This is a genomic window from Bartonella sp. MU37NMGALS (genome assembly GCF_042194015.1).
In the GTDB taxonomy this organism is placed as follows: domain Bacteria; phylum Pseudomonadota; class Alphaproteobacteria; order Rhizobiales; family Rhizobiaceae; genus Bartonella; species Bartonella grahamii.
This window is the reverse complement of record NZ_JBHIML010000002.1, coordinates 57,672-164,674: the sequence shown is the minus strand read 5'-3', so window position 1 is coordinate 164,674 and position 107,003 is coordinate 57,672. Positions and strand designations below refer to the sequence as shown.

Sequence of the window (107,003 nt, the reverse complement as noted above, 5' to 3'; positions counted from 1 at the left end):
TGGAACTTCAGCAACCATTGCTTCTGTTGTAATCAGAAGGCTAGCAATTGAAGCCGCATTCTGGAGAGCAGAACGCAAAACTTTCACTGGATCAACAATTCTTGAAAGCAATCAAATCACCAAATTCACCGGTTGCAAAACGTGAAAAAGCATTAAAAAAAACGGGCACAGAAGGCCCGTTTCTTTATTACTTCTATGGAATAAGAGCTTAGAAATCCATTCCGCCCATTCCACCCATTCCGCCACCTAAGCATTGGAGGCATTGGTGTATCTTTCTTTGGAACTTCAGCAACCATTGCTTCTGTTGTAATCAGAAGGCTAGCAATTGAAGCCGCATTCTGGAGAGCAGAACGCACAACTTTCACTGGATCAACAATTCCCAAAGCAATCAAATCACCAAATTCACCCGTGGCGGTATTGTAACCATAAGTGTCAGCATTATTTTCCAACACTTTGCCCACAATAATCGCGGCTTCTTCACCGGCATTGGTTGCGATTTGACGTGCTGGCGCTTGGAGAGCACGACGAACGATATGAATACCAGCTTCTTGGTCAGGATTACTTCCCTTAACGGTCAACGCATTTGCTGCACGCAACAATGCGGTACCACCACCAGCAACAATACCTTCTTCAACAGCAGCACGTGTTGCATTCAAAGCATCATCAACACGGTCTTTCTTTTCTTTCACTTCAACTTCTGTTGCACCACCCACACGGATAACAGCAACACCACCAGCGAGTTTAGCAAGTCTTTCTTGCAATTTTTCACGGTCATAGTCAGAAGTTGTTTCTTCGATCTGAGCCTTGATTTGATTAACGCGAGCAGTAATTTCAGACTTTTGTCCAGCACCATCAATAATGGTGGTGTTTTCTTTAGAAATATTCACTTTCTTTGCACGTCCAAGCATATCCAAAGTGACATTTTCAAGTTTAATGCCCACATCTTCAGAAATAACCTGTCCGGATGTTAAGATTGCGATATCCTCTAACATTGCTTTACGGCGATCACCAAATCCTGGAGCTTTTACAGCAGCAATTTTCAAACCACCACGCAACTTGTTAACCACGAGCGTTGCCAAAGCTTCACCTTCTACATCTTCAGCGATAATGAGAAGTGGTTTTCCAGATTGCACAACAGCTTCAAGCACAGGAAGAAGAGATTGCAAATTAGACAATTTCTTTTCGTGAATGAGAATGTAAGGATCATCAAGGTCAGCGACCATTTTCTCAGCATTTGTGACAAAATAAGGGGAAAGATACCCACGGTCAAATTGCATACCTTCAACGACTTCTAATTCCGTTTCAGCGGTTTTAGCTTCTTCCACGGTAATGACGCCTTCATTGCCCACTTTTTCCATAGCATCAGCGATCATTTTACCGATTTCAGCAGCGCCATTAGCAGAAATGGTTCCTACTTGTGCAATTTCTGCTGAAGTTTGGATTTTTTTTGCTTTTTTGAAGAGGTTTGCCACCACTTCATCCACAGCAGCATCAATCCCGCGTTTAAGATCCATTGGGTTCATGCCCGCAGCAACAGCTTTAACGCCTTCTTGCACAATAGCTTGTCCTAAAACAGTTGCTGTTGTTGTTCCATCACCAGCGATATCATTGGTTTTAGAAGCAACTTCGCGCAACATTTGTGCACCCATATTTTCGAACTTATCTTCAAGTTCAATTTCCTTTGCAACGGATACACCATCTTTTGTGATGCGAGGCGCACCGAATGATTTATCAATCACCACATTACGACCTTTAGGGCCGAGTGTCACCTTAACAGCATTAGCAAGGATGTCGACACCGCGCAACAAACGCTCACGCGCTTCACGGCCAAATTTGACTTCTTTAGCAGCCATTTAATTTCTCCTTGGAGTTTTCTCAAAATAGTACACAATGAAAAGTTAAGCGCTTCAATTAGCCCATAATTCCCATAATGTCAGATTCTTTCATGATGAGGAGATCTTCCCCATTAATCTTGACTTCAGTGCCAGACCATTTTCCAAAGAGGATACGGTCTCCTGTTTTAACTTCTAAAGGCACGCGCTTTCCGTTATCATCGAGAGCGCCATTGCCAACAGCAATCACTTCGCCTTCTTGGGGTTTTTCTTTTGCTGTATCAGGGATGATAATCCCACCAGCCGTTTTATTTTCAGATTCAACCCGACGGACAACGACACGATCGTGAAGTGGGCGGAATTGTATATTAGCCATGTTTTAAATCCTTAAAACTGAACATAATTGCATTAATCTTAAAAGTTCTTGCTAGCACTCATAGCTTGAGAGTGCTAGTATGAGTTAGATATAAAATCGGTATCTCTCAATGTCAAGAATAGCCATAAAAATAATTTCTCTAAATGAAGATTCAAAGTCTTGCCTCTTATTGCACTTTCGCGTTATTTAGCTTTTTTAAGAACCCGTGAACAAAAAAGGATCTTATCATGGTTGAAACACGTCAGGAAACGGATAGCTTTGGAACGATTTCGGTACGTCAAGATCGTTATTGGGGCGCACAAACTGAACGTTCTCTGCACAATTTTAATATTGGTAGTGAAAAGCAGCCTCTTGCCATCATCTATGCCTTAGTTCTTATCAAAAAAGCTGCAGCTGTTGTAAATATGGACAAAGGAAAACTACCAGAAAATATTGGAAAAGCAATTATTGCCGCCGCCGATGAAGTACTTGCCGGCGATTTTGATACGCATTTTCCACTCTCCGTCTGGCAAACAGGTTCTGGCACACAAAGCAATATGAATGTCAATGAAGTCATTGCTAATCGCGCTAGTAAGATTTTGGGAGGAAAACTTGGAAGCAAAAAACCAGTTCATCCCAATGACCATGTCAATATGAGTCAATCATCAAACGATTCCTTTCCCACAGCGCTTCACATTGCCACCACGTTGCAAACACGCCAACACTTACTACCAATCCTTGAAGCTCTTATTGCTATACTAAAACAAAAAGAGCAAGAATTTGCAGACATCATTAAAATCGGACGCACCCATACCCAAGATGCAACGCCTTTAACCTTAGGGCAAGAATTTTCAGGCTATCGTGCCGCATTAGAAGCCAATCTTCAGCGCATTGAAAATGCTCTAACCGATGTCCACATGCTTGCTCAAGGTGGCACGGCTGTTGGCACAGGGCTGAATGCACCAAAAGGTTTTGACATTGCTTTTGCGCAAACAGTGAGCACTCTCACAGGAATAACATTCCAAACTGCTAGCAATAAATTTGAAGCACTCGCCCATCATGGCGCCCTTGCGCATTTCCACGGAAGCTTGAATGCTCTTGCTGCTGATCTGTTTAAAATTGCGAATGACATTCGGTTTTTAGGTTCAGGTCCACGTTCCGGTTTAGGGGAACTCAGTCTTCCTGAAAATGAACCCGGATCTTCTATTATGCCCGGCAAAGTTAACCCCACGCAATGTGAAGCCTTAACCATGGTCGCATGTCAAGTTTTTGGTAATCACACCAGCGTAACCTTTGCCGCAAGTCAAGGGCATTTTGAACTCAACGTTTATAAACCTGTTATTGGCTATAACGTTTTACAATCAATTACCCTTCTTGGTGATTGCATGCGCTCTTTCGATATGCATTGCATTCAAGGATTACGAGCCAATCGCGTTCATATTCACTCGCTCATGGAGCGCTCACTCATGTTAGTCACAGCTCTTGCACCAGAAATTGGCTATGAAAAAGCTGCTGAAATTGCCAAAGCAGCGCATAAACACGATACAACTTTGCGCACCGAAGCATTAAAAGCTGGCGTTTCTATAGAGGATTATGACCGATTAGTTGATCCCAAAAAGATGATTGCTCCCCAATAAACAACCCACTAAAAAAGATGTAAACGTCTTAAAACAAATCTTTCTGTCAAAAGATCGGGGTGTAAGCACACACCCCGATGATGACCGATAACGATTACCCACAGCGTTCATTTTAGGCTCTGGTCCACATTTCTACTCTTATCTCAATGAGATAATGTGTTTCTTTATAATGATCATCTAGCGTTATCCATATTGAATGAGAATTCTGAATACCATAGGATTTTCCCGTTTTAAATCTGTCCTATGTTGAATCAATCAAAATCACTCACTTGCACATCACAAGCGAGATAAATGTGTGGCGAAGTGAATGTGTGGATAGAAATTGTATAAGATAAGAAAGGACTAAACACGCCTCTAATGAACCGCCTCAACTGCCAAGGGCTGTCACAACATTGTGGAGAAGTCTGTCACAACAGCCACGGGCTGGCAAATATAATGATGATGCCGGCTTGCTTCTTTATGAAGCGTAAAGATAGGGTGCTCAATGGCTTTATCGTTATACCATTCACGAGCCACCATCGTGAAGTGGGTCTGGGAGCATTTTTATAAAGCGTGAAGATAGAAGTGCTCAATAGAGGAACAGCTGTTGGAAAAAAACTCAATGCACCGAAAGGTTTTGGACTTTGCTGAAACAATCAGCTCTCTGACGGAAATATCCTTGACAACTCGCAAGAAATTTGAGGCATTTACCCATCATAGCGCCCTCACCCATTTCCGTAAAAACCTAAGTGTACGCACTAATCTCTTTAAAGTTAATCTCTTAAAAATCACCAACGACATTCAGTTTTTAGGCTCTCATCCACGTTCCGGCTTTAAGCGAACGAAAAGGAGAATTTATCGTTTTACATGGTGCATGAGAAACCTCATGAAACTTTAAATTCTCGCACTTTTCTCCTTCTTATTCTTCGTATTCCATTCAAGCAATAAAAACTATTCGCAATCAAAACTATTCGCTTGGATTGTCATAAGCAAAAGTGGCATATAGATAAAAAAAGAAATAAAGAAATAAAGTCGCTCATCCTCTCAAGTGCTCAAAAGGCTATCGCAATACAAAGCTACGCAATATCAGAAACGAGAAAAGAATATGATAGTGCCAATACGCATTTTGCCACTAATTGAATATTAAGCACTTTGATATCAATCATAGAGGATAATATACTTAATACTTAATAACAAAGAGTGCTTTTAATATATATAAAATAATATTTTTTAAACAAATAAAAAGCCTGTTTAACATACTATAATTTTTTCTAAAACAAAGAGAACTCTGAAGAGGGTGTATATAAAAAATACTGAAAAATCAATACAAACGCGGGATAATAGCATGAAAGAAAGTTTTAAGAACGCTTAAATATGGGTAATTATAGATTTTTTGAGTATTTTAATTTTCATAATGATATTAAATATAGATTTCTTTAACCAATTTGTATATAATACACTTTGTATTCGAAATAAACTGGGGACGTTTTTTATGAAAACAAAATGTTTAATTGCACTATCTATTTTCACTTTCATTACCGCTTCAACAGCGCAAGCAGCAGATACGGTAATCTTTGAGCAATCAAAACCGAAGGTTTCATTGCAAAATGATTCATCGTCACGTATTTCACCGGTTACTGTTTCTGCGCCTTTTTCTTGGTCTGGTTTTTATGTTGGAGGACAAATTGGATATTTTTCCAGTAAAAATATTCTAGATTACGCACAAGAAGCCAGGGATGGAAAATGGGCTTGGGTTGATAGAACTCTATCACCGAAACCATCAGGATTGAGAGCAGGTTTGTATGCAGGTTCTAATATTGATCTGGGAGATGACCTTGTTTTCGGTTTTGATACGGACATAGTCTGGTCTGGGAAGAAAAGCACCCAAACAGACAATGGAAAGAAAATTCTAAATGAATTAGACTCTATTAACATTGCCTTTAAAGAAGCTGGGATTCCTATCATAAAACCTGCAGCTCAGGATGAAACAATCCCCAACTATGGTGACATTGTTGTCAGCAGTGTAACATTGAAAGAAAAATGGTCTGGTGCTGCGCGTGCGCGTATTGGTTTTGCTTCCCATCGCCTTATGCCTTATATTGCAGGGGGTGTAGCCTATACACAAATGCAATATATTATGTCACTTTTATCAAAATCGCAAGAAGATTCGACAATTTTTGCTTCTGGCGATGTGTTAGATAAGACAAAAACAATGCTTGGTTACACTATTGGTGGTGGTTTTGACCTTGCAATGACAGATAATATCATCATGCGTACAGAATATCGTTATTCAGATTTTTTTAAAAAGAAATTTGCAAACGATGACCTTAAAATCTCTTCTCAAACGCATGATTTTCGCTTTGGTATCGCTTATAAATTCTAAGTTTTGTAGAAAAATTGAACTATTAAAAACCCCTGTTAAAAACGGGGTTTTTTTTATGCCTCTTTCCCCCCTAAAAAGACCTAGATTCTAAAAACTAGGACTAAACTGTAAACAAATAGTCATGAAACAATAAAGCCTCTCCTCTTTTAAAGCAAGCTCCTATCCTCTCACCCTTCCATGTAATGCATTTGGAATATAAAAGCTTTACCATCATACCACTGGGCGCCATCGTAAAATACGCCATCATAAAATAAATGAGAGCAGTTATTAAGAGATATTGCTTTAAAATAACTATGGATATTGTGCATCAATTGCAGTTTTATAAGGTGATGTTAACTCGGCTTTCCCACTCTTGAAGGATCAAGATTCTAAAAACCCATTTTTAAACACCATGTCCGTTTATAAAAGCACAAAAACTCTTGGGGACCCTTGAGGAGGGAGCTTCTCTTGGCGCCTCCCCATGGAATGCCCTTAAACCTAAAGTAAAACAAACACTCTTAAGAATATCCAACACACACTGAAAAAAATACTGTAACGTTTCAAGGAAGTTTACAGACCCTATATGACCACACTTCAAATGACAGTGTTTTACAGCTATTGCATACCAAAGTAGAGAGAGGATATTGCGGTTCTCTGTTTATATAATTTCTGTAACGGAGAGACAACTTCATTTGGGGAGAATATGAAATTGTCAAGGCAAAAACCAGTTTCCAACCTTACCATTTCCCTCTGATTTACGACTTTCAAAGCCTCTAAAGCCCTATCTTTTAAGCCTCTACAGCTCTGTCTTTTAAAGAAAGGAGTTTACGCATTGCCTCATGCTTGTATTTCTCACGGACCTTTTTGGGATCACGCCCCTCATGTCATACGACAACGCTCCAAACCAAACACACTCAAATCAAAAACACTTTGGTTGCTAATTCACATGCGTGTTTTAAAGAAACATCTCTCAAAACCCTCAAGCCCATTTCGCAACAACGCCCACAAGAATATAAAATCTATAGAGCACCATCTTTACACTTCATAAAAGTGCAAGATAAAAGTACAAGCTGGCACCATCCATCATACACTCCTACCCCCCAATGATGCCCTTGAAACGGTTTATTAAGAGGCATTTTTATTCATTTTTTGTAAAATTTCATTCCACAATAGCGCATCCAGCTTGCAATGTACAAGAGACATGATTTTGGTCAATTTAAAATAAACAGACTTAAAATGAGAGAATCCTATGGTATTCGAGGTTTTTCATTCAACATGCAAAACATTGAACACTGTTTATCAATTCCACATGTTTTATAAATCAGCACGATGCGCCATAACAGGATAAAGGAAAATATTTATGAAGTGGTGCGGGTGGTCGGACTCGAACCGACACTCCTCTCGGAACCAGATTTTGAGTCTGGCGCGTCTACCAGTTCCACCACACCCGCACATTGCTATAAAAGACAGGACTATAAGAGACAGACTTGTCGATTATTCTTTTGCACTATATGAAGAAGCACAGATTCGTCAACAGAAGACTTCTCATTTTTTAAGAATTCATATCATTTTCTTATCTGTTTTATGAAATATTTTCTTTATTGGATTTCTCTACCGGATTTATAACAATCTCATTTGTAAAGTCTTTACCTCTTAAATTTATAGAAAGCCTCATGATATTAAACAAATTAAAGCTTTGGACGATTTCTTTAGCAAATCGGCGTACAGCACCACACTGGCTTGGTTTCATTGCCTTTATTGAAAGTTCTGTTTTTCCAATTCCGATAGATGTTTTATATATTCCGATGCTGCTTATCCATCAAAAGCGGGTTTATTACTATGCTTTGATTGCGACTATCTGTTCTGTATTAGGAGGCATTGCCGGTTGGTTTATCGGACATTTTGCCTATGATACTCTTGCCAAACCCATTTTAGAAATTTACGGTAAGGTTGAAAGTTTTGAATCTCTGAAAAATAGTGCAACCCTGCAATTTCTAGTCATTTTACTGATAACATCAGGTTTTTTTCATCTTCCCCCCATCAAGATTGTCACAATTTTGGCCGGTGTAATGAGTGTACACCTTGAACTTTTCATTCTTATTTGTATTTTTTCTAGAGGCGCTCGTTTTTATCTTCTCGCATGGCTGATTAAACATTTTGGACAAAAAGCAATGAATTTTCTAGTACAGCATTTCAAATGGATTATTCTCATTGGTTGTGTTAGTCTCGTTTTAATTTATGGGATTTTCATAGCTTTTTTAAACAAAAAGCTTTTATAAGGAACAGACTTAATGGCGTGCCTTTTGTCTTCTCACCCACTTTTATACAAGCACCTTCATCTTGAACCCAGCAGAAAAGAACAAAGTTTATGGGCTTTTTTTCTCGCTTTTTGCTTGTCCGCTACAATAGGTCTTGCCCTTGGTTTTGAATATTTTGGAGGGTATCTTCCTTGCGATTTGTGTCTCATAGAGCGTTTCCCCTATTATGGGGCCATACCCTTTTTGCTCTTAGCAGGTTTTGGAGCATGGTTTTTTCGCATGTCTGCTTGGATACAACTTTTATTTTTGTGTGTTTTTGTCTTAATGTGCATCAGCCTTGTTTTAGCCATTTATCATGCGGGTGTTGAATATGGCTTTTGGGCAGCTCCCCTCAGTTGTGGTTTAAGCGCAGTCAGAAAAACCTCAGACATTAACCAGCTACTTAATCAATTAAACAACATTCATCCCCCTTCTTGTTCTGAAGCATCCGCACGCTTTCTTTTTCTTTCATTTGCCGGCTGGAATGTCGTCTCAAGCCTATTTTACATGCTTATCAGTTTTTATGTTGCCTCAAAAGGGCTCTTTTCAAGCAATAAAAAACTCTAACCATAAAATAGAAACGAAACCGCATGCACTCGTTCTCTCCAATCGCTTCCCCCTAACCAACACCCTCCAGTCACCAATCACCACCCAAAACCACCCACCGCCAAACCAACCCACCAACACCAACTAGTCACCAACATCCCACCTATCACCAACATCCCTCCTCTAGCGTTGTACACAAAAGACAAAAATAAGCAGATATATCCATTTTATGGTTTCACCTCTCTGTACTTATGAGCAACATTTTGATAAAAACCCGTGATAGAAAAGCCGTAAAATAATAAGTGAGGGGACCGATAAATATAAATGGTCTGCTATGGCTGAAGATAAGAACACAGCGCCTTCTACCCTATCACCTATTTCCTTAGATATAACCAAACTTGAAGAACCATGTGTTATGATGGAACATGATCATAATGCATGGCGCGAGCATATAAGAGAAACGGATTTAAATGCTCCTTACAAAAAACCACCTCACATAAAACCACGAATCAAATCGGCACCACGCATCAGACAAGTTTTTTGGTGCGATTTTCCTCATGATTCGATACTCCCTGAATTTTGGAAAAAGCGGCCTGTTTTAGTGCTTTCTAAGAATGCAAAATTATATGGAAATGTGACAGTTTTACCTTTTTCAACGAAATCACAACCCAATAATCCCGCTGCGTATCCAATACAATCTCCTATAGAGAATAAAAAAGCATGGATTATCTGCAATTATGTCACAACAGTTTCTGTAAGTCGTTTAAGTTGCTCACGTACCGTTCCAAGGTTATCCTGCGAAGATTTTCATAAAGTTGTAGCTCTGATGCTCAAATATTTACCGCATTTACAGTATTGACTTTTGAGAAAAATAAGTGTATCTATATCAGCATACACGGCATCAGTAATGGTGGCCGCTTCCCCGAAAGGGGAGATAGGAGCGAAGGAGTGGGAAACCGCTCCTTTCGTCATTTTTGGTATTTTTTTTGAGAACTTTTTAGCCATTTTTTGCAACCTTCCCTAGAACATATCCAACATTCATTCTCCACCGTTGTTGTTTTGAAATATCTGCGATTTTGGGTAAGAAGAAGGCACTCTCCGTACTGTTAATCCGGTAAAGTTTCCCACGGAGATTACCGTGATGTTGTACATATTTATCATTTCATTGCACAAAAAACCGTGCTGCCGTTGCTTAAACTTTATATGATTTGCCGCAATGGGAATATCTTTCCAAGATTGAAAAAAACATTTTCATAATTTGGCATAACAAACAATCCCTTGTTCTTCGCGCTCTTGAAGTGTTCAATCGCTCAATTTACCAAAAGATATTCGACCTCACAACTTGTTTATTTACGTCCCTCAATACGGATGAAGCGGATGAAAAAGCCAGCATTTTTGAAAAGAAAAAATAGTAAAGAGCATTTAATGATTCAAACGCTTTAAGACTACACAGAATACTCCATTCATCTTTGAACGCATCTGTTTCTGTAAAGAAAGCTAATAATGCTTATATAATCTGAATAATATTAGTTTACTTACCATATGATAACCGATTGATAACGATAACGCTAAACACAGAACTTACATCACCATACCGCAAAATAGTGTTTTTACGATATAACATAAAATGATTACTTCACACCGCAATATATCTTAAAAATTGCATCAATACTTCATACAGATCATATGTCATTTACACCACAATAAAACTACATTTTGTTTATTTAAAATATCTCCGTTAATAATATAGAATTGCGTTTACGATTCACCAAAACAGATGATACAATAATTATAATAAAAACAATAATATAATTTAAGTTAAAAACCAAAATTGAAAAGTTTACAAAATCAATAAACTATGGAACTTACCTAGGTATAATACAAAATGTGTAATTTAACACTTTGTATTAGCAGCACCTTAAACACATAATTTAATTATGCATCATGGGATGCCACGGTACTTTTTCTATTTTGTTTAGAAGGTGTAATGAAAAAACTTTTTTGATTAAATCTTTTAAATTTGGATCATTATAATGAAAATATTTCAAAAAATCGCGTTATATATTGTTACAATAGCCTTTTTCTTTTCACAGGTTTTGGAAGCTAATGCTTATTATTTGAATAGTCATTCTCAAGATTCTAGTTTTGCTTCTACAGTGTCAAAAGAAAATAAAGTTGTTAAAGCTATTGATATGGTTATGGATCATATTTCAACACAAAGCACTGAACAAGATTTTAAAAAAGGTGTTGTAAAGGTAGGAATTATGATGGGACTTGCACCAGCACTTTGGGGTCTTATTGCGTATTTTTCATGGTTGTTTTCTAAAAAGCGGCCTCCCTATCGTACACAGAGTGAAAGAGCATTTGATGCTTTTGCGGACAGTGCGTGGATGCTCGTTTAAACAACGTTTCACTTAAATACAGTTTAAACAGTAAGCTTATTTAATACTTAATAACATAAACTGTAATTCAGATTACAGTTTATGTTTTTTTAGATTCAATTAATATTGTTAACTTTTCCCCACTCTACATGATAAATAAAATTTGATCAGCTATATTCATAACAATGCAATGCGATAAATTGAACACTGTTTGATATGATAATCTCTCTCTCATTTATGCACTCCTACCCTTAAACCTGCCCCTACAATCACAGCACAAAAACAATTCGTTACACGCTAAAAAATCCACCTAAATGCAAAAGCTGTAACAACGCCCAACCTCGACTATTTGAATAACAGCGATCATTCAAACTTTAACCAACGCGATAATACCCCTATTCTAAACGATTTATGTACCACCTCATCCGCAGCACATTGCCAAATATCCGTACATTTCCCCGAAAAATTTTCACACTTTTACGCATAGTAAAAAAAAGATTAACTTTAATCATGTTACTCTCCTTAAATTGACAACGGATTGCAAAATGCCCAAAAAAATCAAACAAAAATAGAGAGGTAAGTTACGAAAACTACAGGGTAAATTTTACTGCCCCAAAATGTCTATTTTTCCCCGTCTGAACCGTCAGAGGAACACTATAAAAATTATTTTCATTGAAAAACAATTACTTATAATCTAGGGAAGAAAAGTAAAAAACTCCCCCAGAAAAAGAGATTATCTTCAAAATTATCAAAAAAAGCAGCACAATTTTAGTGATCTTTTTATTTTTTTTCTTTTGATAAAAGAGAGCTGGCAGGTGTCTTAGGCGCCCCTCCGGTAGGTTCCCAATTCGCAACAGCCGCTAATTCCTCAATAACATCCTTTTTTAACTTACCATTTTTCTTATTGTGTAAATCATATTGATCAGCATTCTGTTGCAACCATTTTGCAAGCGTTCCTTTAACAGTTTTACCACCCTCAACCTCACTCACCGCTTCCCATGCCGCAACAATAGCAGCAAGCTTTGGAGCATAACGTGGATGCGTTGGATCTTGAAACGCATAATATTTTTGGTCCTTAGTCTCAGCAGAATCATCCTCAGGGAAAAAAAATGGAGGGTACAGACCACGCGATGAAAGCCATTCTTTTAAATCATCAACGCGAACATATGAGGAATCTGCATCTATAAAATCCGAAAAATTATAGTACGACCATTCTATCTCTAATCGATTGCTTTTTCCCGCTTGAACGATAGCATGATAAGCTGCACGGAAATTAGCAGTTTTCTCTGATGATACGGAAAGGTTATCTTCGTAAATATCACTTTTTTCTGGTTCTAATTTGTTGACAAACAAATACTTTCCTGGATTTAATCCAACTATTAAAAGCGCTGCCTGCAGTATTGTTAGTTTTTCAGAAAGCCGCCAAAATTTCAAACCATCACTATTTTCCATATATGCTCCCTTTTTTATCTGCACAATTTCGCTCTTTTTTAAAAACATCAAAAACGTTTGTTAACGCATAGAGATTATGCACTTCTCACATTTCAACTCATCCCATACTTTAAATAAAAACACAGCACCCACACCCCTCCTTGTGATCCACAAGAAAATGATTTGAATTGTTTCAATATAAGAAGTTTTGAAGTGAGAGAATCCTACTGAATTTTGGGCTTTCATGCAAGATATCAGGCAAGTTACAAGGCGATAAATGCCCCTTCATAAAGCATAAATTTTTATGCGTGATCTCAAACAATTTAATATGGATAATATCTCTTCATTTATGCACTCCCACCCTTAAACCTGTCCCTGCAATTACAGCACAAAAGATAATTCGTTACACGCTAACAAATCCACCTAAATGCAAAAGCTGTAACAACGCTAAAATGCGCGTAAATATCATAAGAATACTGTCTTACACCTCCACAAGTGGGATCAAGTGGCGTAAAACTGTACAATAAAATGCCATGCCTATAATGAACCGTACTAAAGACTGTCGCAACACTAGGAGCTAAGGTGTATGATGATGCCGGCTTGCTCTTTTATGAAGCGTAAAGATTAAGAAGACTCAATGGAGTTTATATTATTTCATGGAAATTTTGCGGCTCTACCCTTCTATACTCTTCACAGGGGCCCCCTCGCGAAATGGGCTTTTATCCCTTGAAAAAGATCTCTTTTTAAAGAATCATTTCAAAGTCCAAGAGCTGTTACAGTCTTTTGAACGCATCAAATGAATGATGATGCTAGCTTATTCCTTTCCTATATTCTCGAGCATAATACATTGAAATACTTCATTGAAACGTCCCTGTAGCAAAATAAAGCATATTTTCTCTTAAATTTTTTCACGCAATTATTTCTTTCATGCACCCCTGTCGTCTCCATTTGATAAATCTCCTTGTACTTTCTCAGCATCCCATCACCTTTTTTCTCAGTGCAACCTTTTTGCAATTTGTCAGTTTTTAACTTTTAGATTGACTTTTGGTTTATTTTTCTTATGTTTTAGAATTATTCTAAAGTGCAGAGGAACAGAAAATGTTGAAATTGTTTTTTTCATTTGTACAACGTAAAGCTCTGTCCTTTCGTTCAGCACAAAACGTGATGCTTAAAGCGCTCAAATTAAAAGAGCAACATGCGGCGCTCTATTTAAAATATGCAAAAGCTCTAGAACCTTATTCCTCTAAGGAAGCCGCGGTTTTTACCGCCATGGGGCTTCAAGAGCTTAAAAATTATAAGCAACTTTTGTGCCTTTCTTGCCATAATCGTGCAAACACTATCGGTTCGTTATGTGACAAAACTTCTCTTGTGAAAGGCAAGAGCCGCCATCCATCCCAAAAAACAATAGCGGCAAACCACACCATAAAAAAACCTTCGAAAACGCAAAGACAAACACTTTTGACTTGGATTCAACCAGGTCTTGCAGGATTAATGGATGGCTCTGTCTCGACCCTTGCCCCCATTTTTGCCGCAGCTTTTGCCACGGGAGACACGCACCAAACTTTTTTGATAGGGCTCTCAGCTTCAATTGGTGCAGGACTTTCAATGGGTTTCACAGAAGCAGCCCACGATGACGGAAAATTATCAGGGCGTGGTTCGCCATTAAAAAGAGGTATTGCCAGCGGCATTATGACAACATTAGGAGGATTAGGCCATACTCTTCCCTATTTGATCAACTCTTTTTATGTAGCAACAATTATTGCTTTTATCATTGTTTTTTTCGAACTAGGCGCCATCGTCTGGATTCAGAACAAATTCATGTCAACTCCCTTTTGGCGTGCATCGTTACAAGTTATTATTGGCGGAGCGCTCGTTTTTGCTACGGGTATCTTCATTGGTAGTATTTAAAACAAACAGCATGAAAAATAAGCATTTCCCATACAAAACAAGCAGCAAAACCCATCGTCCCATCTATAGATTTTTCGCTGCTTGTTTCAAACGGAATCTTTTGTTAGAGTTGTGTTTGTTTTTTCTATTTTGGAGATGCTTTGACCATGCCTTCTACGCACCTGAACAGCCAAAAGAGTCCTTCTTCCTCGAATGCATTTCCTTCTCCCCCTCCACAACAAATAACCTTATCGATCCAGCGTCTTGAGCATGGACAAGGTTTAGAACTTCCTCACTACGCAACGGCTGGTTCTGCGGGTCTTGATCTACGGGCAGCAATTAGAGAAGAAGAAACGCTTGTTCTTGCCCCAGGGCAGCGCGCACTCATTCCAACGGGTCTCATTTTTCACCTTCAACCTGGTTTTGAGGCACAAATACGCCCACGCTCTGGCTTAGCCTTAAAGCACGGCATCACATGCCTCAACACTCCAGGAACGATTGATAGTGATTACCGTGGTGAAGTCAAAGTTCTTCTTATCAATTTAGGCCAAGAAGACTTTTCTATCCAACGGGGAATGCGCATTGCCCAAACAGTCATCGCCCCCGTATTCCAAGTCAAAGTTTGCGCTATTGAACCAGAGCAAAATACCCAAAGCCATAACGAGAGCCGTGGAACAGGAGGTTTCGGTTCAACGGGACATACTTAAGAAGCTCTGAAAAAATCACTCCCCTCAAAATATAACACTCGCTTATTCTAACTACTCTTTCACTGAAAGTCTTTCGGGCTTTTAAAGTATAGAAGGAGTGCGCTTTTGCTTTCAAAGTTTTTTTACCAAACACCCCTCTAAACGATCATCCTTACTCTTCCTCTGTCTCTTCTCAATCTTCACATGCCCTAACTTTATCCCTTCAGCGTCTTGCACTTGGAGCAAGGAAACTTCTTCACTACGCAACGACTGGTTCTGCCGGTCTTGGATTTACAAGCAGCAATTGGAGAAGAAGAAACGCTTGTTCTTGCCCCAGGGCAGCGCGCACTCATTCCAACGGGTCTTATTTTTCACCTTCAACCTGGTTTTGAAGCACAAATACGTCCACGCTCTAGCTTAGCCTTAAAACACGCCATCACATGCCTCAATACTCCAGGAACGATTGAGTGTGATTATCCGGAAGTGAAGTCAAAGTTCTTCTTATCAATTCGAGCCAAGAAAACTTTTCTATTTAAACGGAGAATGCGCATTGCCCAAACAGTCATCGCCCCCGTATTCCAAGTCAAAGTTTGCGCTATTGAACCAGAGCAAAATACCCAAAGCCATAACGAGAGCCGTGAAACAGGAGGTTTCGGTTCAACGGGTCATACTTAAGAAGCTCTGAAAAAATCGCTCCCCTTAAAATATAACACACACTTATTCTAACCACTCTTTCACTTAAAACCCCTTGGGCTTTTAAAGTGTAGAAGGAGTGCGCGTTTACTACTTTCAAAGTTTTTTCACTAAACGCACTTCTAAACAATCATCTCTCAATTACGTTTCTTGTACTACACAAAACTTCATTATCACCGGATACCCCTCCCCCATAACAAAAACATTGGCATTAACCATTAAAAGCTCACACACCGCTTGTAATGTCGACAATCTATATATCATATTGATTTATAATAATGAATTGTCTTTCAACTTAAATGAGAGATCTCAATACTGTAAGATTGTTTCATTGCAAATCTATTTATATTAAATCAATCAAAAGCATGTCTCTCACGTTCCAAACGTGGCTAGCATGTGGATAAAAACTGGAAAAATGCCTATAATGAATACTTGTACTCAGCACTGTCACAACATTGGGAGAAAATATAAATACGATAATGGTGCTCGCTTGCTCTTTTGTTAAGCATAAAGATAGTGAGGTTCAATAGATTTTTTATTATTTTACGGGAGCTTTACCGTTATACCATTTATAAACACCGTCGCAAAAAGGGCTTTAAAATGTATTAAGACACACAACAATCACCCTTGGCTGTTTTTCTTGATCGCACCTCTTGAGGCAAGATGAGCAGTGCTTAATCCTAAAAAAACCGATTCAATATATAAACCCCCTGCATAATATAAACCCCCTGCATATGCCTCCCCTGCGTAATATCAAACTCATCCGTATTGGGTTTAATAAATCCACGACAAAACCCTCATCAATTTCACTCTACGACTTTGAGTCATATGCTTTGCTTCCTGCAACAAAGGCTATTTTTATCACTGGTCAGAGGGCATCGGCTGGAATATTAGCGTTTACCGCAGTACCCGTTATTACGGCATCCACGTGCCCCACAACGTTACCACCCGCGCTACCACCCGCTCCATCGACAGCAACGTCCGCTACCCCTGTTGTTTTATTATTGATCACACCTCTTGAGGTAAGATTGGTAGAGTTTTGCAATCCTACAAGACCGATTTTATTATATCCAGCCATGCGTATTTGATTTAATAAATCGATGACAGTACCATAATCAATTTCGCTATCGGCTTTGATTAAAATTTTTGTCTCTAAATTTTGCGTAGTTTCCCTCAACAAAGCTTCTCTTAAAGCTGCCTGTTCTACAAGATGATCACCAATGTAAAGAGAACGATCTTTTTGCAAAGTAACATAAAGGGGTTCATCAGACTGAACCACTGAAGGTGCTTGAGTTATAGAAGGAAGCTGAACGGGAATGGCAGATGTTGCCAAAGGCGCTGCAACCATAAAAACAATAAGCAACACCAATACAACATCAATAAAAGGAGTCACATTGATTTCGCTTTGCAACCCACTCTCGTCTATATCCCAATCATTATTAAGGCTTGCTTTCATTTTTTATGACTTTTCTGTTGTCTTTGTCTATCAAGTTCACGGCTCAAGAGCCTTTCAAGAGCCGCAGCGATATCACCTAAATCATTGCGATAACCACTCAAAGCACGCATAAGGCTATTATACATAACAACGGCGGGAATAGCTACAAAAAGCCCAATAGCCGTTGCGAATAAGGCTTCAGCAATTCCAGGCGCCACCACATCAAGTCGCGTTGTTTGAGACTGAGCAATCCCAATAAAAGAATTCATAATTCCCCAAACAGTTGCAAAAAGACCAACAAAGGGAGCAATTGCGCCAATAGTTGCAAGAACAGCGCTTCCACATGCAACACGGCGTGTAGCAGCCAACAAGCAGCGTGACAAAAGTGAATGAACCCTTTCTTTTAAACCTTCATGAACATCGCGAGCCTTAGCATCGCGAACATCGCGGGAAACATCTTCATATTGATTGCTCTCCTCATAAAAGAGAATATCTTCAATCGTTTGTGCACTTTCCCCTGCACTGGTTTTTTCACCAGAGCTTTTATTTATCCCTTCAGGAGCAGAAAAATGAACCTGTTGTGTAGAAAGATACACCTCTTTAAGAACTTCTTTGAGAAAAAACACCCCAGCCCCTTTGCTTTCTTTCAAGCTAGCTGCCAAACGCGTAAGAGTCTGAGCATTAAGAACCAATTGAAGTTCATGACGTACTCTTCGTTTTACCAAAGTGATCTCAACAATTTTCACAAAAGCAATTGTCCAAGACATAAGTGAAGCAAGTAACAAAATAATGATAACGGCTTTCACCACCCAATCAGCAGCCATAAACATAGAAAGAGGAGAAAAATCATGCACTGTCAATACAGAAGACATATTATCTAAAGGGACTGTTTTATCTAAAGGGACTGTTTCAGATTCCATTTTTATCTCACATTCTTGTGCTCTTATCTTTATTTATGAGCTGGATCGTCACCCCGCACAGCATCACTGTTCCACAATGCCACTACCCTTTTAACGTCGCTTTCGCATTCCTCTTAAGAAAGAAAACTTGATAAATCAAGTATAGTTTTATTCCACAAGCTCTCTCTTATTCTAAAGAAATCACTCAAGAAATTTTTCTCTAACAATTCAACAAGTTTATCTTACTCAATCAATTTATTGCATAAATTAGGCAAAATGATAAACTTACAAGAAATATTGCATATAATATTTTCATTTATAAGAATAATTTATCATCGTTCCTGTTGAATAAATCCCTCATATCGCAAAGCTTCTTTCATTTCAGCGGCTCTTTTAAATCCAACAAAATAATTTCTTTCATGGAATAAGCAGCAAAAATATCATAAAATCCTTGGAGAAAAGGATATGCACTTCTCTAACAATCAGTGCACTAAAGTACCTTCTATCCAAATAAAAATATACCTTTTTTTAAAAAAGAACGATCGCAATATCTTAAACTGACCAAAAGTATAATGGGAGAGCGCGATTAGCCCTCAAATACATAGAGAGCAAAGAACAGAAATAGCATTTTCTTTTTCTTCTGCAAAAGCATAAAAATGACATTACTTCTGCCGCAAAATCACAATAACCATGTTTTTTATCTGTCACAAGCCCAAAAAATAAGCCTCAACACGCTTTTTAAAAAAACTTTTATAAAAAAACTGTGCCATGAGAAACTGAAGAATGGTGCTAAATTCCTGCAAAAGCATAAGACAATTTTCAACCGATGTAATCCTTTACGAACAGAGCATATTGTATAGGAAAGATTTATTTTATCAAAAACAGTTTTAAATTCGACAAAGTGAAAGGAACCAAAAAAAACTTTTGGCGTTACTCAAGCAGTGAAAATTTTCACTCCAATGCAAATGATCACTATGAACACACCAATACAAATATAATGAATCAAGAGGGAAAAATATCATGGCCCATAATAAAACAACACAGCACGATAAATCAGCCGTAGAAAAAGACCTACAAGGACAATTAGAAACGTTACGCACTGAAATTTCAGGGATTACCTCAACCCTAACAGATCTTGGTGCAAACAAATTCAACGCCGCCAAAGACAAAGCGGAAAAACTATATCACTCAGCGAAAGAACGTGGTGAAGACATGATGTCTCAAGCAAAAGAAAAAATCAGTGATCTTGAACAAACCATGCATCAATGCGTTCGCAAAAATCCTGGTAAAAGCGTTTTGTTTGCTGCAGGGGTTGGTTTTATTCTTTCTCAATTACTGCGTCGTTAAGCAATGCATAAGTTTATCGCTCCTCTTTTAAACCATCTTGTCGGTGGAGGGCTTAAAAGCACAGTCAAACAAGTACGCCTTCAAGCAATTTGCTATGGGTTTATTGGCATTTCATTCTTCATGTCTTTGCTTTTTTTATGTATCATCGTTTTTATTGCGTTATGTTCTGTTATGAAACCTCTTGCCGCCGCTAGTATCATGTTTTTAATTTGTCTTTCTCTTGCAGGATTAGGTCTTATTATCAATCGTGTTCTCAAGGCTTATCAACGCTATGACCAACAAAAAAAGACAGAAGAACAACGCCAAAAACTAATGACAGACGCGACCGTTTCCAGCCTTGCAGCTCTCAGTCAACATTTCCCTTTTGCCAAATTGAGAGTTCCCATTCTCGGACTTGTAACTTATTTTCTATGGAAAAAAGATAAAAAAGACCGCTTTTCAAAGTAAAATATGTAAAGCTGTCACTCTAATCCCCCCAATGTGCTTTCTTTTACTATAAAAGAAAGCACATCTTTTTCCTCATAGTCTCTTTAGCTTCTTCAAGTTCCTGAAAAGAAATCCCCTTTATTTTCGCTAAAAAATCCATGGATCCGATTAAATCTCTTTCAGATTGCAATCCATGTTTCATGAACATAGCAACATGAGGCAAAGCTTGCGTTAAAAATTCTGGTTTGATTGGAAGCAATGTAGTGTTTTTTGAAGATAGGGATAATTCGCTTCTACCTTTCTCTATTTTTTCATAAGCCTTTTTTTCATGACCAAAGGTCATGTTATTGATTTGAGTGTGTTCAGATTTTTCTGAACACTCGTTTTTGTTACAATTACAATCATAGTTAGGGGTTGTATGTTCTATGTGTATCTTGTTAGCAAAATGCCTGTATCTTGTTTTTGATGTTTTTGCTTTAAAAATCTTTCTAAAATCCACTCAAAAAGACCTATCGCTTTGTGCAATTTTTCCACCAAAGCTTTAGCCGGCCACCCAATAATATGAATGATTTTTTTGCATTCTAGAAAAAAGCAATGACATAAGCGGTGTCACTTCCATTTCAGCGTAAGAGGTTTTTATTTGACGCACCAATCCCCTAAAATAACGCAAAGTTTCCTTCTTTTTATCATAAGCTTCCATAGCTTCGTCTGTTTTTTGCTTAAGTTCATGATATCGAGCAACAAGAATACGTAAATCAATTCCGCAAGCTATTATAATTCCATGACTACGGCTTCGCACTGAAGAGCGTTTAAAGTTTCCAGAATCCCGCATGACAACAAGACCACAATCATAAAGACGTGAAAGCAATCGACTAACACGTCCTTCACTACGACTAATGTCATAAACAAGTTGTTGATTGCTTTTGAAAACGATAGAAATCGCCCTTTTTCAAATGAAGATGTCGAAGCTGTATTCAATAAAGCCAAGGGAAGTTTACCTTCTGTTTCTCGTATAAAACCAGCCCTCTCTAATTTTCTAGTCAATCCAATTAATTATCCCCGACTTACAGCCCCCATTTCAGCAATTTCGGCTAATTTTCTATATTCTATATGATGTGCATCTATTCGTCTTCCAGATATTTTGTTAACCATAATTGTTTTAACCTCATAACAGAGGCAAAAAGACGTTAAAAACACCCTCTTTCCAAAAAATTTCTTTTGTAGAATGCATCACGACAAATTAAACTGAGAGTACTTTACTAATAATGCTATTAATTTACCGGATATCTTATTTTTAGAAACCCTTCTGTTAACGCAGTTGGGTTTTTATTTTTTTGCCATTATATTTCCCTCTATTTGAAACGACTCATAGCTCGAAAAAAGCGTGTCAAGGCCAAAGCTATATTAAAAAAAAGATTTTCAATATGGTAAAGATTTTACAAACAAGCTACCAAAACAAATTCTAGATAAAAACATAAGAACCATTTTTAGTTCTTTCTTATACAAATTTGATCCACACACTCATCCCGCTTGTTATGTGCAAGCGAGTGGTTTTGATTGATTCAACATAAACAGGTTTGGAATGAGAGAATCTTGCGTTATTCGAGGGTCTAATTCAATATGAATAACGCTAGATTATCATTATAAATCAATATGATTGTATCTTTAATAAGAAATAAAAGTTTGTATTTTAGCGTCGAATAGAACCTCTTTTAAAGGTAATTTTACCGCAAGTAGTATTTCACAAAATTACAATTAAAACAGAAAAATAATTGAAAAATTTTTCTTCTGAGAAGCTGATTTACGCAACAACTATTCTTTATTTCAGCCCAAAAAAACCTTTTTAAAATTACTTGATAAAGCAGAGCATTGCATATTTCTTATTGCGATTGAAGTGAAATAACCATTGAAATCAAGAATAATACTTTTTGAATGAACTTAATAATTAAAATGGAAATTAGCTGATCAAAAGAGTTTTTCGATTTATACCAGTATAGGCCAATTTGTTTTCCAAACTGAATATTGCGTAATACAGTTAAATTGACTTTACAATTATAAAGTTATAAGTCTTCAGACTTTTTACAAAATACTAATTGTCTTGAATATAAATAAGGCACATAATAACAATATGAGGAGGATATTATGATATACGGGGGACGAATAAATTTGATCGCGTGTGGAAAAACATTGAAACAGTTAAGAATCTTCAACCTCTGCAAAGTATAGGAATAAGAGCGACAGTTACCAAAGAGATTCTAGAAAATATTATTAATTTTATCGATTTTTGTATAAGCAAAGATGTCCATTATATCGGATTCAGGCCGCTCGATACGTCGTCATTTAGTTTTTCTAGAAAAAATAATACAAAGGATCGATCTAAGGCTTTAAGAAACAAAACTCTTCCGCCAAACGCCTCACTTTTTCATTTGAGAGATGAATTATCAAGGAAAGAATCCCCCCTCCAGATTTATATAGATAAAAAGTTCCAAGAAAGGAAAATCTCATGGACGTCACAAAATTTTGTAAATTGTATTAATTATTACTTAGACGAAAATTCTACGTACGTTTCGTCGCCGTTAATGTGTTTATTTCCATTTTCATCCTTGGTATTGGACTATAATGGAGATTTAAAAAATCGCTTTTATTCAGAAGCTTTTGGGAATCTACAAAATTATGAGGCAATAGATTGGTCTGCTCAAAGCGTTTTAAAATCTTTGAAAGAATCTGGCGCATGTAGCGGATGTCGTGGGAAGGTATTTTGTGGATAAGGTTAAGCAATTTAAGATTTATAGTGTTAGCAAGTCTACTGCTCTAGTGGTTGCTGTTTTACCACTTTTTTTGTCGGAAAAATTGCATTTGTCGCAAGCGGAAATTGTTTTAATCGGTAGTTATTTTTTATTGCTTCCTTTGATCTTAGAAGTCCCCTTGGGTTTATTATCAGATGTTTATGGAAGTAAGCGCGTTATTTATACTGGTCTGTTTTTCTTTCTTTGCGGTTTTTTAGCTCTTTTTATGAATTATGCATATTTTGCTTATGCCACTTATTTGTTGTGTATTACATCAGCAGCCGCTTGTTTCTCAGGTGCGGAAGATAGTTTACTCTTTTCTGTAGTACCAAAGCATCGCACACTGTTTTCCGTTAAGTCCGAGGTGGCTGCTGTTACCTATAGTGTGACAACGGTACTTATTTTTTTAGGGGGAATACTTTATTATGTGCATCCTGCATTGCCTGTGATTTTTCAAGTCCTTTCATTAATTTTTGCTATTTTTATGTTTTCAAAACTGACGAAGGGATTAGATAGTTTTCATATCAACGCTCATCCGAATATTTTCACAGTTATGTGCGCCAGCGGTAAAGAAGTCAAAAATCCTTATCGCTTCACTCTTATTTTTTTAAGTGCAGTTTCAGCTTTTGCTATTTTGGTTAACAATCGAACTGTTTCTATCGCATTTTCTGATTTTTTGCCATTTCAACCTGCTATTTTGGTTTCGATTATTTTTATCATTGGGAATTTTTTTTCAGCAAGTTCCAATATATTGTTTCAGAAGTATTTTTCAAAGTTTCAAAATCCTATTTTTCCTGTCTTAATGATTGGTTGTATGGTAACCATTGCTTTTTTTCTCATGTCATTTCAAATCATTGCGGCTCTTATATTAGGATTTTTACTGCTATGTGTTTTTAAATCCGCTTATCGATCTTATCTGTCGTCTCTTCTTATCAATTCACTGATTGATCCCAAAGCTATCGCGACTGTTTTATCATTTACAGCCATTATTACAGCTGTTGTATCCTTTGCATTCAGTTTTTTATACGGTCATGTTTTTTCAACATTCTGGCAAGCTAATTTATGGTTGGCAGTGATTATGGCTGTGATTTTTGGGGGGGCTTCTTTAATTATTTTTGTCAGAAAACAAGAAATCATTTGGTTACAGCCTGAAAATGCACAATCGTCAAAACAACATTTCTTGAAACGCAAGCATCAAGAGTTTTGCTATGGGCAAATTTATCCGGAAGCATCGTGCATTAATGAAAACATCAAGGATGGCTCTTTTCGACAAAGTCTCTATCCTGCACCAAATTTGATAACACTTTGCGATGAAGTAGTCGAATGGGAGTTTATCCGGGGTACTGTATTGAGCCAAATGGATTTTCTACATCAAAAGGCGATTATTGATCAAATCAATAAGATCTTTCAAGATCGATTAAGCAAGAATATAATCTTATCACATGGAGATTTACATCCTGATAATATCATTGTTACTCCTGATAGTTCTTTTATGGTAGTGGATTGGGATTTATGTCAAGAAGCCAGTCCGGAATTGGATATCTTAACATTTTTCACCAGTCCAAGATTATCTCTCAATTTAGAAGAACGGATAGACTATATTTCTCATTTGCTGTCTATATCAAAGGATGAAGCTTTACCAATGATAAAAGCGTTTGTGGCTAAAAAAATTTCTGATCTTTGTCTATACCAAAATATTTTCATGAAACAATTAGTATTGGATTATATGAACTTGAATAAGAAATTTCATGGGCGATAATATTGTAATTTGTAATGAAAATTGCAGTGCGGGCTGCAATCATTGTCCGTATTCGATAGAATGTATGGTGAGAGATGACGCGTTGCCTGAATCTTTATATCCAATAAATGACATAAAATCTGATTTTATTATTCTTTCTGGTGGAGAGCCTTTTGAGCTCGATTATGATTTACTTCATAAATATATAAGAGTTTGAGAGGCAGAAAGCCTTTCATTTAAAAAGCAAAACGAAATGACGTATAGCCAAGGGAACGCGCTCTTACATAGCGCTGTAGTGAGCAACCTATATGCATACGCGAGCTTTAAACACAATAATTTTTCATCATGAGAGTTGTCCACCAAGGACTGTGTGGACTATGATTAACTTTTACCTAATAAAGTTTGTAATGGAATATTGTCTTGATTTTTAAATAGCGCTTGAAAAGACGCTTTATCAATAATGGTCAATATTAATTATGGTCAATGGGATTATAGCTCCCGTGATCTCTTCGCCAATCTTCTGGTTGTTGAAATTTGCTCGACCATAAGCCATTTTGTGCTTTTTGAGCAGCAGATTGTAGGGTTTTATAGTCTGCTGGGGAGGGAAAGTGATGCTGATCTTTTGTCAACACCATCAACCCTTCTGCCAGCCCCAACCGCGCCAGATCAACCCCATCTACAAAACATTGTGCATAATGAACCTGTTGAACGACACGTGCTTGCCGACAAGTAACCTTTTTATCAATTGTTTTTGAAACAAGCCAAGCCGTAACAAAAGCACCGCAAGGCCACTTAACTCCGTTGCGTGAGGCAAATTGCCTCATTTCACAGCTTTCCACACCATATAAGCGGATATCACGGATAATCTTTTTTCTCCATCCATCATCTACAAGCGTGATCATTTTAAAGGTCACACCACTTGTAACCTGTATAGCACCGGAATAGACCGGCACATTTTCTTCATAAAATTGTGATGCGATTGGTTCTGAATGCAACACCACATTTTGTTGATTTACGTCTTGTTGGTTTGCATAATCTATCAATTGTGACTTCGGACTTTGAACGGGGTTTCCAATTGTCTTTTCTGATCCTTTTAAAAAAGAAGTTTGAGTAAGTTGTTCATTATCTTGACTTAAATAAAAGTATCCCAAAATAATAATACAAATTAAGACAATATATTTAGGCGCTGCTCGAAGATATTTTAAAAGTATCATTTTGAATATTACTGTATTTTATTGTTCATTAAATAATAAAAGATTAAATATTATTAATTTATCGATAGAAAAAAATATTTTTTTCATTTATATGATTCCCGATTAATATTTTGAATATTAATTTTACGATCAACTTAAACATAAAGCGGGGAATTTTTCATGAAAAACATGAATAATTTGTTCAGTTGTGAACATACCTTACAAAAAACTATTCTATCCAACACCCAAAAGAAATGGTTAACAGCAGCATTGATGCTGTTTATTGCCTTCATGGCACTGAGTGAGCCAGCATTTGCTGATGGCGGCTTCGGAAAAGTTGAAACTGCTCTTCAAAAAATAGTTGATGCTTTAAAAGGAAACATTGCAAAATCAATTGCAACCATTGCAGTTGCTGGTATTGGGCTTGCATGGATTGCTGGTTATGTTGAAATGCGTAAAGCTTTTTTCGTTTGTGTTGGCATCGGCATTGTTTTTGGTGCATCGCAAATCGCATCAATGTTTATGTCTTAATTCGCTTAACTTTAGCCTTTCAAAGCCATGAAAGAGCACGACAAGCTAACAGAAGATACGTTATTTCTTGCTTGCACGCGCCCTGCAATGATTGCAGGCGTGACGGTGGAAGCTATGGGATTAAATGCGATAGGAACGATGATATTGTTCATTATGGCAGGCAATATTTTTCTTATCACCTTTGGTGTGATGCTACATTTCATATTCAAGGAAATCCTAAAGCATGACCATAACAAATTTCGTATTCTTCTGACATGGCAAAAGACATCTATTTTTGCCAGAAATTCGAGTCTATGGGGTGGGGGAAGTATTTCTCCATTACGATTAATTCGTAATTATGAGGAATTATAATGAATAGAACAGAGCGCAAACGTGAAAAGCAGCCAGAAGCGATCATTCCTTATGTGCGCCATGTCAATAAACACATCATTGCGCTGGATTCACGCGCTCTCATGTCCGTTATTAAACTTGAAGGCATTAACTTTGAGACAGCGGATATTATTGATCTGAATGTGCTTCACGAACAGCTCAATAATCTGTTTAAAAACATAGCGGATGAACGGATAGCGCTTTATAGCCATATTATCAGAAAGCGTGAAACCGTTTATCCGGATGGGACTTTCAGATCGGCATTTGCCAAGCAATTAGATGATAAATATCGCGAGCGGATGGTTTCACAGGAGCTTTATCGCAATGATCTTTATCTTTCGATTTTGTGGAATCCACACGTTGATCAAACGGATAAATTAGTGGAGTTTTTCAAACGTTTAGGCAAAGCCAAGCAAGAAAAGACAGAAGTTGATGCAGAGTCCATTCGCAAGCTTGAAGATATTACCACAGATCTTATTCAAAATTTAGAGCGTTATGGTGCAAAAAGACTGAGCCTTTATGAACATGAAGGTAATATTTATTCGCAGCAAAGTGAGTTTATCCACCAATTGGTGGGAGGTCGTCGTGAACGTATCCCTCTCACATGGGGGACGATAGCTTCGACTGTTTATTCAGACCGTCTCATTTTTGGAAAAGAGATCATAGAAATACGCACCGAGGCGGAACAACGGTTTGCGGGCATGTTTGGTTGGAAAGAATATCCAGCAAAAACCAGGGTAGGCATGGCGGATGGTTTGCTCACCCTTCCCTTTGAGTTTATTTTCACCCAATCTTTTGTTTTCAAGAGCAAAAACATTGCCAAGCAGATTATGGGGCGCAAACAAAACCAAATGGTCAATGCAGGAGACCGTGCGGGCTCACAAATTATGGAGCTAGATGATGCGCTTGATGATCTTGAATCCAATCGTTTTGTTTTAGGGGAGCATCATTTATCATTGGCAGTTTTTGCTGATACGCCGCAAGAGTTAGCGGATAATCTTGCCAAAGCGCGTTCTCGTCTCACAGATGGTGGGGCTGTCATTGCGCGGGAAGATTTAGGGTTAGCAGCAGCTTGGTGGGCACAATTGCCTGGCAATTATGCTTATCGCACCCGCTCTGGTGCAATAACAAGCCGCAATTATGCAGCGCTTTCTCCATTTCATTCTTTTCCGGTTGGGAAAATAGATGGCAATGTGTGGGGACCAGCGGTAGCCTTGATGAAAACCTCTGCTGGTTCACCGTTTTATTTTAACTTTCACTTTGGTGATTTAGGCAATACGTTTGTTTGTGGTCCCTCTGGTTCTGGGAAAACGGTTATTGTCAATTTTCTTTTAGCACAACTTCAAAAGCATGATCCCAATATGGTCTTTTTTGACAAAGATCGGGGTGCAGAACTTTTTGTCAGAGCGGGTGGCGGCACTTATATGCCCTTGAAGAATGGTAGACCGACAGGCATAGCACCGCTAAAAGGCTTAGACTATAACAATCCAGCAGATAGAGTTTTTTTACGCCAATGGATTATAAAGCTTGTTTCGTCTGAAGATCAAAAGATCAGTGAATCAGAAAGACAAGACATCACGGCAGCTGTTGAGCAGCTTGCCTTGTTGCCAAAAGAACAACGGACAATCTCGGCCTTACAAATGTTTTTTGACACCACGCACAGGGAGGGGATATCGGGCCGTTTAGAAAGATGGTGTAAAGGCAATGCCTTAGGGTGGGTTTTTGACAATCCTGATGACGACATTGGCATTGATGCAAAATTTATTGGTTATGACATGACGGATTTTTTAGACAATAATGAAATTCGTCCACCCTTGATGATGTATCTTTTTCATAGGATTTTATCTCTGATTGATGGGCGTCGTATTATCATTGTCATTGATGAATTTTGGAAAGCCTTAGAGGATGATTCCTTTAAAGCCTTTGCGCAAGACAGGCTGAAAACTATCCGTAAACAAAATGGTTTGATGTTGTTTGCAACACAATCTCCCAAAGATGCGATCAATTCGACCATTGCTCACACCATTATAGAGCAATGTCCAACACAGATTTATTTTCCCAATCAAAAGGGCAATCATGGGGATTATGTAGAAGGTTTTAAATTATCGGACAGAGAATTTAACCTGATACAATCAGAATTAAGCCGTGAGTCACGGCGTTTTCTCATCAAACAAGGGCAAAGTTCAGTTGTAGCAGAGCTAAATTTACGCGGCTTTGATGATGAAATAGCCATTTTAAGTGGCACCACCAAGAATATTGAACTCCTAGAGACCATTATGGATGAAGTTGGACAATCTCCAGAAAAATGGCTTCCTATTTTTCAAGAAAGGTCAAAACAATGAAAAAACTTTTATTGGCAACAGCCCTTTGCGCAATTTCTTTGGGTTTAACAACCAATTCATTTGGTTTTGGCGGTATTGTATTTGATCCCAAGGCTTTTGGACAAATGATTAAACAAGTTCAACAAGGCCAACAACAGCTTGGCAAATTGCAAGAACAAATTCAACAAGGCAAACAACAGCTTGAGCAATTAAAGAGCCAGCTCGATCAAGCGAAACAATTATATAACTCCCTAAATGTCAAGCCTGACGTCTCGGGATTGAAAGACATGTTTAACAAGCAAGGGAGCAGTGGCGCCCTCCCTTCAGATTTCAACCACTTTCAACAATCGATGGGCAGTGGCGGTGGCGGTGGCGGCGGCGGTGGTGGCAGCAAAAACGCGCAAAAATGGCAAGAAGAACTTAAATACAAAGAGCCCTCAGGCGGAGCAGACTCAAAAGAGGCAGTAGATGCTTTTTACGCAGAGGAAGTGAAAAAAGCTGAACAGCGCGTAGTAGGACAAGCAGCCAAAGGACAAGACGTCTACGAAGAAGCCAGTGAAACACAAAAAAACATTACCAAGCTCCTTGACGAACTTGGAAGTACTGAAGATGCGGGTAAAATTCAAGGCATTCAAGCAAAATTAGCAGCGGTACAAGCAGACCTCCAAACAAAAATACTCCAAATGCAAGCCGCCATGATGATTCAACAAGCAGAAGAAAAAGCGGCAGAAAGACGTGAAATAGAAGAATTTAAAGCACGAACCAAAGCTTTGGCCCAAAAAATGCGTGGTCAATAAACGAGAAAAAAGAGGGGCTTGAATATGAACAAGATCATCATAACAACATTGCTACTTTGCACAGCGCTTCTCGCTGCTGGTTGTGAAAAAACCTACAGCGTAGAAGAACTTAAAAAAAATAAAAAACTGATGGAAGAAGTATTAGTGAAATGTTTGACGTCAGGGGATTTGAATTCGAAAAATTGTAAAAATGCAGAGCAAGCTGAACTTGAAACCCGTAAAAAATGGGGAGGCTTTGGCTCAACAAATGACGATAAACAAGAATCTGAAAAGAAACAGGACAATAAATAATGAATAAAGTTCTCATAACAACATTGCTGCTTTGCACTGGAATTATCGCTGCTGGATGTGAAAAAACCTACAGCGTCGCAGAATTTAAAAAAGATAAAAAATTGATGGAAGAGTGGAATGCTAAATGTGGATTCGCAGGAACTGCAAAAAATTGTGAAAACTTAAGATTAGCACAACTTGAACTTGAAAAGGAATATGAAGCAAAAGCTGAAGAGAGAATTAGGGAACACAACGAAAACATGCGTAAAGCGAAGGAAGAATTTGAAGCCGAAATGCGAGCTGAACATGAAAGAAGGCAAGCCGAAATAGCAAAAAAAGAAGCTGAACTAGAAAAATGGAAAGCTAAAGAAAACGCAAAAGAACGAGCCGAAAGAGAAGCAGAAGAGCGCGCTAAACAACAACAGGACAGTCATTAATCATGAATAAAGTTCTCATAACAACATTGCTGCTTTGCACTGGAATTATCACAGCTGGATGTGAAAAAACCTACAGCGTAGAAGAATTTAAAAAAAATGAAAGCTTAATAAGAGAGTTTCAATGGAAGTGTGGAGCTTCTGATAATTCGAAAAATTGTCAAAATGTGCGACAAGCCGCGAAGGAACTTGATGAAGAACATTCTAAGAGAGCGTTAGAAAATTATAATAAAGCTCTAGAGAAAATAAATAAAAGGCGAGAAGAACGAGAAGCAAAAGAACGCGCTAAAGCTAAACAACAGGACAATAAATAATGAATAAAGTTCTCATAACAACATTGCTATTTTGCACAGGGCTCATCGCTGCTGGCTGTGAAAAAACCTATAGCGTCGCAGAATTTAAAAAAGATAAAAATTTACGCTTAGAGTGGGATGCTAAATGTGGATTTGCAGGAACTTCAAAGAATTGTGAAAACATGCGGTTAGCATTTTTAGAACTTCAAAAAGAATATGAAGCAAAAGCAGCAGAAAGACGTCGTAAAGCAGCAGAGGAGTATAGGAAAGGTATGGATGCACTTATGGCTAAACAAAAAGCTGAACATGAAAAATGGAAAGCTGAACAAAAAGCAAAAGAACAAGCCGAACGAGAAGCAAAAGAGCACGCTAAACAACAACAGGACAATAAATAATGAATAAAGTTCTCATAACAACATTGCTACTTGGCACTGGAATTATTGCTGCTGGATGTGAAAAAACCTATAGCGTCGCAGAATTTAAAAAAGATAAAAATTTGATGGAAGAATGGGGTGCAAGATGTGGATGGTCAGGAACTTCAAAAAATTGTGAAAACCTAAGAGTAGCAGCTTTAGAACTTGAAAAGGAACGTCGGAAAAAAGCTGAAGAAGAAAACCGTAAACTAGATGAAAAATTTAAAGCTGAACACAAAGCTTGGATTGAAAAAATGAGAGCTGAGAATGAAAAATTCCGAGCCGAACAAGAAGCAAAGCGACGCGCTGAAGAACAACAAGAAGCAAAAGAGCGCGCTGAAGAAGAACAAAAAGCAAAAGAACAAGCCGAAAGAGAAGCAGAAGAGCGCGCTAAACAACAACAGGACAGTCATTAATCATGAATAAAGTTCTCATAACAACATTGCTACTTGGCACTGGAATTATCGCTGCTGGCTGTGAAAAAACCTATAGCGTCGCAGAATTTAAAAAAGATGAAAAATTACGCCTAGAGTGGGATGCGAAATGTGGATTCGCAGGAACTTCAAAGAATTGTGAAAACATGCGGTTAGCATTTTTAGAACTTCAGAAAGAATATGAAGCAAAAGCAGCAGAAAGAAGTCGTAAAATTGACGAAGAAAATCGCAAATCAATGGAAAAATTGAAAGCTGAAATGAGAGCCAGAATTAAAAAAATGAGAGAAGAGAATCAAAAATTCCTTGCTGAACAAAGAGCAAAAGAGCGTGCTGAGGAAGAACGAAGAGCGAAAGAGCGCGCGGCAGAAGAACAAAATAACAATTAAATTATAAAAATATACAATGAAGAGTGGAGCATCTAAATGGCAATAATAACGAAAGGCGTATTTACTTGGATAGATAATACTGTAATGCATTCCCTTACAAAAATAATGGATAGCACCATTACACATCGCTATTGCGCTTTAGCTGCTCAACTTAAAGAACCTTACAGACTATACAATAGATTTATGGCAAGATTATGTCTGTGCTCTAGATTTATCATCACTGGTTATAAAAAACCGATAACCTAGCATAATTTAAAGATTGTGCTCAAAACTTGTAAAACTGAAAGGAAAAAGGGGAAATATTGATGAATAAAGTTCTCATAACAACATTGCTACTTTGCACAGGGCTTATCGCTGCTGGGTGTGAAAAAACCTATAGCGTTGCAGAATTTAAAAAAGATAAAAATTTACGCTTCGAGTGGGATGCGAAATGTGGATTTGCAGGAACTTCAAAAAATTGTGAAAACATGCGGTTAGCATTTTTAGAACTTCAGAAAGAATATGAAGCAAAAGAAGCAGAAAGAAGTCGTAAAATTGCAGAAGAAAATCGCAAAAGATATGAAGAATTTGAAGCTGAACAAAAAGCCAGACTTGAAAAAAGGGAGGCTGAGACTCAAAAAATACTCGAAAAACAAAGAGCGGAAACACGCGCTGAAGAAGAACGAAGAGCAAAAGAGAGAGCGGCAGAAGAACAACAAAATAACCATTAAGACATAATGAAGAGCGGAGCATCTCAATGGCAGTAGAAAGCAAAGGCATATTCACTAAGATAGACAATATGTTGATGGATCCCCTTACAAAGACAATGAATGACGCCATTGCCCATCTTTCATCAAGCTTAGGTGCTCCGCTTAAGCTATCTTGTACAATCTACATTATATTTATGGGCTACAATATCATCTATGGGCGCTCTTCCATGCCTCTGTGGGAATTTATAGTGACAACTTTTAAACTCGGCATCGTTGTTTCACTTGCCACAAAGGCCGATGTTTATAATGAGTGGGTCAGTGGTATATTTTTCCATGATCTGCCAAATGCCATTGCAAATGTCACACAAGGTGCACATGTGGATCGAAATGTATGGGACAATATGATGAACCAAGCTGGAGCACAGGTTTTGGACGCAGCAAACCAATACACAGGTCTGACTCAAATGGGGATGTATATCGCGACATGGATTGCTGGTTTTATCTGCCTAGTTGCTGCTGCCTTTTTTTGTCTAGTCGGTTTTGTTGTTTCATTATTTGCTAAATTGGGTTTGTTTCTTGTCCTATCAATAGGACCACTCTTCATAAGCCTCTATATGTTTTCCTCAACCAGAAAATTCACAGAAGCATGGTTAGGGCAAGTTGCAAACTTCATTATTTTATATGTGTTAGTCGTGCTGCTTGGTGGTTTATATGTTAACATTTCAATGAAAGTTTTTTCAGGAGATATTAAAAATATCTTCACTACTTTAATTCAGTTCTTGGTTGTTGGTCTTGGTGGTATTTACCTTTTCCTCAGACTCCCTGATATCGCATCAGCTTTAGCCTCTGGGGGAGCCTCCCTTACAGGCTCAGCACCAGTCGCTAAAACAACGGCTCAACTAACAGGTAAAGGTGCTAAGGCTATACTTCATGGTCTAAAAAAACTCTTCTCGAAAAAAAAGGAAGGCTAAGTTCAAATGCGGGAATTTAAAAAAATTGGGATTATCTTACCATTTCTCTTTCTCAGTGGCTGTATGTCTTCACCAAACACACTGAAGTCACTCCCAAAATGTGATGGATATTCTAAACGTCCACTCAACAGATCAATGTGGAATTGGGAAGGGAAAAAACCCACGCCCACGCCCATTATCATTAGTAACAACACCCCTTCAACCCTAAAAGAAGAGAAGCTGGAAACGCTTCTGGCACAAAAATTAACGGATGAAGAAATCAAATCTTACAAAAATTGCGGGCAAAAAGCATGAAAGAAAAAGACATAGAACAATACATTGCTGAAGCGCGCTCGTTCGATCAAGATCGCATGCTCGCCTCACGCCGCACCACGCGCGTCTCGCTTGCCATTGCCGGCATCGCGGTTGCTGTTGCAATACTGTCTTCTCTCGCAGTCATCACCCTCACGCCCCTTAAAACCGTGGAACCTTTTGTCATCCGTGTAGACAATTCAACCGGCATCACCGAAGTTGTGGAAGCCTTAAAAGAAGGTCCCACCAATGTCGACGAAGCAATCACACGCTACTTTGCTGCAAAATATGTCCGCTCCCGTGAAGGCTTCACCACAGAAGAAACACAACACAATTTCCAAACCGTCTCCCTCCTCTCCTCTTCAGAAGAACAGGAAAGATTTGCCAGCTGGTATGGAGCAAGAAATCCCCAAAGTCCTCAAATTCTCTATAAACACGCCGCCGTTACAATAACAATAAAATCAATCTCCTTTATCAATGACAATGTCGCCCAAGTGCGTTACTACAAAACCATTCACGACAAAGACAACAACAAAGAATTCATCACCCACTGGGTTGCAACACTTACCTTTGAATATATCAATGCCCCTATCTCTGTCCAAAACCGTTTGATAAATCCTCTAGGGTTTATTGTTAATGAATATAGAACCGATCCGGAAGTGGTCAACTGATCATGACAAAAAAAATTCTTTTTCTCATTCTTAACATCGCTATTACCCTCTCTCCTATACCGATAAGCCATGCCAGTATTTTTCCCACCCGCGCGCCAAGCGATAGCCGCATTCGCTTTATCAACTATGATGCCTATAATGTCACAAAAATTATTGGCTCCATACGCTCATCGGTACAAATAGAATTTTCTCCCAATGAAGAAATTGCCCATGTAGCAATTGGCAACAGCGTTGCATGGGAAGTCGCCCCCGCTGGCAATATTCTTTTCCTAAAAGCGCGGGAAGTCCAACCCATTACCAATCTCCAAGTCGTCACCACAAAGCTTGATGGCTCAAAGCGCTCCTATCAATTTGAACTGATGGTCAAAGATGGAGAAATTTCATCTGGACAAGAAACATATTTCCTTGTGAAATTTCGCTACCCACAAGAAGAAGCAGAACAAAGAAGACTCGCAGCCCTTATGCGACAAGAAAAACAACAAGCCCAGCGTATCGATAATGTCTTCAACGCTTCTGAAACCTACGGACCACGCAATTGGGCTTACACCGCTCAAGGATCGAGCGTGCTCGAACCCTCCTCCGTTTATGACAATGGCAAAACCACAACATTTACATTTCCAGACAACCAAGAAATCCCTGCCATTTACATTGTCAGCAATGACGGTACAGAATCGCTGGTTCCCAAAACCACGAGAGGCAACATGGTGATTGTCCATGCCATTAGCGCACGCTTCACCCTAAGACAGGGAAAAAACGTCCTATGCGTCTTTAACGAAGCCTATCAACCAAAAGGCACCAATCCAAATACCGGAACAACCTCACCATCTGTTGAACGTAAAGTTGCATCAGATCTTTAAATAAGCGGGAATTGAAGGGGACAACACATGAGTGATAAACCAATCATCGAAGATCGCGGATCTATTGGGGATGGCAAAAACAATAGCGCCAAAACCGCCGGCAAAAAAATAGTTGTCGCAATAGCCTGTATAGGAATCTGCGGCTATGTGCTCTGGAACATCTTATCCACCCCCACAGAACAAAAAGACACCGCAAAAGCTCATAAAAAACAAGCACAAAACTTTCACAATTCCCTCGCCCCTTTAGAGCTCGCGCCCTCTGACCCGCGCGCCAACATAGCGCCAATAACCTTACCACCCCCACAACCACTCGCACAAGAACCCAAAAAAGATGACCCACTACTTGATGCCGCAAGACGCGCCCCTGTTCTCGCTTTTGCCAAAGGCTCTAAATCGCAATTAAAAGACATCGTCAACACCACTCTCAACCCCCTTGAAAAATTCCATGCCCTTGAAAATCTCGCGAATGCGCAAAATTCTCCTGCCCTTCAAAACACACAAAATTTTGCAACCCTTTTAAAACCCACCACAACAGAAGAAACAAAAGCAAAACTCATCGGCAATAGAAACTTTATCATCGCCATGGGAACCTCTATCCCCTGTATCTTAGAAACGGCATTAAACAGCGACCAACCAGGCTTTGCAAGCTGCATCATCAACCGTGATATCCTCTCTGACAATGGGCGCGTTGTTTTGCTTGATAAAGGAACCCAAGTCGTTGGAGAATACCGCGGTGGAATAAAACAAGGTCAATCTCGCCTCTTTGTGCTCTGGACAAGAGCAAAAACCCCAACCGGTGTTATCATTCCCCTTGCCTCTCCAGCAACCGACAGTTTAGGCAGAGCCGGTTTTGATGGCAACATCAACACCCATTGGTGGGAACGCTTTGGCTCTTCCCTTTTACTCACCGTTATTGATGGTGCCACAACCGCCCTAACAAATAAAACAAAAAACAATTCCAACGCAGGTGCCAACAATGCTGGAGGCGGTGGTTTTGAAGGCGCAAACAACACTGGAAAAGAAGCCGCCAATATTGCCCTTGAAAATCAAATCAACATCCCCCCTACCCTAGAAAAATTTCAAGGCGAACTCGTCAACATCTTTGTAGCAAGAGATCTCGATTTTTCATCTGTCTATAAACTAGTCGTAAAGAGCAAAAGAAACCGCTCTACTACCAGCTATTCCTTTTTTCATTAAGCCAATAAAGTCACATTATGCCCTCAGCAAAAAATGCAGAACGCGCCTCTATCGTTTTAACAAAATTAAAGATCTTAGATGACTTCCTTAATGATGAAAATTTATTTGAAATTGTCATCAATCGCCCCGGCGAAGTAATCGTTGAGGGTCCCAATGGTTGGCAAACCCACATCGTAAAAGAACTAACCTACAGCGAACTAGAAGGGATTGCAAAAGTTGTTGCTGCCTACACAACACAAAAAATCAGTGTAGAAAACCCCGTTCTCTCCGCAACACTGCCAAACAACGAACGCATACAAATTGTTATGCCTCCAGCAGTTGCTGCCAATACCATTAGCATGACCATTCGTAAACCTTCATCACGCACTTTTTCTCTTGAAAGTTTACATGAAAACAATCTGTTTTCTGTTGCCCAAAACACCAGTTTCACACCCACACAACAAATGACAGAACGGTTATCCGAACTCTCTGATACAGACAAAGAGCTAACAGATCTCTTTATCGCCAAAGATTTTTGCACCTTTTTAGAACGCGCCGTTATTACACAACAAAATATCTTAATATCGGGCAAAACCGGTTCTGGGAAAACAACCCTCTCCAAAGCTTTAATTGCAAAAATCCCTGACTATGAACGAATTCTCACCATTGAAGACACGCCAGAACTTGTCGTTCCGCACGCCAACAAAGTCCAACTTTTTTATTCAAAAGATAACCAAGGCTTAGCAAAAGCAGGCGCAAAAGAACTGCTTGAATCAGGCTTACGCATGCGCCCCGACAGAATCCTTCTACAAGAGCTGCGTGATGGTACAGCCTTTTACTATATCCGTAATGTCAACTCTGGTCACCCAGGCTCCATTACAACCGTCCACGCCTCAACAGCACTTGCAGCCTTCGAACAAATGACCCTTCTTGTCAAAGAAAGTGACGGTGGTGGTAATTTAGCACGCGATGATATCCGCGGCTTATTAATCTCGATGATAGATGTCATCATCCAATGCAAACGCCTCGAAGGAAAATTTCGTGTAACAGAAATCTATTACGACCCTTTCAAACGCCGTGATGCTTTCTAAAAAAACGCGACCCTCACACCCCTTTTATACCAATAGAGCTTTCTTAAAAACACGATTATAAGCCGCGGATATCATCGCGTGCTAAATTACCACCATAGCTTCAAGTTCATTTTCAATGAATTGAAAGCAAAAAGAAGTAAAAATATCATCCCCATTCCCAATCACGCATGCGCCCCACAAAAAAACCACAACGTGCCGAAAATGATATCTATAACCCAATATTTTTTCTGATTTTTTTGACATCAACATTTGCAGGAATATAGATACCAAATTTCGTATCCACTTCACCTTTAGCTTCAGACAAAAGCTTCACGAGCACCTTGTAATATACGAGATCCTGCTTTATGTGCCTTGTCCATTATTATTCTTTTCGATATTCATCGAGAAGCGCAGTTAAATTTTTCTTCCACGCATTCCTTTCTGATTTTATCAAATTTCCCCAAGATAATTGACTGTACACATCTTCGATCAACACCGAAATATTTTGACCACCAAAAAAGGGTATAACCCTATATCTCCCACTTTTACCCCTTATGCTTTAAAACCTAACTTTCCTTGGCTTCCCCCTCCCGTACCTTCCATAAAATCACCAGCATCTGGATGAGTAGCAATAAAAGAAACAATATCAAATAATTCTTCAAGCGATATGCCTTCTTCTTTTGCAGAAATTCAATAAGCTGCCGTTTCAATCACGGTTTGCATACATCATTCAATATACGGAAAACACCCATAACGATAATGATGTAAATTAAAAGCTAATTTGAAGTGAATGATCAAAAATATCAAATATCCAAATGATGAAACAAATCTTACTTATCTTTAGCAATACATATCTCTTAACCCTTATCACTTTTCTCAAAAGTTTTAAGCGTTTCCGCATTAGGAACATACATATCAAATGGCAATCCCTTTTCATAAACAACTTTTGTCAAAGCAATACGGATGAAATCAGACACCGTAAGTCCTAAATTTGCTAATATTTCACCGGATTTTTTTAACGCCCTATCTATGCAGGCACGTACAACATCTTTTGTCACACCTATATTAAACACCTTTTGAGTACCTCTCTTTTGTCATATCGCTTAATAGGGCTTATACAGCATAAGGCTTTATCCTTGCCCTCACCGTATCATATCTATTGATCTTGCACGCGCTATTGCGTTGATTTTCTCCTGTTGTCTCTGTTGCAAAAATTTAACCGCCATTTGAAACTCTTTTATGCAATCTTTATCATGAGACTGTTCTTTGGGGACCACTTTTGATAAATCAAAACCATATTTATGAATGGCATCATGTCCAAAACGTTTATCTAAAGCACTTTGTAGCTTTAAAAACTCTTGATTGATCTGCTCTGGTATCTTTGAATAACTATCACGACCAGCTTCAACATTTTTCATAAAAGTCACTGCTTCTTGTGAAAGTGAGGGGACTTCAACTTTCAATCGCTCACGCTCCCGTGTAAGCCTATTTATATGTCTCTCATAAGAATTCTTATAAAAGGATTGAAGCGCTCTCATAGTAGAGACAGCAAGAGGAACATTGTAAAGCGCTTCTTTTCGTTCTTTTCCTGTAGCCTTCAATTTATCGATAAAACGATCTGACCCACGCAGTTCTCCTGCTCTATCAGGTTCCCTTTCCAAAATATCAGATAATTTATCGCCTTTACCTGCTAAAATTGTTTGCTCAATCCTAAGCGCAGCCTCTTGTGGATCTCTATAAATAAATGCTAAACGACTGTTTAACTCCTTAAACATATTAACATAAGATTTTTCATTCCTAAGAGCGCTTAGCACCTTCTGTTCTAGATTAGAGTTATCCGTATAAGCAGCAAGGTATGGAGCTTTTTCTGTTGCTTTTAACGTAGCATTAACATCCCTTTGCGATTGCTCAACTTCAAGTTCTTCTTTTTGAAGTCTGCTAAAAGCTGTCTTTTCTCTATCCCAAGGAGTTTCAATCTTCTCTTTTTTTGTTCCAAGCACTCTTTATTAAGATCAATGCAAAAAGCAATATTTTTGCCAATACCTTGAGAAACATCATCCCTTTTATTTTCTGTAAACTTGGTAAGGTTCTTATAGATGAGTGCAGACAGATATTCTGAATTACCAAAATGTGCTTCAATTGACGCACGTGTCATTTCTTGTCGCTCAATACCCTTCCAGTTGATACGATAACCAGCTTCACAAGCAAGTTGCACCATAAATTCGCGCTGAGTGCGCCCATTCCCCTCTCGAAACGGATGCAACGCATTCAACTCGCCCATGTAATACCCAGCCCTTTGGCTAAAGTCATAAGCGCCAAGACCACGCAGATACTGTTCTTTTGCAAGCTTTTGTGTAATCTTCGGTGCATAACTTTCAATCTGATTATAACTAGCAAACATACTATTGCCTTTGGCAATATCCACTAAACGAACTTGTCCCGCGCCATTCATATATGTCACCAAACAGTCTTCTATGAATCTCTTTCATGTAATTCAGATCAAACTTACCACCAATAGGAGTATGTACAAATTCGAAAGATTTTACATAAGAAATCGTAGATTCTACACGCTGCAGTGTGGCTTTGTCTTTAATACCAAGCCGATTATACATCACACCAGTTTCATGATCAGTATAAGGATCACCGCTCCCCTTATACTTCCCCACGTTTTACCCGCTCCATATAATCTTTGATGATATCACTTATTTCAAGCTCTCCAATAATAACACGTTCCATTTGCTCAACGACTTTTGGATCTGGCTCTAATCCCTCTAAACGTTGGCTTGCCAATGCATTTTTAGCAGCAAAGCGACGTCGCTTAATTTCCTCTTCACTCAACATATAAAACCCTCCTTTGCTTATATTTATTATAGCCAAGCAGACTACAGAAACAAGATTTTATTGCCTTATCTTACCGTGTCACATCTTTTGCCTTTATCCGCACTATCGCGTTATTTTGCTCTTCCACATGTCTTTGTTGCAAAAATTTAACAACCATTTGAAGCTCTTTTATGCGTTCTTTATCATGAGACTGTTGTTAAAAAATTGCTTTTGATAAATCATAGTTTGTTTGCATAGCAAGCCAAGCACGTGCTGTGCTTACACCAGACATTTCAAGCCTAATAGCAAGATTAGCACTCATAGCGGCTTTTCCATTTAAAACTCTAGAAAGTGCTCCACGAGATATACCAAGCCACTCTGCTGCTTCATTAACGGATAAACCAAGCTCTTTGATCACATCTTCACGCAATAACTCACCAGGATGTGAAGGATTCTTCATCATTATTTAGATCTCATTTTTGATGATAATTTAGATAATCAACCATTTCGACATCTATGCTATCAAAGCGAAATATTACACGACAATTTCCATTTACAGTAATTGACCAATAATCCTTGAAATCGCCTTTTAGCAGATGTAATCAAAAAGACGGATAACTCAAATCTTTTGGCGATATAGCAACTTCAAAAACACCCAGAATACGCTTCAATTTTTGAGCATGGGCAGTTCTAATCCCTTTAGTCGTACCAGTATTATAGCAGGATTCAATCCTCTTATATTTAAATCCTAAAATCATAAATTAATATAGCCTGTAACACTACAAGATACAAAAAACGTTCATTATTTTTATACCACAGGGCTTTTTTTACTTTATAAACATTAGAACTGTCGTGAAAAAATTGCTCATTCTCATCTCTCTCATTATTCTACTCATTATTAGAAAAGTATAAGTTCATAATTAGGAGGAGCTAAACGTAATAGGAGCGCATCATATCCCCAATTGGCAGCTGCACTTAGAAACATAACGACGATATAACCAATGACCCATTGCTGTTTGATGTTCATAAGGATCTGCCCCCGCTGTATATCCAGTAAAAAGAATGAATAAGACTAATAAATCCCCCCTGCTATAAACTCTGTTAAAATAATAACTGGTTTACGAATAAGTAAAAGAAAAAGGAAAATCAAAAAAGGTATATTTTAAATATCTTACGAACTATAGAACACTCTACGCGTTATATTTATTAGAACTCTATTTTTCTCTTTTTTATTTAATTGATTAGTAGATAGAATATCCATTACCGTTATTACATCACTCACATAGTTAATAATCACAACTTTTGTAATTGCCAAAATCCCACATTACAATAAGATCTTTATCAAAAGATAATCTGATAATTTTCTCAAAAAATTCAAGATTCCTCAAGTGCAGTACCCATGCGTACATCATGATGAATAATAACATCCATCAACTCTGTCACGACTGTGTCCAATACTTCTCGTGCATCGCCTTCAGCCATAAGGCGGATAACCGGCTCAGTTCCAGAAGCACGGATCACCAGCCGTGCCTCTTTTCCCAACCGCTTCTCTGCTTGATCAATGGCCGCTTTGACCGGATTTTTTTTCAAAACATTTTTATTTTTAATCGTTACATTTTTTAAAATTTGCGGTACAGGTTCAAACCGTTTACACAATTGGCTCATAGGACTTTGACTTTCCTTCATACAGGCTAAAATCTGCAATGCAGCCACCAAGCCATCACCCGTTGTACCAAAATCACTGAGCACAATATGCCCAGAAGCCTCACCACCCACATTATATCCCTTTTGGCGCATAGCATCGACAACATAACGATCTCCAACATTTGTCCTTACAAGGTGCAATCCTTTACTGTGCAAGAAACGCTCCAGTCCAAGATTTGACATAATCGTTGTGACAACACCATTGCGCCGTAATCGTCCCATTTTATGCCAATTTTCAGCAATTACAGCAATCAACTGATCTCCATCAACCGTTTGTGCTTTTTCATCAACAATGAGAACACGATCTCCATCTCCATCAAGAGCAATCCCCACATCAGCACGCACTTCATGCACTTTTCGTTTTAAAGAGCTTAAATCGGTTGATCCACATTTTTGATTAATATTGGTACCATTGGGCTCATCATGAATAGCAAAAACCTCAGCCCCCAATTCCCATAAAGCACGGGGAGCAGCTTTATAAGCAGCCCCATTGGCACAATCCACAACAATACGCAAAGCATCTAAGCGAACATCACGCGGCAAGGTTCGTTTGGCATATTCAATATAACGATAAATATCCCCCTCAACCCGCTTTGCATAACCAATTTCAGCAGAACTTGCTAAAGACTTTGAAAGATCTGTATCGATCAATTGTTCAATTTTAGCTTCCATATCATCTGAAAGTTTAAAACCATCAGGACCAAAAAGTTTAATGCCATTATCATAGAACGGATTATGAGAAGCAGAAATCATCACCCCAAGATCCGCTCGCAAAGAGCGGCAAAGCATTGCAACAGCAGGTGTTGGCACTGGACCCAATAAAAAAGCTTCCATCCCCGCAGAAGTCAACCCTGAAACTAAAGCATTTTCCAACATATAGCCAGATAATCGTGTATCCTTACCAATCACCACACGACGTGATTGATGTTGTGAGCGGAATAAAACCCCTACAGCCATCCCCACCTTCATGGCAAAATCGGGTGTCATAGGAAATGAATTGGCTTTCCCCCGAATTCCATCTGTACCAAAATATTTTTGCACCATGCCTCTTTCCTTTAATATATAATTCTTCCCTTGGCTTTTCTTTAAAACCCTAACAAGCCCCCTTGGTACAATAGTCCCCTCCCCATATAAAATCAGATCATTGATCTAAACCTTCATGCATTTAGACAATCAAGAATCCTATTCATCATCTACACATCTAAACCCCTCTCAACCCATTATGTTCACACCCTCACACATAAAAGCAATAGTATCTCCTCAAAATGCTTTACACATCTCCTGAACACAACCAAAGGATAATCTCACACATTTGCTAAACCCGTAAAAAACCCCAGCACCTAACCTCTAACCTTATCAAATCCGTAAGGAAATCTATCGCCAACCTCACACCTTGCTAAATCAGTAAAGGAAAATACCACCTCGCCTTATCGCCTGCTAAAACTGTCATCATACAACAGCTTTGCTTAATTTTTTGCTTCCATATTTTTGCAAATATTACATTAAAGGCGCAAGCTTTGCTTGCGCCTTTCTCAAAGAATTTAGAAGTTTTCCTAAAACATCGTTACTCAAGCGTTATTAAGCAGTTCTTATTTTTCTTTATCATCTCCCGCAGTATTGGACTTCTTTTCAGCATTACTTTTAGAGCGGTTGACTGATTTTGTGGTACCTTTTGTGCTTTGCGCTTTTTTCTCAGTCTCATCCGATCGGACTTCATTAGACTGAGCCTCCTTAGGCTCAACATTACCGGATTTTGCTGTTTTTTTCCCAACAACTCCCTCTGCTTTGTCTGCCTCTAGTTTACTGATCTCTACTTTATGAGGCGCTGTGTTAGCGTTTTTTTCATCTTCCACTGTTGTCTCTGTCTTCATTTTTCCAGTTTTTGGAACAGAAGATCCCCGTGGCGCAGCATTCTCATCTTTCTGTGTGCGTGAAGGAGGCTTTCCTGCAATAACTTCGTTAATTTCAGCTCCCGTTAAAGTCTCATATTCCAACAAACCTTGTGCCAAAGCAAACCATTCTTTTCTTTTTGTTTTTAAAATGTTGGTCGCATTTTTATAGGCATCATCAATAAGCTTACGCACTTCCATATCAATCATGCGCGCTGTTTCTTCAGAGACATTTTGTGTTCGCGCAACAGAATGACCCAAAAAGACTTCATCTTGGTTATCGCCATAAGCTACATTTCCAAGCAGATCAGAAAATCCCCACCGTGTGATCATTGCGCGTGCTAGTTTAGTTGCTTGCTCAATATCAGAAGAAGCACCGGATGTGATATTTTCCTTTCCAAACTTTAATTCTTCAGCCACACGTCCACCCATCATAATGGCCAAACGAGAAATCATCCACCGATAACTCATGGAATAGCGGTCGCCTTCAGGCAATTGCATCACCATTCCCAATGCTCTTCCCCTTGGAACGATTGTTGCTTTGTGGACAGGATCAGCAACTGGCACATTAAGAGCCACAATAGCATGCCCTGCTTCGTGATAAGCAGTGAGTTCTTTTTCCTCTTGTGTCATAGCAGTTGAACGACGTTCAGCCCCCATCATCACCTTATCTTTGGCATCTTCGAATTCTTGCATCGTGACAACTCTTTTATTACGGCTCGCAGCCATAAGAGCAGCTTCATTGACCAAATTCATCAGGTCTGCACCGGAAAATCCTGGTGTTCCCCTTGCCAAAATTTTCAAATCAACGTTAGGTGCTAAAGGCACGTTGCGCACATGCACTTTCAAGATTTGTTCACGCCCAGAAACATCAGGATTTGGCACAACAACTTGTCGGTCGAAACGCCCTGGTCTTAACAAAGCGGGATCAAGCACATCGGGACGGTTTGTTGCGGCAATAAGAATAATACTTTCATTGGGCTCAAACCCATCCATCTCGACAAGCAACTGATTTAAGGTCTGTTCACGTTCATCGTTTCCACCACCAAGTCCAGCCCCCCGATGACGTCCAACAGCATCGATTTCATCGATAAAAATAATACAAGGTGCATTTTTTTTAGCCTGTTCGAACATATCGCGCACACGGCTCGCCCCAACACCAACAAACATTTCAACAAAATCAGATCCTGAAATGGTAAAGAATGGCACATTGGCTTCACCTGCCACAGAACGTGCTAGCAAAGTTTTACCGGTTCCAGGAGGACCAACAAGCAAAACACCGCGTGGAATACGCCCCCCTAAGCGTTGAAATTTTTGTGGTTCGCGTAAAAATTCAACAATTTCTTGAAGATCTTGCTTTGCTTCTTCAACGCCAGCAACATCTTTAAAGGTAACACGTCCTTGCGCTTCATTAAGCAATTTTGCTTTTGATTTCCCAAATCCCATTGCACCGCGTGATCCATTTTGCATTTGCCGCATAAAAAAGACCCACGCCCCCACGATAATAATAACAGGCAATAAGGAAAAGAGGAGATTGAGGAAAATGCTATTTCCAGAGCTTTCCGGAACAGCTTTAACATTAACGTTTTTGCTTTCCAATTTTTGTATCAAACCTGGATCGCGAGGAGCATAGGTTGAGATAGTTCTATGTTCAATGGTTTGTCCTGTTAATTTTTGACCTTGAATGGTCACAGATTTTAACTCATTATTCTCAACTTTTTGCAAAAATTCAGAATAGGAGACTTCTCCACCACCAGAACGCTGACTATCTCCATTAAAGAGAGAAAACGACACAATCAAAATGAAGGCAATAACTCCCCAAATAAGGAGAGAGCGGTAATTGGAATTCATATTCAGCCCACTTAATCAAATATAGATTTCAAACAGTTCCCCTTAACATATAACCTTGTCAGCCCCTTGCCAAGAGATGAGAAGCTGTTTATTTTCTTTTAGAGTAATTTTCCTTTATCTTTTCACCTTAATATTAAAAAAAGGTTCCACAACATTTACCAAGGCAGCATCTTCTCGTGAAGAAAGCCAATCGAAAGGTGCCATAATACGCTTGATTATAACATGTTTATGAACAACTGCTTGAGAAATCAACTCTGGAATATCATACCCTTTGTGATTTGAGATCATCAGCAGCGATTGTAAAGAGGGAAAATGAGGCTTTTCAAGCTCAAAATCGCTATTTTTTAATAAAAATTTCAGCTGTTCTAAATTTGCGGCTCCAACCTTTATAGCCTCAGATCCATGATTTGTGATCTGATAACGCCCATCCCATATAAAAGTTTTATCTGGCTCAACGATAGCCTCTTTCATATTTCGCCCTTCACGCCACAAAGAAATTCCGTGCTTGTTATATTCAATAACAGAGCCCGCATAAGTAAAACGCTTCTTTTCTGGAGAATCGAGACAGAGTTTTTGAACAAGCATGCTTAATTTCTGATTGGGAAGTAAATAAAATCCCCCTCCCATCAGCACCGCAAAGAGCCCCACCACAAAAGGAAAACTGGAATGTTTCTGTAAAAATAGCGCAGGCTTTGCTATGAAACAACGCCCATGTTGAACAGTAATATCCAGCGCTAAGATCAAATCAGCGATATTTTTCGCTTGTTGACGACGCTGCAATGCGGCTTCATTTATTTTTTGAGCAATATAAGCCAATTTTTCAGGATGAAGAGATTGACGCACGCGCACACGCTCAAATTTGCGATCTTCATTGGTTGGATCATCAATCCATGTTTGTCCTTGTAAGCGTAAATAATTCCGTAATGTTTGGCGTTTTACACCAAGGAGTGGACGAATCAAACGTACTTTTCTATGCAACAACGCTTCACGCGGAATACAGGATAAACCACGCTCATAGAGGAGACCATAGTTTTTTTCGGCAATATTTTTTCTCGTTTCTCTGGCATGATCCTCATCATGTATACCCTCGGCTTCACCGCGCAAAGAACCGGCAAAACCACTGGAATAAACCTCATCACGCATGGCACCAACTTCACCGTGCAATGCACCTCTATTTTTTTGGAGACGTTGATAACGCATTTGATAGGTTTCAACCTGATCATTGAGTGTATGGCCCGTCATAATAACTGATGCACCTTGTTTTTGTGCTTCTTTAACCAAAAGATCATAGCGTACAACACGAGCACTGGAAGCAATATGCGTCTTTGGTTTTTCGCCTTCCCACCGCACAGCGATATGTTTAATGTGATAAACGCGACAAATTTTCGCAACAGTTTCTGCTTCACGCGTCGATTCTTTACGCAATTGATGATCAACCGTGACAACAATCATTTCTGGAGGAACTGAGAGAGTTTCCAAATGCTCTTTGACCAAAAGCATCAAAGCCAAAGAATCACTCCCCCCTGAGACGGCAAGAATCAACTTCTGACATTGAATAAAATCCGATGTTTTAAAGAGATTTCTTGCCAGTCTAACGCACACCGAAAACGACCTCGCTATTTATTCTGCAGGTTTACAAAAAATAGACTCTAGTGTGTTTTGACGTTTTGATTTTTTCACAAAATGAGCACAATCGTCTTTATTTGGCTCAAGAGCGACCATACTTCTTGCTAATTTCAGCAAAATCTCAGAGGTATAGAGCTTCTTTTTATCTGCATACCATGCGGTAAGATAAACTTGCGCTGCTTCATGATAGCGTTTTTGTCCCAACAAAGATTCAGCCAACCAAAATAAAGCATCATCACTCAAAGAATCTTTTTTGTAACGATTTTGAAAAGCGCAAAAGCTTTTTTCAGCATCAACATAGTTGGCAGAACGAATAAAATCATACCCTTCCTTATACAAAGCTTTAGAAGAAGAAAGATTGTCACTCTGATATGCTTCAATTGGAGCACTTACTTCATGCGCTTTTTTAAAATGTTTAGTGTTTTCATGATCATGGCTCTCCACCTTAGCTTCCACAGCAGCAACCTGTGTCTGATCACCTGCACTATGGTCCTGCTCCATCTCTTCTTTTACAGTCTGAGATTTTTCATCCACAGCGGACTTTTCAAAAGAACAAGAATAAACAGAAGAGGCTTTTTGATCAAAAAGTCCATGAAACTGCTTGTTAACATTTTTTAGATTGTTATGCTCAAGCACCATTCGTATTTTATGCAAAAGCTTATCTAAATCATAATCTTTAAATAAAGCCTGTTGATTCTCTAAAATAATCCCTTGGTGCTCCACAACACTAGCGGCTTTTTCCACCGCGCTAGATGCTGCTTTATCAGCTGCTTCAGGCGCTTTCTTCACTGCATCAATAGCCTTATCAACAGCGTCAGTGGCTTTTTCCACTACACTAGACGCCGCTTTATCAGCTGCTTCAGGTGCTGTCTTCACAGCATCAATAGCCTTATTAACAGTGTCAGTGGCTTTTTCCACTACACTAGACGCTGCTTTATCAGCTGCTTCAGGTGCTGTCTTCACAGCATCAATAGCCTTATTAACAGTGTCAGTGGCTTTTTCCACCGCACTAGACGCTGCTTTATCAGCTGCTTCAGGTGCTTTCTTCACGGCATCGATAGCCTTATCAACAGCGTCAGTAGCTTTTTCCACCGCACTAGACGCTGCTTTATCTGCTGCTTCAGGTGTTTTCTTCACTGCATCGACAGCCTTATCAACAGCGTCAGTAGCTTTTTCCTCCACGCTAGATGCTGCTTTATCAGCTGCTTCAGGTGCTGTCTTCACGGCATCGATAGCCTTATTAACGGCGTCAGTAGCTTTTTCCTCCGCACTAGATGCTGCTTTATCTGCTGCTTCAGGTGCTGTCTTCACGGCATCGACAGCCTTATCAACAGCGTCAGTAGCTTTTTCCTCCGCACTAGACGCTGCTTTATCAGCTGCTTCAGGTGCTGTCTTCACAGCATCAATAGCCTTATCAACAGCGTCAGTAGCTTTTTCCTCCGCGCTAGATGCTGCTTTATCTGCTGCTTCAGGTGCTTTCTTCACAGCATCGACAGCCTTATCAACAGTGTCAGTGGCTTTTTCCTCCACGCTAGATGCTGCTTTATCAGCTGCTTCAGGTGCTGTCTTCACAGCATCAATAGCCTTATCAACAGTGTCAGTGGCTTTTTCCTCCGCATCAGATGCCTTATCGACTGCATCAACTTTATCCGTATCATGTGCAGGATATTCGGAAGCCTTTCGTGCCGCACTTTGAACAAGTGAAGTAGAACAAGCTATGAAAACCGCTATATAAAAGAGTGTTTTCCAATTGATTTTACGATACATTCTTTTTTCCCCTTAAGAGCTTATTAAATAGTTGAAACAAACAATCTTCTTTTTAATGACTATTCATGTCACTCAGCGTTGTTACTGCACGTCGATTTTGATTCCAACAGGAAATATCATCACATACTGCTACAGGTCTTTCTTTTCCGTAAGAAATTGTTTGAATCCGTTGTGCAGACACACCAAGAGACACCAAATAGTTTCGCACAGCAACAGCACGGCGCTGTCCAAGTGCCAAGTTATATTCACGTGTTCCCCTCTCATCAGCATGACCTTCGATCATAATAGAATAATAAGGATAATGAAGCAACCATTCTGCTTGGCGCGTTAAAATACGTTCAGCATCAGCATCAAGTGAAGAAGAATCGAGACCAAAAAACACGCGATCACCCACATTAACCGTAAATTCTTGTCCTGAGCCTGGTGACACCTGGTTCAAACCAGCATCATTCATATAAGCGCCATTCATACCGTTAAGTGCACCGACATTTTTTTTGCCACACCCACCCAGGCATAGTGAGAAAAGAAAGAGGATAGCTAAAGAATGAGAGAGTTTTTTTTTGGTAGAGCGCATAGTCCGTTTCTCCTTGAGTGTCATAAAGAAAGGTAAATTCTTAAAAAGATTTCCAAGAATAACCGTTAATTCCTAATGAAGACGAAATTTTTCTATTTTTTTGGTCATCATTTTTATTTTTGAGTCTCTGCCAAATTTTCTCTCTCCAGCCATTCCTCTAACATTTCCATAAGAAATGTTTTCCTTATACGTCATGGCTTTTTATGCATCATCTTGATCTTGACGATTTTTTTGCAGTGCGTTCAGCTTTGCAAAAACTTTATCAGCATCAAAAGTCTTATGCAGATTGTCTTCACTCTCATTTTCCTCTAGGTCAGCGTTTTCCGTCACAGAAGCGGGAAGCAACGACCTATCTTCTTCTGCAGCAACAGGACGATTTTTCGCTGCACGCTGGAGCTCAAAATCTAAATCGATTTGCGAACACAAACCAAGTCCTACAGGATCAAGAGGAACCAAATTTGCACTATTCCAGTGGGTTCTAAGGCGGATTTGTTCAATTGTCGCTTTTGTTGTCCCAATCAACCGTGCAATTTGTGCATCTTTCAACTCCGGATGGTTCGTGACCAACCATAGGATACCATTGGGACGATCTTGGCGTCGAGAAAGAGGGATATAGCGCGCCCCTTTTCGTTTTTTTTCAGGAATATGCACCCTAGATTGAGAAATTTTCAAGCGTGCGTTTTGATCAGCCTCCACCCGTGCAATTTCACTGCGCGTCAATTGTCCAGAACTAATCGGATCTAAACCTTTAATACCATAAGCCGCATCACCATCAGCAATAGCTTTTACTTCCAAGACATGCAATTTACAAAATTCTGCAATCTGATCAAAAGAAAGAGCTGTATTATCAACCAACCAAACAGCTGTTGCTTTGGGCATCAAAAGTTGCGTTGCCATTTTTATAAATCCTCTTCTGCGCCTCTTCCTATGAGGCCGGTTACCGCCCACTCAAGAGCACTAGAACTTTTTATACGTTAGGTCTCTCCAACCACTCCTAAAACAAAGCGAGGCATGGAATAAACCATTTTGCCATGAGATTACATTCTGTTATAGCGTTATTTTTTCCCAACGACAAGAGATCTCTCTTGTAATGATCCTCAACTAAGGTGTCTTTACCTTTAAGATGAATTTTCTTATAAAGGGTTTATTCGATTATTTCACCTCATGCTGTGGCACATTTATTCTGGTGGGATGCGTATTTTATTGTCTTAAATTCTAAAGAGTATCCAACTAGAAAGAAAGCCCTCAAATAGGAAGGAAAACTATGGCAGGCCATTCACAATTTAAAAATATTATGCACCGTAAAGGGCGTCAAGATGCAATGCGCTCGAAAATATTTTCTAAGCTTGCGCGCGAAATTACCGTAGCAGCAAAACAAGGTGCTCCTGATCCAGCCATGAATCCACGTTTAAGGCTGGCTGTTCAAAATGCCAAAGCACAATCGATGCCGAAAGATAATATTGAACGCGCGATTAAAAAAGCTTCAGGCACCGATGTCGAAAATTATGATGAAGTACGCTATGAAGGCTATGGACCAGGCGGCGTTGCCGTCATTGTTGAAGCTTTAACCGATAACCGCAACCGGACCGCTTCAAATGTGCGCGCCGCCTTCACAAAATCAGGAGGAGCCCTAGGAGAAACAGGATCGGTCAGTTTCATGTTTAATCGGATTGGTGAAATAATCTATAAGCCAGAAGCAGGAACAGCCGATAACATCATGGATGCAGCGATTGAAGCCGGTGCCGAAGATGTGCAATCAGAAGAAACCGGACATCATATTACCTGCGCATTTGAAGATATTGGTGAAGTTTCCAAAACTCTTGAAGCAAAACTTGGTGAAGCAGAATCGATTAAAACGATTTGGAAAGCCACCACCCTTGCACCAATAGATGAAGAAAAAGCTTTGTCCGTTTTACGGCTGATTTCAACATTAGAAGAAGATGATGATGTACAAAATGTTTATGCCAATTTTGATGTCAGCGATGAGATTTTGGCAAAATTATCTGTATAATTCCCACCATTTGCATAAGCCCTCTCTTCATTCATGAGAGCTTCAAAAGCATCTGTCAGCTCTCCTCTTTATCCGCACATATAAAAACCCCGCGTCAATAGCGGGGACTAACCATTGGTGCAACAAGAAAACCGCCATTAATTCCAGAAAACATCACCAAAAAATAAAACATAAAAAACTCTTTAGTCTCAGGCCTTTCTTACATACCCCAAAGATTATCCCTATAGCCCCTCTCTATTTGATCTTTTTGTTCTTTAAGATTAACCTCCCCACCCTCAAGTAATGAAGATGATCCGGTCTGTAAACAATTCGGATTTTCTTGACGTATTTCTATGACGAATCACCCATGGAATTCACTTGAAACTTACTGCTCATAAAATACACACTCCCCTAAATATTCGCCACGCACTTAAAAAAATACTTAAATATCTCAAGGAGGTTTATATGCCTTATATCCCCGCACCTCAAATGACAGTGTTTTGACAAAAACACAGAATAAAAATAAGCAAATGGAAAGCCAGAGCTGATTGTTTAGCAAAGTATTGTACAAAAAGCCGTTATATTTCTCTAATCCGTTGCGGATAAATTTTTGACTTTATAGTATTAACTTTATGGCGTCGTATGTTTCATAAAATAACGTCATTTAACTTAAAAATCTTTCCTTTTGCTATTACCGATCAGTCAATATTCAGACCTAAAACAACAGCGTACTTAAATAAAACACTTCAGAGAGCAGCAGAAAAACACCCTTGACAAGAGTCCAGACTCTTCGCAAACTAGATCGAAGAGGAAGTCAAAAAATAGAGAGAGACACTTTGAATAAAAAGTTGAAATCTAGAGACCTCAGAATTTTCGACTCTATTTTTTCAAGGTATTGTTTTGAATTTTTTTAAGCATTTTCCCCCAAGGAAATTCCATTATCAATAAACAACCGTAGATAATGGATGAAATCTACATAACTCCCCATGCCCACTATAATCAATTTCTTCTTTTAAATCATTAAAGACAATTGAGATTGTGTAAACTGATATTGTGTAACCTTGAGACTGTATAGACCATATTCCTTCTATGTTCTGTTTTTAAGCATTTTGTTTTACTGTATATTGAGCAAAGGCGACCATGCTGGATCCGAAGCATCATTGGGTGTAGGGAGTTGTCGTTCATTGCGACCCGTAATATCAATCGTATAAATTTTTGGTCCCATACCGGGATTTTTGCGAAAGAACATCAGCACACGACCATTAGGGGCCCAAGTTGGTCCTTCATTGTGAAAACCCGTGGTTAAAATTCGTTCTCCTTGTCCATCAGGGCGCATAACACCAATAGAAAATTGTCCGCTTAATTGTTTTGTAAAGGCGATATAGTCACCCCGTGGTGACCAAATAGGTGTCGAATAACTCCCATCGTTTGAAGAAATACGCTGAATATCACTCCCATCCGCATTCATTTTATAGATTTGCGGCTTTCCACTACGATCTGAGGAAAAGACGATGTGTCTTCCATCCGGTGAATAAGACGCAGAAGTATCGATAGCAGAAGTTGTAGTAAGTCGCGTCATCGTACGGGTTCGTAAATCCATGGTGTAAAGATTTGCACTGCCATCATTTTGTAACAAACTCATGATGACCTTTTGTCCATCAGAAGAAAAACGCGGAGCAATTGTCATGTTATTAAACGTTCCGATCAACTCTCTTTGTCCCATTTCAATTTGTTGAAGATAAACATGAGGTACTTGATTATCCTCATAAGCCATATAGGTCATTTCTTGTCTTTTTGGGGAAAACCGTGGTGTAAGCACCAATTCACTTCCATCAGACATATAAATCAAATTTGCGCCATCTTGATCCATCATTGCTAAGCGTTTAATGCGTGCATTTTGGGGTCCTGTTTCATCGATAAAAACAATTCGTGTATCAAAATAACCACTTTCTCCTGTCATCTCACTATAGATCTCATCTGCGATCATATGTGCCACACGCCGCCAACGTTCTGTCGCGGTATAAAAACGCCGTCCTTTCAATTGTCTTTGTCCAAAAACATCCCATAAACGAAAGTCGACCCTCAAACGTCCATCGATTTCTCTCATGACTTGCCCCGTAACTAAACCTTGCGCTTTTATTTTCTGCCAAGACGCAAAATGCGGTTGTTTATTAGGATTAGAAATATTTTCAAGAAAATTTTCTTTATTAAGCGGTAAAAAAAGCCCCGACCGCTCAAGATCGGCTGTCACCACAGCAGATATTTTCAACCCAATCGAATCATTGGAAATAAAGTCTGTAATTGCAATGGGAATGGGATTAAAATCAGCGCTCGAAATAGTCCCTTTCAATTGCGCATAACCCGATGAAATACTTGAAAGCCACAACCCACAAGTGACAATAAACCAAGCAAAAACTTTATGTCTCGTTATAGTCATCATGGAATGTGTCCTTTCGTTAAGCGCTTTTTTCTCGTTTATCATCTTATTTCTTGGAGGGGATCAACATTAAAGTCAAAACCTTGCCCCCATAGATCATATTGATCACGTGGGAGATCTGCATAAGGTTGGCATGAAAAGACAGCGGCATACACCTGCCTCATCATAATAGCTTGTTGACTCTCAAGACCACTTACGGGATCAATGATAGGATCGCCCATAACCATCCCTTCACGATCTAAATAAAATCGCAACCGCACAACCGGACGGTTTTTTAAATCGCCACCAAGCGCCACAAGTTTAAGCTTCTGTTGAATACATCCCCCCGCAATATTGACCAATGTTTGTGCCATTTTTGTGGTATCATCAATGTTTTTTCTTGCACCCAAAGCTTCTGGTGTATGAGAACGTTTTGCTCCCCCTCCTTGTGACCGCGCACGATTGAGCAAATTATTTTCCTCCAGTGCTAAAATATCTTCAATGGTCTTTTTCTCTTGGTTTTTCTTGTTAAGCTTTGGCGTCTTTTGATTCAATGCAGCCCCTTTCTTCCTTGGAACTTCTTCGTCAAATTTTGGTTTAAACTGTGGAAGAAAAATTTTTTCTGGAAGTGTAATTTTGGGTGCTTGATGAACAATCTGCTCTGCTGGTACCTTCTGTACCATTGGAGCCAATTCTTTTGGCGATATCATCTCTTCATTTTTGTGCGCAGGCTTGAGCGCATCTTCCGGAGCCTTCAAAGGCATCTCAGGCGCAACCTTGGGAGTATCCTCCGGTGGTGCCTCCAAAGGCATCTCAGGTGCAACCTTGGGAGTATCCTCCGGTGTGCTCAAAGGCATCTCAGACGCAACCTTGGGAGTATCCTCCGGCGTGCTCAAAGGCATCTCAGGCGCAACCTTAGGAGTATCCTCCGGTGTGCTCAAAGGCATCTCAGGTGCAACCTTAGGAGTATCCTCCGGTGTGCTCAAAGGCATCTCAGACGCAACCTTGGGAGTATCCTCCGGTGCGCTCAAAGGCATCTCAGGCGCAACCTTAGGAGTATCCTCCGGTGTGCTCAAAGGCATCTCAGACGCAACCTTAGGGGTATCCTCTGTTTTTGCTTCTAATAATTCTGGTTTTGTAAGTTCGGGTGCAAATGTTTCTGACGTGTTCTTGCTTGGTGGTAGCGATGCTGTTTCAACAGAACGCAGTTTTTCCTTTGGTTGAAAAGGTGCCAGACTATCTATTTGTCCCTCTCCAATATGGCGTGCATCTTCTTTCTCTTGTGGTTGCATAGTTGGTTTAACGGCAGGAACTGCACGGATGGGAGCCTTCACGGATCCTTGTTGAGAGGACAACTCGTCCACTAAAGGAGCAAGAGTGATAGGAATTGCTTCCAATGGTTGTGGTAAAGAGACAGAGCTTGTAAACTGAACGGCTCCCCAACTGAGAAAAATGACATGGACCACAAGGGATAAAGCCAAGCCTCGTTTCATGCTATGATAGGAGTCTTTGTTCATTCTTTATGCCTTATTTATGACTTATATTTTTTCATTTTTAATCACTCTATGCTCTCTTAAAATATTTTAAAAACAACAGGGTATGCGAAATTTTATCACTTATTATTTATTGTGCTAGACTTGCTAACGCAACTTGAGAAAACCCCGCTTTTTGAATATCTGCCAGCAGTTTTAATACTTGTTGATATTCAACAGTTTTAGCAACCCGCACAAAAACCCGTTGATCTTTTTGTGTAGCATCTTCTTCCAGAAGAGTTTTAAGGTGTGCAATCAGTGCTTGTGACGTTTCATAATAATCTTGATTAATGGCAAAACGCCCTTGCGCGTCAAGTGAAACCGTAAGGGGCGTTTTTTGAGCTCGTACAGGACCCGCTTGACTACGAGGCAAATCTAGAGGAACACCGTTCACTAAAAGGGGAGCAGAGACCATAAAGATAATCAACAAGACCAGCATGACATCCACAAAAGGAGTAACATTGATCTCACTCATCAGTTGGCTTCGTGAATGATGGCGCCTACGTTTATTTTTCCGAGAAGAAGAAGCAACAGAAATTCCCATGGGATAAGCTCCTTTTTATAAAGAGGAAGGTGCTGTGCGTGTTTCATCAACACGCCGCGATACAATTGTTGAAAATTCATCGGCAAAATTTTCTATTTGTGCAATGATGCGCGCACTTTCATGAGTCAACTTGTTATAAGCAATAACGGCTGGAATTGCTGCAAACAAACCAATAGCGGTTGCTAAAAGCGCTTCTGCAATCCCTGGCGCGACAATGGCAAGTGATGTATTTTGAGAAGCTGAAATAGAAAGAAAAGACTCCATAATACCAATAACTGTTCCAAAAAGTCCGATAAAGGGTCCCGCAGATCCCAATGTCGCAAGAAAACTTAATTTTGATTCTATTTTTTCACTTTCACGCCCCAGCGTCAAATCCATAGCCTTATCAATTCTGCTCTGCAAACTTTTCGATGTATGGGTCCCTTTTTCAAGAGATTTTTTCCATTCAACCATTGCCGCCATAAAAACTGCGGATATACTATTGGTGCGTTGACTTTTACATGATGCATAAAGATCTTCTAGCGCTTTGCCTGACCAAAATGTACGTTCAAACTGCTTTATTTCACGCCGTATTCTCCGATACGTAAAAATTTTATCAAAAATAATTGCCCAACTCCAAATGGAAGCGAGCAGCAACCCGATCATAACACCTTTCACGATCCAACTCGCTTGCATAAACAAATGCAACATTCCAATTGTTTCCGGATTCGTTAGTTCACCATGCGGCATAATTTTTGTCCCTCTAAATAAAAGGTGTATTTTTTAAAATTCTATAAAACAGATTATTTTATAGTTTCTAAATTTAAGTAAAAAACTTTAGTCTCACATAAATCCATGCGCTAAAACAAGACTTGTTTTTTAAATTTCCTTAAAAAGTGATGACGAGAGACATCCCTCAACACACACACCCCTCATTTCACAACAGCATTTATGAAAAATATAACGATAAAGCCTTCCCCATAAATGCTATAAAAATAAAAGATATAAAAATGCGTGATATCAAATCTATTATGCACCACCATCTTTACGCTCATGAAAAGAAAGCTAAACCCTCATACACGTTTTAAGCTTAAAATGCAGTGATAAGTCTTAGCACTTGAAAACATTCATAAGAGGCATTTTTATTCCTTATCTTAAGTGTTTTTGTCCCCACTCACCAAGCCCGCTTGTGACATGTAAGAAAATGTTTTTTATTAATTCACAGCAATAGAGCTTGAAAAGAAAAAATCTTACAAGTTTCAGAGTTATCTGAAAATGACAACGCAATAAATTATCATTATAAATAAATATGTTATAATCATGAAAGATTACGCTTTACCTCAGACTATTGTTTCTCTCATTTTGCATCAAATTTAATACGGGGACACCCTCGAACACAAAAAAACGACAATAAACCACCATAAAATGCCTCACAACAATGTGCCTCACCCATGCACCCTAATGTAAGTCCCATAAATCTAGTGTAAGTCTCATATAGTCTCATTGTGTTGTGAATTAATCCCTTTCAATGCCCATCATCTCTCTGACACCATGGCATGGTATAACGTAAAAGCTTCTGTAACATGAAAAAAGCCTTTTCACATCTTTACTTCATGAAAACAGGCTTCTTCGTTCTCTTTTCTCACTTGCGATATTTGATCGTTATTGCATTGAGAATGATCTATAAAAAATATTTTTACAATTTTTCAATGATTTATATTGCTCATCTTATGATATGTAAGCAAATGATTTCAATTGTTTCAACATGTACAGATTTGAAATGAAAGTATTTTACTCTCATTACTCTATTGGAATTTGTGCCCGTGAGAAGTGATAATTTACCTTTCTGAGTCGATCTATCATATAAAATAATATGCTTTTAAAACTTTAAATCAAAAATGCATTTCTGCTTTGTATACATTGACCTCTCACTCATTCACTGCGTTTAGAAGCACAGATAAAGCCATGTATTATGGATGAAAATGGATAGGACATGCGCTCTTGTGATGCCAAATGACAATCCAGTAAAAAACAAATCAAATTGCTTAAAATACTCTTTGGGTGTTTTGAGAGAATTTTTGACCTAATAGCTTATTATCACTTTATTGCAATATTTTGCTGGGTATGTGCATTTTTATAAAAATAAATCTTAATCCATTTTTTATTTCTTTTTTTGTTTTGTCCTTTTCTGCTGTTTTCCTATGCCAACGAACCTTTCTTCAAAAGAAAGAAAAGTATTTTCAGTTTATAGCAGAAAATGGATAATAAGACATTGATTTTGAATCATAACATAGATGAGGCGTGTTTAATTTTGTGGGATATCATCTTCAATTTATTGTAGCTACTGTAGTAGAGGCGCTTTCTTTTGATGTATCGCGTGACCTTGTTGGAAAACATTTAGGCTATGATAAATGTATGTCTTAGATTATAGATTACTTTATATCCCCTGATCTCTCCTAAAGCTGCTCGTTCAATGAATAACACTTTTAACCAAGCATTTTTGCAAAAAGTTCTTTGGGTAAACGTCGCGGTTTTGCCTCCTCATTAATCAGAGCAATTTCAACTTTGGCTGTTACCAACGTGGTCGCCTCATGCAAAATAGATTGCTCCATAAAAAAGCGTGCCCCTTGGATATGAGTAACACGTGTTTTAACAACTAAAAGATTATCAATTTTAGCTGGTCTTGAAAAATTAATTTCCATATGACGCACAACAAAAAACAGTTTTTCCCCCTCAACCCCTGCTGCTAACATCTTATTATTAAAACCGGTATCCCGTAAAAACTCTGAACGTCCTCGTTCAAAAAACTCAAGATAACGCGCATGATAAACCACACCGGAAAAATCTGTATCCGCAACATAAACGCGGACCTGAAAATTATGAAAAGAATTTGTATGATTGCTCTTAAAAGGAGTTATTTCTGTCATTGGCTTCATGTCCCATAAAATCATCTAATATAGCAAATTGTTTATCAATCAAAAGATTGAACACATTTTTGTGTTGAAGTTGTGAAAAGCAAAAGCCCCCTTAATCGTGCAGGACCTTTTTGGTCAGAATATGCTAAAAGAAGCACGTCTCTTGTATTTTATGACCTTACTATAAAATATTCACATAGTTTCTTTTAATTAAAGAGAATGTCTTAGTCATCTTCCCCATCCCATAAAGACGTCTGAAGTGATGAATTGTCTTGAGCATCAGAAAGTTGAGAACGCCTTTGTATAGACGTTGTAGAGGCAGGAGCAGAAAGCCCTAAATGGCTCCAAGCCTTTTCAGTTAGAATGCGTCCACGAGCGGTTCTTTGAATAAAACCTTGTTGGAGCAAATACGGTTCAACAATATCTTCAATGGCATCGCGTGGTTCTGATAAAGCAGCAGCAATTGTTTCAATCCCCACCGGTCCCCCTAAAAAAGTTTCCGCAATCAGGAGCAAGTAGCGGCGATCAAGCGGATCAAGCCCAAGATGATCGACCTCAAGGCGGGAAAGCGCTTCATCAGCGATTTTTTGGTCAATTTGTTTTGCCTGTTTAACCAAAGCAAAATCACAAACGCGCCGTAAAAGCCGCCCAGCAATACGAGGAGTCCCCCGTGCTCGGCGTGCAATTTCATGAGCACCATCATCACTGATCTTGACGGCAAAAAGCCGTGCATTACGCTGCACAATATATTCCAATTCTTCTATCGTATAAAAATTGAGACGAATTGGGATGCCAAAACGGTCTCTCAGCGGTGTGGTCAAAAGCCCCAAACGTGTAGTTGCCGCTACCAAAGTAAATTTAGCCAGATCAATTTTCACCGAGCGTGCGGCCGGCCCCTCCCCAATGATCAAATCAAGTTGATAATCTTCCATGGCTGGATAAAGAATTTCCTCAATCGCCGGATTTAAGCGATGAATTTCATCAATAAACAAGACATCACGTTCTTCGAGATTGGTCAAGAGAGCGGCTAAATCTCCTGCTTTAGCGATGACCGGTCCTGAAGTAGAGCGAAAATTAACGCCTAATTCTTTTGCCATAATCTGTGACAGCGTTGTTTTTCCCAGTCCCGGTGGTCCTACAAACAAAACATGATCCAGCGCTTCTTGCCGCGTTTTTGCTGCTTCAATAAATATTTTTAAATTAGCCCGTGCCGCTTCTTGACCAATAAAATCATCGAGAACTTGTGGTCTTAAGGAACGATCTGGATCGTTAGGAAGGGGTGCGGAACCCAGAAGGCGTTTATCTTCATCTTTATGCATTGTTACCTTGATTTTAAGTAGGAGAAGAAAGCAATTTGAGACTATGGCGGATCAGCAGAGCAGAAGAAACAGTTTCCCCCTCAAGAGCGTTCATCGCAAGAGCAAGAGCACGGGATGCATGCTCCCGCTCAAACCCTAGCTTCATCAACGCAGAAAGCGCATCATGCGCAGGTTGATTGGTCATCTCACGCTGAGGAACCGAAACAGTCTTGAGCGCTTGTTCAAAGGGGAGTGTTTTACTTTTCAACTCACCCACAATTCTTTCACTGACTTTTTTACCAACGCCCGGCGCTCGACTAATCATCGCAACATCGTTTAAGGCAATAGCCTGTGCGAGTTCATCTGGTGATAAAGTACCCAAGATTGCCAAAGCAACCTTCGCCCCTACTCCAGGAACATTTTGTAAAAGACAAAACCACTCCTGTTCAGCTCTTGTAGCAAAACCAAAAAGGCGGATTGCATCTTCCCGAACATGCGTTTCAATAAAAAGGCTTAACGTTTCCCCAACAGAGGGTAAAGAAGGACGGAGCCGATTTGAAACAAAAACCACATAACCCACACCGTGCACATCAAGAAGGATATGATCATCAAAGATATGTTCAAGAGTGCCCTTTAATTTGCCAATCATGCTTCCACCCCAATCATACCGCCATCCTTGCCTGATAAGATCGGTCAATACTCTTACGGTGCATACTATGACAAAGAGCAAGAGCAAGAGCATCAGCCGCATCACTGCTATCAAATTCAGCCCGTGAGAGGAGAACTTTGACCATCATATGAATTTGTTCTTTAGCACCGTGCCCAACACCAATAACCGATTTTTTCACTTTGTTGGGCGCATATTCAAAAACAGGAAGATTGGCTTGCGCAGGAACCAGCAATGCAATTGCACGCGCTTGCCCAAGTTTTAAAGTTGCTGTAGCATCTTTGTTGACAAACACATGTTCTACAGCGGCTTCATGGGGCATAAATTGATGCACAACCTCTGAAAGACCTTTGTGGATCTGACATAGTCTGGAAGCCAGCTCACACTTTACATCAGAAGAAACGGTCCCTGCTGCAATAAACTGAAGACGATTACCCGCAACATCGATAACGCCCCACCCTGTACGCCGCAATCCGGGATCAATGCCTATAATACGAATCGTCTCTGCCATAAACTACAGTCTATACACTTTTCCCCCCTGTGAATAAAGATGTGAATAAAGACAAGACCACAAAGCAAACAGCAGTACAAGACAAAACCAGTAAAAAGATGGTCATGCCCCCCAATTATAACACGCAACGAACAGCATCTTTATGAAGCATAACTGAAATCAATCAAAACCATTCACACATCACAAGCAAGCACCCTATCAAACACCTTATAAAACATAAAAATTCTCTTTCTCTATCATGTCCAATGCCATAACAGTTAAACATCGCAAGCGAGCAAATAGAGAGTGCTGGATTGTACATTCATTAAGTGTAAAGAGACTATGCAATAGATAGTATACACTTTACGGAAACTTTTTACATTATAACATGTTGCTACCACAGTAATTCAACAAATTGATTTATAAAGATAATTCATTATTTTGTATGTTGAATAAGAATCCCGAATATCCTAAGATTTTCTCATTACAAACCTCTTTATATTAAAGCAATAAAAACCATTCGCTTACATATGAAACGTGGGATTTCCCTATGGAGTAAACCTGTGCAAGAAAGGACTAAAAATGCCTCTCATGAACCGTCTTAAGTGCCAAAGGCTTTCGCAAACATTGGGGACTGGCAAATATGATGATCGTGCCGGCTTGCTCCGTTGCAAGCGTAAAGATGAGGGGGCTCAATGGATGTAAACAAGAACTGAGAGGTGTTTTTGAATATGCCCATTACACCACAATGACATTGCATAGAGAGGGACATTATGCATGGGACACAGAGAACCCCCGAGGCATTCATTATAGAGCACTTTATTTTGGATGTTTTATTTTACGAGAAGGAAATAACTTCCATTCAAAACAAAAGAAGCCCAAAAACTGACACAATGTGTATCATCCTCATTAACACACGCTTTACAGCAACTTTATAGGCATAAATTACAGAGCATAAATAAATTGATGTACAAGCCCCTGCTCTATCTAGCGCCTGATCATTATCATAGCCAAAACAAAATCACACGATATATCAACAGAAAGTGTTCCAGCTGCAATCAACCGAAGCCGATTTTACAAGACCAACCATACCCCACATTCCATGCCATAATTCGCAATCAATACCTATACACCCCCTCCCTCTACCCCCCTCTCAGCTATAAGCTCAAGATATTTCCTACGCTCAAATAGAAATTAGGCAGAAAAAAGCACTCTAGATTAGTTTTAGTTGTGCAATTTCGGTTGTAAAAAATGGGTAGATTGCTCTAAATATCGCAAGAAAGAAGCAAGGAGCTATTCTTCTCAGAACGCCCAAAAGCTGTTTTCAGTCATTCGATTTGTTTTCCCACTAAATTATCATTTCTTAAACTACAACCGCCCCTTATTTACCAGAACGCTTAAACTACAGCCGCATATCTACGAAAAAATGCACGCTCCTAAACGCAATGAAATGAGAAACAAATTGGCGAAAAATTTCTGGCAATTCATGCCAATGCGGGGTCTCAAGTTCCAATGTCGGTGTATGAAGTGACACTTTTACAATTTCTTTTTTTATTTGTTCTGATGACATTTCCCCTTCACGCAGAGCAAGGAAATACCTCTAAGAACGCCCAAAGGCTGTTTTGAGCAATTCGATTTGTTTTCCTACTGGATTATCATCTTCTAAGGCACAGGAGGCTGCAGTTTCCCAACCAGCACGCATATACTGTATGCGCGCTTCTAAACGCAATGAATGAGAAACAAATTGGCGAAAAATTTCTGGCAATTCATGCCAATGAGGGGTTTCAAGTTCCAATGTCGGTGTATGAAGTGATACTTTTACAATTTCTTTTTTTATTTGTTCTGATGACATTTCCCCTTCACGCTCTGCGCGAAGAAGAAGGAGTTGAGAAGCGATTTGCATCAGTCGTGTACTTAAATACATAGCTTCTTTCGCATAGATTGCAGAAACTTCTGCCGAAAGGGAACGTGCTACTAATTTCCCTTCTGAGTCAATATACGCTGCGGTTTTTTCAATCAGCGCCATTGTTTCTTCATAGAGACGATTAAAAGCATTTTCAAAAGCATTATGCTCAATCATGATAATAGGTTCATCATATGGACGTTTATGTACACTCACGCTTTTATACTCCAAGTATCAGCACAAAATTATACCACTCAACGAACAGAGTATTAAAAAGTTTCTTTTGTTGCTGTGTAGAACGCTTTTTTTAAAACTGCTACCTCTTTTAATTTTTTTGCGCAACGCGCTTTTTATACTAAGGTTAACGCACCCAACAAACACTATAGGAGCGTTTTTCTTATAAACGGATCAGTTTCCTTGAAAAGGACCACTGCCAAGATCGCCGTCTTTCACAATAATAGGCGACTCCAAATTGCAGAGCAATACCCGTTATTATTAAGAGGGTATCGGAAAAAAACGTTCCTGTCATCACTGTTTTTATAATTTGTCCAAACATCGCAAAAATGGTTCCCGTTACAAAGACCGGTAAACTATGTTTTCCTAAGATTGCTAAAGGATGTTTCTGAGAGACATAAAACCATTTATTGATGCTTGGCAAAGAAAGAATGAAAAAGGCTAATGCAAGAACATGGAGTAAACGTGGCAAGCTTAAAAAGGTTTTATTAAAGTTCAACAATGGGGAAGACCAGCCAAGCCACCCCAAAATGCCCCACCAGTTTAAGCGAACCCATAACAGTGCCAACAAGAGATAAGCTGCCGCACAAACAATCCAAAAAGACCGAAAAGCGATTTTTTTTCCTTGTTTAAGCGCTAAAGTACTGGTCAATCCTATGACAAATAAGAATTGCCAAGACAAAGGGTTTAAAAACCACTTTCCCTCTAAAGGATAAGAAGGAGGAGCAATTTTATAAAATCCGCAGATAAGATACAGCGTAAACGAGCCCAAAAGCAGCCATTTTGTCTGTTTACAACTCAAATAAAGGATAAAAGGCGCAAAAAACATCAAAACGATATAAAGTGGAAGAATATTATTATATCCCAATTGATGCCCAAAACTTAAGGTACTCAAAAATGCGATACCAGGCTCTTTAAAAAAGAGTCTCATATTGTTCATTGATAAAAGTTTTTCTGTTTTCCATAATAAAAAGGCAGCAAAAAAAAGACTTAACGTGACAAAGGTAGTAAAAAGATATGCGCCATAGAGCTGCAAAGCTCTGTACCACAGTTTTCGGATGATAAAAGCAAAGGATTTTTGCTGTAACCGTCCATGAAAGCTTAACCCAAGAGCAATCCCTGAAAGCAAAACAAACACTTCTGCACAATCAGAAAAACCGAAATTTCTATGGGTAAAAGACTCATAGATCGTTCTGGGAATATGGTTGATGAAAATCGTCAATAAAGCTAAAGAACGAAAAACGTCAATACGTGTATCACGACGAAAAGGTTGAGTATTATGCTCAAGAATACCTTGGTATTTCATCAGTGGACTCCCACACGCCACAAACCCCTTGAAGTCCCATAAAAATGGTGGTTACCCTTATTGCCAACAAGCATAAACAGGATGAAATTTTAATTTTTAAGTGTCAAGTTTCATTTTAAGCGTTTATTTTTTAAAAGGCAAAATTTTTTTAAAGGTAAAAGAACGAAAAGAATCCATACATGTATCACAGCAAAAAGGCGACATAATTATGCTTAAAAACACTCTCATTTCTCATAAGCAGGCACCCACACACCCACAAATCCTTTAAATTACGTGAAAATGGTGGTCACTTTCATCGCAAATAAGCATAATAGAATGAAACTTTAATTTTAAGCATTATTTTTCTCTAAGAAACAGGGATTTGACATGACAGAACAAAAAAATAAACCAATTGATTCACCTCTTTTCCCTCAGTTGATTTTAACACTTGATGTTCGGCGCAACACCCCACACACATTTTTGCAGCAAATTTTTCAAACAAAGTCTTTTGCATGCGTCATCCTCTATGATTCTGAAAAGCAGAAAGATGATGGCTCTTTTTTACAACAACAAGCACAAACTTACGCAGAAGATATCCAAAATCACGACGCAGCCCTTCTCATCGCTGATGACAGCCGCATTGCTGGGCGCATAAAGGCTGATGGATTGCACATAGAAGATGATCTTAACGCTCTTGAAAGCTTCAAAAATCAGCAAAAGGAACAAAAAATCATAGGCTTTGGCAATCTACGCAATCGCCATAGTGCTATGCTTGCAGCGGAAACAGGTGTTGATTATCTATTTTTTGGAAAACTCGGTGCTGATAAAAAACCCCAAGCGCACCCCCGCAATCTCCAGTTAGCAACATGGTGGGCAGAGATTATGCAAACCCCCGCCATTATCCAAGCAGGAAGCGATTTTTCAACCTTTGATGAAGCCTTAAAAACTGGATGTGAATTCATTGCTGTAGAAGAAGTGATTTTGGGGAACGACAATCCCTTAATACTGCTTAAAACAATACAAGAAAAATGTGAGAAAACCCCCTTGTAATATAGGAGACATACATAAGCCGCTGATAAAACCCCATACACTCACTCATGCAATACCCAGTGAACATAGCGATAAGCAAAAGCTACGAAAATCCCTGCCATAGTTCAAGCAGGAAGCAATTTTGCACTCTTTGATAAAATCTTAAACACCACATATGAATTCATTGCTGTAGAAGAAGTGATTTTGGGGAACGACAACCCCCTGATGATACTTAAAATGATAAAAATAAGGGAAAAACCAAAGCACTTTCAAAAAAACAGTACACTGTCTCAAATTAAATTAGAGATTTTAGTTACTAACAATAACAATAATTAATAATAATAATAGTAGTTATAGATTACTTAATATAAAAATAAATAATTTTTAATTAAGGGATATTGTAAATGTAATTAACAGTAATTACATGAGTTATTGTTTCATAAATTATTATTCAACAAATTTTATCAATAAAAAAATGTATTATACAGTTTTTAAATTAAAAAGGGGAGAAAATGAAAAATACAAAAAATATTGATTTTGACTATATTTATAGTTCATTTGTTTCAAGATTTTATTGGAAATGTAACTATTTTAAAAACGTATTTTCACCTTTCTATATAGAGAAAAGTCTTTTTAAACATGGCATGTTAGGTCTTTTTGAGGATGAAACACAGGGGTTTTTACTGTTACCATGTGAAGCTCACTTACAAGAAGGAGAACCAACAGAATACAAATGCAGCGGGAATGGCTATTCAAAAATAATTAATAAAGAGAATATTGTCATTCTTAGAAATGGTATATCTAGTGATATTCCATCTTTAATAGCTAAAAAATATGCAGAGAGGACATATAATATATTTCAAAATCATGGTATTGTAGCGCGAACATTAGAAAATGCGGTTTCATTCCCCATAAGTCCTGAAAGCCCTATACAAAATTTAGAAAACTTGCGAAAGCACCTAGAAACTTCAATCTCTGTAGCTGATCCTGGAAGCCTTATACAAAATTTAGAAGATTTGTGGCAACAACGAGACGACTTGCTTAATGAAGCTTTCTCAATATTAGGATTAAAAAAAGGAGATAATTTTATACGCTGTGTACATGCAAGAGAGACTTTTGTGAAAAATTGTAAAGATCGTTTTAATTTTGATATTAGTTTTAAAAGCCAATATGAATATCAGGAAGAATTATCCTCTCGCTTACGGTAAAATCAAGCACCATTAATTGTCATTAGGATGTGAAAATCATAGTAGTAAAATAACTAAGCTTTGCTTTAATGAGGGGCTCTCCGCCTCTCATTAAAAAGCTGTAAGTTACAAAAACTTTTTTCATTTTTACTGCAATCTCCTAAAATCACTTTATTCCCCCTATAATCACTTTATCATTGAGCAAATGTTTTTTATCGCATACACAACACCTAGGAAGGGTTTGAAACAACTTCTTGCATATTAAAATGGGAGAGATTTTTCAATTTTAAAAGAAGCTTGTATACTACCATTGTCCGAGCATCTGTACCTATATTGTCAAAGTGAGAGAGTGCTAAGATTGCGGGAAATCATAGCGCATCCAAATTATCTTATATTGTATCGAGTAGCTGCAAAATAAACTGAGATTTTAACCGTAGTACACGCCCGCCGTAAATTTCCTAACTCCATTTGATTTGATGAAAAACGCAATACCTCTCACGAGAAAAACACTATTTTAATTTTTATTGTAAATTTCCTGAAATTACTTTATGAATTAAAAGATGTTTTGGTCGCATACGCAACGACCAAGAGGGTCTTGAAAGCCCGAAAATCTAAACATGAATTTACCCCACTTTGTGGGTATCCCGGAATTCCGGGAGTTTTTGCTATGTCCAGGTGCTCTCAGCACTAAAAGCAAAAAAAGCTGATTAGATTTCAGTACTTTCAAGCTCCCGGAATACTCATGCGAGGGCGCTCGCAACCGGCGGGGAAACATGCAATCTCAAAATCTTAATATTGATCTTTTTATTGGCAAAAAAATTCGCTTAAAACGAAAAATGCTAAAAATGTCTCAAAAAACATTAGGTCAACATTTAGGTGTTACTTTCCAACAAATCCAAAAATATGAAAAAGGCTTAAATCGTGTCAGCGCAGGGCGTTTAATGGAAATTTCTGATATCTTGAATGTTCCACTTTCCTTTTTCTATGCCAATATCATTACAAAACAACAGCCCCCATACCACCATGATGAAATCGCATCAAGCACAGAGGAATATCTGCTGCTCAAAAGATTTAGAACTCTCACAACGGTAAAAAAGAAAGCCTTTTTACAACTGATCTCTGAAGAGAATGCAAACTAACATCACACGGATAGCACGCACTATTCAAAGTCCCCTTTGTAACACTTTATTGCTTGAATGCAAAACATACCACCCCTCCATTTTAAAAAACGACACGTTAAGAGACACTATTTTAATTTTTATTGTAAATTTCCTAAAATTACTTTATGAATTAAAAGATGTTTTGGTCGCATACGCAACGACCAAAAGGGGCCTTGAAAACCCTAGATCCGAGCGTAAAGATGAACCCACTTTGTGGGTATCCCGGAATTCCGGGAGTTTTTGCTATGTCCAGGTGCTTTAAGCACTAAAAGCAAAAAGGCTGACTCGGATTCAGTGTTTTCAAGCTCCCGGAATACTCATGCGAGGGCGCTCGCAACCGGCGGGGAAAAATGCAATCTCAAAATCTTAATATTGATCTTTTCATTGGCAAAAAAATTCGCTTAAAACGAAAAATGCTAAAAATGTCTCAAACAACTTTAGGACACGCTTTAGGTGTCACTTTCCAACAAATTCAAAAATATGAAAAAGGCTTAAATCGTGTCAGCGCAGGGCGATTAATGGAAATTTCTGATATTTTGAATGTTCCACTTTCCTTTTTTTACGCGGATATCTTAACAAAACAGCAGTCCCCATATCATCATGATGAGATCGCATCGAACACAGAGGAATACCTGCTGCTCAAAAGATTTAGAACTCTCACAACGGTTAAAAAGAAAGCCTTTTTACAGCTGATCTCTGATGAGAGTGCAAACAATATCACACGGATAGCGCGCTATTCATAAGCATTCATAAGTATTTTAAAAAGCAGCCCCCATTGTAAGCATTTTTTCATTTTAGGAGGAGATGCCCTTAATATAATAGACGATAAGCATTTTTACACACAATAACCCTTTATCATTATTATTTTTAACAGGACTATTTTCAACAGTCTGGCTCTCGTCAACATTTATGCTATTTTTTTAAACTTACCGAACCCTACCTTAACTAAGATGAAAAACTGAGAGATAAAAAGTAATATAGAAATGAAATTCTTATACGGCTTGTAATGATGAAAAAAAAATGTGAAAGTTCTGATCGGTAATGAGGAGAAAACACCATGATCAAGAGAAGCGTGAAGCTGCTTATCTTAGGCGTGCTTGGCCTTGCAAGTTCTGCTGTCAATTCAGCTGGAAACACTGAAGAATTCTCAAGTTCTGAAGACTCTTTCAATACGATTCAAGAAGCTTCAAACACTCAAGAACCTTTTCAGCCCTTAAAAGCTGGAGACTATGATCAAGCCTATGACTATTACATCCAAGGTTATTATTTAAAAGCTTTTCGTGAAGCACTCCGACGTGCTGAAAAAAATGATCCTTTTGCACAAACTCTTCTTGCCAGAATTTATATGGAGGGATGTGCTGTCCCTATTGACGGTGCGCGTGCTGCTTTATGGTTTGAACGCGCCGCAAAACAGGGGGAACCCCAAGCACAACTACGCTATGGGCTTATGTTGTTTGATGGTAACTTTATAAAACAAAATCAAGAACTTGGTGAACAGTTCATTCAAAAATCTGTCAATGCAGGCGTCAAGGAAGCCTATTTTTATTACGGACAACTGCTTCTTTATAAAGCCGCACAGGAAAAACAAGCTCTCCCTGGTGTTTCTTCTCAAAGCCGTGAAAATGAAGCAATCGAGCAAGCCTTAAAATTGTACTTAAAAGGTGCTGCTCTTGGAGATGCTGAAGCTGCTTTTTCTGCTGCAAAAATTCTTTCCTTAGGCACGTTAAAACGACCAAAGGATGATCGCAATGCTCGCAAACTCATGGAGGTAGCGGCTCAAAACAACCACTTAAAAGCTCAACTTCATTTAGCACAATGGCTTATACAGGGGCGTGGAGGAGAAACAGATTTTCCCCGTGCTTTTCATTTACTTCAAAGAAATGCTATCAACATGATAGCACCAGCACAGATTTCCCTTGCAAGGCTTTATCGAGATGGCACAGGAACAAAAGGCGATATAATAATGGCAGCGGCATGGTATATGCTCGCAAAAGAGGCAAAAATGCAAGCTCCTGATCTTGAAATAATGCTCCAAGGCATGGACAAAACACAACTAGAAAAAGCGCACAAAGAAGCAATAAAGCTCCTTCCTGTTTTTTAAAATACTCCTCTCTGCATCAAAAAGATAAAATTTATAGAAATTCCGGGAGTTTTTGCACTGTCCAGGTGCTTTAAGCACTAAAAGCAAAAAGGCTGATTTGAGTTCAGTATTTTCAAGATCCCGGAATACCAACGCGAGGGCGCTCGCACCCCGTCGGAGGGAAATGCAAACCAAAGATCTTTATAACGACATTTCCATTGGTAAAGAAAACGCACTGGTATCATTTGCTTAAGCAAACAATATCCAATAAGCAAAAGAACTAGGCTATCCGAAAATTCCAAAAGCTCTATTTGTTCATTCTTTTTGCTTGGATGAAAAACACACCAACTCTCATTAAAAAACTATTTTTTATTGTAAATTTGCTGAAATTACTTTATGAATTGAAAGGTGTTTTGGTCGCATACGCAACGACCAATAGGGCTCTAAAAACCCGAAACCTCGTACATAAATTTACCCCGCTTTGCGGGTGTCCCGGAATTCCGGGAGATTTTGCTATGTCCAGGTGCTTTAAGCACTAAAAGCAAAATGCTGATTCGAGGTCAGTGTTTTTAGACTCCCGGAATACCAACGCGAGGGCGCTCGCACCCGGCGGGGGGCTTTAAAATGCAAAGTAAAAATCTTAATATTGATCTTTTTGTAGGCAAAAAAGTTCGTTTTAGACGAAAAATGTTGAAGATGTCTCAAAAAACATTAGGTCAACATTTGGGTGTCACTTTCCAACAAATCCAGAAATATGAAAACGGCTTAAATCGTGTCAGCGCAGGGCGTTTAAAAGAAATTTCCGATATCTTAAATGTTCCGGTTTCCTTTTTCTATGCGGATATCATCACAAAACAACAGCCCCCATACCACCATGATGAAATCGCATCAAGCACAGAGGAATACCTGCTTTTAAAAAGATTTAGAGTTCTAACCTCGATAAAACAAAGAGCCATTTTACAGCTCATCGCTGATCAGAATGAAAGCTTTTAACATTATGATATAGGGCGCTACACTCTTTGTTCTTAACTTGCCTCCCACACCTCAAAGGACAGAAGTCCCTTCCCTATCCAGTTGGGAAACAATCCGTCTTCTCAGAACAGAACTCTTTTAGCTTCCGATTTCATGTGGTTCATTTCACAAGATTATCCGGACAAGCCCCCCTCAAATATTCACCACACATTCTCAATTAAAAACACCTCATGGTTTTACGGAACTTATATCATTGCCATCAATGATGATATTTTACGACACAAAGGGATAAAATCCCCAAAAATTCTAAAAATTTTTTGTGCAAATTTTTAAAAAGCTTGCGTCTGAGCGCTTTTTATGGTCTTGCAAAGAACTGAAAAGCAAAAATACATCAAGGTCCTTTTTTTACTCAAGCTTTTCTCTTTGCAAAAAACATGAGAAAACCTATGGAGCACACAGGACCATGAGAGAGCCGCAAGGCTAATCAAAGGAATTTGAGCCCGAAAATAACAAAAGAGCTTGACTGTTAAAGGCAGCAAAGAAAAGCGCCATAACGACAACAAGAGAGCTCTTTTTGCAAGAATAGAATTGGATAGAAACGATGAAAATTAATGGCAATGAAATTCGCCCTGGTAATGTGATCGAACATCAAGGAAGCTTATGGGTTGCTGTTAAATGCAACGCTGTAAAACCAGGAAAAGGTGGTGCATTTAACCAAGTTGAAATGAAAAATTTAATTGATGGTACAAAACTTAACGAACGCTTTCGTGCTGCTGAGACGGTTGAACGCGTGCGCCTTGAACAAAAGGATTTCACATTTCTTTATCAACAAGGGGATGCTTTGGTCTTTATGGATTCAGAATCTTATGAACAACTTGAACTTCAAAAGGATTTTGTTGGTGAACGTGCTGCTTTTCTCCAAGATGGGATGACTGTCACAGTTGAACTTTATCAAGAAAAGCCTATTGGCATCTCACTTCCTGATCAAGTTGCTGTCACGATTGCGGAAGCCGATCCTGCCATCAAAGGACAAACGGTTACCTCCTCTTATAAACCCGCCATTCTTGAAAACGGAATTCGTATTCTTGTTCCCCCCTTTATGAATGCTGGTGAACGTATCATTGTAGACACCAATGAGTTGATTTATTTGCGTCGCGCAAATGAAAAAGATAAATAAAGGAATAAAAAATGGCCCATTCTGCAGTCATGAATGTCATGGTGCAAGCTGCAATGAAAGCAGGACGCTCGTTGGTGCGTGATTACGGTGAAGTGCAAAATTTGCAAGTGTCTTTGAAAGGACCAGCAGATTATGTCAGCCAAGCAGATCGCAAAGCGGAAAAAATTATTTTCAATGAATTAAGCAAAGCGCGCCCCAAATTTGGTTTTCTAATGGAAGAGTCTGAAGAAATCATTGGCGAAGATTCCCAACACCGTTTTATTGTTGACCCATTAGATGGCACCACAAATTTTCTCCATGGCATTCCTTTTTTTGCTGTTTCCATTGCCTTAGAAAGTCAAGGAAAAATCGTTGCTGGTGTTATTTACAATCCCGTAAGTGATGAACTCTTTACCGCAGAACGCGGGTGTGGTGCTTTTTTCAATGACCGACGCTGTCGCGTTTCTGCACGGCGCAGACTAGAAGATTGTGTCATTGCCACAGGAATGCCTCATTTTGGTCGCCCAAATCATGGAACCTATCTTATTGAATTACGCAATGTGATGGCGGAAGTTGCCGGACTTCGCCGTTTTGGCGCTGCTGCTCTTGATTTAGCTTATGTTGCTTCTGGCCGAACCGATGGCTTTTGGGAAGATAACCTGCAAATTTGGGATATGGCTGCTGGAATATTGATGGTTCGCGAAGCCGGTGGTTTTGTCACTGATAAAGAAGGCGGAAGCGATATATTTCGCAAAAAAAATATCATTGCTGGCAATGAACACATTCGCATCAAACTAGAAAAAACCCTCAAAAAAGGCATTTAGACCTCAGAAGTAGTGTCATTTTAAAAGGCAATGCTAATTAAAAGGCAATGCTAAAAGTTCAACTTTGCAACATCCCCATAGAGATATCCCTCATCACGCAACCTTATCTCTTATTGAATTGCGCAAATAATGAGGGAAGTTTCTGGTCTTCGCCTTCTTAGCACTGCTGCTCTTAATTTAGCTTATGTCACCGCAAGAAAAACCGATGGCTTTTGGGAAGACAATCTACAAATTTTTGATAGAACTACCGGCATACTAATAGTTCGCGAAGCCGGTGCTTTTGTCACCGATAAAGAAGGCGGCAGCGATATATTCCGCAAAAAAATATCATTGCTGGCAATGAACACATTCGCATCAAACTAGAAAAAAACTCAAAAAAAGTATTTAACTCTTATAGTTTTTTACAAAAACCTTAGAACCTTAAAACCCCACGTGAAGAGAGAGTTTTAAATTTTCTTTACATAAAACGATAGGAAATAACTAATCAGATATTAACAAAAACATCATCACAAATAAAAAATATACTCGCTATACCCCCCACAAAAGCAATCCTCAACAGCTTACCTTATTGACGTTTCTGTTATTCAAATTCCCCTCCAAACAAGCCACAAAAAGCAATTATCGCACCCAAAACAAAAACACAATCCATTTCCTCCTCAATATATGCTCTTTATAGTGCGCTATCCATTGATCGAAAAAACTCTCCTCTCTCATAAAAACTGCCGCATATGCTTAAGAGTTTTCACGTCTTTTCCACTGAAGTAATAACATCGTAGGTTGACTCCGTTTTTTGTTCGTAAGAGGATCTACAAACTTTTGCAGAGTTATTCCATTCCTTCTCATTAATCGCACTGCTTTTACACAAAATTTCTTAAAATACGAGTTATCCAAGACACTACATATTTTTTTGTAATGTTCATAAGTAAGTTTTTTTCCAAGTGCTTGCTTGCACAATAAACGCACTTTGTGCTCCCCTCGAACACAAATATCTTTTACCAATGGAAGCCGATCTCCACTGAATTTCATATCTTCCCTAGGATTTTTTTATCCCCAGTACGTCTCTTTCCCATAGCCTTACTCCCTCATCCCATTGTTTCAACCATTCTTGCGATACTTTTTGAGTTTTTGCCAAAAGTCTTTGTTCCCATTGTGCAATAATATCTTGATATCCAGCGCAATCTTGCTCTTTTTGCTCAAGTTGTTTAGTTAAATGCTTGTTTTGATAAATTGCGAATGCAAGCATTAAGCTTCCCCCACAACACACTATCATTGCAAAACCAAACAAAAAATCCACTGAGTATCCGAAATACCACGACTTCCCCATCAATATGATGCACAAAATCATAACGCCGAATCTCACACTCCCACATTCTTTCCCCCATTTCCAAATGACCTTAATTATAGCTATTATGAAAGCTATTGCCCATTTTATGTCTTCTTCCATTCTTGCTCTCTTCTAACCTCACCAACATTTAACGCAGCTCTTTTATCGATCCCTCGATATTGTATCAATATGTGTATATCTGATTTGAAAATTACTACATATTATATTTTAATAAAAAAATACACAAAATATAGATATTTTTATTGGTAAAATAAAACAATTTGTATTTAATAATACTACTCTCATGCTTTATGCGCTTTAAAGAAGAGCCTTATAAGCCCTCAAAGTGCATGATCCATGAAATATTGGTTTTCAAAATAATAAAAACCTTAACACCGCAAAATATACTGCGTGCTTTGTTAGCTCTGTTTTATAACATCGATAAAAAGCGTCTTTCTACTCATTTATCAGCTCTTTTTTAGTAAACCGACATCATCATACACTTTCCTAATCCCCTCAATATTACTACAGCCCCTAAAACTTGAGACGATTCATGAAGAGGACTTATTCTTTCTAAAGTGTTTTATTCACGCGGGTTCTCTCTGCTTGCCACATACAAGAGACATGGTTTTAACTAATACAACATAACTAAATTTGAAACGAGAAAATCCTATGGTATTCATGATCTCTCATGAAAAACAATGAATTACTCTTATAAATAAACGTGACAGTTAAATCAACGTGACAGTGCTGTTATGAAGAGAACTCCTTGCACATCTTAATAGTGCATAGAGATTAACTGGGTGTCATTTTATATTCTGTACACAGATGAAGTATTTTTATAAAAATGCTCCGTCTTGCGCAGAAAAAAGGACAGCCCGTTAAGACCTTAAAAAGAAAAACCTCTGAATGCTTGCCCCTCTTTTTCCATGAGAGATTCAAATTGATAAGCCTGTCTAAAAAGAGAGCTGTTTATGTCCTTAAAGATACTGCTCTTGTATCAAGATCACTTACTCCGGTGAAAATTGGAGTTTTGCGAGGTAAGCATAGACGCCATTTTTTGCCACAAGTTCTGCATGGGTTCCTTCTTCCACAAGAGCGCCTTTATCCATCACGAGAATACGATCAGCTTTTAAAATTGTTGCCAAACGATGTGCAATTACCAAGGTTGTACGATTTTGCATCAATCCTTCTAAGGCATCTTGCACCAACTTTTCACTGTTTGCATCTAAAGCAGATGTTGCTTCATCAAGAAGCAACAGGGGTGCATTTCTTAGAATTGCCCGTGCAATACCAATGCGTTGTTTTTGCCCCCCAGAAAGCATGGTACCACGTTCTCCTACTTGCGTATCCAAGCCATCTGGTAAAGCTTGAATAAATTCAAGTGCATTAGCCGCTTTAGCGGCAGCAAGGATTTCCTCTTCATAGGTATTTTCAGTTCCAAAAATAATATTATCACGCAATGTTCCATCAAAAATGGCGACATCCTGTGGAACATAGGAAATTGCACTGCGTAAATCTTGTAAAGAAAGGCGATTAATTTCCATGCCATCCAACCGAATTGTTCCACTTATCGGGTCATAAAAACGAAGGATCAAAGAAAAAATAGTGCTTTTTCCTGCTCCTGAAGCCCCAACAAAAGCAACCGTTTCTCCTGCCTTTACAGAAAACGAAAGCGAGCGTAAAACCTTCTCTTGAGGTCTAGAAGGATAAGTAAAATCAACCTGATCAAAAACAAGTTCGCCTCGAACAGGTTGTTCCAATGATAAAGGATTTTTAGGAGCTACAATAGTAGGTTGTTCTTGTAACAATTCGGAAAGCCGCTCAGCAGCGCCTGCGGCTTGGATTAACTCTGCCCCCAGTTCCGATAATTGCGCAAAAGTAGAAGCTCCAAAAACTGCATAAAGGACAAATTGCCCTAATGTCCCGCCTGTCATCGTTCCATTTAAAACATCGCGCGACCCAATCCATAAAACAGCAACCACACTGCTAAAAACCAAAAAAATTGCAAAACCCGTAAAAAAGGAGCGCAGGATCACGGAAGCACGTGCTGTTTGAAAAGCACGTTCTATCAATTGTGAAAAACGTGTTGCAACGAGTTTTTCTGCGGTAAAAGCTTGCACAGTGCGAATAGCACTTACCTGTTCTGTAGCAACAGCATTGGCATCTGCGAGACGATCTTGCGCCGCACGTGTACGAGAGCGAACTTTCCGCCCAAAAACCACTAAGGGAATGGCCACAACAGGAATAGCAACCAAAACCAACAAAGACAATTTAGCATTGGTAATCACCATCATCACGACGGCTCCGATCACTATAATCAACTGACGCAAAGCAGTAGAGGCGGTAGAACCCACAGCTAATTTTATTTGTGTTGTATCTGTTAGAAGCCTTGAAACAATCTCTCCTGAATGCGACCGATCAAAAAAAGCAGGAGAAAGTTTCATAATATGAATAAACACATCACGCCGTAAATCGGCAACAATCCGCTCTCCTAATGTGATAACACAATAATAACGGGCTGCTGAAGCAAATGCGAGAAGCAAGGCTAAGATAAACAAAATTCCGAAGTAAAAATTGATATGTCCATGGCTTGAAGTAGAAAACCCATGATCAAACATTTGGCGGATAGCCACAGGCAAAGCTAATGTGACAAGAGCCGCAACAGATAACGCTAGAAAGGCAAAGATAAACAACCAACGATAGCGCAAAAGATAAGGAAAAAAAATTGCAAGCGAAGAGAATGAAGATTTTCTAGGAGAAGATTTTGTAGATTTTTCTGAATGATTAAAGAGATTCATAAGGTTTCGCTCACTATATTGAATTTATAACACTTGATACAATGATGCATCTTGAACACTTGTTTTTTTATGTGTGCTCAGCTATAGGAATAAATACTTTAATCAATGTATCAAAAAGACAAAGGAAGCGCACTTAAAAAAATCGAGCAAGTGCTGTTTCATTCTGTAAACGCAAAAGGTTTTTACGCATGAAAGCGAATATTCATCCCAACTATCACACAATTACCGTTGTTATGACGGATGGAACCCAATATAAAACGCGCTCTACTTGGGGAAAAGAAGGCGATACTCTTAATCTAGATATTGACCCAAGAACGCATCCAGCATGGACAGGTGGCTCCCAAACACTCGTAGACCGTGGCGGTCGTCTTTCTAAATTCAAAAATCGTTTTGGTAATATTGGCATGTAAAAGCCTATTACTAATTATAAAGAGCACAAGTTTTAAAAAATGATTGCTCTATTGTAAGTGATTGGTTTTTTTATGCTGTAAAGAGTGCACTTTAAATATTAATTCAAAAACGCATCCAACATAAATAGATAGGATCTTAGGCACTAATAAATCTTGGTGGCTGCGTTTTTAAATTTAAAAATCAGTTTGAAATACGAGCATAAATCCTTCCTCTTAGAGTATAACGACCTGAAATAAAATAATTACAAACTATCCTTCTTTTTTTGGAACTGAAAAATACCCATGAAGAGAGCATTCTTGTCGCCGCTAAAGCGGCTAATACGCTTGAATTGATTCGAGCTTTACCAGATTGGCTTGGATACGTGAATAGAAGAACGTGGTACCATGCTTTCTGAGGGACAAGACAACGCATCGGTATTGTATGGTCAATTCTAAGAAATACACCCCTGTTGCTGCAAGTCGGCACCATCATTATATTTGCCAGCTCGTCAGTATTGCTACAACCTTGGCACTTGAGACAATTCATTATAGGCATTTTAAGTCCTTTCTTAATATTTTTTTTATTCACGCGGGCTCTCCCCGCCTGTAACGTGCAAGAGACATGGTTTTGGTTGATTCAACATGGAACAGATTTGAAATGAGAAAATCCTATGGTATTCGGAATTCCCATTCAACATACAAAACAGTGAATTATTATTATAAATCAAAACATTGCTGCTTTATGAAGCAACATCTGCTTTAGATGCAAACAGTGAAAAGTTGGTGCAAGACGCCTTAGAAGGATTGATGCAAAATCGTACAACCTTGGTAATTGCACATCGTTTGGCAACAATTTTAAAAGCTGATCGTATTCTCGTGATGGATAAAGGCGCTCCTGTGGAAGAGGAAACCCATGCAGAACTTGTGGCAAGAAATGGCGTCTATGCCTATTTGGCAAAACTCCAATTTTCACCTGAGTAAGTGATCATTATAAAGACAATATCTTTAAGGACATAAACAGCACTCCTTTTCAGACAGGCTTATCAATTTGAACTTCTCATTTTTCCATTTAACACACGATAAGGTACCATTTAGGCACCATGAGAAGCTTTCCCCTTATATCATGATTTCAAAAGCCGCATGAGAAAAACAAAATAAGCCGTTTGGGTGTCTTAAGGTCAAGGATGCCGATAGGCGCAACTTGTAAAGGGGGTTGCCTTGAGCTTAAGGACCAAGGCTTGTTAGCCCCTTCATTAAACGCGGGTCTGATGTTATGATCTTGGAGAGCGATTATTAAGAATTTGAGAGGCAGACAGCCTCTCATTTTGATTTATATGCAAACAAATTGCACTCTATTTATTCAGGGAGAATAAGAACATACCCAGGAGGTGCTAAACGGAATAAGAGAGCATCGTAACCCCAACTAGCAGACAGGCAGCAAATAGAAGAAACGCCTTCAAGAATTGTTAAGAGTAATGCGAACGATATACCGGCTTCATCTGCTGTTGCGTCACGGCGTTCTAAGAGGTATCCGACAAAAAAGAAAAAGCACCCTATTCCACTCACCGACCCAAAGACTTTTAATTCGGTATGAACCGGTCCACGTATGTTGAGCAAGATAATAAAAATTATGAAAGTAAATACTGTAAAGATCCCTTCGAATACCCCACGCACCATATTGCACAACTTTCGCATCATAATTGCAGAAAAGCTCTGTTCTGCGTATCGATTTTCTCTTTTTGTGCTTGTATTCTTAGAAGATATACCGTCCACAACTCCCCCCGTTTTAAGCCAAGATGCTATGAAGTTATTTATTTTTAATTATATCATCATAAAATACAAGAAAAATTTATTCATTTTAACGAAAAAATAGGTGTTTTATTGAGGTGCAAATCTATTTTGTTAGCAAGAGTTATTCAATCCGTTCGTCAATAGAAAGGCTACTCCCTTACAGAGAAAGCTATCCTGACGCACAAAAACTTCATAAGCTGTATTCCAATCCGCTCAGAAATCGCAACTCTCCAATCTACCCGCTTTTCCACCTTTGAAACTGTAATAAAATGGATTCTGCTGATGACAAGTAATGATAACATGAAAAAGAAAAAATATCACAATATCAAACTCTTCAATACAGTATGAGCTTTATGATTTTCACTCAAAAAGCAAGTGCCTACCCATGAACGACACCATACTAAAGTGCTGTGCATTCACAAATTTCCTTTAAAGCACCATCTCCCCTTCCCGAAATCGCACCTCTTGCGCAATCTTATCTCTCGATAGCACCCATTAGAAACTTTTAAAAGGTCCAAGGAGAAAACTCTCTGAGAAAGCTTTCAAGCCTAAAACGCCCCCGCCATTTTTATCATGATGAGGGCACCCAAAAAACACGCAGAAACAAGCAAAATCTCTCCGCATTTAAAAACAGAGTTTGTGCTTCAAGCGCACGCTTTTTCTTGTTCTGTTGTCCATTGTCCCAAAGCCGCAAGATGATTCATCAAAGCTCGATGACTAAATGCCTTCTGTGCAACAGCAATATTCTCATCCTTTCCAGCCCATGCTTTTAAAGCAGCTGCTTGTAATGCTCGTCCATAGGAAAAGGTCAATTTCCAAGGAAATGCGCCCAAAGAATTCATAGCAGATAAATGCGCCGTTGCTTCCTTATCAGACTGTCCTCCAGAAAGAAAAGCAATTCCAGGAACAGCAGCAGGAACAGTCTGTTTAAGCACCTGGACGGTCTTTTCAGCAACTTCTTCGACAGAAGCCTTGCGCGCATCCTTACCATCAATCACCATATTGGGCTTTAAAATCATCCCCTCCAAAAGAACACGAGCTTCAAACAATTCTTTAAAGACGGTCTGTAAAACAGCTTTTGTCACCTCAAAGCAACGTGTAATGGAATGCCCACACGATGGTCCATCCATCAACACTTCCGGCTCAACAATCGGCACAATATTGAACTCCTGACACAAGGCAGCATAGCGTGCAAGAGCTTGTGCGTTTTGTCTTATGGCGCCTCTTGTTGGCAAAGCGTGTTCATCAATAGCAATCACCGCACGCCATTTAGCAAAACGTGCTCCCAAAGCATAATAGTCTTTTAGCCGCTCACGAAGACCATCCAACCCTTCGGTAATTGTCTCTTGAGGAAAAGCGGCCAAAGGTTTTGCACCGGTATCAACTTTAATCCCTGGCAAAGCGCCTGAATCCCGAATAAGATCCGTCAACATTTTCCCAGTTGATGCTTTTTGCCGAATGGTTTCATCAAATAAAATAACCCCAGAGATGGCGTTTTCCATCGCTTCTTTTGTACTAAAAAGCATTTCACGATAAGCACGGCGCTTATCTTCATTGGATTCAACACCAATACTTTCAAAACGCTTTCCAATGGTCGCCGTACTTTCATCTGCCGCCAAAATACCTTTACCCGCATGCACCAAAGCAAGTGCAATATCTTCAAGCCGTTCATTCATAAAAAATTCCTCTTTATTTTGTCTTAATTTCTAAAAATGCGCAACACTATCAAAACACTCTACAAGACCGTATAGTTTTTCTTTAACCTTCCCTTCAAAGAAACCCCTTAAGCCTGCATAAGGGCAAGAATGCCAGGCAGAACCTTACCTTCCATCCATTCCAAAAAAGCCCCTCCAGCAGTCGAGAGATAAGTAAAATCATTGGCAACACCAGCATGATTAAGGGCAAAAACCGTATCGCCCCCTCCTGCAATTGAAACCAACTTTCCCGTCAAACTACGTTCTGCTGCATGGCATGCAACGGCAATGGTTCCCTTATCAAAGGGAGACATCTCAAAAACACCAAGGGGTCCATTCCACACAAGAGTAGCAGCTTCATCTATCGCAGCATTGATATGCGCAATAGAGCGCGTCCCAATATCCAATATCATGCCATCTTGTGGAATATCTTCAATGTCATAAAGACGATGCGGTGCATCTTTTTCAAAACGAAATCCAACGACAGCATCCACAGGGAGCAGAAGCGTACATTGACACTCTTGCGCTTTTTTAATAATTTTTTTTATCGTGTCCATCAGTGCATGTTCACACAGTGACTTACCAACAGACACACCTTGCGCTGCTAAAAAACTGTTAGCCATGCCCCCACCAATCACGAGATGATCAACCTTTTCCACCAAATGATTGAGCACAAAAAGCTTGCTGGAAACTTTCGCTCCTCCCACAAGGGCAACCACAGGACGTGCTGGATTGCCAAGTCCTTTTTCTAACGCCTGCATCTCACCTTGCAAAGAGCGCCCTGCATAAGAAGGCAACAAATGCGTTATTCCCTCCACCGAAGCATGGGCACGATGAGAAACTGAAAAAGCATCATTGACATAGAGATCCCCATTATGAGCCAAAGCTTCCGCAAAAGAACAATCATTCTTTTCTTCACCAGCATAAAAACGAACATTTTCAAGCAGTAAAATACCCCCATTTTGTAATGACTCAACCGCAACCTGCACCACCGAACCGATACAGTCAGGAGCAAAAGAAACAGGCTGATTAATGATCTTTTCCAGCACTTGCACAACAGGACGGAGTGAAAACTCTGGCTCTACCTTTCCTTTAGGGCGACCACAATGAGAAAGCAGAATAAGTTTAGCACCCCGCTTTTGCAGCTCAATGATTGTCTCTTTATGTCGCTCTAAGCGCGTCGTATCACAGACCTTGCCGTGTGCCATTGGCACATTAAAATCCACCCGCACAAGAACACGTTTTCCAGTGACATCAACATCATCAAGTGTACGAAACCCCATCACTGCTTCCTCTTCACTTTCCATTGTTTCAAATAAAAACGCATCCAACAACCCTGCCCACTTTTCTTTCCACTTATCCCCTCTTTGCTTTTACAAGAGATCCACGACAGCTTATCTCTCACCCTCTGCTTGAAAAGCCAAAGCTTCATCGTCAAATGTACAAAAGCCCACCATTGCTCTTAATCTTCATATCCCATTGTGGCAAACAAATGCATTCGCTCAACTTGATCTCTATTAAAGCTTGCCTTTTACTTCTAAGCAAGAGAGTTTACATCTCCTAATTTTCTAACGTTTTCTCAAAGGGTATCTCGTTCAGATCTTACTTTTTCAAAGTTTACTCTTTCATGCAGCTTTTAAAAGCACGTATTGACACGGTATTAAAACAAAACACATCATCAATTTTTCAATATTCTCTTCTCTCTAGCGTATGAGAACAACAGCCTCTATCTGTTTTTCTCAAAATTGTACAAAAATGAGACTATTCCCTATAAAAAGAGGACCCTGAGGTCCTCTTATATTGTCTTAGCAAAAGCCACAGCCGTATCACTCATACGGTTAGAAAAGCCCCATTCATTATCATACCAAACCAGAACGCGACAGAGCTTACCATCAATCACTTTTGTTTGATCATTGTGGAAAATAGCTGAATGAGGATTATGATTAAAATCACAACTCACGAGTTTTTCTTCTGTAGTGTCCAAAATGCCCTTCAAAAGACCTTGTGCAGCAGCAGCAATAGCTGTATTAATTTCTTCAATTGTTGTGGAACGCTTAGCGATAAATGTCAAATCAACTACAGAAACATTAGGGGTCGGAACACGAATCGATACACCATCAAGCAATCCCTTTAATTCTGGTAAGACCAATCCCACAGCTTTTGCCGCTCCTGTTGAGGTAGGAATCATAGAAAGAGCTGCTGCACGTGCACGATAAAGGTCACGATGCATTGTATCCAACACAGGTTGATCACCCGTATAAGAATGGATTGTTGTCATGAAGCCCTTTTCAATACCCACCGTGTTGTGCAAAACTTGTGCTACAGGCGCCAAGCAATTGGTAGTACAAGAGGCGTTTGAAACAACACGATGCTCCTTGCTTAAAGAGAGATGATTAACCCCATAGACAACCGTAAGATCTGCTCCTTCAGAAGGCGCAGAAACAAGAACACGCTTTGCCCCCGCATCCAAATGAGCACTTGCTTTATCACGCGTAGTAAAAATGCCCGTACATTCTAAAGCAATATCGATATCCAAATCTTTCCAAGGCAATTGAGCAGGATCACGCTCTGCGCATACCTTTATTAAACCACCCCCCACATCAATGGCATCCCCTACCACCTTAACGGTCCCAGGAAAACGCCCATGAACTGAATCATAGCGCAATAAATGGGCATTTGTTTCCACCGATCCCAAATCATTAATTGCGACCACTTCAATATCTTGCCGTTCACTTTCCACAAGTGCACGTAAAATATTGCGACCAATACGACCAAACCCATTAATTGCAACACGAACTGTCATTTCACATGTTTCCTCATCAATTTTTTAAGCACAACATTTAAAACACAATAAATGGGTACCAATCCAAAATCATTAATTCCCACAATGTCAATATCTTGATCAATCACTCACTTATCCACAATAATGCACAAGATCATCCACAACACTAGACAGAATATGATGCCCTAAAACCACCCCATTCATGACAACACAAACTATCACTTTGTCTTTTCCTCTTTGATCTTTCCAAGCTCTTTTTCAACGGTAGCGACCACATTCTCACAAGTAATACCAAAATGCGCATAAAGGGCATCAATTGTTCCACTTTCCCCAAAGCCCTCCATACCAATAAACACACCATCACCGCCAATAAAACGATCCCACCCTTGGGCGACAGCAGCTTCAATGGCAATTTTAATCGGTGCCTCCCCAATGAGAGCACGCTGATAAGAGAGAGACTGTTGAGAAAAAAGTTCAAAACAAGGCACAGAAACCACACGCGTTGGGATGCCTTTTTCTTCTAACACCGTATATGCCTCCACTGCAATTTGCAATTCTGAACCAGAAGCAAACAGCGTCACTTGTGCATCATCACTAGCTGTTAGGAATTCATAAGCACCGAGCATACAGAGATTTTCTTCTTCATACTCTTGACGCAAAAGCGGTAGATTTTGTCGACTCAAAGCCAAAGTAGAAGGCGTTTTGCGTGCTTTCAAAGCCAATTGCCAACACTCGACTGTCTCCATAGCATCAGCAGGTCGAAACACAAGATGATTAGGCATTGCGCGCAGGCAAGCCAAATGTTCCACGGGTTGATGGGTCGGACCATCCTCACCAAGACCAATAGAATCATGTGTCATGACATAAATCACCCGCAATCCCATAAGAGAAGAGAGCCGCATAGCAGGACGCATATAGTCAGAAAAGCATAAAAAGGTTCCCCCATAAGGAATAAAGCCGCCATAAAGGGCAAGACCATTCATCACGGCTCCCATTACATGTTCGCGAATTCCATAATGCAGATAACGCCCTGAAAAATCTTCAGCAGAGATACTTTTCATCTGGCTGCTTTTTGTATTATTAGATCCGGTTAGATCAGCCGAACCACCAATAGTTTCAGTAACGACTCCATTGATAACTTCAAGAGCCATTTCCGAAGCTTTACGCGTAGCAACAACAGGCCGCTCTTCAACCAGTTTCTGTTTATAAGTATCAATAGCGCCATCAAATCCGCCCACGAGATCGCCCCGCATCAATCTTTCAAACTCCACACGCTCTGAGACAGGAAGATCAGCAAATTTTGCTTCCCACTTTTGGCGTTTTTTAGCAGCATTGAGACTAGCCAAGCGCCAATTATCGAGAATATCGGCTGGAATAATGAAAGGCTCAGCATCCCACCCTAAAGCGATACGGGTTTCAGTAATTTCTCGTGCGCCCAAAGGGGACCCATGAACTTTATTGGTACCCGCTTTATTTGGCGCTCCAAAACCAATTGTTGTTTTACAAGCAATCAAAGTTGGTTTATCGGAATTTTGTGCCGCCTCAATAGCCCGTGCAATTGCTGCTTGATCATGCCCATTGACTTTATGTGTCTCCCAACCAGAAGCTTTAAAACGCGCAATCTGATCAGTACTATCAGCAAGGGAAATCTCTCCATCAATGGAAATATTATTATCGTCCCACAACACAATAAGCTTATTGAGTTTCAAATGACCAGCAAGGGAAATCGCTTCTTGAGATATTCCTTCCATAAGGCATCCATCGCCCACCAACGCGTAAGTGTAATGATTGATGAGATCACCAAAACGGGCATTTTGCAAACGCTCCCCAAGAGCCATTCCCACGGCATTTGCCAACCCTTGTCCAAGTGGTCCAGTCGTTGTTTCGATTCCCGCCACATGCCCATATTCTGGATGCCCAGCAAGCTTTGCTCCTAATTGGCGAAAATTTTTGAGATCTTCAATGCCAATATCTTCATAACCAGAAAGATACAAGAGAGCATAAAGCAACATAGACCCATGCCCCGCCGATAACACAAAACGATCACGATTAGGCCAGCGAGGATTTTTAGGATCATGAGCAAGGAATTGTGTATAAAGGACTGTAGCAATGTCGGCTGCCCCCATTGGTAAGCCCGGATGACCAGAATTTGCTTTTTCAATCGCATCAATAGCAAGAAAACGGATAGCATTGGCCATCTGATTCTGTTGGTGGGTATTTGTCATGAATAATCGACCATTTCGTTAAATACGTTATTCTGTTGCTTTTTCCGTATTCTCTTAAAACTCTCAAGAAATACTATTTTTTAACCATTAGTGTGAGACTTCTTGCCACCACTTCAATAACATTAATAACATTCCCCTCACGCGTCCTGTATATCCATGTCATTTATGCCAATACGCGCAAAAAATCCAGCTTTTAATTTATATCCATCCCCTGCTTTGCTTGCTAAAATATCCTACATACTTAAAAATAAAATGCGCACAATACAAGAGTGAAAGTGATTCGTTTTTGCATAACACATTGATAAAGGATACAATTACCCAAAGGATAAAGGCAATGAACCAAGAAACGACGGTTCTACAAGATGCTTTAGAGCACCTAGAAAAGGCACTTAGAACTTTAGAGATCACCATAATAAACCGCAATGCCGTTATTGATAAAAATAACGAATGGGAAGAAGAAATCCAACGAATGAATGCTGACCGCAGCCATCTTGCCCAAGCGCTTGACAAAGCTGAAGCCCAAATTGAACGCTTAGAGTCCGTAAACAAAGAAGTTTCCAAACGTCTTATTAAAGCAATGGAAACAATTCGTGTTGTCATTGATAGATAAAGGTTTGAATGTATGGAAACTGTTTCCGTTACCATTGATGGTAAAGTTTATCGCATGGCTTGTGACAAAGGACAAGAACGTCGTCTTATTGCGCTTGCTGCTCAATTAGATCAATATATCACACATTTAAAGAACAATTTTGGTGAAATTGGCGACCATCGTTTATCGGTTATGGCTGGCATAATGATTATCGATGAAATGGAAGAAATAAAACGAGAAAATAAAAAATTACAAGAAGACTACAATGCTCTTTTACGACTCCACAACGAAAGAGACCGCACCATGGGAAAAATTATGCGTGACACCACCCAACGCATTGAAAATCTCACCAACCAATTGCTCAAAGATGATCAAAACCGCACAAACATTCAAGAACAAGAACAGGAAGATTTCTAAAAAGTACATCAGCGCATAATAAACCAGAGACTTGACTTGTCCGCCACATCTCACAGGATAAAAATTCTTAAACCCACACCAGTCTGTAAACAGTCTGGTTTCTTATAGGAAGGATTCCAGCTACTCACCACTTATGGGATTAACTTAAAACTCAACAAGAAAGCCCGACCCTGAATCTTTCATCTCCGCACAAACACTTCCTATATCAAAGAAGCAACCTTATATCACCACACTTCAAATGAGATGTCTTTAACAGTGCAACAAGATAACAAAACCAACATCATTGTAAAAAAATCATATAAATGACAACAGCAACAAACAAATAAAGCATCCTTCGAAAAAAAGAACTCTATTCATGTTTCCTCTGAATGCATACCATAAAGTCCTTGTCCTTAGATAAGGTCAAGCAGATTCAAAATATATTTAAAAAATAACCTTATCTATTATCCCGTAAAACACCGCCATTTGATAATATAAGCACCATGGAGTCTTTGCGCCTAGAATGTCCATCAGATGAAACCCACCTAGAAGAACCGTATCATTTATAAACCAGCGTGAACTTTAGTATTTTCATCCTTCAGAGCAGGAAAAAAGCCAAACCCGAAGATTATGTTAATCTGCGACAACTTCAAACATCATAAACGACAATAATAACTCTTGCAAACATTCTCTCCCGACATCTTTATCCTTATAACAAACAATCCATCCATCTCTCTCTCCCCAGTCCTCAAAATCTCCACACTTAATAAAAGAGCAAACCGGCACCATCACTATAACCGACCTCCAATATTGCAACAGCCCCCTTGGCCCTTAAAACGATTCATAAGAGGGACACCTTTCTTGTACAGTTTTTACCCACAAGAGCCCCGCTTGTGACGTGCAAGCAAATAGTTATGATTGACAAAACATAAACAAATTTAAAGTTAAGAGAACCTTGCGGTATTCAGGGTTTTAATTCAATATAAAGAACGCTATGTTATCATTATAAATCAATATGTTGCAAACGCGCCGACAAAGCATATTTTTAAAACACATTCACCCATCAATTTTTCTCATAACATACCAGCATGATTTTTTAGGCACATAATTCTAATTTTATTCAATTCTGTTTGCAAAAGTTTAAAATGAGAACAATTTCAAGGCTCTCATTCAAAAAGCGAAAGAATGAATTCTCATTATCAATGAACATCTTTCTCGTATAAACAGCAATAAAGCAATCCCCAATATGCCTACCTCAATGAAATAAAAGAGGGGGGCTTCCATTCAATGCCCTACCGTAAAAGCAGCTTCTTCAGAACTAAAAGAAAATCAACAGACAACATCACCGCATCTGCTCCCATCACCAAACTGGACGACCTAACGCAACACCTTGCTATCTTACGATAGGAGATAAAAGAATAATAGGTCTATAGAGGCATTCACAAGAAGCGCACACCCGTTGTTTTTAAAGCCTGTTTAAAGGCGCATAAAAAAACATCATGCATAAACGGCTCAAATCCCTTTCGTTCCATCTTGAGAGACAGAAGCAATACGCAAGAGATTTGTCGCTCCAGGCGTTCCAAGGGGAACCCCAGCTGTCACAAGAAAGCGATCTCCCCCTTTGCAAAAGCCTTCCTGAAATGCAATGGCTGCTGCACGATCAACCATATCCTCTAAACTCCGTGCATCTTGCGTGACCACACAATGAAGCCCCCAAACTAAAGCCAAACGCCGTGCTGTTTCCACAATGGGCGATAAAGCAATAATCGGTCTATTAGGGCGTTCACGAGAGGCACGCACCCCCGTTGTTCCGGAAGCCGTATAGGCAACGATAGCTGATAGCGCAAGTGTTTCAGCAATCTGACGCGCAGCAAGAGAAATCGCATCCGTTCCTGTTGATTCTGGTGCTGGATGTTGTGCCCCAACCTGAGCGGCATAAGTGTGATCTTGTTCGATTTGCCGCGCGATTCGGTCCATCATAAGCACAGCTTCTTCAGGATAGCGACCAGAAGCAGATTCAGCAGACAACATCACCGCATCTGTTCCTGCATAAACTGCTGTAGCAACATCCGACACTTCTGCGCGTGTCGGAACAGGAGATATGATCATTGATTCGAGCATTTGTGTTGCCACCACAACAGGCTTCCCTGCTAAACGACAAGCTTTTATGAGCTCCATCTGAAGTGCAGGAACCCTTTCCAAAGGCATTTCCACTCCAAGATCACCCCGTGCAATCATAATACCATCGGATACATCAATAATTTTCTCTATATGCTCTAAGGCTTGAGGCTTTTCGATTTTAGCCATCAAAGACACCTTGCTTTTCGTCAACCGACGCACCGCCATAATATCTTCTGGACGTTGAATAAAAGAAAGAGCAACCCAATCAACAGGCTGCTGTAAAAGAGCCTGAAGATCCTCCTTATCTTTTGACGTCATCGAATCAAAAGGCAAAATTGTATCGGGAAAACTGACACCCTTTCGATCAGAAATACGTGTTCCAGCAACCACGCGACATTGTACAGAATGACCATCACAAACTTGCGCACGCAGTTCCAGTTTTCCGTCATCAATTAATAACCGATCCCCTGGTTTAACAGCCGAAAATACATCCTCATGAGGGAAAAAAACACGCTGTGCATCACCTAACACATCGCGATTATCTAACGTAAAGCTTTGCCCAACACGCAAATCTTCTTGACCCTTAGTAAAACGACCCACACGCAGTTTTGGCCCCTGAAGATCCACTAAAATACCAATGGGTCGCCGAACTGTTTTTTCAACTTCTCGTATAGACTTGACCAAATCACCCATCATATCACGGTCAGTATGGCTCATATTAAGACGAAAAACATCTGCTCCTGCCCTAAAAAGCTTCTCAATCATTTCACTGGAAAAAGAAGAAGGACCAAGAGTCGCAATAATTTTCACTTTACGTGCACGTTTCACGGTGGAGAATTTCCTGAAAGAGAAGGGACAACTGAATTGTTTAACAAAGACTCATCCGTCAACTGTATCATCCAACTGGTTTGATTTCCGGTATCGATTTCTTTAAATTCAGCCTTTTGATATCCTCGAGGGAAACAATCATGAACCCCTTGAATGGTAAATTGGCTATCTTGCACACACATGGTTACAGAGCCTGCCCAATTCCCTTTTTTTTGTGCCCCTTCCGCATAAAAATAATAAAACCGTGAAGCAAGAGGCCCTTCAATTAAGGTTTTACACTCCGTCACGGGTACCGTCCACCAGCCTTCGCTCACCCACCCTGAAAATGTACGATATCCAAGAGCAACCCCTACAGACTGTTGGGTTGTATTACAAACCCTAAAGTCAGCTTTTGCAAAAACAACAAGGGAAAACAAGAGCAAAATGCTCAAGAGAAAAACCTTCAATCCTTTCTGAAACACCCAATATCGTTTTTTTAAAATCACAAAACTTCCTCTATAATGTCAAATTCTCAAAAGAAATTACACACTTCTTTTTCAAAAGCTTTTCAAGTCTAAAACGTATATTTTTATATTTTTCTTTTTATAGCCCTTTTATCAATGCATATATCTTAAAAATTTTACAAAATATTTAAAGTCAATTTGTAAAAAAACAGTGTAGCTTGATTTGCTTTTTGTTTTTCAAGCTTTTTCAACATAAATTCGTCGTCGAAAAACAACTTAGAATATATAACTTGGAGAAAAATACAATGAACGATACAGTAACCGATCAAACACACGCCATATCCGTAAACCAATTACGCTCTTTTATCGAACGTATTGAACGACTAGAAGAAGAGAAAAAAACCATTTCTGATGATATTAAAGACGTTTACACTGAACTTAAAGGCTCTGGTTTTGATAGTAAAGCCGTTCGCAGCATTATACGGTTGCGTAAAAAAGAAGAGCATGAACGAATGGAAGAAGAAGCAATCATTGAGCTTTATAAAAATGCGCTTGGTATGAGTTAAAGCTATTGATAAAATTGGAAAATTTCTTAAGAAAAGAAAATGCAAAAAAACAAATGAATGTATAAAAATTTCACCCAATAATAAGCTGTTTGTGTAACTTGTAACGAGACTATCGGTCACAAAATACACAATATTGCAACAGCCCTCACATTAAAAGGATTTATACAGAGCATTTTTATCCCTCTCCTCCAATCATTTTTATCCACACAACCCCTCACTTGTACGCCAATCCAATTTGTGATGTGCAAGAGAGGTAATTTTTATGATTAAACATCAATAGATTTGAAATGAGAAAGTCTTACGATATTAAGGACTCTCTTCCTTCAAATTGAAGAAATGAATTATGATGATAAATCAATTCATTATCTACAAAAAGAAACATATAAAGTGGTCAGCAGTTGAAATCCGCTAAATGAGAGTCTGAACTGTTTACAAAAGAAGAGCTGGTTAAGGATCTTTATCTTTTAGGATAGGCAGAAATTCGGCATATTTACACATTTGATAAAAAGCCCCTTGATAGAACTTTTAATAAAACTTTATTCGAATCTATTAACGGACTCATACAGATCATTGATTCGAGAGGTTAGAATGTGGTCTCTCCATTTTCCAGAAATCATCAAATAGTCTTTGGCATAGCCTTCTTTTTCAAAATGAAGGCGCTTTAATAAACGTTCGCTTTTTATGTTCTCAGGTCTATAATTTGCCATCACTCTATGCAGATGATAAACATAAAAGATATGGCGTATTAGAGCCGATAAACTCTCAAACATGAGACCTTTGCCTTGTTGTTTTTCATCAAGAGAAAAACCAAGATGACAGGCTTGAAAAACACCCAGAACCACATTTGTAAAATTCACAACACCGATAATTGTGTTTTCATTTTTTAATCGTAGGGCATATCGGTATGCTTGTCCTTGTGCATTTTCATAAGCAAATGCATTGGCTCGTGTTTCCCAAGCTGTTAGGCTGTGGTAACCATCAGATCTTAACGGTTCAAAAGGACGCAGATGATTCGCATTACGGAGGTAATAAGAAGACAGTTCAGCTGCATCTTCTAAACCGATCAATGTGGAAATTGTTCGCTTTGTTTTAATTGCCATCATTTTCTCCTCCTAGACAATGTTACAATAACACGTTGATTTATCCTAACAAATCATCACTTTTGAACTTAAATCATAATGTCAAATAAAATAAGCTTTCCTCATCACAACACTTCTTACGTTAGAATCAATGAGGATCATTTACTTTTCCGTCATAAGCGGGGGTGGTATGTTTAAAGCATAAGGTAAAGACAAGGAAATGTTTTTTACGAATGCTCTCAAGTTCCAAGGAGCGCTGTAGCAACATTGGGGACTGGCAAAGTGTGTAATGGAACTGGTATACTTCCATATACAAAATTTTGAAAAAACTCACGGCAAAGATAGTTTTGTTTCTTTGCCTTGTAAACTCAGATCATGCTTATTGTGCGCTATCATATCACTGCCCACATACAAAACCCAATGACCATCACCTTGAAAAGCTATATGTTACAGTGGGATTTAAAAAGTTTCTGCCATGACTCATCAACAACACTGTTCCCGCTAAATCAGCCACAAACTCTTGTAACAAATCCAAGAAAAGTGATAATGCAATACAAATCTTTTAAAATGTTTTAGACATTACCGTGAACACGCTTCCATTTCTTCGCGTAAAATTTCAAGTTCTAACCATTCTTCTTCTTTTTGTGTGCAAGTATTTTTCTTTTTTTCCAACGCTGTTGATAAACGCTCAAAACGCTCTTTATCACTGCGATAAAGGGCTGGATCAGAGAGCTCTTGTTCAATTTTTTTGATTTCGTCCTGCAAAACAGCAATTTCTTCAGGCAATTTTTCCAATGCATAAACCTGCTTATAAGACAATTTACCTCGTGTTTTTTTCTCCCGCCCTATCAAGCCATGATCTGTTGATGTGTCCTGCTTTGAAAGCTCTCCCACATGAGATTTTGAAGATGCATTACGCTGCGATAATTCTGTTTTTTTGCGTTGTAAACTCAGAGCATGCTGGTTTTGCGCCATCATATCACTATAACCGCCCGCATACAAAACCCACTGACCATCACCTTGAGGTGCCAACATATGCGTTACAGTACGATCTAAAAAGTCTCTGTCATGGCTAACCAACAATACTGTTCCCGCAAAATCAGCAATAAATTCTTGCAACAAATCCAAAGTTTCCATATCCAAATCATTGGTCGGTTCATCAAGAATCAAAAAGTTTGCAGGACGTGAAAGAAGTCGTGCAAGCATGAGGCGTGCTCTTTCTCCCCCGGAAAATTCTTTAAGGGGAGTGCGAGCTTGTTCAGGTGAAAATAAAAAATCTTTCATATAAGAAACGACATGCCGCTCCAGCCCATTGATCACAAGAGTATCACCTCTTCCCCCCGTTAAATAATGCGCTAAAGTTTCTTCTTCATTTAAAATACGTTGCTGATCAAGCAATGCCATAGAGAGGTTATAGCCATGCCTCACCGTTCCACTATCCACGGCTTCTTGCCCAATTAATGCAGAAAGGAGCGTTGTCTTTCCGATTCCATTGGGTCCCACCAACCCGATTCGATCACCCCGCTGAATGCGCAAAGAGAAATCTTTCACAATAATGCGATCACCATAGGATTTTGAAATTTTCTTTGCTTCAAGCACCAATTGCCCAGAATCATGACTTTTTGCTGCTGTCAAAAGTGCATTTCCTGGCTGCCCTTTATAGGTTTGATGACGCTGTCTTAAGTCTTTTAATTCGCCTAAGCGCCGTACATTACGCTTACGCCGTGCGCTCACGCCATAACGCAACCATTGCTCTTCACGAGCAATTTGGCGCCCCAATTTATGCTGTTCGATGGCTTCTTCTTCCAGTGCTTTATCACGCCAATTTTCAAACTCAGAAAAACGCTTTTCCAGTCTTTTGGTTGTGCCACGATCAAGCCATACCGTTGACCGCGTAACATTTTCTAAAAATCGCCGATCATGGGAAATCACCACCATCGCTGAACGCAAAGAACACAAAACAGCTTCCAGCCATTCAATGGTTGGTAAATCAAGATGGTTGGTTGGTTCATCTAAGAACAAAATATCGGGTTTTGCAGCAATGGCCCGTAACAACGAAACACGTCGCTTTTCGCCTCCCGAAAGCGTTTCCAATTTTTCCGCCCCCGAAAACCCTAAATTTGTGCGAAGCGTATTGATCCACTGGACATCAGATGTACTGTCCAGCCCCGCTTCCATATAAGCGTTAATATCTTCAAATCCTGAACAATCCGGATTTTGTGAGACATAACGGAGCGTTACTCGCGGGTGGCGAAAAATTTCGCCACCATGAGGTTCTAATATTCCTGCGGCAATTTTTAATAAGGTCGATTTTCCACAACCATTACGGCCGACCAGCGCAATACGCGCCCCCTGCTCAACCGATAAAGAAGCTTGATTGAGCAAAGGCGTTTTTCCAAAATTTAAGAAAATGCGGTCAAGCCGCAGAAGCGGCACCGCCATTAACGAACGCGGCGCGGACAAGGTGCTTTATACATCACCCCTCTTGCATCACGGTAAGCACATAATTGTCGTACAGGGACTCTTTGTGCACAAGGTGCTTGGTAAACATGCCCTCTACGACCACGATACGTGCACAATTGTGATGCCTGTCTTTGTTGTTTTCTTTGATTTGCAGCTGCACCTGTTACTGTTCCAGCCAAAGCACCAAATGCTGCACCGGTAAGTGCTGCTCCAGGAGTACTTCCAGCAATAGCAGTTCCAGCCAAAGCACCAATTGCTGCTCCTCCTACGCCGTAACGTGCAACGCGTTCATCGTTTGTGGTACAAGCAACTGAACTGAAACCAATGGCTGAAACAACAGCCACTTTAAAAATTGATTTTAGCATATCAAAACCTTTCCTTCTCAAGATCAATACATAATATATCGTTTATGTCGGCACTTAATCACTAGGCCCCCCCCTGCCTTATTCAAAATATTATTGGAAGAGCTTTATGGAATAGGCACAGACGCTAACAATATAGCTTTTCCAGAACCTAAATGGCAAGAAAAGGTTCCACAAATACGGTTAGAAAGTGTTAAAGAAGAGCCAAATGACACATTTTTGTCACAAATTGGCCATTTTACCCCTTTAAGAGTTAAGCCTTTTAAATCAGAAAAACCGATAATACTAAACAAACATCCCTTAGGCAAATCATACGAACAGGGTTTTGACAAAACCGGCCAGCCTTCTTCCAAACCGCTTGTCAACAACACTGAAATGCCCCTTTCAGCCATCATTAACGCTTGCGTCATATGAGAAAGGCTATGATCACTTCGCTCACCTCCCAAAGCACCGCACAAAATAAGCTTTTTAGCGCCATTTTGCAGCGCTCTTTCACAAGCCAGAGCACTATCTGTCATATCTTTATCAGAGGGAAAAACTTCACGCGGAACATGACTATATTTGCGTATTAAATTCTCATCTGACGAATCAAAATCGCCTAACCACAACTCAGGCGACACATTAAGCGCTGCCGCATGACGCATACCACCATCAGCAGCAATCACCCGACTGTTTTGAATTTGATTAAGCAAACGATCAGTGATATGAACATCTCCATTTAATAATATCGTAAATGTTGTCATGCCATACTTTGCCTTTCACAAAATTTCCTTTACAGCGCATCCTTTTATAAGTGAGAGTCATTTTTTATAAACAAAAAGCGTGATATAGCCCAACGAATCCTTATCCCTAATGTCTTTCTTAAAGAAACATACGATACAAAGATACAAAAGATACAAATGCAATTTGCCAAATTACTCCGCAGAAATAATGTGCACCATGGTCCAACACACCCCATTTTTCAACGCAATTTTCTTTTTCACTCGTGCCTGTATAAAGCCACTCTCATAAGTTTAACGTTTCTCCTTTCGGCTTGTCATACGCCCCTCTCTCAAAATGATAAGCTTTCTTCCACTTCTTCTAAAACAATCAAACGTACCAACAATCACAATATCTATGTCACATTAAGCGCTTTGCAACACCCGCGTATTTTGCAAATGTATGGCGGCGCTTATTATAATGCAAAACTTGAACACCTTTTAGCAAAGATTGTCCGTAAACTGACAGTTGCATCCCATAGTTCTCATCAAAACTATTCTGTAACAATTTTAAACTCAGAAAGTATTAACGCATTTGCGCTCCCCAATGGCGCAATCTACATCACTCGTGGTATGCTGGCATTAGCCAATGATTCTTCAGAAGTTGCAGCCATTTTAGCCCATGAGATAGCACATATTAGAGCCAATCATGGCATTTTACGCCTGCAAAAAGAAGCCCAATTAAAGATGGCAAATCACATATCTTCACATCTTCTTTCTTCTATTGGCAAAAAACTTCATAACCCTGTGCAAAACAAGCAACAACTCGCGCAATTTTCCCGCAATCAAGAGCTGGAAGCTGATTCCCTTGCACTTGAAATGCTCCAACAAGCAGGATATGATCCATTTGCTTCACCGCGCTTTCTTCAAACAATGGAAGCCTATAGTGCTTTGCGTAATATCTCCGGCACTCAAAATGCTTCTCTAGATTTTCTAGCTTCTCACCCAACCACCCCTCAACGCATTCGGCTTGCGATAGAAAAGGCGCGTAAAATCAGTAAAGGGAATAGTAAAACAACCGATCGCGATTCTTTTCTCAAAAGCATTGATGGCATGATTTTTGGAGGAGGGTTTTATACAGGTTTTGTACGAGGTAACCAATTTATTCACCCACAGTTGCGCATAGCTTTTTCTGTTCCAAATAATTTTACAATAGAACATTCAGCACACACTGTTTGGGCCAGTGGACCAGATAAAATTGCGATTCGTTTTGATGCTATTCCGCATCCTACTGGAATATCTGCGAGTGATTATTTGAAAAGCGGCTGGATTATCGGGCTAGACCAATCATCTATCCGCCCCATCACAATTCAAAGTCTCCCCAGTCAAGAGTTTACGCATCAAGGATTCCAAAGCCAAAGTTTACTTGGAGCACGAGCCCATGCTACCAATGAGCAATGGCAATTTGATGTAGTTGTCATTCCATTCAACAACCACATCTTTCGTTTTCTGACAGCCGCCCCACATAATTCTCAAAATTTTGTAGAGGTTGCCCAAAAAACGCTACAAAGCTTTCATTCTCTTTCACCTTCACAATTAAAAAAACTGAAGCCCTTAAAAATCCGTGTTGTCCGCGTTAAACAAGGAGAAAACGTTGCAAACCTAGCCAATAAAATGCAACACACACCAGATAAAGAAAAACTCTTTCGCATCCTCAACGCCCTCTCACCAACACAAACTTTACCCGCAGGTACAAAAGTGAAAATTATTACAGAATAAGCCTTTTTCTCATCTTCTACAGCTTTGATTCTTTTCTATCTGTATCATGTCCTCCCCCTTAAAGCATATTCGAAAATAAAGAGAAACACTTTAAAATCCAACTTCATCATGCTTTTATAAGGTCTCCGTTTGATACATATTTCCTACCAACCAACATCACCCCCAATCTTCCTCTGTTCATCAATAGCACCAAAAGCATCCCCAAGGAGGCATATTCCTAGACAAATCTGGTAATCCCCTAAATCCAACTTCATCATACTCTCATATGCCCCCACTTATACGTTCTCTCTCTTCCTCCCACAAAGCCTTTTACTGCTTATATATCGTAAGCATCTTCTGAATGAACCGTAAGAAGAGCAGAACGCAACTTTTGCAAAGCCCTAGCTTCAATTTGACGCACGCGCTCTTTCGAGATTCCTAACTTTTCACCCAAAACTTCAAGAGTCGCACCCTCTTCATTTAAGCGACGAAAGCGAATAATTTCCAACTCCCGTTCATTGAGAATTTGCAACGCATCGTAAAGCCATTGTGTACGCCTTTGACCATCAATGACTTGCTCAATTAAAGCATCAGGAAGAGGACTATCATCCACCAAAACATCCATCTTAGCAATGGGATTATCACTGTTCTCAGAAACAGAAACACTCAAGGAATTATCAGAACTGGAAAAACGAAAATCCATCGTTTCAACATCGCGCACGGAAACGCCAAGCTTTTCAGCGATTGTGCGAAAGATATCCTGTTTTGACAAAGCACTATCATCTTGTATCAGTTTTGCACGCAACCGCCGAAGATTAAAGAAAAGTGCTTTTTGCGAAGAACTCGTTCCCCCTCGAACAATTGACCAATTTCGCAAAATATAATCTTGAATAGAAGCGCGTATCCACCACGTTGCATACGTTGAAAAACGCACTTCCCGATCAGGTTCAAAACGTGCAGCTGCTTCCAATAGTCCTACATACCCTTCTTGGACCAAATCTCCCAATGGCATTTTGAAACGTTTAAAGCGATTAGCAATAGCAATCACTAAACGCATATGAGCCGCTGCAATTTGATGCATGGCATCATCATCACGTTTGTCTTTCCACCGCAGAGCCAAATCATGCTCTTTTTGTCGTTCAAGATAAGGTGCTTGCATAGCAGAACGCATCATATTACGTCCTAAGCTTTTGTCTGCATCGCTATAATTTTTGCTGCTTTTATAAACAGCATTTGAAAGATTACCCATAATAACCCCTTGCGATTAAAATTATCAAAATTGATTTGGCAACGACATCATTGTTCTTTGCTTAAAAAGAACGCAAAAGTTGTTAACTTCTGTACCCACTACTTTAACGTGTAATTTTATAATCGCAATTGTTTTTTTTACTGTCATGGTAAAACTTCTTGTCATAAGACACAATTTCACCTGCAAAATGCCTTTACAATATGCCTTTTAGCCTATGAAATATTTGAAAAAACTTTCTCTCCACTTTTCATGACAAAACAGCAAAAAAAATAAAGTGATCACGCAAAACAAATGCTGTTTTTTGATAACCAATTCCGTTTCCTTTTAAATTGAAGAATTTATTCATGCTTTCAGCTTTACAATACAACTAATAAGTGTAATTTGCAAATATAAAGCATCTAAACTGAATGAAAACTGAATAAAAAAAGAATCATTCAAGTTTTTAAGGCGCAAAGAAACAGCAAAAAATGACAAGAGTGATTGAAGCAAACGCAACAAACGTGTTAAAGAAAGAGCACCATTATGAAATTGTCGCAAAAAGCTTTTGACCAGTGTCACACTGAGAAAGAAAATGATCATGGATAGCAAGATTGTTCAACAGAATGAGATTCTTCAAGATGATATTCTCATTGAAAAACACGGAAGGGGTAAATTTGAAGGTTTTCGTTTTTATGCCAACAAAAACAGTACCGATCAAATAGCTGAGAAGCAAATTTCAACAGAGAATGAGAATTTGATTCTTGCTTTTTCCAAACGCGCGACACGTTTTTGTGCTTGTGCAAATGGAGATTTTACCCTCAGTTCTGATGGAATTGTGCGCTGGATTGGTCAACCCGTAGGACAACTTGTAGCAACAGAAGATTTTTTCAAACCAAAACTGATTGTTTTAGCAGATGAACAACTCACGGGAGAATCCCGCAATAACGTTGTGAAGCGATTAGAACGCTTTGTCGCCTTTCATTTTGAAACGACTTTAAAACCCCTGTTTGATTTGCGCAATGCTGATAATTTAACGGATTCAACAAACAGTCTTGCTTTACAACTTTTTAACTCTTTAGGGATTTTACCACGCCGCGAAGTCTTAGACATTGTCAAAAACCTTGCGCAAGAATCACGTGCCGTGCTTCGGCGTCTAGGCGTGCGTTTTGGCGCTTTTCACATCTATGTTTCTGGAATGCTTAAACCTGCTCCGGTTCAAGCCATTACTCTCCTGTGGAATCTTCAAAATGCGGGACAAGATCAAACTGGTTTGGGTGAAGTTTTTTCAGCATTATCTGCTGGTCGAACCTCTTTGATTGTTGACCCTACCTATAACCGTCAATTTTATCAATTAGCCGGCTACCGAATCTTAGGGCAACGTGCTGTACGGATTGATATTTTAGAACGTCTTGCCAATCTCATCCGCCCCACACTACATTGGAAACAAGGAAGTGATCCCAAACCCGATGGCGCCTATGATGGAAAAAGTTTTTTTGTTACACCAGCCATGATGTCCATTCTTGGAGCCAATGGAAATGATATGGAAGAAATCCTCAAAGGGCTTGGTTATCAATCGTACAGCATAAGCAATACTGTTTTTGAACAAAATCTCTTTACACACCAAGCCTCTTCCCCTGTCAATGGGACAATGCAAAATGTTCCAGCAGCAGAATGCGTTGGCAGTCAATGGAAAACAATAAGCGATTCAGAAATAACACAAGAAGAAAAAAATGCCTCATACCCAAACACTTTATCCTCTGATATTGAACAACATCTCCATAAAACCAATCGTTTACCAACAGCTGAACCTGTTGGGAATTTTGCCAAATCTCCTCTCCCTACAGAAAAAGATAAAGTTATTTTATTATGGCATTATAGGCATCCATTTCACCAACACGCGCAAAAAAAACGTGATAAATTAGGAAATAAGTGGCAAAATAAATCGAAGAGCGCTGTAAAAAAAGGGGAACACACAAATGAAAATTCCCCTCAAGAAGCCCCATCACAAACAAAACGCTCTCATAAGTTCCCAAAATCCCAAGGTAAACATGCAAATCATAAGCCTTTTCAAAAAGAAAGGCGCATTAATCCTGATTCACCTTTTGCGAAACTAGCTGTACTACGCGATCAACTCACCAATCATAAAAACACGCACACACTTTCTTCTAAAGAGAATTAAAGTAACAAACGGAGTTTGATCTTGACCCACGTAGTAACCGACAACTGCATTCACTGCAAATATACGGATTGCGTTGAAGTCTGCCCAGTTGATTGTTTTTATGAAGGAGAAAACATGCTTGTTATTCACCCCGACGAATGCATCGATTGTGGTGTTTGTGTGCCAGAATGCCCAGCAGAAGCGATTTTACCTGATACAGAACCAGGATTAGAAAAGTGGTTAGAACTTAATCTTCATTACGCAAACAAATGGCCTAATCTAACCACCCAAAAAGATCCTCTTCCTCAAGCAAAAGAAATGGATGGCGTTCCAAATAAATTAGAAAAGTATTTTTCAGAAAATCCAGGAAGCGGCAAAGAGTAATGATACAGTGTCCACCTTCCTCCTTTAACAATTGAAAGACTTCTCTTGTAAAAATAAAAAAATCCTTAAGCGAAATGATTGATTCTTTGGAAGTTTGATGTTAGTGTTATTTTAACATGATCATCTTTCTAAGTATTTTTCTTTGCTTTTTATAGTAAAGCGGTGTATTTTTTTTGGATTTAAAAGTACTCGGCTTTTATGCTCACTTAATTGGTACAATATACTTGGTTAAAGAAAACTCAACCCTCAGGTTTATAACCTGTTTTCCGATACATTTGTTGATCATAAGGGAGTAAACTAAAATATGGCATCCCAACATGGAACGTCTTCCAAGACCAAAGAATTTGCGACCTCTGAATATATCGTCTACCCTACGCATGGAGTAGGACAAATTATAGCGATTGAAGATCAAGAAGTTGCAGGACATAAATTGAAACTTTTTGTCATTCATTTCGCGAAAGATAAGATGGATGTCAAAGTCCCCATTGCAAAAGCCCTTTCCGTTGGAATGCGTAAATTATCTGCGAGTGATTCTGTCGAACGCGCCTTAAAAGTTTTACGCGGAAAAGCACGCGTTAAACGAACCATGTGGTCACGTCGTGCACAAGAATATGACGCTAAAATCAACTCCGGAGATCTTATTTGTATCGCCGAAGTGGTCCGTGATCTTTTCCGCTCTAATCTACAGCCTGAACAATCTTACTCTGAGCGCCAACTTTATAGAGCTGCTCTTGAAAGAATGGCCCGCGAAATTGCGGTTATTAATAGTCTTTCTGAAACAGAAGCTATCAATCTCATAGAGATGCATCTCTCCAACAAGCCGGCACGCGAGTTTAAAACTGATAGGGAAGAAACAGACGGAAACAGTAAAGCTGTCTACGCTGCATAATACACTCTTTCATCATAATAAGATATTTTGATAAAACCAGCTTTTGCTGGTTTTATTTTTTTAATATCCTCTCTGCCCTTAAGGACAAAATTTCTTAACCAGCGCCTATCTATAAACAATCTAACTTTTCGACAAATCCCTCCTACTCATTTACTTGTTTCATAGATAAAAAATTGATTAATCGTCATAATCTAGCATTATTCATATTAAATTAGAATCTTGAACATAGTAAGATTTTTCATTTCAAATTTCTCTCATGTTGAATCAATGACAATCACTTGCTTGTCAATCACAAGCGGGGCTGATCTGTGGGTTAAAACTATACAAAAAGAGCGAGAAGAGTCTCAATCTCTGTTTTAAACAGACCGCTGAAGTTTGGATATTGATGAACAGATAACAAAAAAATCACAAACTTAGGTAAGTAACACCACAAAAATATTCATAAACCAGCTATGAACTGACGAGACATACCGGCTTTGATAGAATACTTTGCTCAACCCCATACATAACACATCTGGTTTTAAGTTTACTTATTTTTACAAGCTGTTCATAACAAATCCCTTATATTCACAAAAATAAGAAAAAATATATGGACAATTCTTAGTTTAAAAATATGAAAATGAAATGTGATATTCATAGAAAAGTCTCATGTGCCTTTATCATCAAAAGTACTAAAGATTATTGAATGTGTACACCTTCTGTCTTGTAACGATTTTCTCTTTTCTGCTCATAGGAAAGCACGCTGGCATCATCATACACTTAACCCCCAATGTTACAACAATCCTTACATTTGAAAATATTCATTATAGACATTTTTTCCTTTCTTATAGAGTTTTTACCCACATGCCAGCCCCACTTGTGAGCGAAAAGCAAGTCATTGTCATTGATTCAAAATGAAAGAATCCTACGATAGACCTTTCATTAAAGGCGTAAAAAAAACGAATGATCTTTATAAATCAATGTGATGTAAATCTTTATTTTTTTACTGAGAATCACATGTCACAATATAAGCCTATAGACAAACCATTGCCTTAAATATTCTCATAAAAAACACCAGTATGCTTAAAGCCTTACATGGGTCAACCGCCTTAAACGACGATATTTTACGATCTAATAGGATTCCCTCTACAGTAAGCAAAAATTAAGTGCAATACAAAATGATTCCATTACTGACCTTATATCAATACCCCAGCTCTTAACAAAATCATCATAAAAGACACTGACACAAGCAATCCTTTATAACCTCTCAAAAAAACAAAAAAATCATCTCTCACAATAGAATCATTTTTCTATGGCAAAGCCTTATCCCACACATGTTCTCAAGAAAAAGCGAAAAACGCATCTTACCCAATGCATTCACTCATGAATCAAAAGAAGCTTACTACCGGAAAAGAGATAAAACGCTAAAGTTTTAACCACTAAAACGGAACGCCCGTGATACATTCCCATTTTCAAATCAATGTGATGAGAGCGATGCAAAGACACCTCAACATCCATCTCAAAGCGAAAATGCACGCCACAAACGTGCATTCACTCATGAATCAAAAGAAGCTTACTACTGGAAAAGAGATAAAACGCTCAGTCTTTAACCACTAAAACGGAACGCCCGCGATACATTCCCGTTTTCAAATCAATGTGATGAGGACGACGTAATTCACCAGAATTTTTATCTTCGATATAAGTCGGCGCCTTCAGAGCATCAGCCGAACGGCGCATGCCCCTCTTCGCTGGAGAGGTTTTTCGTTTAGGTACAGCCATAAAAAGACACTCCAAATCCATTAAAACAGAAAAAGCAATGTCAAAAATGACAATGCTTCATTTAAAAACACCATAAAATTTGAGGATATTATACACTGATAAAAAAGAAGAGGCAATGTCAAAATGACCCTCCTCTTACCAAAAATGACCTTCTTTTCATCAAAAATGGTGTCAAAATGATCAAATGAATATCCAAAACACCGCAAAATTTGAGAATTTTATACACCAATGAAATCTTTTTTATAAGACCTTCATTCAATTTTTATTTAGTTTAAAAAGGGATTTGCGCATACAATAGAGATACGGATAAAAAGAGAAATTGATTTTAATAAAAAACGACGCCAATTTATGAAAAAAAGAAAAAGCGACAACCTTTCTTTTTAAACTTCATAATTTCATTTTTGTAAAAACAAAGGAAGCAAGAATGCACGAATTTACCACCCTTCTTGCAAAACATGGATACACCGTTGAAAAGCGGCTTGATACCCTGTTAAGTGATCAAATCCAAAATGGTGAAATTTCACGCCCTAAAAACTTAATCAAAGCCATGCGCTATGGTGTGCTGAACGGTGGAAAACGCCTGCGTCCTTTTCTTGTGATTCAAAGTGCTGCACTTTTTGATGTTCCTGTAGAACATTCTCTTGATGTTGCATGTGCCTTAGAATGTATCCATTGTTATTCGCTCATTCATGATGATCTTCCCGCTATGGATAACGATATACTCCGGCGTGGAAAACCCACCGTCCATATAGCATTTGATGAAGCAACAGCAATTCTAGCAGGCAATGCCCTCTTAACATTTGCCTTTGAAATCATTGCCCATAAAGCCAGTACTCTATCGACAGACATTAGAATAAAGCTGATCACGTCTCTTGCACAATCGGCAGGACTTGGCGGTATGTTAGGTGGACAAATGCTGGACCTTGAAGCTGAAAAAAGACCGCAAGAAAGTACTGACATCATCACTCTACAACACATGAAAACAGCAGCCCTGATAAGCTTTGCTTGCCAAGCAGGCGCCATCATTGGCAATGCGTCCAAAGAATTAACCGAAAAGCTTACTGATTTTGGTACCTATCTTGGTTTAGCCTTTCAATTAACCGATGACCTTCTTGATGTCACCGCCAACACGCAAACCCTAGGAAAAACGGCTGGGAAAGATGAAACGGCACAAAAAGCGACCTTTGTTCATCTTTACGGCATTGAAGAAACCCAAAAAAAGCGAGATACACTCATCAGTAAAGCAGAAGCATTCTTACATCCTTTTGGCGCTAAAGCACTCCCGCTCCAACAAGCAGCACACTTTAGTGCAATACGCAAAAATTAAACTTCATCCACGCTATTGCACGTAGTGTAAATCGTCATCTTTGTTAAATGCATAATAGACTTTTCAAAGAAACGTTACCATTAATCTCCATTATAGTCCTTATCATGAAATGGATGCGACAAATCTTGAGAGGAATTTCATTAAAACAAGCCGCGTGAATTTATAACACAAGTGTATTCTGGGTATCCTATTTTGCATGAAAAGTGCCTTCCATTAAAGAATGAAAAAAGAAAATGTGAAATAATGCGCAATCACCATTCTTTAATAAGCATATAATCCGGCACAATCATTTTCTTTATCAGCGTCCAACCTCGTCAGCAACTCTTGGCACAATATTCATGAGAAGCATTTTTATTTCCTTTTTAATGATTGTTATGCCATGCCCACTTATAACGTACAAGCAGATGACTTTGATTGCTTCAACATACATAGATTTTAAATGAGAGTAACTGACACTATTCAGCTTTCTCATTCAACATGCAAAACAATGATGCGCCTTAATAAATAAAAGCCTAGCCCCACTATAGCACTGCATGAAACACACGTGATAATACGTTACTATTTTCACTGAGATTTCTTTAGGGCTCCTTCCAAAAAAAACATTGCCAACAGATAAACCAATAAATAAATACCCAAAATATAAACGAGTGAGAAAAAGCCAAATATATTGACCATATACGCACTCATGTAAAAAAATACCAATAAGCTAAATCTCCCAACGGTTGACAAAAAAGATTCATATGTAGCCCTGAAATGATCACTAATACTATCGTGCAAAATAACTTCTACACGAAGATATGTATACTTAATTAAGTAAAAAATCATACAGACTAAAATAACAGCAATTTCTTTTCTTGGCTCAAAGAAAACCATTGTAAAAATCAGTGAAGCCGAAAGAAACAGTAGTAAAATAAAATTCACTCTTTCACTTAGTTTTGTAAAGAGAAAACTAGCCAAGAGCTGAGAGAGCAATATCAGTGAAAATGTCACACCAAGATCAAAATAAGTGACATTAATATTATGATCTTTAAATATCCACTGCCAATACTGCGAGAATATATTGAAAAAGATCAGTGAAAAATAAAAGCATAAAGAGATATAAGGAACTTTAATAAAAATAGACAACATCTCTTTAGCATCATAAATGAGAGAATTCGCTTTATTTGGTTGTTTTT

At 39.1% G+C, this 107,003-nt stretch carries 94 protein-coding genes, 1 tRNA gene and 6 pseudogenes (1 of these 101 only partly in view); 51 read left to right on the top strand and 50 right to left on the bottom strand.

The window, feature by feature from the left end:
- Positions 1–208: 208 nt before the first annotated feature.
- Positions 209–1,853 (bottom strand): annotated as a pseudogene (gene groL, locus ACFIJP_RS02080) (chaperonin GroEL).
- Positions 1,854–1,911: 58 nt separating this feature from the next.
- Positions 1,912–2,208, bottom strand: coding sequence for a co-chaperone GroES (groES, locus tag ACFIJP_RS02075; protein WP_005774667.1), 297 nt, complete (start codon positions 2,206–2,208; stop codon positions 1,912–1,914).
- Positions 2,209–2,435: 227 nt separating this feature from the next.
- On the opposite strand from groES, the gene fumC (ACFIJP_RS02070) reads away from it, so the two are divergent.
- The 3 genes and pseudogenes from fumC (ACFIJP_RS02070) (at position 2,436) to ACFIJP_RS02060 (ending at position 6,186) form a co-directional block, all read left to right on the top strand.
- Complete coding sequence (fumC, locus tag ACFIJP_RS02070) at positions 2,436–3,824, top strand: class II fumarate hydratase (RefSeq protein ID WP_375625311.1); 1,389 nt, start codon at positions 2,436–2,438, stop codon at positions 3,822–3,824.
- 576 nt (positions 3,825–4,400) lie between these two features.
- Positions 4,401–4,635, top strand: a pseudogene (gene fumC / locus ACFIJP_RS02065) (class II fumarate hydratase); the annotation flags it as partial.
- A 660-nt stretch (positions 4,636–5,295) separates the two neighbouring features.
- On the top strand, positions 5,296–6,186 hold the full coding sequence (locus ACFIJP_RS02060; RefSeq protein WP_375625310.1) for an outer membrane protein: 891 nt from the start codon (positions 5,296–5,298) through the stop codon (positions 6,184–6,186).
- A 1,345-nt stretch (positions 6,187–7,531) separates the two neighbouring features.
- Here the strand turns inward: ACFIJP_RS02060 and ACFIJP_RS02055 are convergent.
- A tRNA-Leu gene (locus ACFIJP_RS02055) sits at positions 7,532–7,616 on the bottom strand.
- Between the two features lie 222 nt (positions 7,617–7,838).
- On the opposite strand from ACFIJP_RS02055, the gene ACFIJP_RS02050 reads away from it, so the two are divergent.
- The 4 genes from ACFIJP_RS02050 to ACFIJP_RS02035 all read left to right on the top strand — a co-directional run bounded on the left by ACFIJP_RS02050 (position 7,839) and on the right by ACFIJP_RS02035 (position 11,410).
- Positions 7,839–8,444, top strand: a complete 606-nt coding sequence (locus tag ACFIJP_RS02050; RefSeq protein WP_375625309.1) for a YqaA family protein — start codon at positions 7,839–7,841, stop codon at positions 8,442–8,444.
- 12 nt (positions 8,445–8,456) lie between these two features.
- Positions 8,457–9,029 (top strand): disulfide bond formation protein B, encoded by a 573-nt coding sequence (locus ACFIJP_RS02045; protein ID WP_375625308.1) that lies wholly within the window; start codon positions 8,457–8,459, stop codon positions 9,027–9,029.
- A gap of 313 nt (positions 9,030–9,342) precedes the next feature.
- Entirely contained in the window at positions 9,343–9,867 is a 525-nt protein-coding gene (locus ACFIJP_RS02040) for a type II toxin-antitoxin system PemK/MazF family toxin (RefSeq protein WP_375625307.1), read from the top strand.
- Between the two features lie 1,174 nt (positions 9,868–11,041).
- Positions 11,042–11,410: a hypothetical protein gene (locus ACFIJP_RS02035; protein WP_375625306.1), complete on the top strand. Its 369-nt coding sequence runs from the start codon at positions 11,042–11,044 to the stop codon at positions 11,408–11,410.
- Positions 11,411–12,169: 759 nt separating this feature from the next.
- Here the strand turns inward: ACFIJP_RS02035 and ACFIJP_RS02030 are convergent.
- Positions 12,170–12,841, bottom strand: coding sequence for a hypothetical protein (locus ACFIJP_RS02030; RefSeq protein WP_375625305.1), 672 nt, complete (start codon positions 12,839–12,841; stop codon positions 12,170–12,172).
- A 1,077-nt stretch (positions 12,842–13,918) separates the two neighbouring features.
- On the opposite strand from ACFIJP_RS02030, the gene ACFIJP_RS02025 reads away from it, so the two are divergent.
- The 3 genes from ACFIJP_RS02025 to dut (ACFIJP_RS02015) all read left to right on the top strand — a co-directional run bounded on the left by ACFIJP_RS02025 (position 13,919) and on the right by dut (ACFIJP_RS02015) (position 16,068).
- Positions 13,919–14,728 (top strand): hypothetical protein, encoded by an 810-nt coding sequence (locus ACFIJP_RS02025; RefSeq protein ID WP_375625304.1) that lies wholly within the window; start codon positions 13,919–13,921, stop codon positions 14,726–14,728.
- Between the two features lie 146 nt (positions 14,729–14,874).
- Positions 14,875–15,414, top strand: coding sequence for a dUTP diphosphatase (gene dut, locus ACFIJP_RS02020; RefSeq protein ID WP_375625303.1), 540 nt, complete (start codon positions 14,875–14,877; stop codon positions 15,412–15,414).
- 264 nt (positions 15,415–15,678) lie between these two features.
- Complete coding sequence (dut, locus tag ACFIJP_RS02015) at positions 15,679–16,068, top strand: dUTP diphosphatase (RefSeq protein WP_375625302.1); 390 nt, start codon at positions 15,679–15,681, stop codon at positions 16,066–16,068.
- A gap of 886 nt (positions 16,069–16,954) precedes the next feature.
- Here dut (ACFIJP_RS02015) and ACFIJP_RS02010 read toward each other — a convergent pair.
- Together ACFIJP_RS02010 and ACFIJP_RS02005 are read right to left on the bottom strand one after the other, a co-directional pair.
- Positions 16,955–17,542 carry a biopolymer transporter ExbD gene (locus ACFIJP_RS02010; RefSeq protein WP_375625301.1) on the bottom strand — a complete coding sequence of 196 codons (588 nt, stop codon included), beginning with the start codon at positions 17,540–17,542 and terminating at the stop codon, positions 16,955–16,957.
- A complete protein-coding gene (locus ACFIJP_RS02005) occupies positions 17,539–18,441 on the bottom strand; it encodes a MotA/TolQ/ExbB proton channel family protein (protein WP_375625300.1) in 903 nt (300 codons plus the stop codon). Before ACFIJP_RS02005 ends, ACFIJP_RS02010 begins: the two co-directional genes overlap by 4 nt.
- Before the next feature lie 999 nt (positions 18,442–19,440).
- Here ACFIJP_RS02005 and ACFIJP_RS02000 point away from each other — a divergent pair.
- Together ACFIJP_RS02000 and ACFIJP_RS01995 are read left to right on the top strand one after the other, a co-directional pair.
- Positions 19,441–19,767: a YqjD family protein gene (locus ACFIJP_RS02000; RefSeq protein WP_375625299.1), complete on the top strand. Its 327-nt coding sequence runs from the start codon at positions 19,441–19,443 to the stop codon at positions 19,765–19,767.
- Between the two features lie 3 nt (positions 19,768–19,770).
- The gene (locus tag ACFIJP_RS01995; protein ID WP_375625298.1) at positions 19,771–20,214 is read left to right on the top strand and encodes a hypothetical protein; all 444 of its coding nucleotides are present in this window, start codon (positions 19,771–19,773) and stop codon (positions 20,212–20,214) included.
- A gap of 46 nt (positions 20,215–20,260) precedes the next feature.
- Here ACFIJP_RS01995 and ACFIJP_RS01990 read toward each other — a convergent pair whose 3' ends face one another.
- Entirely contained in the window at positions 20,261–20,692 is a 432-nt protein-coding gene (locus ACFIJP_RS01990) for a hypothetical protein (protein ID WP_375625297.1), read from the bottom strand.
- A gap of 42 nt (positions 20,693–20,734) precedes the next feature.
- Complete coding sequence (locus tag ACFIJP_RS01985) at positions 20,735–21,091, bottom strand: helix-turn-helix domain-containing protein (RefSeq protein ID WP_375625409.1); 357 nt, start codon at positions 21,089–21,091, stop codon at positions 20,735–20,737.
- Between the two features lie 1,862 nt (positions 21,092–22,953).
- Here ACFIJP_RS01985 and ACFIJP_RS01980 point away from each other — a divergent pair.
- Positions 22,954–24,738 (top strand): MFS transporter, encoded by a 1,785-nt coding sequence (locus tag ACFIJP_RS01980; RefSeq protein WP_375625296.1) that lies wholly within the window; start codon positions 22,954–22,956, stop codon positions 24,736–24,738.
- Positions 24,739–25,187: 449 nt separating this feature from the next.
- On the opposite strand, the gene ACFIJP_RS01975 is transcribed toward ACFIJP_RS01980, so the two are convergent.
- On the bottom strand, positions 25,188–25,931 hold the full coding sequence (locus ACFIJP_RS01975; protein ID WP_375625295.1) for a nuclease: 744 nt from the start codon (positions 25,929–25,931) through the stop codon (positions 25,188–25,190).
- A gap of 159 nt (positions 25,932–26,090) precedes the next feature.
- Between ACFIJP_RS01975 and ACFIJP_RS01970 the strand changes: the two genes are divergently transcribed.
- The 17 genes from ACFIJP_RS01970 to virB11 all read left to right on the top strand — a co-directional run bounded on the left by ACFIJP_RS01970 (position 26,091) and on the right by virB11 (position 37,904).
- Positions 26,091–26,441, top strand: a complete 351-nt coding sequence (locus ACFIJP_RS01970; protein ID WP_375625294.1) for a TrbC/VirB2 family protein — start codon at positions 26,091–26,093, stop codon at positions 26,439–26,441.
- A gap of 27 nt (positions 26,442–26,468) precedes the next feature.
- On the top strand, positions 26,469–26,792 hold the full coding sequence (locus ACFIJP_RS01965; protein WP_375625293.1) for a type IV secretion system protein VirB3: 324 nt from the start codon (positions 26,469–26,471) through the stop codon (positions 26,790–26,792).
- A complete protein-coding gene (locus tag ACFIJP_RS01960) occupies positions 26,792–29,152 on the top strand; it encodes a VirB4 family type IV secretion/conjugal transfer ATPase (protein WP_375625292.1) in 2,361 nt (786 codons plus the stop codon). Before ACFIJP_RS01965 ends, ACFIJP_RS01960 begins: the two co-directional genes overlap by 1 nt.
- Positions 29,149–29,928, top strand: a complete 780-nt coding sequence (locus ACFIJP_RS01955; RefSeq protein WP_375625291.1) for a type IV secretion system protein — start codon at positions 29,149–29,151, stop codon at positions 29,926–29,928. The genes ACFIJP_RS01960 and ACFIJP_RS01955 overlap by 4 nt, the downstream gene beginning before the upstream one ends.
- Before the next feature lie 24 nt (positions 29,929–29,952).
- Positions 29,953–30,219: an EexN family lipoprotein gene (locus ACFIJP_RS01950; protein ID WP_375625290.1), complete on the top strand. Its 267-nt coding sequence runs from the start codon at positions 29,953–29,955 to the stop codon at positions 30,217–30,219.
- Entirely contained in the window at positions 30,219–30,635 is a 417-nt protein-coding gene (locus ACFIJP_RS01945) for an EexN family lipoprotein (protein ID WP_375625289.1), read from the top strand. Before ACFIJP_RS01950 ends, ACFIJP_RS01945 begins: the two co-directional genes overlap by 1 nt.
- Positions 30,636–30,637: 2 nt before the next feature.
- On the top strand, positions 30,638–30,946 hold the full coding sequence (locus tag ACFIJP_RS01940; protein ID WP_375625288.1) for an EexN family lipoprotein: 309 nt from the start codon (positions 30,638–30,640) through the stop codon (positions 30,944–30,946).
- Positions 30,946–31,320, top strand: coding sequence for an EexN family lipoprotein (locus tag ACFIJP_RS01935; RefSeq protein ID WP_375625287.1), 375 nt, complete (start codon positions 30,946–30,948; stop codon positions 31,318–31,320). The genes ACFIJP_RS01940 and ACFIJP_RS01935 overlap by 1 nt, the downstream gene beginning before the upstream one ends.
- Positions 31,320–31,754, top strand: coding sequence for an EexN family lipoprotein (locus ACFIJP_RS01930; protein WP_375625286.1), 435 nt, complete (start codon positions 31,320–31,322; stop codon positions 31,752–31,754). Before ACFIJP_RS01935 ends, ACFIJP_RS01930 begins: the two co-directional genes overlap by 1 nt.
- A 2-nt stretch (positions 31,755–31,756) precedes the next feature.
- Positions 31,757–32,158 carry an EexN family lipoprotein gene (locus ACFIJP_RS01925; RefSeq protein ID WP_375625285.1) on the top strand — a complete coding sequence of 134 codons (402 nt, stop codon included), beginning with the start codon at positions 31,757–31,759 and terminating at the stop codon, positions 32,156–32,158.
- 305 nt (positions 32,159–32,463) lie between these two features.
- Complete coding sequence (locus tag ACFIJP_RS01920; protein ID WP_375625284.1) at positions 32,464–32,868, top strand: EexN family lipoprotein; 405 nt, start codon at positions 32,464–32,466, stop codon at positions 32,866–32,868.
- A 26-nt stretch (positions 32,869–32,894) separates the two neighbouring features.
- Positions 32,895–33,818: a type IV secretion system protein gene (locus ACFIJP_RS01915; protein ID WP_375625283.1), complete on the top strand. Its 924-nt coding sequence runs from the start codon at positions 32,895–32,897 to the stop codon at positions 33,816–33,818.
- Between the two features lie 6 nt (positions 33,819–33,824).
- A complete protein-coding gene (locus ACFIJP_RS01910) occupies positions 33,825–34,112 on the top strand; it encodes a type IV secretion protein VblB7 (protein WP_375625282.1) in 288 nt (95 codons plus the stop codon).
- Positions 34,109–34,780 carry a virB8 family protein gene (locus ACFIJP_RS01905; RefSeq protein ID WP_375625281.1) on the top strand — a complete coding sequence of 224 codons (672 nt, stop codon included), beginning with the start codon at positions 34,109–34,111 and terminating at the stop codon, positions 34,778–34,780. Before ACFIJP_RS01910 ends, ACFIJP_RS01905 begins: the two co-directional genes overlap by 4 nt.
- Positions 34,781–34,782: 2 nt before the next feature.
- Positions 34,783–35,637, top strand: a complete 855-nt coding sequence (gene virB9, locus ACFIJP_RS01900; RefSeq protein WP_375625280.1) for a P-type conjugative transfer protein VirB9 — start codon at positions 34,783–34,785, stop codon at positions 35,635–35,637.
- A 27-nt stretch (positions 35,638–35,664) separates the two neighbouring features.
- Positions 35,665–36,834, top strand: a complete 1,170-nt coding sequence (gene virB10, locus ACFIJP_RS01895; RefSeq protein ID WP_375625279.1) for a type IV secretion system protein VirB10 — start codon at positions 35,665–35,667, stop codon at positions 36,832–36,834.
- 17 nt (positions 36,835–36,851) lie between these two features.
- On the top strand, positions 36,852–37,904 hold the full coding sequence (gene virB11 / locus ACFIJP_RS01890) for a P-type DNA transfer ATPase VirB11 (RefSeq protein ID WP_375625278.1): 1,053 nt from the start codon (positions 36,852–36,854) through the stop codon (positions 37,902–37,904).
- An 836-nt stretch (positions 37,905–38,740) separates the two neighbouring features.
- On the opposite strand, the gene ACFIJP_RS01885 is transcribed toward virB11, so the two are convergent.
- The 14 genes from ACFIJP_RS01885 to ACFIJP_RS01820 form a co-directional block, all read right to left on the bottom strand.
- Positions 38,741–38,941, bottom strand: a complete 201-nt coding sequence (locus ACFIJP_RS01885) for a type II toxin-antitoxin system RelB/DinJ family antitoxin (RefSeq protein WP_375625277.1) — start codon at positions 38,939–38,941, stop codon at positions 38,741–38,743.
- A gap of 84 nt (positions 38,942–39,025) precedes the next feature.
- On the bottom strand, positions 39,026–39,859 hold the full coding sequence (locus tag ACFIJP_RS01880; protein ID WP_375625408.1) for a BID domain-containing protein: 834 nt from the start codon (positions 39,857–39,859) through the stop codon (positions 39,026–39,028).
- A complete protein-coding gene (locus tag ACFIJP_RS01875) occupies positions 39,760–40,335 on the bottom strand; it encodes a Fic/DOC family protein (RefSeq protein ID WP_375625276.1) in 576 nt (191 codons plus the stop codon). Before ACFIJP_RS01875 ends, ACFIJP_RS01880 begins: the two co-directional genes overlap by 100 nt.
- Positions 40,286–40,549 carry a hypothetical protein gene (locus ACFIJP_RS01870; protein ID WP_375625275.1) on the bottom strand — a complete coding sequence of 88 codons (264 nt, stop codon included), beginning with the start codon at positions 40,547–40,549 and terminating at the stop codon, positions 40,286–40,288. Before ACFIJP_RS01870 ends, ACFIJP_RS01875 begins: the two co-directional genes overlap by 50 nt.
- Positions 40,536–40,724 carry an antitoxin VbhA family protein gene (locus tag ACFIJP_RS01865; RefSeq protein WP_375625274.1) on the bottom strand — a complete coding sequence of 63 codons (189 nt, stop codon included), beginning with the start codon at positions 40,722–40,724 and terminating at the stop codon, positions 40,536–40,538. Before ACFIJP_RS01865 ends, ACFIJP_RS01870 begins: the two co-directional genes overlap by 14 nt.
- 196 nt (positions 40,725–40,920) lie before the next feature.
- The gene (locus ACFIJP_RS01860) at positions 40,921–41,166 is read right to left on the bottom strand and encodes a HigA family addiction module antitoxin (protein ID WP_375625273.1); all 246 of its coding nucleotides are present in this window, start codon (positions 41,164–41,166) and stop codon (positions 40,921–40,923) included.
- A 10-nt stretch (positions 41,167–41,176) separates the two neighbouring features.
- The gene (locus tag ACFIJP_RS01855; protein ID WP_375625407.1) at positions 41,177–41,299 is read right to left on the bottom strand and encodes a type II toxin-antitoxin system RelE/ParE family toxin; all 123 of its coding nucleotides are present in this window, start codon (positions 41,297–41,299) and stop codon (positions 41,177–41,179) included.
- 302 nt (positions 41,300–41,601) lie between these two features.
- A complete protein-coding gene (locus ACFIJP_RS01850) occupies positions 41,602–41,730 on the bottom strand; it encodes a hypothetical protein (RefSeq protein WP_375625272.1) in 129 nt (42 codons plus the stop codon).
- Between the two features lie 347 nt (positions 41,731–42,077).
- A complete protein-coding gene (glmM, locus tag ACFIJP_RS01845; protein WP_375625271.1) occupies positions 42,078–43,451 on the bottom strand; it encodes a phosphoglucosamine mutase in 1,374 nt (457 codons plus the stop codon).
- A 545-nt stretch (positions 43,452–43,996) separates the two neighbouring features.
- Positions 43,997–46,147 carry an ATP-dependent zinc metalloprotease FtsH gene (ftsH, locus tag ACFIJP_RS01840; RefSeq protein WP_375625270.1) on the bottom strand — a complete coding sequence of 717 codons (2,151 nt, stop codon included), beginning with the start codon at positions 46,145–46,147 and terminating at the stop codon, positions 43,997–43,999.
- A gap of 114 nt (positions 46,148–46,261) precedes the next feature.
- The gene (gene tilS / locus ACFIJP_RS01835; protein WP_375625269.1) at positions 46,262–47,749 is read right to left on the bottom strand and encodes a tRNA lysidine(34) synthetase TilS; all 1,488 of its coding nucleotides are present in this window, start codon (positions 47,747–47,749) and stop codon (positions 46,262–46,264) included.
- 18 nt (positions 47,750–47,767) lie between these two features.
- Positions 47,768–49,540, bottom strand: coding sequence for a tol-pal system protein (locus ACFIJP_RS01830; RefSeq protein ID WP_375625268.1), 1,773 nt, complete (start codon positions 49,538–49,540; stop codon positions 47,768–47,770).
- A gap of 52 nt (positions 49,541–49,592) precedes the next feature.
- On the bottom strand, positions 49,593–50,114 hold the full coding sequence (gene pal, locus ACFIJP_RS01825; protein ID WP_375625267.1) for a peptidoglycan-associated lipoprotein Pal: 522 nt from the start codon (positions 50,112–50,114) through the stop codon (positions 49,593–49,595).
- A gap of 201 nt (positions 50,115–50,315) precedes the next feature.
- Positions 50,316–51,011: a DUF1013 domain-containing protein gene (locus ACFIJP_RS01820; protein WP_375625266.1), complete on the bottom strand. Its 696-nt coding sequence runs from the start codon at positions 51,009–51,011 to the stop codon at positions 50,316–50,318.
- 367 nt (positions 51,012–51,378) lie between these two features.
- On the opposite strand from ACFIJP_RS01820, the gene ACFIJP_RS01815 reads away from it, so the two are divergent.
- The gene (locus ACFIJP_RS01815; protein ID WP_005774608.1) at positions 51,379–52,125 is read left to right on the top strand and encodes a YebC/PmpR family DNA-binding transcriptional regulator; all 747 of its coding nucleotides are present in this window, start codon (positions 51,379–51,381) and stop codon (positions 52,123–52,125) included.
- Between the two features lie 1,093 nt (positions 52,126–53,218).
- On the opposite strand, the gene tolB is transcribed toward ACFIJP_RS01815, so the two are convergent.
- The 8 genes from tolB to ruvC all read right to left on the bottom strand — a co-directional run bounded on the left by tolB (position 53,219) and on the right by ruvC (position 61,966).
- The gene (gene tolB, locus ACFIJP_RS01810) at positions 53,219–54,544 is read right to left on the bottom strand and encodes a Tol-Pal system beta propeller repeat protein TolB (RefSeq protein ID WP_375625265.1); all 1,326 of its coding nucleotides are present in this window, start codon (positions 54,542–54,544) and stop codon (positions 53,219–53,221) included.
- A 38-nt stretch (positions 54,545–54,582) separates the two neighbouring features.
- Positions 54,583–56,037 (bottom strand): cell envelope biogenesis protein TolA, encoded by a 1,455-nt coding sequence (locus tag ACFIJP_RS01805; protein WP_375625264.1) that lies wholly within the window; start codon positions 56,035–56,037, stop codon positions 54,583–54,585.
- Between the two features lie 106 nt (positions 56,038–56,143).
- Entirely contained in the window at positions 56,144–56,596 is a 453-nt protein-coding gene (gene tolR, locus ACFIJP_RS01800) for a protein TolR (protein WP_375625263.1), read from the bottom strand.
- Between the two features lie 15 nt (positions 56,597–56,611).
- Complete coding sequence (tolQ, locus tag ACFIJP_RS01795; protein ID WP_375625262.1) at positions 56,612–57,325, bottom strand: protein TolQ; 714 nt, start codon at positions 57,323–57,325, stop codon at positions 56,612–56,614.
- Positions 57,326–59,061: 1,736 nt separating this feature from the next.
- On the bottom strand, positions 59,062–59,502 hold the full coding sequence (gene ybgC / locus ACFIJP_RS01790) for a tol-pal system-associated acyl-CoA thioesterase (RefSeq protein WP_375625261.1): 441 nt from the start codon (positions 59,500–59,502) through the stop codon (positions 59,062–59,064).
- A 212-nt stretch (positions 59,503–59,714) separates the two neighbouring features.
- Positions 59,715–60,809, bottom strand: a complete 1,095-nt coding sequence (gene ruvB / locus ACFIJP_RS01785; RefSeq protein ID WP_375613207.1) for a Holliday junction branch migration DNA helicase RuvB — start codon at positions 60,807–60,809, stop codon at positions 59,715–59,717.
- A 13-nt stretch (positions 60,810–60,822) separates the two neighbouring features.
- The gene (gene ruvA / locus ACFIJP_RS01780; protein ID WP_375625260.1) at positions 60,823–61,437 is read right to left on the bottom strand and encodes a Holliday junction branch migration protein RuvA; all 615 of its coding nucleotides are present in this window, start codon (positions 61,435–61,437) and stop codon (positions 60,823–60,825) included.
- Between the two features lie 13 nt (positions 61,438–61,450).
- Positions 61,451–61,966, bottom strand: a complete 516-nt coding sequence (ruvC, locus tag ACFIJP_RS01775; protein WP_375625259.1) for a crossover junction endodeoxyribonuclease RuvC — start codon at positions 61,964–61,966, stop codon at positions 61,451–61,453.
- 561 nt (positions 61,967–62,527) lie between these two features.
- Between ruvC and ACFIJP_RS01770 the strand changes: the two are divergent.
- Positions 62,528–62,647, top strand: a pseudogene (locus ACFIJP_RS01770) (DUF4102 domain-containing protein); the annotation flags it as partial.
- Positions 62,648–63,273: 626 nt separating this feature from the next.
- On the opposite strand, the pseudogene ACFIJP_RS01765 reads toward ACFIJP_RS01770, so the two are convergent.
- The 3 genes and pseudogenes from ACFIJP_RS01765 to ACFIJP_RS01755 all read right to left on the bottom strand — a co-directional run.
- A pseudogene (locus ACFIJP_RS01765) lies at positions 63,274–63,533 on the bottom strand (DUF1465 domain-containing protein); the annotation flags it as partial.
- A gap of 12 nt (positions 63,534–63,545) precedes the next feature.
- Complete coding sequence (locus ACFIJP_RS01760; protein WP_015856950.1) at positions 63,546–64,064, bottom strand: DUF1465 family protein; 519 nt, start codon at positions 64,062–64,064, stop codon at positions 63,546–63,548.
- A gap of 181 nt (positions 64,065–64,245) precedes the next feature.
- The gene (locus tag ACFIJP_RS01755) at positions 64,246–65,388 is read right to left on the bottom strand and encodes an OpgC family protein (protein ID WP_375625258.1); all 1,143 of its coding nucleotides are present in this window, start codon (positions 65,386–65,388) and stop codon (positions 64,246–64,248) included.
- A 366-nt stretch (positions 65,389–65,754) separates the two neighbouring features.
- Between ACFIJP_RS01755 and ACFIJP_RS01750 the strand changes: the two genes are divergently transcribed.
- The 9 genes and pseudogenes from ACFIJP_RS01750 to ACFIJP_RS01710 all read left to right on the top strand — a co-directional run.
- Entirely contained in the window at positions 65,755–66,417 is a 663-nt protein-coding gene (locus ACFIJP_RS01750; RefSeq protein ID WP_375625257.1) for a thiamine phosphate synthase, read from the top strand.
- 491 nt (positions 66,418–66,908) lie between these two features.
- On the top strand, positions 66,909–67,604 hold the full coding sequence (locus ACFIJP_RS01745; RefSeq protein WP_375625256.1) for a hypothetical protein: 696 nt from the start codon (positions 66,909–66,911) through the stop codon (positions 67,602–67,604).
- A gap of 752 nt (positions 67,605–68,356) precedes the next feature.
- A complete protein-coding gene (locus tag ACFIJP_RS01740; RefSeq protein WP_375625255.1) occupies positions 68,357–68,722 on the top strand; it encodes a helix-turn-helix domain-containing protein in 366 nt (121 codons plus the stop codon).
- Positions 68,723–69,093: 371 nt separating this feature from the next.
- On the top strand, positions 69,094–69,486 hold the full coding sequence (locus ACFIJP_RS01735; protein WP_375625254.1) for a helix-turn-helix domain-containing protein: 393 nt from the start codon (positions 69,094–69,096) through the stop codon (positions 69,484–69,486).
- A 314-nt stretch (positions 69,487–69,800) separates the two neighbouring features.
- A complete protein-coding gene (locus ACFIJP_RS01730; protein WP_375625253.1) occupies positions 69,801–70,844 on the top strand; it encodes a tetratricopeptide repeat protein in 1,044 nt (347 codons plus the stop codon).
- Between the two features lie 603 nt (positions 70,845–71,447).
- On the top strand, positions 71,448–71,816 hold the full coding sequence (locus ACFIJP_RS01725) for a helix-turn-helix domain-containing protein (protein ID WP_375625252.1): 369 nt from the start codon (positions 71,448–71,450) through the stop codon (positions 71,814–71,816).
- 580 nt (positions 71,817–72,396) lie between these two features.
- Positions 72,397–72,972, top strand: a complete 576-nt coding sequence (gene efp / locus ACFIJP_RS01720; RefSeq protein WP_015856958.1) for an elongation factor P — start codon at positions 72,397–72,399, stop codon at positions 72,970–72,972.
- Between the two features lie 11 nt (positions 72,973–72,983).
- Positions 72,984–73,775: an inositol monophosphatase family protein gene (locus ACFIJP_RS01715; protein WP_273787682.1), complete on the top strand. Its 792-nt coding sequence runs from the start codon at positions 72,984–72,986 to the stop codon at positions 73,773–73,775.
- Between the two features lie 73 nt (positions 73,776–73,848).
- Positions 73,849–74,191: pseudogene (locus tag ACFIJP_RS01710) on the top strand (inositol monophosphatase family protein); the annotation flags it as partial.
- 617 nt (positions 74,192–74,808) lie between these two features.
- Here ACFIJP_RS01710 and ACFIJP_RS01705 read toward each other — a convergent pair.
- Both ACFIJP_RS01705 and ACFIJP_RS01700 read right to left on the bottom strand, forming a co-directional pair.
- A complete protein-coding gene (locus ACFIJP_RS01705; RefSeq protein ID WP_375625251.1) occupies positions 74,809–75,219 on the bottom strand; it encodes a hypothetical protein in 411 nt (136 codons plus the stop codon).
- Positions 75,220–76,109: 890 nt separating this feature from the next.
- A complete protein-coding gene (locus tag ACFIJP_RS01700; protein ID WP_375625250.1) occupies positions 76,110–77,900 on the bottom strand; it encodes an ABC transporter transmembrane domain-containing protein in 1,791 nt (596 codons plus the stop codon).
- A 188-nt stretch (positions 77,901–78,088) separates the two neighbouring features.
- Here ACFIJP_RS01700 and rpmE point away from each other — a divergent pair, with 188 nt between their 5' ends.
- Together rpmE and ACFIJP_RS01690 are read left to right on the top strand one after the other, a co-directional pair.
- Positions 78,089–78,310, top strand: a complete 222-nt coding sequence (gene rpmE / locus ACFIJP_RS01695; protein ID WP_015856961.1) for a 50S ribosomal protein L31 — start codon at positions 78,089–78,091, stop codon at positions 78,308–78,310.
- Between the two features lie 711 nt (positions 78,311–79,021).
- Positions 79,022–79,270: pseudogene (locus ACFIJP_RS01690) on the top strand (ABC transporter); the annotation flags it as partial.
- 375 nt (positions 79,271–79,645) lie between these two features.
- Here ACFIJP_RS01690 and ACFIJP_RS01685 read toward each other — a convergent pair.
- The 5 genes from ACFIJP_RS01685 to tkt all read right to left on the bottom strand — a co-directional run bounded on the left by ACFIJP_RS01685 (position 79,646) and on the right by tkt (position 86,781).
- The gene (locus ACFIJP_RS01685) at positions 79,646–80,062 is read right to left on the bottom strand and encodes a hypothetical protein (RefSeq protein WP_375625249.1); all 417 of its coding nucleotides are present in this window, start codon (positions 80,060–80,062) and stop codon (positions 79,646–79,648) included.
- Between the two features lie 662 nt (positions 80,063–80,724).
- Entirely contained in the window at positions 80,725–81,756 is a 1,032-nt protein-coding gene (locus tag ACFIJP_RS01680) for a class I fructose-bisphosphate aldolase (protein WP_375625248.1), read from the bottom strand.
- Between the two features lie 107 nt (positions 81,757–81,863).
- Entirely contained in the window at positions 81,864–83,057 is a 1,194-nt protein-coding gene (locus ACFIJP_RS01675) for a phosphoglycerate kinase (RefSeq protein WP_375625406.1), read from the bottom strand.
- A gap of 512 nt (positions 83,058–83,569) precedes the next feature.
- On the bottom strand, positions 83,570–84,577 hold the full coding sequence (gene gap / locus ACFIJP_RS01670; protein WP_375625247.1) for a type I glyceraldehyde-3-phosphate dehydrogenase: 1,008 nt from the start codon (positions 84,575–84,577) through the stop codon (positions 83,570–83,572).
- A gap of 197 nt (positions 84,578–84,774) precedes the next feature.
- Entirely contained in the window at positions 84,775–86,781 is a 2,007-nt protein-coding gene (tkt, locus tag ACFIJP_RS01665) for a transketolase (RefSeq protein WP_375625246.1), read from the bottom strand.
- 334 nt (positions 86,782–87,115) lie between these two features.
- Between tkt and ACFIJP_RS01660 the strand changes: the two genes are divergently transcribed.
- Positions 87,116–87,391 carry a DUF4164 domain-containing protein gene (locus ACFIJP_RS01660; RefSeq protein ID WP_005774573.1) on the top strand — a complete coding sequence of 92 codons (276 nt, stop codon included), beginning with the start codon at positions 87,116–87,118 and terminating at the stop codon, positions 87,389–87,391.
- Between the two features lie 12 nt (positions 87,392–87,403).
- On the top strand, positions 87,404–87,787 hold the full coding sequence (locus ACFIJP_RS01655) for a cell division protein ZapA (protein ID WP_375625245.1): 384 nt from the start codon (positions 87,404–87,406) through the stop codon (positions 87,785–87,787).
- Positions 87,788–89,278: 1,491 nt separating this feature from the next.
- Here the strand turns inward: ACFIJP_RS01655 and pyk are convergent.
- Positions 89,279–90,715 carry a pyruvate kinase gene (gene pyk, locus ACFIJP_RS01650; protein ID WP_375625244.1) on the bottom strand — a complete coding sequence of 479 codons (1,437 nt, stop codon included), beginning with the start codon at positions 90,713–90,715 and terminating at the stop codon, positions 89,279–89,281.
- Positions 90,712–91,200 (bottom strand): DUF1036 domain-containing protein, encoded by a 489-nt coding sequence (locus ACFIJP_RS01645; RefSeq protein ID WP_375625243.1) that lies wholly within the window; start codon positions 91,198–91,200, stop codon positions 90,712–90,714. Before ACFIJP_RS01645 ends, pyk begins: the two co-directional genes overlap by 4 nt.
- A gap of 263 nt (positions 91,201–91,463) precedes the next feature.
- Here ACFIJP_RS01645 and ACFIJP_RS01640 point away from each other — a divergent pair, with 263 nt between their 5' ends.
- Complete coding sequence (locus ACFIJP_RS01640; protein ID WP_039760779.1) at positions 91,464–91,724, top strand: DUF2312 domain-containing protein; 261 nt, start codon at positions 91,464–91,466, stop codon at positions 91,722–91,724.
- Positions 91,725–92,260: 536 nt separating this feature from the next.
- Here the strand turns inward: ACFIJP_RS01640 and rimJ are convergent.
- The 4 genes from rimJ to ACFIJP_RS01620 form a co-directional block, all read right to left on the bottom strand.
- Positions 92,261–92,824, bottom strand: coding sequence for a ribosomal protein S5-alanine N-acetyltransferase (rimJ, locus tag ACFIJP_RS01635; protein ID WP_375625242.1), 564 nt, complete (start codon positions 92,822–92,824; stop codon positions 92,261–92,263).
- Positions 92,825–93,382: 558 nt separating this feature from the next.
- Positions 93,383–95,245 carry an ABC-F family ATP-binding cassette domain-containing protein gene (locus ACFIJP_RS01630; protein WP_375625405.1) on the bottom strand — a complete coding sequence of 621 codons (1,863 nt, stop codon included), beginning with the start codon at positions 95,243–95,245 and terminating at the stop codon, positions 93,383–93,385.
- Complete coding sequence (locus ACFIJP_RS01625; RefSeq protein ID WP_375625241.1) at positions 95,245–95,631, bottom strand: hypothetical protein; 387 nt, start codon at positions 95,629–95,631, stop codon at positions 95,245–95,247. The genes ACFIJP_RS01630 and ACFIJP_RS01625 overlap by 1 nt, the downstream gene beginning before the upstream one ends.
- Positions 95,632–95,735: 104 nt before the next feature.
- Complete coding sequence (locus tag ACFIJP_RS01620; RefSeq protein WP_375625240.1) at positions 95,736–96,371, bottom strand: thiamine diphosphokinase; 636 nt, start codon at positions 96,369–96,371, stop codon at positions 95,736–95,738.
- A gap of 156 nt (positions 96,372–96,527) precedes the next feature.
- On the opposite strand from ACFIJP_RS01620, the gene ACFIJP_RS01615 reads away from it, so the two are divergent.
- Entirely contained in the window at positions 96,528–98,105 is a 1,578-nt protein-coding gene (locus tag ACFIJP_RS01615; protein ID WP_375625239.1) for a M48 family metalloprotease, read from the top strand.
- A 316-nt stretch (positions 98,106–98,421) separates the two neighbouring features.
- Here the strand turns inward: ACFIJP_RS01615 and ACFIJP_RS01610 are convergent, their stop codons facing one another.
- The gene (locus tag ACFIJP_RS01610; RefSeq protein WP_015856975.1) at positions 98,422–99,333 is read right to left on the bottom strand and encodes an RNA polymerase factor sigma-32; all 912 of its coding nucleotides are present in this window, start codon (positions 99,331–99,333) and stop codon (positions 98,422–98,424) included.
- A 577-nt stretch (positions 99,334–99,910) separates the two neighbouring features.
- Here ACFIJP_RS01610 and ACFIJP_RS01605 point away from each other — a divergent pair.
- The 3 genes from ACFIJP_RS01605 (at position 99,911) to ACFIJP_RS01595 (ending at position 102,743) form a co-directional block, all read left to right on the top strand.
- A complete protein-coding gene (locus ACFIJP_RS01605; protein ID WP_375625238.1) occupies positions 99,911–101,491 on the top strand; it encodes a hypothetical protein in 1,581 nt (526 codons plus the stop codon).
- 21 nt (positions 101,492–101,512) lie between these two features.
- A complete protein-coding gene (gene fdxA / locus ACFIJP_RS01600) occupies positions 101,513–101,854 on the top strand; it encodes a ferredoxin FdxA (protein ID WP_375625237.1) in 342 nt (113 codons plus the stop codon).
- A 304-nt stretch (positions 101,855–102,158) separates the two neighbouring features.
- Positions 102,159–102,743: a CarD family transcriptional regulator gene (locus tag ACFIJP_RS01595; RefSeq protein ID WP_375625236.1), complete on the top strand. Its 585-nt coding sequence runs from the start codon at positions 102,159–102,161 to the stop codon at positions 102,741–102,743.
- A 1,578-nt stretch (positions 102,744–104,321) separates the two neighbouring features.
- Here ACFIJP_RS01595 and rpmF read toward each other — a convergent pair.
- Complete coding sequence (gene rpmF, locus ACFIJP_RS01590; RefSeq protein WP_005774555.1) at positions 104,322–104,501, bottom strand: 50S ribosomal protein L32; 180 nt, start codon at positions 104,499–104,501, stop codon at positions 104,322–104,324.
- A gap of 424 nt (positions 104,502–104,925) precedes the next feature.
- On the opposite strand from rpmF, the gene ACFIJP_RS01585 reads away from it, so the two are divergent.
- A complete protein-coding gene (locus tag ACFIJP_RS01585; RefSeq protein WP_375625235.1) occupies positions 104,926–105,828 on the top strand; it encodes a polyprenyl synthetase family protein in 903 nt (300 codons plus the stop codon).
- Between the two features lie 564 nt (positions 105,829–106,392).
- On the opposite strand, the gene ACFIJP_RS01580 is transcribed toward ACFIJP_RS01585, so the two are convergent.
- On the bottom strand, positions 106,393–107,003 hold the 3' portion of the coding sequence (locus tag ACFIJP_RS01580; protein WP_375625234.1) for an MFS transporter. 541 nt of this gene lie beyond the right edge of the window; the window shows 611 of its 1,152 coding nt (coding positions 542–1,152); the start codon falls outside the window, past its right edge — the gene reads right to left on this strand; it ends in the stop codon at positions 106,393–106,395.

Excerpts from the sequence above, each read along its gene's own strand:
- ACFIJP_RS02050 (WP_375625309.1), top strand. The coding sequence starts at position 7,839 with ATGATATTAAACAAATTAAAGCTTTGGACGATTTCTTTAGCAAATCGG.
- ACFIJP_RS01960 (WP_375625292.1), top strand. The coding sequence starts at position 26,792 with ATGAATAGAACAGAGCGCAAACGTGAAAAGCAGCCAGAAGCGATCATT.
- dut (WP_375625303.1), top strand. The coding sequence starts at position 14,875 with ATGCCTTCTACGCACCTGAACAGCCAAAAGAGTCCTTCTTCCTCGAAT.
- ACFIJP_RS01700 (WP_375625250.1), bottom strand. The coding sequence starts at position 77,900 with ATGAATCTCTTTAATCATTCAGAAAAATCTACAAAATCTTCTCCTAGA.
- ACFIJP_RS01620 (WP_375625240.1), bottom strand. The coding sequence starts at position 96,371 with ATGACAACATTTACGATATTATTAAATGGAGATGTTCATATCACTGAT.
- ACFIJP_RS01725 (WP_375625252.1), top strand. The coding sequence starts at position 71,448 with ATGCAAAGTAAAAATCTTAATATTGATCTTTTTGTAGGCAAAAAAGTT.
- ACFIJP_RS01850 (WP_375625272.1), bottom strand. The coding sequence starts at position 41,730 with ATGAACATCAAACAGCAATGGGTCATTGGTTATATCGTCGTTATGTTT.
- ACFIJP_RS01675 (WP_375625406.1), bottom strand. The coding sequence starts at position 83,057 with ATGGGGTTTCGTACACTTGATGATGTTGATGTCACTGGAAAACGTGTT.
- ACFIJP_RS01755 (WP_375625258.1), bottom strand. The coding sequence starts at position 65,388 with ATGAAATACCAAGGTATTCTTGAGCATAATACTCAACCTTTTCGTCGT.
- ACFIJP_RS01750 (WP_375625257.1), top strand. The coding sequence starts at position 65,755 with ATGACAGAACAAAAAAATAAACCAATTGATTCACCTCTTTTCCCTCAG.
- ACFIJP_RS01715 (WP_273787682.1), top strand. The coding sequence starts at position 72,984 with ATGGCCCATTCTGCAGTCATGAATGTCATGGTGCAAGCTGCAATGAAA.
- ACFIJP_RS01730 (WP_375625253.1), top strand. The coding sequence starts at position 69,801 with ATGATCAAGAGAAGCGTGAAGCTGCTTATCTTAGGCGTGCTTGGCCTT.
- ACFIJP_RS01935 (WP_375625287.1), top strand. The coding sequence starts at position 30,946 with ATGAATAAAGTTCTCATAACAACATTGCTATTTTGCACAGGGCTCATC.
- ACFIJP_RS01975 (WP_375625295.1), bottom strand. The coding sequence starts at position 25,931 with ATGATACTTTTAAAATATCTTCGAGCAGCGCCTAAATATATTGTCTTA.
- ACFIJP_RS01830 (WP_375625268.1), bottom strand. The coding sequence starts at position 49,540 with ATGTATCGTAAAATCAATTGGAAAACACTCTTTTATATAGCGGTTTTC.
- ACFIJP_RS01965 (WP_375625293.1), top strand. The coding sequence starts at position 26,469 with ATGAAAGAGCACGACAAGCTAACAGAAGATACGTTATTTCTTGCTTGC.
- virB9 (WP_375625280.1), top strand. The coding sequence starts at position 34,783 with ATGACAAAAAAAATTCTTTTTCTCATTCTTAACATCGCTATTACCCTC.
- tkt (WP_375625246.1), bottom strand. The coding sequence starts at position 86,781 with ATGACAAATACCCACCAACAGAATCAGATGGCCAATGCTATCCGTTTT.
- ACFIJP_RS01910 (WP_375625282.1), top strand. The coding sequence starts at position 33,825 with ATGCGGGAATTTAAAAAAATTGGGATTATCTTACCATTTCTCTTTCTC.
- fumC (WP_375625311.1), top strand. The coding sequence starts at position 2,436 with ATGGTTGAAACACGTCAGGAAACGGATAGCTTTGGAACGATTTCGGTA.
- ACFIJP_RS01615 (WP_375625239.1), top strand. The coding sequence starts at position 96,528 with ATGCAATTTGCCAAATTACTCCGCAGAAATAATGTGCACCATGGTCCA.
- ACFIJP_RS01705 (WP_375625251.1), bottom strand. The coding sequence starts at position 75,219 with ATGGAAGAAGACATAAAATGGGCAATAGCTTTCATAATAGCTATAATT.
- ACFIJP_RS01905 (WP_375625281.1), top strand. The coding sequence starts at position 34,109 with ATGAAAGAAAAAGACATAGAACAATACATTGCTGAAGCGCGCTCGTTC.
- ACFIJP_RS01585 (WP_375625235.1), top strand. The coding sequence starts at position 104,926 with ATGCACGAATTTACCACCCTTCTTGCAAAACATGGATACACCGTTGAA.
- ACFIJP_RS01970 (WP_375625294.1), top strand. The coding sequence starts at position 26,091 with ATGAAAAACATGAATAATTTGTTCAGTTGTGAACATACCTTACAAAAA.
- glmM (WP_375625271.1), bottom strand. The coding sequence starts at position 43,451 with ATGGTGCAAAAATATTTTGGTACAGATGGAATTCGGGGGAAAGCCAAT.
- ACFIJP_RS01875 (WP_375625276.1), bottom strand. The coding sequence starts at position 40,335 with ATGAATGGCGCGGGACAAGTTCGTTTAGTGGATATTGCCAAAGGCAAT.
- ACFIJP_RS01815 (WP_005774608.1), top strand. The coding sequence starts at position 51,379 with ATGGCAGGCCATTCACAATTTAAAAATATTATGCACCGTAAAGGGCGT.
- rpmE (WP_015856961.1), top strand. The coding sequence starts at position 78,089 with ATGAAAGCGAATATTCATCCCAACTATCACACAATTACCGTTGTTATG.
- rimJ (WP_375625242.1), bottom strand. The coding sequence starts at position 92,824 with ATGGCAATTAAAACAAAGCGAACAATTTCCACATTGATCGGTTTAGAA.
- ACFIJP_RS02010 (WP_375625301.1), bottom strand. The coding sequence starts at position 17,542 with ATGAAAGCAAGCCTTAATAATGATTGGGATATAGACGAGAGTGGGTTG.
- ACFIJP_RS01625 (WP_375625241.1), bottom strand. The coding sequence starts at position 95,631 with ATGCTAAAATCAATTTTTAAAGTGGCTGTTGTTTCAGCCATTGGTTTC.
- ACFIJP_RS02035 (WP_375625306.1), top strand. The coding sequence starts at position 11,042 with ATGAAAATATTTCAAAAAATCGCGTTATATATTGTTACAATAGCCTTT.
- tolB (WP_375625265.1), bottom strand. The coding sequence starts at position 54,544 with ATGATGACTATAACGAGACATAAAGTTTTTGCTTGGTTTATTGTCACT.
- ACFIJP_RS01805 (WP_375625264.1), bottom strand. The coding sequence starts at position 56,037 with ATGAACAAAGACTCCTATCATAGCATGAAACGAGGCTTGGCTTTATCC.
- ACFIJP_RS01595 (WP_375625236.1), top strand. The coding sequence starts at position 102,159 with ATGGCATCCCAACATGGAACGTCTTCCAAGACCAAAGAATTTGCGACC.
- ruvA (WP_375625260.1), bottom strand. The coding sequence starts at position 61,437 with ATGATTGGCAAATTAAAGGGCACTCTTGAACATATCTTTGATGATCAT.
- ACFIJP_RS01745 (WP_375625256.1), top strand. The coding sequence starts at position 66,909 with ATGAAAAATACAAAAAATATTGATTTTGACTATATTTATAGTTCATTT.
- virB11 (WP_375625278.1), top strand. The coding sequence starts at position 36,852 with ATGCCCTCAGCAAAAAATGCAGAACGCGCCTCTATCGTTTTAACAAAA.
- ACFIJP_RS01955 (WP_375625291.1), top strand. The coding sequence starts at position 29,149 with ATGAAAAAACTTTTATTGGCAACAGCCCTTTGCGCAATTTCTTTGGGT.
- ACFIJP_RS02025 (WP_375625304.1), top strand. The coding sequence starts at position 13,919 with ATGTTGAAATTGTTTTTTTCATTTGTACAACGTAAAGCTCTGTCCTTT.
- virB10 (WP_375625279.1), top strand. The coding sequence starts at position 35,665 with ATGAGTGATAAACCAATCATCGAAGATCGCGGATCTATTGGGGATGGC.
- ACFIJP_RS02060 (WP_375625310.1), top strand. The coding sequence starts at position 5,296 with ATGAAAACAAAATGTTTAATTGCACTATCTATTTTCACTTTCATTACC.
- ACFIJP_RS02040 (WP_375625307.1), top strand. The coding sequence starts at position 9,343 with ATGGCTGAAGATAAGAACACAGCGCCTTCTACCCTATCACCTATTTCC.
- ftsH (WP_375625270.1), bottom strand. The coding sequence starts at position 46,147 with ATGAATTCCAATTACCGCTCTCTCCTTATTTGGGGAGTTATTGCCTTC.
- ACFIJP_RS02005 (WP_375625300.1), bottom strand. The coding sequence starts at position 18,441 with ATGGAATCTGAAACAGTCCCTTTAGATAAAACAGTCCCTTTAGATAAT.
- efp (WP_015856958.1), top strand. The coding sequence starts at position 72,397 with ATGAAAATTAATGGCAATGAAATTCGCCCTGGTAATGTGATCGAACAT.
- ACFIJP_RS01735 (WP_375625254.1), top strand. The coding sequence starts at position 69,094 with ATGCAATCTCAAAATCTTAATATTGATCTTTTCATTGGCAAAAAAATT.
- ACFIJP_RS01740 (WP_375625255.1), top strand. The coding sequence starts at position 68,357 with ATGCAATCTCAAAATCTTAATATTGATCTTTTTATTGGCAAAAAAATT.
- ACFIJP_RS01605 (WP_375625238.1), top strand. The coding sequence starts at position 99,911 with ATGGATAGCAAGATTGTTCAACAGAATGAGATTCTTCAAGATGATATT.
- ACFIJP_RS01925 (WP_375625285.1), top strand. The coding sequence starts at position 31,757 with ATGAATAAAGTTCTCATAACAACATTGCTACTTGGCACTGGAATTATC.
- gap (WP_375625247.1), bottom strand. The coding sequence starts at position 84,577 with ATGACAGTTCGTGTTGCAATTAATGGGTTTGGTCGTATTGGTCGCAAT.
- ACFIJP_RS02030 (WP_375625305.1), bottom strand. The coding sequence starts at position 12,841 with ATGGAAAATAGTGATGGTTTGAAATTTTGGCGGCTTTCTGAAAAACTA.
- ACFIJP_RS01610 (WP_015856975.1), bottom strand. The coding sequence starts at position 99,333 with ATGGGTAATCTTTCAAATGCTGTTTATAAAAGCAGCAAAAATTATAGC.
- tolQ (WP_375625262.1), bottom strand. The coding sequence starts at position 57,325 with ATGCCGCATGGTGAACTAACGAATCCGGAAACAATTGGAATGTTGCAT.
- ACFIJP_RS02000 (WP_375625299.1), top strand. The coding sequence starts at position 19,441 with ATGGCCCATAATAAAACAACACAGCACGATAAATCAGCCGTAGAAAAA.
- ACFIJP_RS01940 (WP_375625288.1), top strand. The coding sequence starts at position 30,638 with ATGAATAAAGTTCTCATAACAACATTGCTGCTTTGCACTGGAATTATC.
- ACFIJP_RS01680 (WP_375625248.1), bottom strand. The coding sequence starts at position 81,756 with ATGAATGAACGGCTTGAAGATATTGCACTTGCTTTGGTGCATGCGGGT.
- ACFIJP_RS01860 (WP_375625273.1), bottom strand. The coding sequence starts at position 41,166 with ATGATGAAGAATCCTTCACATCCTGGTGAGTTATTGCGTGAAGATGTG.
- ACFIJP_RS01995 (WP_375625298.1), top strand. The coding sequence starts at position 19,771 with ATGCATAAGTTTATCGCTCCTCTTTTAAACCATCTTGTCGGTGGAGGG.
- ACFIJP_RS02045 (WP_375625308.1), top strand. The coding sequence starts at position 8,457 with ATGGCGTGCCTTTTGTCTTCTCACCCACTTTTATACAAGCACCTTCAT.
- ACFIJP_RS01945 (WP_375625289.1), top strand. The coding sequence starts at position 30,219 with ATGAATAAAGTTCTCATAACAACATTGCTGCTTTGCACTGGAATTATC.
- ACFIJP_RS01820 (WP_375625266.1), bottom strand. The coding sequence starts at position 51,011 with ATGGCAACGCAACTTTTGATGCCCAAAGCAACAGCTGTTTGGTTGGTT.
- ACFIJP_RS01655 (WP_375625245.1), top strand. The coding sequence starts at position 87,404 with ATGGAAACTGTTTCCGTTACCATTGATGGTAAAGTTTATCGCATGGCT.
- rpmF (WP_005774555.1), bottom strand. The coding sequence starts at position 104,501 with ATGGCTGTACCTAAACGAAAAACCTCTCCAGCGAAGAGGGGCATGCGC.
- ACFIJP_RS01865 (WP_375625274.1), bottom strand. The coding sequence starts at position 40,724 with ATGTTGAGTGAAGAGGAAATTAAGCGACGTCGCTTTGCTGCTAAAAAT.
- ACFIJP_RS01950 (WP_375625290.1), top strand. The coding sequence starts at position 29,953 with ATGAACAAGATCATCATAACAACATTGCTACTTTGCACAGCGCTTCTC.
- ACFIJP_RS01640 (WP_039760779.1), top strand. The coding sequence starts at position 91,464 with ATGAACGATACAGTAACCGATCAAACACACGCCATATCCGTAAACCAA.
- ACFIJP_RS01915 (WP_375625283.1), top strand. The coding sequence starts at position 32,895 with ATGGCAGTAGAAAGCAAAGGCATATTCACTAAGATAGACAATATGTTG.
- ACFIJP_RS01630 (WP_375625405.1), bottom strand. The coding sequence starts at position 95,245 with ATGGCGGTGCCGCTTCTGCGGCTTGACCGCATTTTCTTAAATTTTGGA.
- ACFIJP_RS01930 (WP_375625286.1), top strand. The coding sequence starts at position 31,320 with ATGAATAAAGTTCTCATAACAACATTGCTACTTGGCACTGGAATTATT.
- ruvC (WP_375625259.1), bottom strand. The coding sequence starts at position 61,966 with ATGGCAGAGACGATTCGTATTATAGGCATTGATCCCGGATTGCGGCGT.
- tolR (WP_375625263.1), bottom strand. The coding sequence starts at position 56,596 with ATGGGAATTTCTGTTGCTTCTTCTTCTCGGAAAAATAAACGTAGGCGC.
- ACFIJP_RS01920 (WP_375625284.1), top strand. The coding sequence starts at position 32,464 with ATGAATAAAGTTCTCATAACAACATTGCTACTTTGCACAGGGCTTATC.
- groES (WP_005774667.1), bottom strand. The coding sequence starts at position 2,208 with ATGGCTAATATACAATTCCGCCCACTTCACGATCGTGTCGTTGTCCGT.
- ybgC (WP_375625261.1), bottom strand. The coding sequence starts at position 59,502 with ATGACAGAAATAACTCCTTTTAAGAGCAATCATACAAATTCTTTTCAT.
- pal (WP_375625267.1), bottom strand. The coding sequence starts at position 50,114 with ATGCGCTCTACCAAAAAAAAACTCTCTCATTCTTTAGCTATCCTCTTT.
- ACFIJP_RS01660 (WP_005774573.1), top strand. The coding sequence starts at position 87,116 with ATGAACCAAGAAACGACGGTTCTACAAGATGCTTTAGAGCACCTAGAA.
- ruvB (WP_375613207.1), bottom strand. The coding sequence starts at position 60,809 with ATGCATAAAGATGAAGATAAACGCCTTCTGGGTTCCGCACCCCTTCCT.